The following is a 112,538-nucleotide window of genomic DNA, read 5'->3' as shown; positions in this document are numbered from 1 at the left end:
CGCCTACCGACCGCACGAGACGACGGTGCACTACGGCCCCGAGTTCGCGGCGCAGCTCGCGGCGCTCGAAGCCGGCGTGAGCCCGGAAGAGCACGAGGTCATCGGCGCGCTGCCGTCGGGCTCGGCCCTGCTGATCGTCCGCCGCGGCCCGACCGCCGGTGCGCGGTTCCTGCTCGACGCCGACGTGACGGTCGCGGGCCGGCATCCGGAGGCCGACATCTTCCTCGACGACGTGACCGTCTCGCGCAAGCATGCGGCGTTCCTGCGCCAGGGCACCCAGTTCTCCGTGCGCGACCTCGGGTCGCTCAACGGCACGTTCATGGCGGGCGAGCGCATCGACGACACGGTGGTGCTCGTCGACGGGTGCGAGGTGCAGGTCGGCAAGTTCCACCTCACCTTCTACGCATCGCGCGTCGACCTCAGCACGAGCGCCTGATGGCGGCGCGGTCGTCGGCCGCCTCGTCCCGTCCGGTGGCGGGAGGCGGTCTGCTCAGCATCGGTCAGGTGCTCGCCAAGCTCAGCCCCGAGTTCCCCGACCTGACCCCCTCCAAGTTGCGGTTCCTCGAAGAGCAGCAGCTCGTCTCGCCGTCGCGCACCGAGTCGGGGTACCGCAAGTTCTCGCCCGCCGATGTCGACCGTCTGCGCTTCATCCTCACGATGCAGCGCGACCACTACCTGCGACTGAAGGTCATCCGCGGCTATCTCGACGAGATCGAGGCCGGCAGGACGCCGGCCCTGCTGGCGAACGGTACGGTGCCGAGCTCGATCCTCGTCACCGAGCGGCGCTACACGCGCGCCGAGCTGGCGCGCGAAGCCGGCGCGAGCCCGGCCCTGCTCAGTGACGCCATCTCCGCCTCGCTCATCGCGGCTGCCGAGACCTACGGCGATGAGGTGCTGCAGGTTCTGCGCGCTCTCGTCGAGCTGCAGCGCTCGGGCATCGAACCGCGGCATCTGCGCGGCTTCCGGGCGGCCGCCGAGCGCGAGCTCGGGCTCATCGAGAGCGCGCTGATCCCGGTGTCGCGCCGCAACGACCCGTCCAGCCGGGCGAAGGCGGCCGAGCTCGCGCGCGAGATCGCGGGCCAGCTCGAAGTCGTGCGGTCGAGTCTCATCCGATCGGCCCTCGGCAAGCTACAGTCATAGGCGGGCCCGACACGCCGAGGTGTTCGAGCGGATGTCTCCCGTCGACGTGAGGCGGCTCGCTACTCTGAACGGCGTGGCACCAACTGTCACGTTAACGATGAAGGTTAGGTAGGGGTCATGACCGACGCTGACAACCGCGACGAGCGCTACGACCTCGGGCTCCTCTTCACCGACGGGCTCCCCGAGCTCGACGACCAGGCGGGGTACCGCGGGGCCGTCGCAGCCCGCGCCGCCGGCATCTCCTACCGCCAGCTCGACTACTGGGCCCGCACCGAGCTCGTCGAGCCCACCGTGCGGGGCGCCGCCGGTTCCGGCACGCAGCGGCTGTACGGCTTCCGCGACATCCTCGTGCTCAAGCTCGTCAAGCGACTTCTCGACACGGGCATCTCGCTGCAGCAGATCCGCACGGCCGTCAACCAGTTGCGCGAGGCCGGCGTGAGCGACCTCGCCCAGACGACCCTCATGAGCGACGGCGCGAGCGTCTACCTGTGCACGAGCGACGACGAGGTCATCGACCTCGTCAGCCGCGGCCAGGGCGTCTTCGGCATCGCTGTCGGCAAGGTGCTGCGCGAGGTCGAGAGCTCGCTCGTCGAGCTCGACTCGACGCCCGCGGCCGACCCGAGCGACGAGCTCGCCGCGCGTCGGGCTACGCGGGCTTCCTAGAAGTCGTTTCGGTCAGATCTCGAGGAGCCGCTTCGCGGCGCGATTCTCTGGAGCGGGCGGCGTTATGCCTGTTGAGTATTCGACGCTATGGCGTCGAATACTCGCCCATCTTGGCGGTGCGCATGATGCGGTCGAGCAGCTGGTCGAAGTTGCGGGCCATCTCCTGAGCCGAGTCGCCGGGCCAGACGTGCAGCGGCTTGGCGGCACCCTGTGCCTGCTGCAGCGAGGTGCGCTCGGGCAGCTGGGGGGCGAGCACGAGCGGGCCGAACATGTCGCGCAGCTCCTTGATGCGGAACTGGTGCTCGAGCGACTGCACGCGCGCGCGATTGACGATGATGCCGAGGGGCTGCAGCCGCGGCGAGAGCCCGCGACGGATCTCCTCGATCGCCCGCAGCGCGCGGTCGGCCGCGGCCACCGAGAACAGCCCGGGCTCGGTGACGACGACGACGCGGTCACTCGCCGCCCACGCCGTGCGCGTGAGGGCGTTGAGCGACGGGGCGCAGTCGACGAGCACGAGGTCGTAGTCGGCCTCGACGTGAGCCAGGGCCTCCTCGAGCTTCCAGATCTCGCGGATGCTGGGGTGCGGCCCGTCGAAGTTGATCGCGCTCGGGCTGCCGATCATGACGTCGACGGTGCCGGGGCGTCCGCGGGTCCACCCGCTCGGCGCGATCGCCTGGCGCACGGTGCGCTCCTTGGGCGCGGCGAGCACATCGGCGACCGTGAGATGCCCCGCGACCTGAATGTCCATGCCCGTCGAGGCGTCCGACTGCGGGTCGAGATCGACGACGAGCGTGCGCAGGCCGCGCGCGAAGGCGGCCGACGCCAGACCCAGCGTGACCGTCGTCTTCCCCACGCCCCCCTTGAGGGAGCTGACGCTCAGTACGTGCACGAGTAACGACCCTACCTTCACTAGTGTGGAGAAGCGCGCATGCGCACCGACCTCGGCCCGCCACCACCGGAGCCATGTCGACCCCCACCTGGGCCGATTCCGAGAGGACACGATGTTTCGGAAGATTCTTGTCGCCAACCGCGGAGAGATCGCCATCCGCGCCTTCCGCGCCGCCTACGAGCTGGGCGCGAAGACCGTGGCGGTGTTCCCGTTCGAGGACCGCAACTCGATGCATCGGCTGAAGGCCGATGAGGCGTACCAGATCGGCGAGCCCGGGCATCCGGTGCGTGCCTACCTCGACGTCGACGAGATCATCCGCGTCGCCAGGCTCTCCGGCGCCGACGCGATCTACCCGGGCTACGGGTTCCTGAGCGAGAACCCCGACCTCGCCCAGGCGGCGGCCGACGCCGGGATCGCCTTCATCGGGCCCCCGCGCGCGGTGCTCGAGATGGCCGGCAACAAGGTCACGGCGAAGGAGAAGGCGATCGCCGCGGGCGTGCCCGTGCTGAAGTCGAGCCCGGCGACGACCGACATGCAGGTGCTCATCGACGCCGCCGATGAGATCGGCTTCCCGATCTTCGCCAAGGCCGTCGCGGGCGGCGGTGGGCGGGGGATGCGCCGGGTCGAGAAGCGTGACGACCTGCGGGCAGCCCTCGAGGCGGCCATGCGCGAGGCCGACAGCGCGTTCGGCGACCCCACGATGTTCGTCGAGCAGGCGGTCGTGCGTCCGCGTCACATCGAGGTGCAGATCCTCGCCGATGCCACGGGCGAGACGGTGCACCTGTTCGAGCGCGACTGCTCGGTGCAGCGTCGCCACCAGAAGGTCATTGAGATCGCTCCGGCACCCAACCTCGACGAGGGCACGCGCCAGGCGATGTACCGCGATGCTGTCGCGTTCGCGAAGTCGATCGGCTACGTCAACGCCGGCACCGTCGAGTTCTTGCTCGACACCGCGGGCGATCGCGCGGGCGAGCACGTCTTCATCGAGATGAACCCGCGCATCCAGGTCGAGCACACGGTGACGGAGGAAGTCACCGACGTCGACCTCGTGCAGTCGCAGATGCGCATCGCCTACGGGCAGACGCTGGCCGAGCTGGGCCTGAAGCAGGAGCAGATCCACTTGCGCGGCGCCGCCCTGCAGTGCCGCATCACGACGGAAGACCCGGCGAGCGGGTTCCGCCCCGACACCGGCAAGATCACGACCTACCGTTCTCCCGGCGGCGCAGGGGTGCGTCTCGACGGCGGCACGATCGCCTCGGGCGCGCAGATCTCGCCGCACTTCGACTCGATGCTCGCGAAGATGACGTGCCGCGGGCGCGACTTCGCCTCGGCCGTGTCGCGGGCGCGCCGCGGGCTCGCCGAGTTCCGCATCCGGGGCGTCACGACGAACATCCCGTTCCTGCAGGCCGTGCTCGATGACCCCGCATTCCAGGCGGGCGATCTGAGCACCGCGTTCATCGACGAGCGTCCGCAGCTCGTGCGCACCAACCCCTCGAAAGACCGGGGCACGAAGGTGCTCGCCTGGCTCGCCGATGTCACGGTGAACCAACCGAACGGTGCGGGGGAGGGGGTCATCGACCCCGCCCTGAAGCTTCCGGAGGTCGACCTCGCGTCGCCCGCACCCGACGGCTCGCGGCAGCGGCTGCTCGCGCTCGGCCCGGCCGGCTTCGCGAGCGCACTGCGGCGGCAAGAAGCGCTGGCCGTCACCGACACGACCTTCCGGGATGCCCACCAGTCGCTCCTCGCCACGCGCGTGCGCACGGCCGACCTCGTGCGGGTCATGCCGCACGTCGCTCGACTGACCCCGGGCCTGCTCAGCGTCGAGGCGTGGGGCGGAGCGACCTACGACGTCGCCCTGCGCTTCCTCGGAGAAGACCCGTGGCAGCGCCTCGCGGCGATGCGCGAAGCGCTGCCCAATGTGGCAATCCAGATGCTGCTGCGCGGGCGCAACACCGTCGGCTACACGCCGTATCCGACGGAGGTGACCGATGCCTTCGTGGCCGAGGCCGCCGCGACCGGCATCGACATCTTCCGCATCTTCGACGCGCTCAACGATGTCGATCAGATGCGCCCCGCGATCGACGCGGTGCTCGCGACCGGCACGACGGTCGCCGAGGTCGGGATGTGCTACTCGGGCGATCTGCTCGACCCGGCGGAAGACCTGTACACGCTCGACTACTACCTGAGGCTCGCCGAGCAGATCGTCGACTCCGGAGCGCACATCCTCGCGATCAAGGACATGGCGGGCCTGCTCCGCGCGGGCGCGGCCGAGAAGCTCGTTGCGGCGCTGCGCGAGCGGTTCGAGCTGCCCGTGCACGTGCACACCCACGACACCGCGGGCGGGCAGCTCGCGACGCTGCTGGCCGCCTCGCGCGCCGGGGCAGACGCGGTGGACGCCGCGAGCGCGCCCATGGCCGGCACGACGTCGCAGCCGTCGCTCTCCGCGCTCGTCGCGGCGCTCGAGCACACCGAGCGCGACACGGGCCTCGGCCTGCGCCCGGTCGCCGACCTCGAGCCGTACTGGGAGGCCGTGCGGCGTGCGTACGCCCCGTTCGAGTCGGGGCTGCCCGGCCCCACCGGGCGCGTCTACACGCACGAGATCCCTGGCGGCCAGCTCTCGAACCTGCGCCAGCAGGCGATCGCCCTGGGTCTCGGCGACCGCTTCGAGGTCATCGAGGACTGGTACGCGGCGGCCAACCGCATCCTCGGTCGGCCCACCAAGGTCACCCCCTCGTCGAAGGTCGTCGGCGATCTCGCGCTGCAGATGGCGGCGTCGGGTGCCGATCCAGCCGACTTCGAGGCGAACCCGCAGAACTACGACATCCCCGATTCCGTCATCGGCTTCATGGCCGGCGAGCTCGGCGACCTGCCGGGGGGCTGGCCCGAGCCGTTCCGCAGCAAAGTGCTCGCGGGTCGCACGGTCAAGATCGGCACCACCCCGCTCACCGACGAGCAGCGGGCGAAGCTCGCGGGCAGCACCGATGACCGGCGACTCATGCTGAACCAGTTGCTGTTCCCGCAGCCGACCCAGCAGTTCCTGCAGGTGCGCGAGCAGTTCGGCGACCTCTCGGTGCTCGCGACCCCCGACTACCTCTACGGGTTGCGGGCCGGGGTCGAGCACACGATCGAGATTGAGCAGGGCGTGAGCCTCCTCGTGAGCCTCGAGGCGATCGGCGAGCCCGACGAGAAGGGCATGCGCAGCGTCATGGCGACGCTCAACGGCCAGCTCCGGCCGATCACCGTGCGCGACCGCAGCATCGCGGTCGACACCATCAGCGCGGAGAAGGCCGACCCGGCGCAGCCGGGCCAGATCGCCGCTCCCTTCATGGGGGTCGTGACCCTGCAGGTGGCGGAGGGCGACCGGGTCGAGGCCGGTCAGGCGGTCGCCACGATCGAGGCGATGAAGATGGAGGCCGCGATCACGACCCCCGTCGCCGGCACCGTGCAGCGTCGGGCGATCCCCACCACGCAGCAGTGCGAGGCGGGGGATCTGCTCGTCGTGATCGGGTAGCCGGGCCTGAACGCGGGTAGCTCCGCGGACCGGTGTCGGTGGGCGCGGTAGACTGGGAAGTCGTCTCAACCCAGGGAGTGTTGCCGTCGTGGCCGAGAAACGCGCCAGATCCACCCGCGAAGCACCGTCACCGACGGCCGCTTCTGTCGCCGAGGGCATCGAGCCAGCGGGTGCCGGCGATCTCGCGACCGCCCTCCCGGCGAGCCTCACGATCGACGTCGAGCTGCCTGCTCCCGTTCGCGAGCAGCCCGAGGACGAGCAGGCGGTCGCCCTCGTCGAGACGGGCGTCGACCCCTCTGTCGTGCAGGCGGGGGAACGCGGCACGACGGTCATCGAGCTCGACGACGATGCGCTCCAGGCCGTCGCCGTCGCCCCCGAGCCGGATGACGATGCCGAGGCGGGGGTTCCGCCCCTGCCCGTGGCCGAGGGCGTGTACTCGCGCCGCGACATGCTCGACGGTGTGCATCAGGGCCCTGAATCCGCGGCCATGCTCACGGCCGACCGGCTCATCGAACCCCGTCGCCGCAACCGCACGGCCCCCGAGGGCTGGTGGCCCGCGTTCGTCTACGCCGTGACGTTCCACCTCGTCAACCTCGGCGATTCGGCGCGTGTGCGAGCCCGCAAAGAGCTGGACGCGAAGATCGCGACGGCCTTCGAGGGCGGGGCGCGCTTCGTGCCCGTGCTCACCCGCAAGGGCGGGGTGGGAAAGACGACGATCACCACCCTGCTCGGCATGGCGCTCGCCTCGGTGCGGGATGACCGCGTCATCGCGATCGACGCGAATCCCGATCGCGGCACCCTGTCTGAGCGCGTCGCCCGCCAGACCCGCGCGACCGTGCGCGATGTCGTGAACCGCGCTCCGAGCATCCAGGGCTTCACCGACTTCTCGACGCTCGTGTCGCGCGACGAGACCCGACTCGACATCCTCGCCTCCGACACCGACCCCATGCTCTCGGAGGCGTTCGACGAGAACGACTACAACGTCGTCGCCGATCTCGCGGCTCGGTACTACTCGATCGTCTTGACCGACTGCGGCACGGGCATCGTGCACTCGGTGATGCGGGCCACGCTGCAGCGCGCCGATGCGCTCGTGATCGTCTCGGGAGGCAGCGTCGACGAGGCGCGACTGGCCTCGGAGACGCTCACCTGGCTCGAAGCCAACGGCTACGGCGACCTCGTGCGCGAGTCGATCGTCGCGATCAACACGGCGACGCAGGGCACCAATCTCGTCAAGCTCGAAGAGATCGAGGCCCACTTCGCCTCGCGCGTGCGCGAGATCGTCCGCATCCCCTACGACGAGCTGCTCGCAGCGGGCTCGGTGATCTCCTGGCGCGATCTGCGACCGCTGACCCGTCAGGCTGCGCGCGAGCTCGCAGCGCTCGTCGCGCAGGGCATGCCCGTGCGGCGCGGAGTCTGACCGGCGCATGGCCGTCCGCCCCATCCGCCTCTTCGGCGACCCGGTGCTGCGCAGCGCCGCCGACCCGATCGGGCGCATCGACGCGGCCGTGCACGGGCTCGTGGCCGATCTGATCGACACCGTCCGGGTTCCTGGTCGCGCCGGTGTCGCGGCGCCGCAGATCGGCGTCGGCCTGCGCGCCTTCAGCTACAACGTCGACGGCGTCATCGGCTATGTCCTCAACCCCGAGCTCGTCGAGGTGCGCGGTGACCCGGAGGCGGTCGATGAGGGCTGCCTGAGCGTTCCGGGATTCGGTTTTCCGCGTCGCCGTCACCCGTGGGCCCGGGTGGTGGGCATCGATCTCGACGGAGCGGCCGTCGACCTCAGCGGCGACGGGCTGCTCGCTCAAGCGCTGCAGCACGAGTGCGATCATCTCGACGGCCGACTCTTCATCGAGGGTCTCGACCCTGAGATCAAGCGCGAGGCCATGCGCGCTGTGCGTCAGGCCGACTGGTTCGCGCGTCCCTGAGCCCGGCACCATCGCGGGCAGGGCTCGATCGTCCGCTCCCACGAACGGGAGAAGGCGCCGCGATCGTTCCGACCGGCGGCGCCCTCTCGTCGACGTGCCTACTGCAGCGAGATGCCCTGCGTCTCCGGCGCCCCGCTGTACATGCCTTCGATCACGTCGGCGAAGTCGGCCGTGATGACGTGACGCTTGATGCTCATCTTCGGCGTCAGGTGCCCGCTCGACTCGGTGAACTCGGTCGCGAGCACCGTGAACTTGCGGATCGACTCGGCACGCGACACGCGGCTGTTCGCGGCGTCGATCGCCCGTTGCACCTCCGCGAGCACCTTGGGGTGCTGCGCGGCTTCGGTGAGCGACATCTGCGGGTCGAGGTCGTTGTTGTTGAGCCAGACCGGCAGCATCTCGCTGTCGAGCGTCACGAGCGCCGAGACGAAGGGCTTCTGGTCACCGACGACCACGACCTGACCGATGATGGGGTTCGCCCGGATCGGGTCTTCGAGGGCGGCAGGGGCGACGTTCTTGCCACCCGCCGTCACGATGATCTCCTTCTTGCGCCCGGTGATGGTCAGGAAGCCGTCGTCATCGAGAGTGCCGATGTCGCCGGTGCGGAACCATTCGCCCTCCATCACCTCGGCCGTCGCCTCCGGCTTCTTCCAGTAGCCGGCGAAGACGTTGATGCCCTTGACGAGGATCTCGCCGTCCTCCGCGATCTTGAGCCCGACACCCGGCAGAGCCGGCCCGGTCGTGCCGATCTTGAACTTGTCGACGAGGTTGATGGTGGCGGGAGCCGTCGTCTCGGTGAGGCCGTAGCCCTCGAGGATGCGGATGTCGAGGCTGCGGAAGAAGTGCGCGAGGCGCAGGCCGAGGGGAGCGGACCCTGAGACGGCGTACACCACACGACCGCCCATAGCCGCCCGCAGCTTGCTGTAGACCAGGCGGTCGAAGAGCGCGAACCTCAGTTTCAGGCCGAGCGGCACGTGGCCGGCGTCGAGCGCCTTCGAGTGCTCGATCGCGACCGCGGCCGCTGCGCGGAAGATCTTGCCCTTGCCGCCGGCCTCGGCCTTCTGCTCGGCCGAGTTGTAGACCTTCTCGAAGACGCGGGGAACGGCGAGCAGGAAGGTCGGCTTGAACGAGCCCAGCGACGGCAGCAGCTGCTTGGTGTCGGCCTGGTGACCGATCTTGACACCGCCGTGCACGCCGAGGACGGAGATGAACCGGGCGAAGATGTGCGCCGTCGTGATGAAGAGCAACGTCGACGACTGCGGGTTGACCACCTGGCTCATCGAGACGGCCGCGTTGCGGCAGAGCTCGACGAAGTTCGAGTGGGTCAAGATGCAGCCCTTGGGCACGCCGGTCGAGCCGGACGTGTAGATGAGCGTGGCAAGGTCGCTGCCCTTGGCCATCGTGCGCCGCGCCTCGAGATCGTCGTCGCTCACGCCGTCACCGGTCGAGGCGAGCTTCTCGAGATCGCCGAGGTGCATCTGCCACAGGTGGCCGATGTTCGGCAGGTCGCCCGCGACCTCGTCGTAGCGGGCGAAGTGGTCGGCGGTCTCGACGATCATGTGGTGCGCCTCGGAGTCGTCGAGGATGTACTGCACCTGGCTGGGCGAGCTCGTCTCGTAGATCGGCACCAGAACCGCCCCGGCGAACCAGGTCGCGAAATCGACGAGGGTCCACTCGTACCGGGTCTTGCACATGAAGCCGATCTTCTCGCCGGGCTTCACGCCGGCGGCGATGAAGCCCTTGGCCAGCGCCTTGACCTGCCGGTGGAACTCGGCGGCCGTCAGGTCGGACCACCCGCCATCCGCCGTGGGAAGCGCGAAGAGCGCCCCGTTCGGGGTCTGGCGCACCCGGTCGACCAGCAGGTCGCTCGCATTCGCGTTCGGGTCGGGCGTGACGACGGCCGGGACGAAGAACTCTTTCACGGCAACTCCTTTGGTACCGGACGGGCAGATGGTGACCCCACTCTAGTCCGCGATCCGGCGCGCCCTCTCGGAGCGCCCCGCCCTCACTAGACTCGACGCTCGTGCACTCCATCGGAATCGACATCGGCGGAACCAAGATCGCCGGAGCCCTGGTGAGCGACGACGGCGAGATCCTCGCCGAGCTCCGCGAGCCCACGCCCGCCGGCGACCCCGCGGCCATCACCGACCTCGTGGTGCGCATGATCGAGCAGCTGCGCGACGGGCACGATGTCATCGCCGCGGGCGTAGCCGCCGCCGGATTCATCGACGCCGCGCAGTCGACCGTGTACTACGCGCCGAACATCAACTGGCGCCACGAGCCCTTCCGCGACCGGCTGCGCGAGCGCCTCGACCTCGATGTCACGATCGACAACGATGCGAACGCGGCGGGGTGGGCCGAGTTCCGGTTCGGGGCGGCGCGGGATGCGCACGACATGACCATGCTGACGATCGGTACGGGCGTGGGCGGCGCGATCGTGGCGGGCGACCGGCTCCTCCGCGGCGGCTTCGGCACCGCTGGCGAGCTGGGCCACCTGCGCGTCGTCCCGGACGGCCTGCCGTGCGGCTGCGGAGCGCGCGGCTGCATCGAGCAGTACGGCTCCGGCCGAGCACTGCTGCGGATGGCCAACGAGATCGCCGATGCCGGGGGCATCGGGCTGCAGCTCGCGGTCGAGCGCGAGCGCGCCGGTGGGCTGACGGGCGACATCATCGCCCGGCTTCTCGTCGACGAGGACGCGGGGGCGCTGCACGCTCTGCGGCAGCTCGGCACGTGGCTCGGCCAGGCCTGCGCGAGCCTGAGCGCCGTGCTCGACCCCGAGCTGTTCGTCTTCGGCGGTGGCGTGTCGATCGCGGGCGACCTGCTGCTCGACCCCGTCCGCGAGTCCTACCTCGCGCACCTGCCGGCGCGCGGCTACCACCCCGAGCCCCGCTTCGTCGTGGCCGAACTGGTGAACGACGCGGGTGTCGTCGGGGCGGCCGACCTGGCGCGCATCCATGCGGCCTCGGCGGCGACCTGATCGAGCGGCCGGCCGCGCGGACGGCGGGAGCAGGGGTTAGGCTGTCCTCCGCCGTCAACGAAGGGATTCCCCGGTGTTCTACTGGCTGATGAAGAACCTGGTGATCGGGCCCATCCTGCTCACGGCGTTCCGCCCCTGGGTGCGCGGCGTCGAGAACGTGCCGCGCACGGGTGCTGTCATCATCGCCAGCAACCACCTGTCGTTCACCGACTCGGTGTTCCTCCCGCTCGTGCTCGACCGGCGCGTGGTGTTCCTCGCCAAGAGCGACTACTTCACGGGGCGCGGCATCAAGGGCTGGCTCATCAAGATGTTCTTCGAGGCCAGCGGGCAGCTGCCGATCGACCGCTCGGGTGGCAAAGCGAGCGAGGCTTCGCTCAATACCGGCCTCCGGGTGCTCGCCGAAGGCTACGCGCTCGGCATCTACCCCGAGGGCACGCGCAGCCCCGACGGCATCATGTATCGCGGTCGCACGGGTGTCGCGCGCATGATCCTCGAGTCGGGTGCTCCCGTGGTGCCGGTCGCGATGATCGACACCGAGAAGGTGATGCCGATCGGCGCGAAGCTGCCGAAGGTCGTGCGCCCGGGAGTCGTGTTCGGCGAGCCGCTCGACTTCAGCCGCTTCCAGGGGCTCGAGAGCGACCGCTTCGTGCTGCGCTCGATCACCGACGAGATCATGTACGAGCTCAGCCGCCTCAGCGGCCAGGAGTACCGCGACGTGTACGCGACCACCGTCAAGGACAAGCGCCCCGCCAACGCCCGGTAGGCTGGAAGGCCGCGGCGCTGTGCGCCGTGCATCCCTGACTCTCCCGCCCCGTAGAGGACGTAACGCTCGTGGTCGACCCCTTCGAAACCGTTGTGCACGCCGACCCCGCGGTCATCGCCGGTCTCGACCACTGGCGCACGCTGCCGATCAAGCAGCAGCCGCAGTGGCCCGACTCGACAGCGGTCGCCGCCGCCTCGGCCGAGCTCGCCACGATGCCCCCGCTCGTCTTCGCCGGCGAGGTCGACATGCTGCGCGAGCGACTCGCTCGTGCCGCTCGCGGCGACGCCTTCCTGCTCCAGGGCGGCGACTGCGCGGAGACCTTCGCGGGGGCGACGGCCGACCAGATCCGCAACCGGGTGAAGACCATCCTGCAGATGGCGGTCGTCCTGACCTACGGCGCCTCGATGCCGGTCATCAAGATGGGCCGCATGGCCGGCCAGTTCGCGAAGCCCCGCTCGAGCGACACCGAGACGCGCGGCGACGTCACGCTGCCGGCCTACCGCGGCGACATCGTCAATGGCTACGACTTCACCCCCGAATCGCGCCAAGCCGACCCCTCGCGCCTCGTGAAGGGCTACCACACGAGCGCCTCGACCCTGAATCTCATCCGCGCGTTCACTCAGGGTGGTTTCGCCGATCTGCGGATGGTCCACAGCTGGAACAAGGGCTTCGCCGCGAACCCCGCGAATCAGCGCTACGAGGGCCTCGCGAAGGAGATCGATCGCGCGGTGAAGTTCATGGAGGCCGCGGGCGCAGACTTCGACGAGCTCAAGCGCGTGGAGTTCTACTCGAGCCATGAGGGTCTGCTCATGGACTACGAGCGCCCCATGACGCGCATCGACTCGCGCACCGGCATGCCGTACACCACGAGCGCCCACTTCCTCTGGATCGGCGAGCGCACGCGTGATCTCGACGGCGCCCACGTCGACTTCTTCAAGCGCATCCGCAACCCCATCGGGGTCAAGCTCGGCCCGTCGACGACGCCCGAGACCATGGAGCGCCTGATCGACGTGCTCGATCCCGAGCGTGAGCCCGGCCGCCTCACCTTCATCACCCGGATGGGCGCCGGGACCGTGCGCGATGCGCTTCCTCCGCTTCTCGAGGCGATCCGCGGCATGGATGCCACTCCGCTCTGGGTGTGCGACCCCATGCACGGCAACGGCCTCACGACGCCCAACGGCTACAAGACGCGTCGCTTCGACGATGTGGTCGATGAGGTCAAGGGCTTCTTCGAGTCGCACCGCGCGGTCGGCACCCACCCCGGAGGCATCCACGTCGAGCTCACGGGCGACGATGTCACCGAGTGCCTCGGCGGCTCGGAGCACATCGATGAGGAGACTCTGGCGACGCGCTACGAGTCGCTGTGCGACCCGCGCCTGAACCACATGCAGTCGCTCGAGCTCGCGTTCCTCGTCGCCGAGGAGCTCGGCCGCAGCTAGTAGTTCGCGACGACCGTCACGTCGCCGCCGCGGAGGGCGCGTTCGCCGCCGGCCGGGTTGGTCGATTGCACGGGCGCCAGCGGCGAGTCGCGCAACCCCGGAGGCACATTCGTGTCGAGGAGCACACGGAACCCGGCCGCCTCGAGAATATCGACGGCGTCATCGATCGACCGGCCGACCACGTTGGGCACCTCGACGAGATCGGGCCCGCGCGAGACGATGATCGTGAGCGTGCTCCCGGGTCGCACGGGGCTGTCGGTGGTGCGCTCGAGCCGCAGCACGTTGCCGAGCTCGACCTCGTTGTCGAACTCCGACTCGCCTCCGACGATGCCCGTGAGGTCGCGTGCGCTGAGCGCCGCCTGCGCGGCCTCGACGGTGAGCCCCCGCACCGAGGGGATCGCGCCGACGGACACCAGCAGTTGCACAGGGGTTCCCTTGAACGATTCGGCGCCGGTCGCGAGGGCGACCTCGTCGGCATCGACGACGGCGATGACCGAGCCCTCCGGCACATCCGGATCGAACTGCGGGATGCCCTCGCCGACCTCGAACCCCGCTCCGACGAGCGCGATCCGGGCGTCGGCCTCGGGCAGTCCGACGACGTCGGGCACCGTTGTGGGCTCGAGGCCGAGCGAGACGACGATCGTGACGACCGTCTCCCGGTCGATCACCTCGCCCGCCGCCGGGTCGGTACCGGCCACGAGACCCGCGGCGATCTCCAGGTCGAACGCCTCGGCGACCGTGTCCGCCACCAGCGCGCCCTGATCCTCGAGGATGAGGCGGGCTGCGTCGACGGTGTCGCCCCGGACGTCGGCGATGGTCACGCGAGCCCCGGGCCCCGCTCCGAACCACCAGCCGACCCCGGCGGCGAGGCCGGCGAGCGCGAGCACGGCAGCGAACAGGATCCAGCCGCGACGGCGGCTCTGCGGGCCGCGGCGCGTGAGTTCGGCGGTCGCCGACGGCCCGTCGGAGGGATCCGACCCCCCGCGCGTGCCGAGCACCTGGGTCTCACCGGTGGCGGGAGCCGTGGGGATCGGCGAGGTGAGCAGCATCGTGCGCTGGGTGGCTGCGGTCGGCAGGGCCGTCTGCAGCGAGCGGCCGGTCTCGGCCACCTGGTCGAGCAGGGCGCGAGCATCCGCCGGTCGATCCTGGGGGTCGCGCGCGGTCGCCCACAGAACGATCTCGTCCCACTCGGCCGGTACGCGCGGGTTGAGCGTGCTCGGCGCCGGCACGGAGTCGTTGGCGTGCTGGTAGGCGATCTGCATGGGCTGTTCGCCCTTGAACGGCTGCTCGCCCGTGAGCATCTCGAACATCATGATGCCGACGGCGTAGATGTCGCTGCGGGTGTCGGCGATGCCGCGGGTCACGAGCTCGGGGGAGAGGTAGGCGATCGTCCCGAGGAGGGCCTGACCGGTGGCGGTGTTCGCGCTCGCGGCCCGCGCGAGTCCGAAGTCGCCGATCTTGATGCGGCCGTCGTCGGCGAGGAGCACGTTCTCGGGCTTGAGGTCGCGGTGCACGATGCCGGCCTTGTGCGCGGCCGCCAGACCGCCCAGCACGGCCTCGGTGATGTCCATGGTCTGCTCGGGGGTGAGCGCGCCGTACTCCTGCAGCAGTTCGCGCAGGGTGATGCCCGGCAGGTACTCCATGACGAGGTAGGCCGACTCCGCGTCCTGCCCCTGATCGAAGACGTTCACGACGTTGGGGTGGGCGAGGCGGGCGGCTGAGCGCGCCTCCTGGATGAACCTCTCCTTGAACTGGCTGTCGTCAGCCAGGTGGCCGTGCATGATCTTGACGGCGACGAGACGGTCGAGTCGCTGGTCCGTGGCGAGGTAGACCGTTGCCATCCCGCCGCGGGCGATGCGTGAGCGCACCTGGTATCGGCCGTCGATCAGGCGGCCGATGAGGGGATCGGTCGTCGAGGTGCTCACCGGGTCAGTCTAGGTCGCGCGGGCCAGGCGCCCCGGGTGCCACGCGCGGTGCCGCACCCCCGATCAGGTGAGCTCGAAGTACCACGCCCACGCGCTCGCCTCCCACTTGGCGTAGTGGTCGGGGTAGGCGGAGATCTGCACCGCCTGGGCCGCGCGCGTGAGGGTCATGCCCTGCCATCCGGGGATGTCGAGGAGGCCGCGCGTGTAGCCCGCCCTGCCCTCGTAGAAGAGTCGCGCGGCATGGCTCGGCACCTGGAGGTCGGCGGCGGTTCCCCAGCCCGAGCTGGGCCGCTGCTGGAAGAGCCCGACGGAGTCGCGGTCTCCCCACGAGAGGTTGCGGAGCGACGACTCCTGCATCGCGGTCGCGAGGGCGATGACGATGCCGTACTCCGGAACCCCCAGCTGCCGTCCGACCTGGATGATGGTGCTCGCGTGGGTGCGCATCTCGGCCGTGAGGGGCGTCACGGTGCCCCCGCTCGGCGGTCGGACGGGGGAGGGACCTGCCGATGAGCCCGGGTTCGCCGCAGGCCGGCGCGGCGCGACGGGCAGCACGGGGCGCTCGACGATCGCCAGGGCGGCCACAGCGGCGGCGTTCGAGACACCCGGCCCCGCGTCGCTCACGGCGTCGGCGGGAGGCGTCCCGGGCCCGACCACGCCGGGGCCGGGGGCATCCGCCGGCGCGTCGGCAGCGAGGCCGACGACCGGAGCAGGAGCGATCGCGGGCTCGGCGATGCGCCCCGGGATCACCAGTGCCTGGCCGGGGTAGACGATGCTCGTCCAGGCGAGACCGTTGGCGTCGAGGAGCGACTGGGTCGAGATGCCGAAGCGTGCGGCGATCGCCGAGATCGTGTCGCCCTTGACGATCGTGTAGCGGCCACCGGCCGTGGTGGGTGCGGGCACCCCCGTGGTCTTGACGGGCGCCGTGGTGAGAGCAAGAACCTGACCGGGGAAGATCGTCGACTTCCACGACAGACCGTTGAGCGCGAGCACGGAGGCGGTCGAGATGCCGAAGCGCTGCGCGATGCTGCTCACCGTGTCTCCCGGTGCCACCGTGTAGACGGCGGGTGCGGCGCTGGTGCTGACGCTGTGCGCGGTCAGCCCCCCGGGCATGAGGGCAGCCCCGATCTGCGAGAGGGCTGTCCGTAGTCCGAGCGGCGACGGCGCCTGCTCGGGCTTCGGGGGCAGAGGCTTGCGGGCGTGGGCGGGATCGATCGGGCCGGTGAGGCCGAGGCCGAGCACGATCGCCCCGGTGAGGGCGACGGGCACCGTGGTGAAGGCGCTCGAGCGGGCCCGACGGCCGAGGTCGATGCGCGTCGCGGTCGCGACCGACGCGGCCGCCGTCGTCGACGCGGGAGCGGGGCGCGGCGTCAGCCCGGCGAACACCGCTCGTGCGCGCTCATCGGAGTCGGATGCCCGGTGCGGGCTGCGCGCGGTGTCAGCAGCGCGGTCAGTCTCGCTCATCGTGTTCCGGCCCTTCGCAGTGCCTTGGTGCACCCGACCGGGCGCAGGCGGATGCCCCCGCATCCGCTGTGACAGAGTACAACGCACGTCTACCAATGGGGAAGGTGTGACGGGAGTTTACCTGTTCGTAACATAACAGATCGACGCGGACGGGTCGATCGGCATGGCACGCTTGAGGGGTGGCTGCTGAATCTGCTCGCTGGTTGACCGTTCCCGATCTCGTCGACGCATTGAACCTGAGCCCGGGCAAGGTTCACCGGTTGATCGAAGACCGCCACCTGCTCGCCGTGCGGCGCGACAAGGTGCTCGTCGTGCCCGAGGAGTTCGTGCAGAACGGCGAGCCGCTCACCGACCTGCGCGGCACGCTCATCCTCCTCGCCGACGACGGCTTCACCGATGACGAGGCGATGGACTGGATGCTGGAGGTCAACGAACTGCTCGGAGTCTCGCCCATCGCGGCCCTGCGCGCGGGCCGCAAAGCCGAGGTTCGTCGGGTGGCCCAGGCGCTCGCCTTCTAGCCCGCCGCCCCGCTAGTGGGCGCGGCGGGTGACGAGGTCGCTCAGGCCGATGAGCTCGGCGCGCGCGGAACGGCTGAGCGGAGCATCCTCGATCGCCGCGATCGCATCGGCGACGCTGCGCGCGATGATGCGCTCGGTGGTCTCGACGGCGCCGCTGTCGCGGATGGTGGCCTGCAGCGTCGCGATCTGGTGCTCGGTGAGCTGGGGGTCACCGAGGAGCTCGTCGATCAGGCGCACGGCACCGGCGGGCAGGGCGGCACGGGCGAGCGCGATGATGACGGTGCGCTTGCCCTCGCGCAGATCGTCGCCCGCAGGCTTGCCGGTGACGGCCGGGTCTCCGAACACGCCGAGCAGGTCGTCGCGCAGCTGGAAGGCCACGCCGAGCGGCAGCCCGAAGGCGCGGAGCGCCGACACCTGCTCGAGACTGCCGCCGGCCATGAGCGCCCCGAGCGCGAGCGGAGCCTCGATCGAGTACTTCGCCGACTTGTAGGTGACCACGCGGTGAGCGCGGGGGAGCAGATCGGCCTCGTCGGCATCGCGCCACGCAACCTCTTCGCGGATGTCGAGGTACTGCCCGACCATCACCTCGGTGCGCATCGTCTGGAATTCGCCGCGCGCCGCGCGCGCGCTGCGCGGGTCGGCGAGACGTTCGAGACCGGTGTCGAGCAGCTCGTCGCTCCAGCCGAGCAGCAGATCCCCCAGCAGCAGGGCGCTCGAGGTGCCGTACGTCGCAGCGCTCCCGACCCACTCCCGGCGGGCGTGGTCGGCCTCGAAGCGCCGGTGGGCCGCCGGCATGCCGCGCCGGGTGTCCGAGTTGTCCATGATGTCGTCGTGCACGAGGGCCGCAGCATGGAACAGCTCGAGGGCGGCGGCGGCGTCGATGACGCTCGAGAGATCAGGGTGCTCATCGAGCTCGGCGGTGAGGTCGTCGGCACGCACTGTGCCCGCCACGGCGTGCCAGCCCCAGTAGCAGAACAGGGCGCGGAACCGCTTCCCCCCGCTCAACAGGTCGCGACTGGCGTCGGTGAAGACCGCGAGGTCGTCGGCGATCGATCCGAGCTGGGTGGCGCGCTCGTCGAGGAACTGCTCGAGTCGGGCGTTGACAAGGTCGACTAACCGCAATCTCTCAGGCACCCGCCTAGCCTATCGAGGGGAGCGAGCCTAGAATGAGGGAGCGGGGCGTATTCCGTCCCCTCAGCCGTGGAAGGGTTCATCATGCCGCTCTCGGAGCACGAGCAGCGCCTCCTGGAAGAGATGGAGCGCAATCTCTACCAGAACGATGCCGATTTCGTCGCCACCGTCTCAGGTCGCAGAGGCAAGCCCAACTACCGTCTCGTGGTCGTCGGAGCTCTGCTCGCCGTGGCCGGAGTCGCCGCCCTCGTCGCGGGCGTGATCGTGCGACAGCCCCTCATCGGCGTGGTCGGCTTCGGCTTGATGCTCGGGGGCGTGCTGCTCGTGATCTCTCCCGGTCGCGGCAGCGAGGCGACCGCGAGCGCCCCCTCGGCGCGTCCGGCGCGTCCGTCGCGGACCTCCTGGATGGACAACATGTCCGAGCGCTGGGAGCGCCGCCAGGACGAGCGCGGCGAGTAGCTCTCCACCCTCCTCCACCTCCCCTCTCCTCCACCTCCACTCCCGCGGGGTCGACCGTCTGGTCGGCCCCGCTTTTTCGTGCGCTCGCCGTCGATGTGCGCCCACTTCCTCCACCGGCCCTCCACGGGCCCTCCACCGCGTGCGCACCACGTCTTCCGCGGATTTCCGGGTGCGCGCCAAACACATTGGAGAGATATGGCCGATATAGTGCTCCATATCCTTTACTTGGTGGAGGAAAGTGGAGTAAAGTGGAGGTCATCACCTGATCTCGGGCCGGAGATGAGAGGGGGGCCAGGACGATGCTTCTCGGCACGCACACCCCCAAGCTCGACGACAAGGGGCGCATCATCCTTCCGGCCAAGTTCCGCAGCGAGCTCGCCGGGGGAGTGGTCCTCACCCGCGGCCAGGAGCACTGCATCTACGTCTTCAGTGCCGCGATGTTCCAGGAGCAGCTCGACAAGCTGCGGACGGCGCCTCTCACGAGCAAGCAGGGTCGCGAGTTCCAGCGGCTCTTCCTCTCGGGCGCCAGCGAGCAGGAGCCCGATTCGCAGCACCGGCTGACGATCCCGACCGTGCTGCGCGAGTACGCCGGCCTCGATCGCGAACTCACCGTCATCGGCGCCGGCGACCGCGCCGAGATCTGGTCGACCGAAGCCTGGAACGCCTACTACGCCGAGCGCGAGGACGCGTTCGCGAACACCGAGGAGGAGGTGATCCCCGGACTCTTCTGATCGCGTGACCCCGACTCCCAGCCGTGAGTCGCCCTGGCGCACCTTCCCCGGTGCCAGGTCGCACGGATGGGGATCGGGGCCCCGCGGTCGATCCGGACACGATGATGACCGAGTCTCCGCGCCACATCCCCGTCATGCTCGACCGCACGCTCGAGCTGCTCGATCCCGCCCTTTCCGTCGAGGGCGCGGTGCTCGTCGACGCCACCCTCGGTCTTGGCGGTCACGCCGAAGCGGCGCTCGAGCGGCACCCGGGTCTCACGCTCGTCGGCCTCGACCGAGACACCGACGCGCTCGCACGGGCCGGTGCGCGCCTGGAGCGGTTCGGCGACCGCGTGCACCTCGTGCACACCGTCTACAGCGGCGTGCGTGAGGCTCTCGACAGCGTCGGCATCCGACGCGCGACCGCCGTGCTGTTCGACCTGGGTGTGTCGTCGATGCAGCTCGACGAGGCCGAGCGCGGCTTCGCCTATGCCCAGGATGCTCCGCTCGACATGCGCATGGACCGCACCACCGGCATCACCGCGGCCACGATCCTCGCCGAGTACCCCGAGTCCGAGCTGCGGCGCATCTTCTACGCCTACGGCGAGGAGAAGCTCGCGCCCCGTTACGCCCGCAGCATCGTGCAGGCACGTGCGGAGCATCCCCTCGAACGTTCCTCGCAGCTCGTCCAACTCATCATCGACGCCACGCCGCGCGCCGTGCAGCGGGCGGGCCACCCCGCGAAGCGCGTGTTCCAGGCGCTCCGTATCGAGGTCAACGCCGAGCTCGCCGCCCTCGAGCTCGCGTTGCCGGCCGCGCTCGACGCGCTCGCCGTCGGGGGCCGCATCGTCGTGCTGGCGTACCAGTCGCTCGAGGACCGCATCGTCAAGCGCGAGCTCGCCGCCCGCTCGCAGTCGACGGCGCCCGCCGGGCTGCCCGTCGAGCTGCCGGAGCACCGTCCCGAGTTCTCCCTCCTCGTGCGGGGAGCCGAGCAGGCCGATGAGGCCGAGCGCGCGCGCAACCCGCGGGCCATCCCGGTTCGCCTGCGCGCCGCCGAGCGGCTGCGGGAGGCCGCATGAGCGCCGTTCCGCTGACGCGCGCCCCGGAACGGAGTGCGGCGCCGAATCGCGCACCGCTCGAGGTCGTCGCCACGCGCCGTCAGCGCCGTGCCCGCCCGCGTGCGGTGTACGCGATCGCGACGGTCGTCGGCGTGTTCGCGATCCTGCTCGCGCAGCTGGTGCTGAGCATCGTGCTCTCGGATGGCGCCTACCGCATCACGGCTCTCGAAGCCCAGCGGATCGAGCTCGACCGCACCGCCCAGATGCTCACCGAAGACCTCAACGTCTTCGACTCGGCGCAGAACGTCGCGGCCAATGCCGAGTCTCTCGGCATGGTGGTCAGCTCCGTGAGCCCCGCCTTCCTGCTCCTCTCCGATGGGTCCGTGCAGGGCAGCCCGACGCCGGCGGGGGCCGGCACCGGTGTGCTCGACGGTCGGGGCGATCTCGTCGGCAACGTGCTGCTGGCCGACGTGCCCCTCGTGACCCCGGCGGCGGCAGGGGGTGCATCGGCGGCGGGCGTGCCTCCGACGCCGCTGCCGTCGGGGTCGCTACCGTCGGGACCAAGCGCGGCGGTGCCGTCGGGGGCGCTGCCCTCGCCGGTGACGCGCTGATCGACCGGGGAGGGGAGCGCGCATGGTGACTGTCGAGCGCCGCACACGTCGCCGTCTGGCGGCGTGGATGCTCGTGCTCGCGATCGTGCTCTCGGCGTTCGTCGTGCGCCTCGTCGATATCCAGGTCGTGCGGGCCGAGCAGCTGGCGCAAGAGTCGGAGGCGCGGCGCTCGATACCGATGACGATCCACGGCGCGCGGGGAGACATCGTCGACGCCCGCGGCGTCGTCCTCGCCGACTCCGTGTTCCGGTACGACATCACCGTGTCGCCCCGGTTCGTGCGCGACTACGAGCGCACCGACGAGGCGACCGGCGATGAGGTGACGCGCACGGTGTCCGACTCGCTCGCGGCGCTCGCGGCCATCGTCGGGGGAGACCCGATCGCGATGTTCACCGAAATCCAGGCCCAACTGGCGGACGACCCCGATGACGATCATGCCTACCTCGCCCGCGGCGTGACCCCCGAGATGTTCGAGCAGGTGCGGGAGCTGGGCATCCCATGGGTCTACTGGGAGCGGATCCCCGCCCGCACGTACCCGAACGGGCAGATCGCCGGCAACCTCGTGGGCTTCCTGGGCACCGATGGACCGCAGACGGGCCTCGAGTACCGCCTCAACGACTGCCTCGAGGCATCGGACGGCGAAGCGACGTACGAGCGCGGCGCTGACGGCGTGCGACTGCCGGGCACGACGGTCGTCGCGCAGGACGCGGTGGACGGCGGCACGCTGCACCTCACGATCGACGCCGATGTGCAGTGGTTCGCGCAGCAGGCGATCGCCGAGCAGGCCACGGCGATCGGGGCGGAGTGGGCGACGGCGGTCGTCGTGCGGGTCTCCGACGGCCACCTGATCGCCGCCGCCGACTGGCCGACGGTCGACCCCAACAACGTCGACGGCACGGCGCCGGAGAACCTCGGGTCGCGCGTGTTCACCTGGCCCTACGAGCCGGGCTCGACGATCAAGTCGGCCACGTTCGCCGCCCTGATCGACTCGGGTGCAGCCACCCTCGCCGATCAGGTCATCGCCCCGCGCCGCTACAACACGATCGCGGGTTTCCAGATCGGCGATGCCTGGGACCACGGCGATCTGCGCTACACGGCGGCGGGCGTGCTCATGAACTCGTCGAACACCGGGACGTCGGTCTTGAGCGAGCGGCTCTCGCTCGCTCAGCGCCACGACTACCTCACGGGCTTCGGCTTCGGCACGCAGACCGCTGTCGACTTCCTCGGCGAGGAGCCGGGCTTCGTGGGTGCCGCCGATGAGGTCGACGGTCACACGGCCGTCACCCAGATGTTCGGCCAGGGCATGACGGCGACGAGCGCTCAGGTCGCGAGCCTCTACCAGACCCTGGCCAACGGGGGAGTGCGCGCGCCGCTCACACTCGTGACGGGGTGCGAGCACGCAGACGGCACGGTCACGAACCTGCCGCCGACGGAGGGCGTGCGGGTCGTCGGCGAGTCGGCCGCGCGCGACGTCATCGCGACGCTCGAGAACGTCGTCACCCAGGGGTTCCTCTCCCGCCAGCTGAGCATCCCCGGCTATCGCGTCGCCGCGAAGACGGGAACCGCGGAGGTGTCGGAGAACGGTGCGTACGGCGACGAGCGCATCGTCTCGGTCGCGGGCACGGCGCCCGCCGACGACCCGCAGTTCGTCGTGGTCGTCACGTACGGCAAGCCCGATACGATGAAGACGTCGGCCGCCGCGGCGCCCACCTTCCGGTCGATCATGACCCAGGTGCTGAAGACCTTCCGGGTGCCTCCGTCGTCGGTGCCGGCACCGAGCATCCCGCTGACCTGGTGAGAGGTCAGCCCCGATAGAGCTGAGGTTGCGTTGTCCCGCATTCCCCCCGTGCTGCGGCCCGAGCACCCGGAGCCCCGACCGCTCCTCGGTCTCGTCGAGGCGTTCGGTCTCGAGCACCACGGCGCCACCGAGGGCGTCGATGTCACGGGCGTGACGCTCTCGACGGGTGACCTGCGACCCGGCGACCTCTTCGTGGGCCTGCGCGGGGCGCACCGGCACGGGGCCGAGTTTGCTGCCGACGCGGCAGCGGCGGGCGCGGTCGCGGTGCTGACCGACCCCGAGGGCCGGGCGATCGCCGAGCAGTCGGGTCTGCCCGTCATCGTCGTGCCCGATCCCCGTGCGGCGCTCGGGGAGATCGCTGCCTGGGTGTACGGCACGCGCGAGCAGCCCCCGCTCATGCTCGGTGTCACGGGCACGAACGGCAAGACCTCGACCGCGTACCTCCTCGAGGGCATTCTGCGCCAGCTCGGTCGCGTCACCGGCCTCAGCTCGACGGCCGAGCGCCACATCGGCGACCTGACTGTCGTGAGCCGGCTGACCACGCCGGAAGCGAGCGAGATGCACGCCCTCCTGGCGCGCATGCGCGAGGCGGGAGTCGATGCCGTGGCGGTCGAGGTGAGCGCGCAGGCGCTCAGTCGGCATCGTGTCGACGGGCTGCTGTTCGACGTCGTCGGCTTCACCAACCTCACCCACGATCACCTCGACGACTACGCCGACATGGAGGAGTACTACCAGGCGAAGCTGCCGCTGTTCTTCCCCGACCGGGGTCGCCGCGGCGTCGTCTCGCTCGACTCTCCCTACGGCGCGCGCGTGGTGGCTGACGCGCGCATCCCCGTCGTCTCCATCGCCTCGCTGCCCGACGTCGTCGCCGACTGGCGCGTCGAGATCACCGAGGAGCACCCGGCCCACACCGGCTTCCGGCTCTCCGGCCCCGAGGGGCGCGCGATCGAGACGCGCGTTCCGCTCATCGGCGGGCACATGGCGGCCAACGCCGGTCTCGCGATCGTCATGCTGGTCGAAGCGGGCATCGCGCTCGACGACATCGCCGCAGCCCTCGGCGTGACAGGAATCGACGCCTACCTGCCGGGCCGCACCGAGCGGGTCTCCGGCGACCGCGGGCCGAGCGTCTACGTCGACTTCGGCCACAGCGCTGACGCCTTCGCGCACACCCTCGCCGCCGTGCGCCGCTTCACCACCGGGCGCACGATCATGGTGTTCGGCGCCGATGGCGACCGCGACGCCACGAAGCGGCACGAGATGGCGCGCGTCGCGGCCGAGGGCTGCGACGTGCTCGTCATCACCGACCACCACCCGCGCTTCGAAGACCCGGCGTCCATCCGCGCGACCCTCCTCGACGGTGCCGCGATGGCGACGAACCGCCCCGAGATCCACGAGGTCAGCCCGCCCGAGCAGGCGATCCGCGTCGCCGTGAACCTGGCCCAGGAGGGCGACTCGATCCTCTGGGCAGGCCCGGGCCACCAGGACTACCGCGATATCCGCGGCGTCCGCACCGAGTACTCGGCTCGCGACGAGGCTCGGGCGGCCCTGCGCGAAGCCGGCTGGTGATCCGATGACACGCAGCGCGCTCGTCGTCGACGACGTCGTGCATCGCCTCGAGGGCTCCCGCCTGTGGCTGCGCCTGGGCGACGAGCGCGCCGAGGTCGGTCTCGACGCGGTGGGTCAGGCCGCCGTGGAGGCGGCCGTCGCGCTGGTCGAGTCGCGCCTCGACGCGGGCGACGGTCTCGACGCTGCGGTCGAGTCCGTCGTGGGCACGATCCGCGACATCCCCGGTCGCACCGCGCGCCGCCCCCTCGCCAACGGTGCCGTGCTTCTCGACGACACCGCCGCGGCGACAGCGCTCGACGTGCGCGCATCGCTGCGGGTGCTCGCCGACATCGCTCGAGGCCGCTCCCGATCGTTCGCCGTCCTCGGCGAGCTGGAGACCGCGCCCGCCGACTGGTTCGACGATCACGACGCGCTCGGGCGCATCGTCGTGCGCCTCGACGTCAGCCAGCTGATCGTCGTGGGAGAGGGCGCCCGCCATATCCACAACGCCGCCGGGCTCGAGGGGTCGTGGGACGGAGAGTCGATTCTCGTCGGCACGCTCGAGCAGGCATACGATGTCGTGCGTGCGCAGGTCGACGAGGGAGATGTGGTGCTCGTGAGCGCGGCATCCCGAACCCCCCTGCACGATCTCGTCCGTCTGCTCCTGGAGGCTGACGCATGATCGCGCTCATGTTCGCGGGAGCCTTCTCGCTCGCGTTCACCCTGCTGCTGACGCCGCTCTTCATCCGGCTCTTCAATCGCCTCGAGTGGGGCCAGTTCATCCGCGACGACGGCCCGCAGTCGCACCACACCAAGCGCGGCACGCCCACCATGGGCGGCATCGTGTTCATTCTCGGCGCCGTGCTGGGCTACTTCTTCGGGCACCTCGTGAGCGGCGAGCCGGTCACGCTCAGCGCCCTGCTCGTGCTCGGGCTCATGGTGGGTCTCGGGCTCATCGGCTTCATCGACGACTTCACGAAGACCCGGAAGCAGCGCAGCCTCGGGCTGGGCGGCTGGGCCAAGATCGCCGGGCAGGCGGTGGTCGCGACGATCTTCGCCGTGCTCGCCCTGTCGTTCCCCGACTCCGACGGGCTCACACCGGCATCGACCGCGATCTCGGCCGTCCGCGACATCCACTGGCTCGACTTCGCGGTGTTCGGCACGATCGGCGCCTTCATCGCTTTCGCCATCTGGGTCAACGTCATCGTCGTGAGCACCTCGAACGCCGTGAACGTCGCCGACGGCCTCGACGGACTCGCCACGGGCGCCTCGATCCTCTCGGTCGCGGCCTACATCTTCATCGCCTTCTGGCAGTTCAACCAGTCGTGCAACAACGCGCTGATCGACCCGGCCAATGAGTACCGCTGCTACGAGGTGCGCGACTCGCTCGATCTCGCCATCGTCGCCGCGGCGATCGCCGCGAGCCTCATCGGCTTCCTGTGGTGGAACACCTCGCCCGCCCAGATCTTCATGGGCGACACGGGCTCGCTCGCGATCGGCGGCGCCCTCGCCGCCCTCGCCATCCTGACCCGCACCGAGCTGCTGCTCGTGCTCATCGGCGGTCTCTTCCTCATCGTCACCGGCTCGGTGATCGTGCAGCGCGCCTACTTCAAGATCACCAAGGGCAAGCGCATCTTCCTCATGAGCCCGCTGCACCACCACTTCGAGCTGAAGGGTTGGGCCGAGGTGACGGTCGTCGTGCGCTTCTGGCTCATCGGCGGTCTGTTCGTCGCAGTGGGCGTCGGCCTGTTCTACCTCGAATGGGTCAGCCAGTAGCCGTGAGCCCACTATCACCGCGTCGCCCGGACGATCTGCAGAGCTGGCATTCCGACTGGTCGGGCCTCCGCGTGCTCGTGCTCGGCCTCGGCGTCACGGGTTTCTCCGTCGCCGACACGCTCGCCGAGCTCGGGTGCCGCGTGGTCGTGGCCGCCCATCGCCCTGATGACGACCGAGCGCGCATCCTGCCCGTGATCGGGGTCGAGCTCATCGATCTCACCACGGCCGATGAACTGCCGTCCGCGTTCGACGCGCTCGACCCCGAGCTCGTCATCGTCTCTCCCGGCTTCCGTCCCGATCATCCGCACGTGGTGTGGGCACGTGAGCGCGGCACCCCCGTGTGGGGCGACATCGAGCTCGCCTGGCGCGTGCGCGACAAGGTTGCCCCTCCGGCGGAGTGGGTGCTCATCACGGGCACGAACGGCAAGACCACCACGACCCAGCTCACCGCGACGATGCTGCAGGAGGACGGCCGTCGGGTCGCGCCCTGCGGCAACATCGGGGTTCCCGTGCTCGACGCCGTGCGCGACCCCGGCGGTTTCGATGTGCTCGTTGTCGAGCTCTCGAGCTTCCAGCTGCACTGGATGCCCGACGACGGCCCCGGCGCCGTGCGGCCCCTCGCGAGCACCTGCCTCAACCTCGCGGAGGATCACTACGACTGGCACGGCGGGGCCGAGGCCTACGCGGCGGCGAAGGCCAAGATCTACGCGCACACGCGCGTCGCCTGCGTCTACAACCTCACCGACGCGGCGACCATGCGCATGGTCGAGGAGGCCGAGGTGCAGGAGGGCTGCCGAGCGATCGGCTTCGGGGCGGCCGTGCCCGGGCCGAGCGATGTCGGCGTCGTCGACGACCTGATCGTCGACCGGGCGTTCCTCGACGAGCGGCGCACGAGCGCTCTCGAGCTCGCCGAGCTCGCCGACGTCATGGCGGCCGGGCTCGCGACTCCGCACGGCCTGGCGAACACGCTCGCCGCGGCGGCGCTCGCTCGGGCGGTCGGGGCGGCACCGCTGTCGATCCGCGACGCGCTGCGGCGGTTCCGCGTCGATGCGCATCGCACCGAGCTCATCGCGATCGACGCCGACATCGCCTGGGTCGACGACTCGAAGGCGACGAACCCGCACGCCGCCGCGTCCGCCCTCAGCGCCTACCGCTCGGTCATCTGGATCGTCGGCGGGCTGCTCAAAGGGGTCGACCTCGCCCCCCTCGTCGCCGCTCATCGCGACCGCCTGCGGGCCGCCATCATCATCGGGGCCGAGCGGGATGCGGTGCGCGCGGCGTTCGCACGACACGCGCCCGCGCTGCCGCTGTTCGAGGTCGACGACCGCGAGACTGAGCGGGTGATGCCTGCCGCGGTGCGGCTGGCCGCCGGCGTGGCGCAGGGTGGCGACACCGTGCTCCTCGCTCCGGCCGCGGCATCCATGGACCAGTTCGTCGACTACGCCGACCGCGGCAGCCGTTTCGCCGCCGCCGTTCGGCAGCACCTGGAGGGGGAGGCCCATGACGACGGTCCGTCCTCCGCAGGGTCGCCCGGCACCTGAGCCCGCGCCCCGCACGCCACCGGCCGCGATCGTCGCGGTGCGGAAGCTGTTCGGCGTGGAGCACCCCGACGCGATGATCGTCGTCGGCACGGTGATCTTCCTCGTGCTCTTCGGGCTCGTGATGGTGCTCTCATCGTCGGCCGTGACCTCGGCGCAGAACAACGAGGGCGACTTCTTCGCGGTGTTCCTGCGTCAGGGGCTGTTCGCCCTCATCGGCATCCCGCTCATGCTCACGATCGCCCGGCTGCCGGCGGTGTTCTGGCGGCGCTGGGCGCGGCACGCTGTCATGCTCGGCCTCGCCCTGCAGCTGCTCGTCTTCACGGGACTCGGGTATGACTACGGTGGCAACCAGAACTGGATCTCGCTGGGAGGCTTCACCGCGCAGCCCTCCGAGTTCCTCAAGCTGGCTCTCGTCGTCTGGCTCGCGACCGTGCTCGCCGATCGCGCGAACGCGTTCACCGACTGGCGCAGCGTGGTCATCCCCGCGGTGCCGGTCTCGCTGCTCGCGGTCGTGATGGTGCTCGCGGGGCAAGACCTCGGCACGGCATCCATCATGATCGTGATCGTGCTCGCCGCGCTCTTCTTCGCCGGCGCCCCCCTGCGGTACCTCGTCGGGATGGTCGCCGTCGTCGCGCTCGGAGCGGTGCTGTTCGCCCTCACCTCGAGCTCGCGATCGAGCCGCATCGACGTGTGGCTCAACGGCTGCGCGCCCGAGGACTACGAATTCACCTGCTGGCAGTCGGTGCATGCCCTGTGGGCTCTCGGTTCGGGCGGTGTCTTCGGAGTCGGCCTCGGCAACTCGGCGACGAAGTGGCGGTGGTTGCCGCACGCCGAGAGCGACTTCATCTTCGCGATCATCGGTGAAGAGCTCGGGCTCATCGGCGCACTCGTCGTGCTCGTGCTGTTCGCGGTGCTCGCGGTCGGGCTGGTGCGGCTCGTGCGACGACACGAGAACCCCTTCCACCGCATCGCGACCGGCGCGATCATGGTCTGGATCATCGGCCAGGCCCTCGTCAACATCGCGGTCGTGCTCGGCATGCTGCCGGTGCTCGGCCTGCCGCTGCCGTTCATCTCTGCCGGAGGGTCGGCCCTCGTGTCGTCGCTGCTGGCCATCGGGGTGGTGCTCTCCCTCGCGCGCGACCTGCCGCTGCCGCGCCGGGCGATGCCGGTGGTCGCCCCGGGGTCGCCCGCACGATGACCACGGCCCTGCTCGCCGGCGGGGGCACCGCCGGTCATGTCAACCCGCTCCTCGCCCTCGCCGACCACTGGCGGACGGCCGAGCCGGGCGTCGAGCTGCTCGTGCTCGGCACGGCCGAGGGGCTCGAGGCCCGGCTCGTGCCCGACCGCGGGTACGAACTGCTGACGATCCCGCGCGTGCCTTTCCCGCGCCGGCTGAATCGCGATGCCGCCCGGTTCCCCGCCCGGTTCCGCGACGCGGTCCGTCGCACCCGGGCGATCATCCGAGATCGGGCGGTGGATGTCGTGGTCGGCTTCGGGGGGTACGCCTCGGCGCCGGCGTACGTCGCCGCCCGTCTCGAAGGGATCCCGATCGTCGCCCACGAGGCGAATGCCCGCCCCGGCATCGCCAACCGGCTCGCCCGCTGGCTCGGCGGCCGCGTGGCGATCACGTTCGCGGGCACGCCGCTGCGTCGCGCACGACTCGTCGGCATGCCGCTGCGCCCGGAGATCTCGACGCTCGACCGGCCCGCCGCGCGCGCCGAGGCGCTGCGGCACTTCGGCCTCGCGGCAGACCGCCCCGTGCTGCTCGTGACCGGCGGCTCGACGGGGGCGAAGCGGCTCAACGACACCCTGACGGCATCGGCCGCCCGCGTGCTCGGTGCCGGCTGGCAGGTGCTGCACATCACCGGCAGCGGGCGCGGGGGAGACGACCCCGGGCTCGTCGGCTATCGAACGATGCCCTACTGCGATCGCATGGATCTCGCGTTTTCTGCCGCCGATCTCGTGCTCTGCCGCGCGGGTTCGGCGACCGTGAGCGAGCTCGCCGCGCTGGGGCTTCCCTCGGTGCTCGTGCCCTATGCGGCCGGCAACGGCGAGCAGCGTCTCAATGCCCGCGAGCTCGTCGCGGCCGGCGGCGCCGTTCTCGTGGCCGATGCCGAGCTCACGGAGCAGTGGGTGGCGCGCGAACTGGTTCCGCTCCTCGGTCGTCGCGGCGAGATTGCCCGCATGGCCGCGGCCGCCGCCTCGGTCGGCCGCCGCGACGGAGACGAGGCGCTGCTCGCCCTCGTGCGCGAGGCCCTCGCCGAGACCCGCCTAGGCTGAGTGCCGATGATCAAGCCCGACCCCGCCCTGGTTCTTCCCGAGACGCTCGGTCGCCTGCATTTCGTCGGTATCGGCGGAAGCGGCATGAGCGGCATCGCGCGCATGTTCCGCGCTCGCGGTTTCTCCGTGACGGGCAGCGACCGGTCTGATTCCGCGGCAGTCCAGTCTCTGCGCGAGCTCGGTATCCCGGTGAGCATCGGCCACGACGCCGCCCACGTCGGTGACGCGGAGACGCTCGTCGTGACCGGTGCCCTGTGGGAGGACAACCCCGAGTACCAGGAGGCGCTGCGGCGCGGCCTGCCCGTTCTGCACCGCTCGCAGGCTCTCGCCTGGCTCGTGCGCGGCGAGCGCCTCGTCGCGGTCGCGGGCGCGCACGGCAAGTCGACGTCGACCGGGATGCTCGTGACCGCCCTGCGCGCCCTCGACCTCGACCCGTCCTTCGTGAACGGCGCGGTCATCCAGGGCTCGGGGACGAGCGCGGCGTGGGGCGAGGGCGATCTGTTCGTCGTCGAGGCGGATGAATCCGACGGCTCGTTCCTGCTCTACGACGTCGCCGTGGCGCTCATCACCAACATCGACACCGACCACCTCGACCACTACGGCGATGAGACGGCGCTCGAGCGCGCGTTCGAGACCTTCGCGACGGGTGCGAGCGAGCTGCTCGTGCTCTCGGCCGACGACCCGGCGACCCGGCGGTTGCGCGAGCGCCTCGACAGCCAGCGGGTCGGCGAGGCCCCCGCGGTCCCGGTGCTCACCTTCGGCGAGGCGGCCGACGCCGATGTGCGGCTCGTGGCGATCTCCGAGACGGGGCCGATCCGCTACCGGGTCGCGGTCGCGGGGGCCGAGCACGACGGTGAGCTCGCCATCCCGGGCCGGCACAACGCCCTCAATGCCGCGGGAGTGATCGCGGTGCTCGTGGGGCTCGGGATCGATGCTGCGGATGCTGTGCGCGCGCTCGACGGGTTCGCCGGCACCCAGCGGAGGTTCGAGGCCCACGGCCTCGCCGACGGTGTGCGGCTCTACGACGACTACGCCCACCATCCGACCGAGGTCGCCGCGGCCCTCCAGACCGCCCGATCCGTCGTCGGCGCGGGGCGCGTCATCGCGATCCACCAGCCGCATCTCTACAGCCGCACGCAGGCCATGGCGGGCGAGTTCGCCGAGGTCTACGAGCACGGTGCCGACCACACCGTGGTGCTCGACGTCTACGGTGCGCGGGAGGATCCGATCCCCGGCGTCACGGGCGCCCTCGTCGTCGAGCGCTTCGACGACGCGAGCCGCGTCGACTACCGGCCCGACTGGCAGGCGGCGGCCGACCGCATCGCCGAGATCGCGCATGCCGGTGACATCGTCATGACGCTGAGCTGCGGCGACGTCTACCGGATCATCCCGCAGGTGCGGGCGGCGCTGGAGGCACGTCATGCCGGAGCCGCGGCGCCGTGAAGCGTCCCGAGGGCTTCGCCGGCGACCAGCCGGCTCTCCCCGCGTCGAAGCCGACCCCGGGGAGGGCCTCCCGCACCGCCGCTGCTGCGCCGAGCGGATCCGAGCGCACCCCTCCGGCGGAAGCCCGTGCTCGCGCTCCGCGAGCGCCCCGAGCCCCTCGCGCGCAGAGCCCGACCATCCGTCCGGTATCGAACGATCGCACCGCGCGAACGGCGGCTCGCGCCGCGGCGCGGCAGAGGCGCCGCGACGAGCGCGAGGAGGTGCGCCGCTTCACTCGGCGGTCGCGACGACGCCGGCTCGCCGCGACGACGGCGGCCGCGACGGCGGTCGCGCTCGTTGGCGGCGTCGCCATCGTCACGCTGTCTCCGCTCATGGCCCTCGACACGATCGAGGTGATCGGCACGAGCCGGCTCGATGCCACCGCCGTGGGGGCCGCGCTCGACGACCACCGGGGCACGCCGCTCGCCCTGCTCGATGAGAGCGCGATCCGCGACGACCTCGCTGCCTTCCCGCTCATCCGCTCGTACGCGACCGAGGTCGTGCCCCCGCACACGCTCGTGGTGCGCATCGTCGAGCGCGCGCCGGTCGGCGCCATCGAACGCGGGGCCGTGGTCGATCTCGTCGACGCCGCGGGCGTCGTGGTCGAGACCTCGCCGGAGCGACCGGCGGGCATCCCGCTCATCGCCGCGACGAGCACCGACCCCGAATCTCTGGCGTTCCGCAGCGTGTCCGCCGTGCTCTCGGCCTTGCCGGAGACCCTGCGCGGCCAGGTTGACGTGATCTCCGCTTCGACGCGCGACGACGTCACCTTCACGATGACGGGGATCGGGCACCGCGTCGTGTGGGGCAGCGCCGAGAGATCAGGGTTCAAGGCGCGCGTGCTCGCGGCCGCGATCGCCGCGACGGGCCAGGACGCGGCGTGGGAGTACGACGTCTCTGCTCCCGAGAGCCTCGTGGTGCGCCGCCTCTGAGCCCGTGGCCTCGGGGGCGCACGCTTCGTGCCGGCGGAATCGCGACACGCGGCGCGCCTGGGCCGCAGCCCCGCCCGAGGGCCCTACCGTCTCCCTCAGCACTACATACTGAGCATAACTTTAGCCCTCAACCTGAGGGTGAAGGTTGAGCGGAAGGCCTCGACGTGACCTCGAACCAGAACTACCTCGCCGTGATCAAGGTCGTCGGCATCGGCGGCGGCGGCGTGAACGCCGTCAACCGCATGATCGAGCTGGGGCTGCGCGGTGTCGAGTTCATCGCCATCAACACCGACGCGCAAGCGCTGCTCATGAGCGATGCCGACGTGAAGCTCGATGTCGGCCGCGAGCTGACGCGCGGTCTCGGCGCGGGCGCCGACCCCGAGGTGGGTCGACGAGCCGCGGAAGACCACGCCGAGGAGATCGAGGAGGCTCTCGCCGGGGCCGACATGGTCTTCGTGACGGCGGGCGAGGGCGGGGGGACCGGCACCGGGGGTGCGCCCGTCGTCGCGCGCATCGCCAAGTCGATCGGCGCACTCACCATCGGTGTCGTCACCAAGCCGTTCGGTTTCGAAGGCAAGCGCCGGCAGGCCCAGGCCGACCTGGGCGTCGCGCAGCTCAAGAACGAGGTCGACACGCTCATCGTCGTGCCTAACGACCGGCTGCTCGAGATCTCCGACCGCGGCATCTCGATGCTCGAGGCCTTCGCGACGGCCGACCAGGTTCTGCTCGCTGGTGTGCAGGGCATCACCGATCTCATCACCACCCCCGGCCTCATCAACCTCGACTTCGCCGATGTCAAGAGCGTCATGCAGGGCGCGGGCTCCGCGCTCATGGGCATCGGGTCGGCACGGGGGGCCGATCGCGCGATCAAGGCCGCTGAGCTCGCTGTCGCCAGCCCCTTGCTCGAGGCCAGCATCGATGGCGCCCACGGCGTGCTGCTCTCGATCCAAGGCGGCTCCAACCTCGGCATCTTCGAGATCAACGACGCCGCGAAGCTGGTGCAGGAGGCCGTGCACCCCGAGGCGAACATCATCTTCGGCGCGGTCATCGACGACACCCTCGGCGACGAGGTGCGGGTCACGGTCATCGCCGCGGGATTCGACGGCGGCGAGCCGACGGTCGTGCACCGCGACCGCCGCGCGAGCTTCCAGGCGGCCGACGGCGGAGCGAGCGCCCCCGTCGCGGTCGCGACCGCGACGAGCGAGGCGTCGCCGATCGATCGCGCCCTCAACGACAGGAACTGGGCCGATGACGGGGGTCTCGCCGCGACGGCGCCGATCGATCCGCTCGACGCTGACGACGACGACCTCGACATCCCCGACTTCCTGCGCTGACGTGCCCCTCGTCGACAGCATCACGCCGGATCCGCTCCTCGCCGAACGGCATGCCGCCGTCGAGGCCGGGGTCGTCGAGGCCTGCCGGGCCGCGGGGCGCTCGCGCGACGAGGTCACGCTCATCGTCGTCACGAAGTTCCATCCCGCATCCCTGATCCGGCAGCTGATCGCCCTGGGCATCCACGACGTCGGCGAGAATCGGCACCAGGATGCCGCTCCGAAAGCCGCGGAGCTCGCGGGTCTGCCCCTGACCTGGCATTTCGTCGGCCAGCTCCAGTCGAACAAGGCGCGCGCCGTCGCCGAGTACGCCCGCGTGATCCACTCCGTCGATCGCGAGTCGCTCGTCACGGCGCTCGCCCGCACCGAGCGTCCGCTCGACGTCTTCCTCGAGGTCAACCTCACCGATGACCCCGGTCGCGGGGGAGCGCAGCCGGACGTGCTGCTGCCCCTCACCGAGCGAGTGCTCGCGCATCCCTCGCTGACGCTCCGCGGGGTCATGGCGGTCGCGCCGATCGACGAGGATGCTCGAGCGGCGTTCGCCCGCCTGCGCGGCCTCTCCGACCGCGTGCGCACGCTCGCGCCCGAGGCCCGGTCGATCTCCGCTGGCATGTCGGGCGACTACGCCGAGGCGATCGCGGAGGGCGCGACACACCTGCGCATCGGCACGGCAATCACGGGAAATCGCCCGCATCGCCCCTAATCTGGCCAGTGCCACGACCGGTAAGGACGATCACATGAGCAACCCGCTGCGCAAGACCATGGTGTACCTCGGCCTCGCTGATGAAGAGGTCGAGTACGACAACCATCCTGCTGCGCCCGCCGCTGCGCCGACGAGCGCCGCGGTCGCCCAGCGTGCCCCGGTCACCCCCCTGCGGCGTGCGGCGCCGGCCCGCCAGAACATCGTGAGCGACATGAACGAGATCCTCACCGTGCACCCGCGGGCGTACAAAGACGCCCAGGCGATCGCGGAGAGCTTCCGCGAGGGCATCCCCGTCATCATCAACCTGTCGCAGATGAGCGAGAGCGAAGCGCGCCGCCTCGTCGACTTCGCGAGCGGCCTCTCGCAGGGGCTCTACGGTCGCATCGAGCGTGTGACGAGCAAGGTGTTCCTGCTCTCGCCGGCGCACGTCGCCACGAGCGGCGACGCGGCAGACATCGAGCCCGATGTCGACGCGTCGTTCCTTCCCCGCGACTAGCCCCCGCGGCGCGGCCGCGCGGCGCGGCCGCTCAGCAGAACCTGCGAGACTAGGGGCGTGACGCTCGTCTTCTCGATCATCCTGTCGGTCATCTACGTGGCTCTGCTGATCGTCTTCATCGCCATGTGGGTGCGGTTCGTGTTCGACTGGGTTCAGGTGCTCAATCCGGCGTTCCGTCCGCGGGGCGTGGTGATGCTGCTCGCCGAATCCAGCTACACGATCACCGATCCGCCGCTCAAGGCGGTGCGCCGGGTGATCCCCCCGCTGCAGCTCGGCTCGATCAGGCTCGACCTCGCATGGACGATCGTGCTCATCGTGATCCTGATCCTGATGTCGCTGGTGAGCGGCCGCTAGTCCAGCGAATCCATGGCTCGCGCGTGGGTCGGCGCGCTACGCTGACCGATACGGATGTGACGCATGTGACATGTTGTTGCTAGCGTTACCCCATCGTTATTCAACCGCTCCAGAAAGTCTCGAGGTGACGCGCATGGCTCTCACGCCCGAAGATGTCGTCAACAAGCGCTTCCAGTCGACCAAGTTCCGCGAGGGCTACGACCAGGACGAGGTCGACGATTTCCTCGACGAGATCGTCGTCGAGCTGCGTCGCCTCACGCAGGAGAACGACGAGCTTCGCCAGCGGCTCGTGGCCGCCGATGCGCGCATCGCCGAGCTGCAGCGTGGAGGAGCGGTTTCCGCGGCTCCCATGGAGGCTCCCGCACCCGCGATGGTCGCCGCTCCCGCTCCCGCTCCTGCTCCCGTTCCGATCATGGAGGCTCCGGCCCCGAGCGTCGCCGAGCCGAGCGCCGACACGAACAACCTCCTGCAGCTCGCGCGGCGACTGCATGAAGAGCACGTGCGCGAGGGCGTCGCCAAGAAGGAGCAGCTCATCGCCGAGGGGCAGGCCGAGGCCGCCCGCATCGTCGCCGAGGCGACCACTGCTCAGCAGGGGCAGCTGCAGGCGCTCGAGCAGGAGCGCGCGTCGCTCCAGCAGCGGGTCGACGAGCTCCGTACTTTCGAGCGCGAGTACCGTCAGCAGCTGCGCACCTACATCCAGAGCCAGCTCGCCGAACTCGAGGGCACGGCGCAGCCGGCCGCTGCGGCACCGGCGAGCTCCGCTCCCGCTGCCGGCTCCGCTCCCGTCTACGGCTCCGCGCCGTCGTTCCCCGCCGAGCAGCAGGGCTACCCGGGCTCGGCCCCCGCTCCGGCATACCCGGCCCCGGCATCACCGACGCAGGGGTACCCCGCGCCGCAGTCCCCGCCCCCCGGTCAGTTCCCGGGTTACGGGTCCTGAGCGGCAGCGTCCGCACGCAGCGGCAGGGAGCGCGACGGTGACCGAGTCGCGCTCCCTTCCTGTTCCTCCCGGTCGCGCCGGTGAGCGCGTCGATGTCGCCGTGGCGACGCTCCTGGGCTTCTCCCGCACCCTCGCGGCCGAGATTGCCGATGCGGGCGGTGTGACGATCGACGGCCGCGTCGTCGGCCGCTCCGATCGCGTCGTGGCCGATGCGTGGCTCGAGGTGACCTGGCAGCCGCGCCGCCCCGTGCGCATCGAGCCGATCCCCGTGGCCGACCTGCGCATCGTGCACGACGACGACGACCTCGTGGTGGTCGACAAGCCGGTCGGCGTCGCCGCGCATCCGTCGGCGGGCTGGGAGGGGCCGACCGTGATCGGTGCCCTCGCTGCCGCCGGGTACCGCATCGCCACCTCGGGCCCGCCGGAGCGCGCGGGCGTCGTGCACCGGCTCGACGCCGGTACGAGCGGCCTCATGGTCGTGGCGAAGTCGGAGCACGCCTACCGCGAGCTCAAGCGGCAGTTCCATGACCGCGAGGTCGAGAAGGTCTACCACGCCGTGGTGCAGGGGCACCCCGACCCGCTCTCCGGCACGATCGACGCTCCGATCGGCCGGCATCCCGGAAGCGCCTGGAAGTTCGCCGTCGTGGCGGGTGGCAAGCCCTCGGTGACCCACTACGACACGATCGAAGCCTTCCCGGCGGCGTCCCTGCTCGAGATCCATCTCGAGACGGGCCGCACCCATCAGATCCGGGTGCACATGGCCGCTCAGCGCCACCCGTGCGTCGGCGATGCCATGTACGGCGCCGACCCCGTTCTGAGCGCTCGGCTCGGCCTCGAGCGGCAGTGGCTGCACGCCATGCGGCTCGGGTTCCGGCATCCGGCGACGGGGGAGTGGAGCGAGCACACCTCGCGCTACCCCGACGATCTCCAGCACGCGCTCGATGTGCTCCGAGGGGCGTGACGCGCCCAGGGCGGCGGCCGGACGGGGCCATCCCCACGACCTAGACTGAGGGTCCAGATCGACCCGTCGGAGGCGCCGTGACCACTCGAGCAGACTCGTTCGTCCACCTCCACGTGCACAGCGAGTACTCCATGCTCGACGGGGCCGCTCGCGTCAAGCCGCTCATCGCGGAGGCCGTCGCGCAGGGCATGCCGGCGATCGCGGTCACTGATCACGGCAACATGTTCGGCGCGTTCGACTTCTGGAAGACGGCGACCGATGCCGGCATCAAGCCCATCATCGGCATCGAGGCGTACCTCACCCCCGGCACCCACCGCACCGACAAGACCCGTGTGAAGTGGGGGGTCGGCGGAGAGGACGATGTCTCCGGCGCGGGCGCCTATACCCACCTGACGATGCTGGCCGCGTCGACGACGGGCATGCACAACCTGTTCCGGATGTCGTCACTCGCCTCGATCGAGGGGTACTACTTCAAGCCCCGCATGGATCGCGAACTGCTCAGCCGCTACGCCGAGGGGGTCATCGCCACGACCGGCTGCGTGAGCGGCGAGGTGCAGACGCGCCTGCGCCTCGGCGACTACGAGAAGGCCCGCGAGGCCGCCGCCGAGTTCCGCGACATCTTCGGAGCCGAGAACTACTTCGTCGAGATCATGGATCACGGACTGCCGATCGAGCGCCGCACCATGACCGAGCTGATCCGCCTCGCGAAAGACCTGGGCCTGCCGCTCGTCGCCACCAACGACCTCCACTACACGCACGCCGCCGATGCCGGGTCGCACGCGGCCCTGCTGTGCGTGCAGTCGGGCAGCACGCTCGACGACCCCAACCGATTCAAGTTCGACGCGGACGAGTTCTACCTCAAGACGCCCGCGCAGATGCGCCACCTCTTCCGCGACTACCCCGAGGCCTGCGACAACACGCTCCTCATCGCCGAGCGCTCCGACGTCGCGTTCAACACCTCGGCGAACTACATGCCGCGGTACCCCGTGCCGGAGGGCGAGACGGAGAACAGCTGGTTCGTGCAGGAGGTCGAGCGGGGTCTCGCCGTGCGGTATCCGGGCGGGGTTCCGGATGCTGTGCGCGCGCGCGCCGAGTATGAGATCGGCGTCATCACGCAGATGGGTTTCTCGGGCTATTTCCTCGTCGTCGCCGACTTCATCAACTGGTCCAAGCGCAACGGCATCCGCGTCGGTCCGGGCCGCGGGTCGGGGGCCGGGTCGATGGCCGCCTACGCCATGCGCATCACCGACCTCGATCCGCTCGAGCACGGCCTCATCTTCGAGCGCTTCCTCAACCCCGACCGCGTGTCGATGCCCGACTTCGACGTCGACTTCGACGACCGCCGACGGGGCGAGGTCATTAAGTACGTCACCGAGAAGTACGGCGATGAGCGCGTCGCTCAGATCGTCACCTACGGCACGATCAAAGCCAAGCAGGCGTTGAAAGACAGCTCGCGCGTGCTCGGATTCCCGTTCGGCATGGGGGAGAAGCTGACCAAGGCGATGCCCGCGGCCGTCATGGGCAAAGACATGCCGTTGGCGGGCATCCTCGACAAGACCCACGATCGCTACAAGGAAGCGGCCGACTTCCGCGCCCTCATCGAGGTCGACGCCGAGGCCCGCACGGTCTTCGACACCGCGCTCGGCCTCGAGAACCTCAAGCGCCAGTGGGGCGTGCACGCCGCTGGCGTGATCATGTCGAGCGAGCCGCTCATCGACATCATCCCGATCATGAAGCGGGAGCAGGACGGCCAGATCGTCACGCAGTTCGACTTCCCGGCCTCCGAGGCGCTCGGCCTCGTGAAGATGGACTTCCTCGGCCTGCGCAATCTGACGATCATCGACGACGCGCTCGACAACATCGAGTCGAACCGCGGGGTGCGGCTCGTGCTCGAAGACCTTTCCCTCGACGACCCGGCCGCCTACGAGCTGATGGCGCGCGGCGACACCCTCGGCGTGTTCCAGCTCGACGGCGGGCCGATGCGCTCGCTGCTGCGCATGATGAAGCCCGACAACTTCGAAGACATCTCGGCTGTGCTCGCGCTCTACCGCCCGGGCCCGATGGGCGCCGACTCGCACACCAACTACGCCCTGCGCAAGAACGGTCGGCAGGAGATCACGCCGATCCACCCCGAGCTGGAAGAGCCGCTGCGGGAGGTGCTCGGCGGCACCTACGGCTTGATCGTCTATCAGGAGCAGGTCATGGAGATCGCGCAGAAGCTCGCGGGCTACACGCTCGCGCAGGCCGATCTGCTCCGGCGTGCCATGGGCAAGAAGAAGAAGGAGGAGCTCGACAAGCAGTACGAGAACTTCGAGGCCGGGATGATCGCGAACGGCTACTCGCCGGCCGCCGTGAAGACGCTCTGGGACATCCTGCTGCCCTTCTCCGACTACGCCTTCAACAAGGCGCACTCGGCCGCGTACGGTGTCGTCTCGTACTGGACCGCCTACCTCAAGGCGCACTACCCGGCCGAGTACATGGCCGCCCTGCTCACGAGCGTCGGCGACTCGAAGGACAAGATGGCGGTGTACCTCAACGAGTGCCGCCGCATGGGCATCACGGTGCTGCCGCCCGATGTCAACGAGTCGATCGGCTTCTTCGCGGCCGTCGGCGACGACATCCGCTTCGGTCTCGGTGCGGTGCGCAATGTCGGTTTCGCCGTCGTCGACCACATCCGCGCGGCCCGTGAGGAGAAGGGCCGGTTCACGGGCTTCTTCGACTTCCTGAAGAAGGTGCCGGGGCCGGTCGCCAACAAGCGGGCGATCGAGTCGCTCATCAAGGCGGGGGCGTTCGACTCGCTCGGGGCGACCCGCCGGGCGCTCATGGAGATTCACGAGGGCGCCGTCGAGGCCGCGGTGAAGGAGAAGCGCGCGGAGGAGATCGGCGATGTCGGCTTCGACTTCGACAGCCTGTTCGACGAGCCCGAGCAGAGCACCGAGCACGTTCCCGACCGGCCCGAGTGGGCGAAGAAAGACAAGCTCGCCTTCGAGCGCGAGATGCTCGGCCTGTACGTCTCCGATCACCCGCTCGCGGGCCTCGAGCGCGCGCTCGCGCAGCACGCGGGGGTGAGCATCGCAGAGCTGAACGACAACCCGCCCGCCGATGGCGAGCAGGTGACCGTCGCGGGCCTCATCACGAGCGTGCAGCACCGCGTCGCGAGGCAGTCGGGAAACCCCTACGGCATGATCACCCTCGAGGATTTCGGGGGCGAGGTCAGCATCATGTTCCTCGGCAAGACCTATCTCGAGTTCGGGTCGAAGCTCGCCGCCGACAGCATCGTGGTCGTGCGCGGTCGCGTGAACCATCGTGACGACGGCATCACGCTGCAGGCGATGACCCTTCAGCAGCCGGATTTCGGGGTGAGTGCCGACACCGGCCCGCTCACGCTCACCGTGCGCGAGCAGCGGGCCACCGTCGAGGTGGTGAGCGAGCTCGACTCGGTGCTCAGCCGGCACCGCGGAGCGACCGAGGTGCGGCTGCGCCTGGTGCGGGACGACACGGCTCGGGTGTTCGAGTTGCCGCACCGCATCGAACCCTCGGCCGGGTTCTTCGGCGAGGTGAAGAGCCTGCTGGGGCCTCGGGCGCTGCTCTAGAGCTCCGCGCCGAGGGCGCGGAACGAACGCTCGTGGTAGAGCAGCGGCTCGTCGGGGTCGCCCAGTGCACCCTCGTCGATCTGCACCGCGATCATGGCGTTGTCGGCCACGGGCGTGCGGGCGACGATGGTGCCGACCATCCATGCGGTGACGTTCTTCAGGATCGGCAGGCCGTGCGGCCCCGGCTCCCAGTGATCGCCGTCGAAGCGGCGCGCGTTGTCGCCCGCCATGATCTTCGCGACGGCGAAGTCCTCCTGGCCCAGCATGTGGATCGCCACGCGGTCGGTCTGCTCGATCGCCGGCCATGAACTGGCCGTGCGGGCCATGTTGAAGGTCGCGAGCGGCGGCACAGCGGCGAGGGAGGCGAGCGAGGTCGCGGTGAATCCGACGGGCTGGCCATCGGGCGTGAGCGCCGTGATCACGGCGACCCCCGCGGCGTGGCGGCGGAAGGCCTGAGCGAAAGCGTCGAAACCGGTGGCATCGGGAGCGGTGGTCATCACGGTCTATGCAACCGCATCCACGCCCGGGTATTCCCGAGGCTGGCCGCGATTAGGCTGAACGGGCCATGATGCGAACCCTCGACCTCCGCGGCCGCGACCTCTCCGCCGCCGATCTGCTGGCCCTCGTCCCACGCGCGACGAGCGATGTCGGCTCGGCCGTCGACGCCGTCGACGCGATCATCCAGGATGTCCGCGATCGCGGCAGCGCCGCCCTCCTCGATCAGGCCGAGCGCTTCGATCGCGTGCGCCCGGCCGCGGTGCGCGTGACGGCCGAGCAGCTGCGCGCCGCCGAGGCCGCGCTCGATCCGGCCGTGCGTGCCGCTCTGGAGGAGGCGATCGACCGGGTGCGCCGCACGACCGCCGCGCAGGTGCCGGCCGAGCAGGTGACGCAGGTCGCTCCGGGCGCGCGTATCGTGCAGCGCTGGCAGCCGGTCGCCCGCGTGGGCCTCTACGTGCCGGGCGGAAAAGCCGTCTACCCCTCGAGCGTCGTCATGAACGTCGTTGCGGCCCAGGTCGCGGGCGTCGGATCGATCGCGCTCGCCTCACCGCCCCAGGCCGCGTTCGGCGGTTCCGTGCACCCGACCATCCTCGCCGCGGCAGCGTTGCTCGGGGTCGACGAGGTCTACGCGATGGGCGGCGCGGGCGCGATCGGCGCGCTCGCATACGGTGTCGCCGACCTGGGCCTCGAACCCGTGCAGGTGATCACGGGCCCCGGCAACCTGTTCGTCGCGACCGCGAAGCGGGCCGTGAAGGGCGTCGTCGGCATCGACAGCGAGGCCGGCCCGACCGAGATCCTGATCATCGCCGACGCGACCGCGCGCCCCGACTACGTTGTCGCCGACCTGATCAGCCAGGCCGAGCACGACGAGCTCGCCGGCAGCGTGCTCGTGACCGACGACGCCGCGCTGGCCGACGCCGTGCAGGCGGCCCTGCCCGCTGCGGTCGCCGCGACCCACCATCGCGAGCGTGTCACGACGGCACTCGACGGCCCCCAATCGGCCGTCGTGCTCGTCGACGACCTCGACCAGGCGGTGCGTTTCAGCAACGCCTACGGCCCCGAGCACCTCGAGGTGCAGGTCGCCGACCCGCAGTCGCTGCTGCCCGCGCTCGAGAGCGCCGGGGCGATCTTCGTCGGCGACCACACCCCGGTGAGCCTCGGCGACTACATCGCGGGCTCGAACCACGTGCTGCCCACGGGCGGGCAGGCGCGCTTCGCCTCGGGGCTCGGGGCGTACACGTTCCTGCGCCCCCAGCAGATCGTCGAGTACGACCGGGATGCTCTCGCCGCGGTGGCCGCCCACGTGGGCGCCCTGAGCGACGCAGAGCAGCTGCCCGCCCACGGCGACGCCGTGCGCGCCCGGTTCCTCTAGGCTGGCCCCACCATGCACTGCCCCTTCTGCCGGTACCCCGACAGCCGCGTCATCGACTCGCGCACGAGCGACGACGGGCTCTCGATCCGACGTCGTCGACAGTGCCCCGAGTGCGGCCGGCGGTTCAGCACGACCGAGACGGCGAGCCTCATGGTGATCAAGCGCAGCGGTGTCGTCGAGCCGTTCTCGCGCGAGAAGATCGTGCTCGGCGTGCGCAAAGCCTGCCAGGGCCGGCCGGTCACCGATGCCGACCTCGCCCAGCTCGCGCAGAAGGTCGAGGAGAACCTGCGGGCCACCGGGGCGTCGCAGCTCGATGCCAATGACATCGGTCTCGCGATCCTGCCCGAGCTGCGGCAACTCGACGAGGTCGCCTTCCTACGCTTCGCGAGCGTGTACCAGGCCTTCGAGAACCTCGACGACTTCGAGTCGGCCATCAGCCAGCTGCGCACGGAGCGGTCGCAGGCCGCCGCCGTCGACGCCGACTGACGCGCCCGTGTACGAGCTCCTCTTCCGCACGGTGCTGCGGCGCCTCGACCCCGAGCGCGCCCATCATCTCGCTGTCGCGGTCATCCGCGCGATCCCCGCGCTCGGGTTGACCGGGCTCGTGCGGCGGTTCACCCGGCCCGATCCCGCCCTCGCGGTCGAGACGCTCGGCCTGCGGTTCGAGTCGCCGTTCGGCATGGCGGCCGGCTTCGACAAGGATGCGCGGAGCATCCGGGGCCTGTGGGCTCTCGGATTCGGCCACATCGAGATCGGCACGGTGACCGCGATCGCGCAGGAGGGCAACCCGAAGCCGCGCCTCTTCCGGCTGGTCGACGATCGTGCGGTGATCAACCGCATGGGTTTCAACAACGGGGGAGCGGCGGCCGCCGCCGAGCGCGTCGCCCGGCAGCGTCGGCACCGGGCCCGCCCGATCATCGGGGCCAACATCGGCAAGAGCCGCGTTGTCGCGGTCGAGGATGCTGTGGCCGACTACCGCGCGTCGGCGCGGCTGCTCGCCCCGGTCGCCGATTACCTCGCCATCAACGTCAGCTCGCCCAACACGCCCGGTCTGCGCGGCCTGCAGGATGACGCACTGCTCGGCCCGCTCATCGCCGCGGTGCTCGAGGAGGCGGGCTCGACGCCGGTCCTCGTCAAGATCGCTCCAGACCTCGACGACGCCGCGATCGACGCGGTGTGCGCTCTCGCGCTGCGGCACGGACTCGCCGGCATCATCGCCACGAACACGACGATCGGTCGCGAGGGGCTCACGACCGATCCGGCCGTCGTCGAGGCCGCCGGGGCGGGCGGACTGAGCGGAGCGCCGCTGCGTGCCCGTGCGCTCGACGTGCTGCGCCGCGTGCGCGCCGCGGTGCCCGACGACTTCTGCGTCATCGCGGTCGGCGGCATCGACACCGCCGCCGACGCCGCGGAGCGGCTCGCCGCCGGGGCGACGCTCGTGCAGGGCTACACGGCGTTCCTCTACCGCGGCCCGCTGTGGGCACGGCAGATCACGCGCGGACTCGCACGCGCATCCCGTCGCTGAGCGGCAGCACGGCTCCGCCCGCGGGAAGCCCGACTACTCGGGGAACTGCCCGCGCTTGACCTGCGGCTTCGGCAGGCGCAGGATGCGCAGCTGCAGCGAGCGCATCGCCGCGTACCACCGCACCTTCTCGACCTTGTCGGCGCCGAACTTCTGCACGAGCTTGCGACGGACGATGAAGCCGAGCAGCGTCGAATCGAGAACGGCGACGAGGAAGAAGGCCCACAGGGCCAGGATCGAGATCGTCTGGGCCTCGACGGAGGGGATGAACGTGAGGATGATCACGACGAACATGACGGGGATGAGGAACTCGCCGATGCTGATGCGGGCATCGACGTAGTCGCGCACCCACTTCTTCTGGGGCCCGCGGTCGCGCTGCGGCAAGTACTTCTCCTCGCCGTTCGCCATGCCGATGCGCGCCCGCTCGCGCGCGGCGTTCATCTTCTCGCGGTGCTCCTTGGCCGCCTGCTTGCGGTCGTTCGGCACGAGCGGACGCTTGCGCGCGGCCTCGCGCTCTTTGCGGGTGGGCGTGGGGCGCCCCTTGCCGGCGGCCACGGCCTCGGCAGCGGCGATCGCCTCGGCGCTCGCCTGCTCGGCGGCACTGGGGGCGGGGTTGGCGTTGTCGCGGGCGGCCACGGCGGCACATCCTTCCGTTGAAGCAGAGCCTTAAGATTACCGGCATGACGCCTGCCGAACGCCCCGACGCCGCGACCGTGCCCGCCGAGACCCTCGCCGCGCTGCGCGAGACCGTTCGCGACGGCCTGCCCCGCGCGATCGCCGAGCTCAGCGAGCTCGTGCGCATCCCTTCGGTGTCGTGGGACGGCTTCGATCCGGCGCACGTGCAGGCCTCGGCCGAGCGCACGGCCGAGCTGCTGCGCGCGCTCGAGGTTTTCGACGAGGTGCTCGTCGACCGTGCTCCCGGCCCCGACGGGGCGCTCGGTCAGCCGGCCGTGCTCGCGCGCCGCGCTCCCGGAGCGGGGCGACCCACCGTGCTGCTCTACGCGCACCACGATGTGCAGCCCCCCGGCGCCGACGCCGACTGGAGCTCGCCGCCCTTCGAGCCCACCCTGCGCGGCGACCGCCTCTACGGGCGCGGAGTCGCCGACGACAAGGCCGGTGTGATGGCGCACGTCGCCGCGATCCGCGCGTTCATGGAGACGAGCGGCGAGCCGGAGATCGGCATCGTCGTCTTCATCGAGGGCGAGGAGGAGTTCGGCTCGCGCTCGTTCGGTGCTCTGCTCGAGCGCCATCGAGCGCTGCTCGCCGCCGATGTCATCGTGGTCGCCGACTCCGACAACTGGGCGGTCGACACCCCCTCGCTCACGGTCGGGCTGCGCGGCAACGCGACCTTCAGTCTCACGGTCTCGACCCTCGGCCACGCCTCGCACTCGGGCATGTACGGGGGAGCGGTGCCGGATGCGATGCTCGCCACGATCGCCCTGCTCGCGACCCTGCACGACGCCGACGGCGCGGTCGCGGTCGACGGGCTGCGGTCGCACGAGCAGGTCGTGCCGAGCATCCCGGAGCAACGTCTGCGTGATGAGGCGGGGCTCCTCGAGGGCGTTCGGCCGATCGGCCGCGGCGAGCTGCTGCACCGGCTGTGGGCGCAGCCCTCGGTCACGGTGACGGGCATCGACGCGCCGAGCGTGCAGAACGCGTCGAACACGCTCGCGCCCTCGATCACGGTGAAGATCAGCGCGCGCGTGGCCCCCGGCCAGTCGGCCGGCGAGGCGTTCGCTGCGATCGAGCGGCATCTGCGCGCGCACGCGCCGTTCGGCGCGCACCTCGACTTCGGGGCCATCGACCTGGGCGAGCCCTTTCTCGTCGACACCGACGGCTGGGCGGTGGACGAAGCTCTCGCAGCCATGCACGATGCCTGGGGCGCCGACCCCGTCCAGGTCGGTGTCGGCGGCTCGATCCCGTTCATCGCCCAGCTCGCAGAGACCTTCCCCACTGCCCAGGTGCTCGTCACCGGTGTCGAAGACCCGCACACCCGTGCGCACAGCCCTGACGAGTCGCTGCATCTGGGCGTCTTCCACCGTGCGATCCTCACCGAGGCTGTGCTCCTGACGCGCATCCAGGCTCACCGCGTAGACTGAGGGCAGTTTCCGACCCACGCGAGGAGTCTCCATGACCGACACCGCTCTCACCACGCCGAGCACCAGCGCCGATGCGGCTCACGGCGTGAGCCTCACCGAGGCCGCCGCCGCCAAGGTGCGCTCGCTGCTCGAGCAGGAGGGCCGCGATGACCTGCGTCTGCGGCTCGCCGTCCAGCCGGGCGGCTGCTCGGGGCTCATCTACCAGCTCTACTTCGACGAGCGGGTGCTCGACGGCGACGCCCTCCGCGACTTCGACGGCGTCGAGGTCGTCGTCGACAAGATGAGCGTCCCCTACCTCGACGGCGCCTCGATCGACTTCGAGGACACCATCCAGAAGCAGGGCTTCACGATCGACAACCCGAACGCGGGCGGCAGCTGCGCCTGCGGTGACAGCTTCCACTGATCGGTCACGCGCGCATCCACAGCGCGAACGATTCTCGACAAGGGCCCGCCTACCGGCGGGCCCTTCGTCTATTGCGCACCACCAGGGGTCCTCGGTGAGAATCGGCCGATTGGCAGACTGTTCGGAGCGTCGTGAGGCGGTCGGCCCGTCGCCTGTGACGTAGACTGACGAGTGTTCCCCGCCCCCGCCACGAGAGGTCTCCGGTGCGTTCCAACCGACGTCTTCGATTGACGGCGATCCCGCTCGCCATCGTCACCACGGTCGCCCTCGCGGGCTGCACGACTCAGCAGACGCTCGGCTGGCTGCCCACCGAGCCCGGCACGACGAACCAGGTCGACCGGGTGATCGGTCTCTGGGTGACGTCGTGGATCGTGTTGCTCGTCGTGGGCATCATCACGTGGGGTCTGATCATCTGGGCCGCCATCGTCTACCGCCGCCGTCGCGGCCAGACCGGCCTGCCGGCGCAGCTGCGCTACAACATGCCGATCGAGGCCTTCTACACGGTCGTGCCGCTCATCCTCGTGCTCGGGTTCTTCGCGTTCACCGCTCGCGACCAGGCTGAGATCGAGGCGCCGCTCGCCGACCCCGACACCGTCATCGAGGTGTACGGCAAGCGCTGGGCGTGGGACTTCAACTACATCACCGAGGACGTCTACTACGCGGGCATCCAGGCTCAGGAGACGGGGCCGAACAACACCATCGACCCCGAGAGCCTCCCCACGCTCTACCTGCCGGTCGGCCAGAAGGTCGAGATCCGCATCGAGTCGCGCGACGTCATCCACTCGTTCTGGATCATCGACTTCCTTTACAAGAAGGACATGATCCCCGGCAAGACGAACTACTGGTACTTCATCCCCGAGAAGGAGGGCAGCTACACCGGCAAGTGCGCCGAGCTGTGCGGCGAGTACCACTCGCTCATGCTCTTCAACGTCGAGGTCGTCTCGCAGGCCGAGTACGACGAGTACATCGAGTCGCTGCGCGCCGAAGGCAACGTCGGCCGCCTCGGCCCTGAGCTCAACACGAACACGAACCTGCCGGGCACCACCGGCGCGACCGAAGAAGAGGAGTGAGCGGCTCATGACCACGACCGCACCTCGCCCGAGTGTCTCGGGCCCCGCGCCTGAGCACGTTTCGCCGACCGTTGGCCGCAAGGGCAACGTCTTCGTTGGCTGGATCACGACGACCGACCACAAGACGATCGGGTACATGTACCTGATCACGTCGTTCGTGTACTTCCTCATCGGCGGCGTCATGGCCCTCGTCATCCGTGCGCAGTTGTTCGCCCCGGGCCTCGAGATCGTCGCGACGAAAGAGCAGTACAACCAGCTCTTCACCATGCACGGCACGATCATGCTGCTCATGTTCGCGACGCCGCTGTTCGCCGGTTTCGCCAACGTCCTCATGCCGCTGCAGATCGGCGCTCCCGACGTCGCCTTCCCACGCCTCAACGCGTTCGCGTATTGGCTCTACTCGTTCGGCTCGTTCATCGCCGTCGCCGGGTTCCTCACCCCCCAGGGCGCCGCCTCGTTCGGGTGGTTCGCGTACGCGCCACTCTCGAGCCAGACCTTCTCGCCAGGCCTCGGCGGCAATATGTGGGTCTTCGGTCTGACGTTGAGCGGTTTCGGAACCATCCTGGGCGCAGTGAACTTCATCACGACGATCATCACCATGCGCGCGCCGGGCATGACCATGTGGCGTATGCCGATCTTCACCTGGAACACGCTCGTCACCTCGCTGCTCGTTCTCATGGCCTTCCCGGTGCTCGCCGCCTCGCTGTTCGCCCTCGGTTCCGACCGGATGTTCGGCTCGCACGTCTTCGATGCGGCGACGGGCGGCGCCATCCTGTGGCAGCACCTGTTCTGGTTCTTCGGGCACCCTGAGGTCTACATCATCGCTCTGCCGTTCTTCGGCATCGTGTCGGAGATCATCCCTGTCTTCAGCCGGAAACCGATCTTCGGCTACAAGACGCTCGTCTACGCGACGATCGCGATCGCGGCGCTCTCCATGACCGTGTGGGCTCACCACATGTACGTGACTGGGTCGGTGCTGCTGCCGTTCTTCGCCCTCATGACGATGCTCATCGCCGTGCCGACGGGCGTGAAGATCTTCAACTGGATCGGCACCATGTGGCGGGGTTCGGTAACCTTCGAGACGCCCATGGTCTTCACCCTCGGCTTCCTGATCACGTTCGTCTTCGGTGGTCTCACGGGCGTCATCCTGGCGTCGCCGCCGCTCGACTTCGCGGTCTCCGACTCCTACTTCGTCGTCGCCCACTTCCACTACGTGGTGTTCGGCACGGTCGTGTTCGCGATGTTCGCCGGCTTCTACTTCTGGTGGCCGAAGTGGACGGGCAAGATGCTCAACGAACGTCTGGGCATGATCCATTTCTGGACGCTGTTCATCGGCTTCCACACCACGTTCCTGGTGCAGCACTGGCTCGGGGTTGTGGGCATGCCGCGACGCTACGCGACGTATCTCGTCGACGACGGATTCACCTGGATGAACCAGTTGTCGACCTTCGGGTCGATAATCCTGGCCGCTTCGATGGTGCCGTTCTTGCTCAATGTCTACATCACGGCTCGTCGCGCACCCCTCGTCACCGTGAACGACCCGTGGGGCTACGGCCGCTCGCTCGAGTGGGCGACGTCGTGCCCGCCGCCGCGCCACAACTTCACCTCGATCCCGCGCATCCGCTCGGAGTCGCCGGCGTTCGACCTGAACCACCCCGAGGCCAGCATCCCGCTCGGCATCGGACCGTTCAAGGACGCCCCTGACGCGCCGGTGCTCGACATCGACGACAACAAGATCAAGTAGGGCAGGCCATGAAGACGACCATCAACCTCTTCTGGGTTCTCACGGGGTTCTTCGCTCTGCTCACTGTGGTCTACGTCGTGTGGGCGATCATCGACACCGGTCAGGTCGAGTGGGTGGGCGCCATCGCGATAGGCCTGTCCATGATCCTCTCGGCGTTCATCGCGGCCTACCTGCAACTGGTGTTCCGCAACCAGGGTGGCGAGCTCGCCGAAGACCGTCTCGATGCCGATATCGACGACGGCGAAGCCGAGCAGGGCTTCTTCTCGCCCTGGAGCTGGTGGCCGGTCGCCCTCGCCGGTGGTGCTGCCCTCGTATTCCTCGGCCTCTCGATCTCGTTCTGGATCGTCGCGTACGCGGTGCCCCTCGCGCTGCTTGCCCTCGTCGGCTGGGTCTACGAGTACTACCGCGGCAACTTCGGGCGCTGACGTGACCGTTGTGCGCCGGGCCGCGGCGTCGGATGCCGATGCCGTGTTCGACCTCGTGCGGCAGCTCGGCGCAGCGTTCGTCCCGGTGCGATCGGCTTTCGACGAGAGCTTCTCCGCCATCGTCGAGAGCGCGGATGACGACGTCCTGCTGCTCGTCGCGGAGAACGCCGACGGCGTCGTGCAGGGCTACGCCCTCACGACGATCGCGCGCCTGCTGTCGACCAACGGTCTCTCGGCGCAGCTGCAGGAGATCGCCGTCGACGAAGACGCCCGCGGTCTCGATCTCGGCACCGCGCTCGTGCACGAGGTCGAGACGGAGTGCATCCGCCGCGGCGTGCGCCAGCTCACGGTCGCCGCTCGCCGAGCCGGAGGGTTCTACGACCGTCTCGGCTATTCGCAGAACGCCGAGTACATGCGTCGGGTGTTCTGACCCGAGGTCGCCGGTTATGACCGTTCTCGTGACCACCGAGCGGCTTCTGATCGATCCGCTCGGTCCTGCCGACGCCGAGGCGTTCGCGTCGTACCGGCGCATGCCCGAGGTCGCGCGGTTCCAGACCTGGGGCACGGACTACTCGCTCGCGGATGCCGAGTCACTCATCGCCGAGCAGCCGGCGCAGGGCATCCCGAACCCGGGGGAGTGGGTGCAGCTCGCCCTGCGACGACGCGAGAACGTCCACGAGGCGTTACTGGGAGATGTTGCGGTGGGGGCAGACGCCGATCAGCCCGACACCTTCGAGCTCGGGGTGACCCTCGACCCACGTCACCAGGGCAACGGGTACGCGAGCGAGGCACTCGCGGCGGTCATCACGTGGCTCATGGTCGATCGCGGGGCGCATCGCATCGTGATGCAGGCGACGCGCGCAACACGGCGGTGCTCGCTCTCATGCGGCGGCTCGGATTGCGGCACGAGGGCACGATGCTCGAGGGCGACTGGTTCAAGGGCGAGTGGACGACGCTCGAGCGCTTCGCGCTGCTCCGCCGCGAGTGGGTGTCGAACTGACGCGTGTCGCTCGCTGACGCTCGCACCCGCACGGAGCGCACGATCGAGCTGCAGCCGTTCGAGCTTGCTCGCACGCCTCTGACCGGGCAGCAGTTCGCGAGCGTATCCGCGGCCCTGCACGAGCGTGCGGAGCGGGGTGGCCTCGGGCTCGACCCGTCGACGCCGGTGCACGGCGTGTCGTGGTGCGAGGCGATCCTGTGGTGCAACGCCGCGTCGCAGCACGCCGGCCTGCGTCCCGCCTACCGGTTCGACGGCGACCGCGTGGAGTGGGACGCGGCAGCGGACGGATTCCGGCTGCCGACCGAGGTCGAGTGGGAGCACGCCTGCCGTGCCGGCAGCGACGGTCCCCACTACGGCGAGCTCGCCGAGGTGGCCTGGACGAGCCTCGACGACGTGGAGGCGCCGCAGCCGGTCGGGCGCAAGCGTGCGAACGCGTTCGGCCTTCACGACATGCTCGGGAACGTCTGGGAGTGGGTCTGGGATCACGCCGACACCGCACGGTACGGCGACTACCGCGTGCTGCGCGGAGGAGGATGGGCCGACCGCCCCTGGAGCGTGCGGGCATCCGTGCGCCGGGGGAGCGCCCCCGATGCGGTCATCGATGATGTCGGCCTCCGGGTCGCTCGGGGTGCTGTCGTCCCTCGTGGGACGGATGAGTTGCAGGGCTGGTCGCGCACCGACGACGCCCGGCGCGCGCACGTGACGGGACCGCTCCCGATCGGCTGGACGCCGCTCGAGCACGCTCTCCGCTGACGAGACCGGGGGCCGGTGCATGTCGACCGCGGAGAACGTGCCCCAGAAACGGAGTCGGCCCCGCCCTCCGATGAGAGGACGGGGCCGACGGGGGGCGGTCCGCTAGTGCTTCTGCGACTCCAGCTCGTTCATCGTGACCGGCGCGATGCGGTCTTCGAAGAACCAGCGTGAGAGCCCTGCGCGCACGCGCTGGGTCACCGTGATCTTGCCGTCGTCGTTCGGACGCACCATGAGCGGCTGGTACTCGTCGAAGCTCACCAGGCGCCAGCGCTCGAAGTCGTCGAGCTGCTCGTGCACCTCGATGTACTCGCCGCCCGGCAGGCGCACGACGCGGCCCGACTCGAAGCCGTGCAGCGCGATCTCGCGATCCTTGCGCTGCAGCGCCAGGCAGACGCGCTTCGTGATGAAGAACGCGATGAACGGGCCGACCACGGTGGCGAACTGCAGAGCGTGGATGACGCCCTCGATCGTGAGCCGGAAGTGCGTGGCGATGAGGTCGGAGCTCGCCGCTGCCCAGAGGGCTGCGTAGAACGTGACACCGGCGGCGCCGATCGCCGTGCGCACCGGCGCGTTGCGAGGACGCTCGGCGATGTGGTGCTCACGACGGTCGCCCGTGACCCAGGCCTCGAAGAACGGGTAGAGCGCGACCGCGGCCATGAACACCAGGAGACCGACGAGCGGGATGAGCACGCCGAACGCCCAGGTGTAGCCGAACGGGTCGATCACATCCAGGTTCGGCGGGATCAGGCGCAGGGCACCGTCGGCGAAGCCGATGTACCAGTCGGGCTGCGTTCCGGCCGACACCGGCGAGGGGTCGTACGGCCCGTAGTTCCAGATCGGGTTGATCGTGAAGAACGAGGCGATCAGCACGATCACGCCGAACACGATGAAGAAGAAGCCGCCGGCCTTGGCCGCGAACGCCGGCAGCACCGGCGCACCCACGACGTTGTCGTTCGTGCGACCGGGAGCGGCGAACTGCGTGTGCTTGTTGACGATCAGCAGCACCATGTGGATGCCGATGAGGGCGATCGTGATCGCCGGCAGCAGCATGATGTGCAGCACGTAGAGGCGCGGGATGATATCGGTGCCCGGGAACTCGTCGCCGAACAGGAGGTACGAGATCCAGGCGCCGGCGACAGGAACGGCCTTGATCATGCCGTCGATGATGCGCAGGCCGTTGCCGGAGAGCAGGTCGTCCGGGAGCGAGTAGCCGGTGAAGCCGAGCGCCATGGCCATGACGAACAGCAGGAAGCCGATCACCCAGTTGAACTCGCGCGGCTTGCGGAACGCGCCGGTGAAGAACACGCGCAGCATGTGCAGACCGATGGCCGCCACGAACAGCAGAGCTGCCCAGTGGTGCACCTGGCGCATGAGCAGACCACCGCGGATCTCGAACGAGATGTCGAGAGCCGAGTGGTACGCGACCGACATCGGGATGCCCTGCAGGGGCACGTACGAACCCTCGTACTCGACCTCGGTCATAGAGGGGTCGAAGAAGAAGGTCAGGAAGGTGCCGCTGAGCAGGATGACGATGAAGCTGTAGAGCGCCACTTCGCCGAGCATGAACGACCAGTGGTCGGGGAAGATCTTGCGGCCGAGGGTCTTGACGGCGGTCGAGGCGCTCGTGCGCTCATCGACGTAGTTGGCCGCCCAGCCCGTGAACCGCATGCCGCGCCCGGGCGCGGTCTCGGCCGACGGTGCCGGCGGGGTCGCAGTGGTACTCACAGTGCACGCTCCCAGAAGCTCGGACCCACAGGTTCGGTGAAGTCGCTCTGCGCGACGAGGTAACCCTCTTCATCCACAGTGATCGGGAGCTGGGGGAGGGGACGGGCCGCCGGTCCGAAGATGACCTCGCAGTGGTTCGCGACGTCGAACTGGGACTGGTGGCAGGGGCACAGCAGGTGGTGCGTCTGCTGCTCGTACAGCGCGACGGGGCACCCGACGTGCGTACAGATCTTGGAGTAGGCGACGATGCCGTCGTACGACCAGCTCGCGCGCTCGGGAAGCTCATTGAGCTCGTCGACAGGGAGGCGCATGAGCAGCACGGCCGCTTTCGCCTTCTCTTCGAGCCGGTGCGACTCGAGCTCGGCGAGCCCCTCAGGAATGACGTGGAACGCCGACCCGATGGTGACCTCGGACGCCTTGATCGGCGTGCCGGAGGGGTCGCGGGTCAACCGCGTTCCGGCCTCCCACATCGTGTGCTTCAGCAGCGCCACGGGGTCTTCCGCGGGCGCGAGGTCGCGGAACAGCGCGATCGCGGGGATCGGGGTAGCGATGACAGCACCGATGAGCGAGTTGCGCACGAGGGCACGACGGGTGAAGCCCGATTCGGCGTTGGCCTCGCGGAAGATCTCGACAGCGCGTTCGCGCGACTCGTCGCTTCCGCGGGTCGGGTGGCGCTCCTCGACGAGTTCGTGACCGTGCATCAGAGCTTTCGACCAGTGCACCGCGCCGATGCCGACGCCCAGGAGGCCGAGCGTGATACCGATGCCCAGGAACATGTTGTTGAGACGGATCGAGCTCGGGTCGAGCTCATCGATCGGGAACAGGATGTACGCGGCCACGGCGAGCACGCTTCCGACGATCGAGAGGAAGAAGAGCGCGCTGATCGTGCGCTCGGCCTGCTTCTCCTTTTTCGGGTCGAGATCGGTGACGCGCAGCCGCTCGGGCGGGAAACCCGGGTTGGGGATCCGGTCGGCGCGCACCACAGCGACAGCGGGCGCGGGCGCCGAGTGATCCTGCTGCTGGGCGACAGCCTTGCCCGCGGTCTCGCCGCTGGCGCCGTCGTGTGCCTCAGCCAATGGTCGTCCTTTCCTCGAAGTTCGTGCGGGCCTAGTTCGACTTCGCGGTGAGCCAGATGGTCACACCGACGAGGGCGCCGAGGCCGAAGATCCAGATGAAGAGGCCCTCGGAGACGGGGCCGAGCGAGCCGAGGTCCCAGCCGCCGACGGAGGGGTTCTCCTGCACGTACAGCAGGTACGTGATGATGTCGTTCTTGTCCTCCGGCGTGAGGTTGAGGTCGCTGAAGACGGGCATGTTCTGCGGGCCGGTGACCATGGCGCCGTAGACGTGCACCGGGTCGACTCCGGCGAGTCCAGGAGCCCACTTGCCCTCGGTGAGGGCGCCGCCGGCGCCCGCCACGTTGTGGCACATGGCGCAGTTGATGCGGAACAGCTCGGCGCCGTTCGCCGCGTCACCATCGCCCGCGATGTAGCGGTCGGCGGGAACGGCCGGGCCGGGTGCGAGGTCGGCGACCCAGGCGGCCATGGCGTCGATCTGGTCTTGCGTGAACTGCACGGGCTTGACCTCGGCCTGCGGGCCCGAGGCCGCCATCGGCATGCGTCCGGTTCCGACCTGGAAGTCGACCGCGAGGGCTCCCGCGCCGATCAGCGTCGGGCCAGCGGCGGTTCCTTCGGCATTGAGCCCGTGGCAGCTCGCGCAGTTCGCGGCGAACAGCTTGCCGCCCTCGTCGATCAACTCGGCGCTGGCCGCGGTGGTCTCCGCGGTGGCAGTGGTCGTGGCGAGCGCGTAGGCGCCGCCCGTGGCGAGGAGGCCGACGACGAGCAGCGCGGTGGTGGCCAGCGGGTGGCGGCGACCAGCGCGGCGGGCGGATGCAGGAGTGGGTGCCATGGTGTGGTGCGTCTCGATTCTGCGGATCATTGGAGGACGTAGATGACGAGGAAGAGGCCGATCCAGACCACGTCAACGAAGTGCCAGTAATAGGACACCACGATCGCGCTGGTCGCGTCCCGATGAGTGAAGGTCTTCACGGCGTATGCCCGGCCGATCACCAGGAGGAACGCGATCAGACCGCCCGTCACGTGGAGGCCGTGGAAGCCCGTCGTGAGGTAGAAGGCCGAGCCGAAGGCGTCGGAGTCGAGCGTGACGTACTCGCTCACGAGAATCGAGTACTCGTAGATCTGGCCGACGACGAAGACGGCGCCCATGGCGTAGGTGAGGAAGAACCACTCGACCATGCCCCACTTCATGGGGCTCCAGCCGGTGCGCTTCGCCTGGAGCCGCTCGGCGGCGAAGACTCCGAACTGGCAGGTCACGCTCGAGAGCACGAGGATGATCGTGTTCACGGTCGCGAACGGGATGTTAAAGAGCTCGGTGCCCTGCTCCCACAGCTGGGGCGAGGTCGACCGCAGTGTGAAGTAGATGGCGAACAGGCCGGCGAAGAACATCACCTCGCTTCCCAGCCAGACGATCGTGCCCACGGCGACGACGTTGGGTCGGTTGATCGTGGGCGCGCTGAGCGAGCTCGAAAGCGAGGTACTGGTCACCTGTTCATTATGACCGATGAAACTGGAGGTTCGGGCCGGGCGACACCCCCGATTCCGACGGGAAAGTAGCATCGAGGCATGTCGACGACCCCCACCTGGCCCCGCATCCTCACCCGCATGCTCGATGGTGACGATCTGTCGATCGCAGAGGCCGCCTGGGCCATGGAGCAGGTGGTCTCGGGGGAGGCCACGGAGGCTCAGCTCGGGGGGTTCCTCGTCGCTCTGCGGGCCAAGGGCGAGACCGTCGACGAGATCGTCGGGTTCCGGGATGCTGCGCTGCGGCACGCGCGCTCGATCGAGATCGACTCCATGGTTCTCGACATCGTCGGAACGGGAGGCGACCCGTACGGAGCCGTCGTCAATGTGTCGTCCATCGCATCCATCGTCGTCGCCGCCGCAGGCGTGCCCGTCGCCAAGCACGGCAATCGAGGCGCGAGCTCGGCGTCGGGGGCCTCAGACGTGCTCAGCGTGCTCGGCGTGAACATCGAGCTCGAGCCCGAGCGCGTCGCCGAGGTGTTCGGCGAGGTGGGCTTGACCTACCTCAACGCCGCCGTGTTCCACCCGGGCTTCCGCCATGCGGGCCCGCCCCGGCGTCAGCTGGGTATCTCGACCGTCTTCAATATCCTCGGGCCGCTCTGCAACCCCGCGCGCCCCGAGGCCTCCGCTGTCGGCGTCGCGAGCCTCGACCGGGTGCCGCTCATGGTTGGCGTCTTTCGCACGCGCGGCGCTACCGCACTGGTGTACCGCGGCGATGACGGCATCGACAAGATCACGACCACGGGGCACAGCCACATCTGGGAGGTGTCGCGCGGTTTCGTCACCGAGCACGATCTCGACCCGCGCGAACTGGGGATCCCGACCGCGGCGATCGACGAGATTCTCGGGTCGACTCCCGAGCACAACGCGGGGCTCGCTCGCGCCGTGCTCGCCGGTGAGGCCGGCCCGGTGCGCGACATCGTGCTGCTCAACGCGGCGGCGGGGCTGGTGTCGTACCGACTCGCGCAGGACCCGGAGCAGCTGCGCCGGCCGCTGCTCGAGCGACTCGATGAGCAGCTCGCCGTCGCGGCCGACGCGATCGACTCGGGTGCTGCTGCGGCGAAGCTCGAGTCCTGGGCCAGGGCCACGCAGCGGCACGCATAGGTCGCCCGGCTGGCTCTGTCGGCCAACACCGTGGCTTCCGGCGGAGGCCGTGCGCTGCGGCGCACGGTGTTGACCGTTTGGCACGCTCTCGCTGCCAGCCCTTGCGATTGCGCGGCCCGGAGGTCAGACGTGGGGCGGATGTACCGGCTCACGCGGCACCATGCCGGAGCCCTCGAGCACCTCGAAGACGAGCTGGGTCTCGACATGGCGCACGTGCGGGTGGGTCGTGAGGTGCTCGAGCACGAGCTCTCGCAGCGCGGCGGCCGACTCCACCGCGACGTGCAGCAGGTAGTCGTCGGCCCCGGCAACGTGGAAGGCCGTGAGCACGCTCGGCAGCGACCGCACGCGCTGCTCGAAGCCGCGGATCTGCTCGCGCCCGTGGGTGCCGAGACGCACGGTGATGAGCGCTTGCAGGGTGAGTCCGAGCGCGGCCGGATCGATGTCGGCGCGGAAACCACGGATGACGCCGCGGTCGCGAAGCGAGCGCAGCCGCTGGGTGCACGTCGACTCGGCGATGCCGACCCGGGCGGCGAGCGCGGCGTTGGTAAGGCGCCCGTTGCGCTCGAGCTCGGCGAGCATCGAGAGGTCGATGGCGTCGAGGGATGCGGGGCGCGCGTTCTGCGGATCCGATGAGCCGAGCATCCCGCCAGCATGAAGCATGCGCGTCGCAAGCGTCAATCGGCGCAGAACCTGCGGTTTCATCTCACTTCTGCCGCAGAGAGCGCCAGAATCGACGCATGACGAGCAACGACGCTTCGGGTCTGCACGACGCCTTCGAGACGATCGCCGTGCGCGCGGGGCGCGGCGACCTGACCGCGCTGGGCGTGCACGCGTTGCCGATCGACTTGTCGACGACGAATCCGCTGCCGGACATCGACGCCGGGGGAGCGTCGTACGAGGCGATCGCGACCGGCGGGCATCCGACCGAGGGCGGCAACGTCTACGCGCGGCTGTGGAATCCGACCGTCGCGCGCTTCGAGGAGGCGCTCGCCACGCTCGAGGGTGCTGCTGAGGCCGTGGCCTTTGCTTCGGGCATGGCAGCCTTCTCGGCCATGCTCCTCGCGGCGATGAACCGCGGTCGGGGCCGGCATGTCGTCGCGGTGCGCCCGCTCTACGGCGGCACCGATCACCTGCTGGCCTCGGGGCTGCTCGGCGCTGAGACGACGTTCTGCGCCCCCGACGAGGTCGGCGATGCGGTGCGCGACGACACGTGCCTCGTCGTCATGGAGACACCGTGCAACCCCACGCTCGAGCTCGTCGACATCGCCGCGATCGTCGCGGCGGCGGGCGACGTGCCGGTCATGGTCGACAGCACCTTCGCGACGCCCGTGCTGCAGAACCCGCTCGCGCAGGGCGCAGCCCTCGTGCTGCACAGCGCCACGAAGTACCTGGGTGGCCACGGCGACGCCATGGGGGGAGTGGTCGCGACGAGCGCCGAGTGGGCGACGGCGATCCGCCCTGTGCGAGCCATCACGGGCGGGCTGCTCCACCCGCTCGGCGCCTACCTGCTGCACCGCGGGCTGCCGACGCTCGCGCTGCGCGTGCGCGCGCAGCAGGCGACGGCGGGGGATCTGGCCGTGCTGCTGGCCCAGCACCCCGCCGTCGCGCGCGTGCACTACCCGGGCCTGCCCGGATCCGACCCGCGCGGGCTGCTCGGCACGCAGCTGCGCGGGCCCGGGGCGATGCTGGCCCTCGACCTGGCGGGGGGATACACGGCCGCGCAGGCGCTCACGGGATCGCTGCGGCTCTTCACGCACGCCGTGTCGCTCGGGGGCGTCGATTCGCTGGTGCAGCATCCGGCATCGCTCACGCACCGCCCGGTGGCGCCGGATGCCCGCCCCGGGGCTGGCATCGTGCGCCTGTCGATCGGCCTCGAGTCGGGGGTCGACCTCTGGCGCGACCTCGAGGCCGCGCTCGACGCCGTGCTCGACGGCGCCGCGCTCGAGCATTCGCCGGTTCAGACCTCGGCGACGTAATACCAGCGCCCGCCCTCGCGCACGAACGTGCTGCGTTCGCGTTGGGAGCCACGGGCGTCGGGGGAGCGCCAGAACGCTTCAAACTCGACCTCGCCTCGGGCGTCGAGCGGGCCGCCGGCCGAGCGGTCGATGATGTCGAGGCGGTACCAGCGCAGTTCGGGGTCGAGCTCGAGGGTCGCGGGCCTCGTCGAGGGGTGCCAGGTCGCGAGCAGGTAGGCGGCGTCGCCGACGGCGAAGGCGCTGAAGCGCGAGCGCATGAGCGCCTCAGCCATCGGGGCGACGGCGTCGCCGCGGTGCGGCGGTTCGCAGCACTCGGCGTAGGGGAGTCCGCTCAGGCACGGGCAGCGCATCATCATGCGCTCGTGCGCAGAACCTTCTCCATCGCCTTGCCCTTGGCAAGCTCATCGACAAGCTTGTCGAGGTAGCGCACTTGCTGCATCAGCGACTCCTCGATCTCTTCGACCCGCACGCCGCAGATCACGCCGGTGATGAGCGAGGCGTTCGCGTTGAGGTGCGATTGGGCAAAGAAGTCGGCGAACGTCGTCTGGTCGGCCACGTGCTGTGCAATGGCGGCACTGTCGAACCCCGTCAGCCAGGTGATGACCTCGTCGAGCTCTGCCGGCGTGCGGCCCTTCCGCTCGAGCTTGGCGATGTAGAGCGGATACACCTGCCCGAACGGCATGCGCGCGACGCGCTCGAGGGTTGCGGGTGCCGTCGCCATAATCAGTTCTCGATGAGTCGCAGCATCGTGCCGTCGAGGTCGACGAGGAAGGCTGCGCGGGCTCCCCACGGCTGGTGCTCGATCGGCGTCAGGCGCGGGATGCCCGTGACGCCGTGCGGGATGCTTGCGAGAGCGAACGCCGCGTGCAGGTCATCCAGGTCGTCGACGCGGAGGTTCGCCTGATGGTCGCTCGTCGCCGGATCGAGATCGCGGTGAGGGAAGAACTCGAGCGTGAGGCCACCGCGGCTCATGATGAGCCAGCCCGCGTCACGGTAGCTCTCGACGAACCCGAGCGCCTCGTAGAACGCGGCGGTCGCGTCAAGATCGCGCGATGGGAGCGTCGGGACGGCGCGGTCTGTCATGCGGGGAGTGTATCCATCAGGCGGGCACGGGTGCAGTACGGGGCCCGTGTGCGCTACGGTCTGGCGCACGACGAGGGAGGGTGGTGTTTCGTGAAGTTCATGATCAGCGTGATCGATAATGAAACTGATTCGGGAAACTCCGTAGAGATGGCGGCGATCGACGCGTTCAACGCGCAGTTGCAGAGCGCAGGCCAGTTGATCATGGCGGAGGGCTTGGCCTCGCCTCGGGCATCCGTCGTCGTCGACAATCGCGGGGGAGCGGGGCTCGTCACTCCCGGCCCGCTGCACGACACCGAGCAGTACGTCTCGGGGTTCTGGATCATTGAGGCGGCCGACCGGGATGCGGCGCTCGCGCTCGCTGCCGAGGGGTCGCGCGCCTGCAACCGCGTTGTCGAGCTGCGGCCGTTCTTCGGGGGATATGCGCCGGCTATGCCGTCGGCACGGCTGCGCCGCTGACGACCTGCCAGCGGCCGTCCACGATGCGCCACGAGCGCGAGTAGGTGAGCGTTGCTTCGATGCGATCGCCGTTCCACAGGATGACCGCGTCGACGGCCGTCTGCGTCTCTCCGGCGCCGTCGTGCTCGGTCGAGTGACGCGACAGCGCGGTGAGGCGTTCGAAGCGCGTGGCGCCCGTGCGATGCGATTCGAGGTCGTCGAGTTTGCCGATGGTCGTGCCATCGGGAAGCGTGAACGCGAGCTCGTCGGCGATGAGCGCGTCGAGCGTTTCGAGGTCGCTCGTGCGCATGGCGTCGAGCAGCAGGTCTTCGGCGTCGTCGAGGGATAGGCCGTGGGCGTCGAGAGTCGGCATGCTTCGAACCTATCGACGGGGAGAATGCTCGGGGAGAGAGGCTGAAGCACGCTCAGGGCGAACAGCCCTCGTCGCGCGTGACGCTCACTGACATAATGTGGATTATCGGATAACACAACCCGATCTCGATCTATGAGTCTGCTGAGATAACACTGGTGTGATCCTTTCGGATACGTGCAGTGTGGTTCACTTGTTTTCGGAGGGGAGTATCCCCGTCTTGTGTCGCGTCGTCACTCCGATCCGTCCGCACGGATCCGGCGCCACGGGCCGACCTCAGACCTTTTCGGCCGGGAAAGACCTCCTGAATCGCCTCATTGACCATTCAGGAGTTCCTTCATGGACGTACCCCTCTGGCTCTGGATCGCCGTGCTCGGCGTCATCCTCCTCATGCTCGCGATCGATCTGTTCGCCCATCGCAAGGCCCACGTCATCGGCGTACGCGAGGCCGCGGTGTGGTCGATTATCTGGGTCACGCTGGGCGTCGCCTTCGGCGGCTACATCTGGTGGGAGTACGGCGCCGAGCTCGGGCAGCAGTACTACGCCGGCTACCTGATCGAGAAGTCGCTGGCGGTCGACAACGTGTTCGTGTGGGCGATCATCTTCGCCTTCTTCGGGGTGCCCCGCGAGTTCCAGCACCGCGTTCTCTTCCTCGGCGTGATCGGCGCGCTCGTCTTCCGGGCGATCTTCATCGCCCTCGGCGCCGTCCTCATCGACCAGTTCTCGTGGATCCTCTACGTCTTCGCCGCATTCCTGCTCTACACCGGGTACGTCATGATCCGGAAGCGCAACGAGCACATGGATGTCGCGAACTCCAAGATCCTCAAGACCTTCAAACGTTTCGTGCCGATGACCGACGCCTACCACGGGCAGAAGTTCCTCATCCGCAAGGCCGGCGTCATCGTCGCCACTCCCCTCCTCGCCGTACTCGTGCTCGTCGAGGTGACCGACATCATCTTCGCCGTCGACTCGATCCCTGCGATCTTCGGCGTGACGAGCGAGCCGTTCATCGTGTTCACGGCGAACGCCTTCGCGATTCTCGGTCTGCGCGCGATGTACTTCTTGCTCGCCGACCTCATGCACCGCTTCATCTACCTGAAGCTCGGCCTGGCCTTCGTGCTCATCTGGGTCGGCATCAAGATGCTGCTGCTCGACGTCTACAAGATCCCGACGAGCGTCTCGCTCGGCGTCGTCGCGCTCATCATCACGATCTCGATCGTCACGAGCCTTCGTGCTACCCGCGGAGAGGGGCGCCACGCCGTCGAGGTCGAGAACGCTCCCCCGTTCCGCATCGCGAGCGAGGCAGAGCAGGCCGAGGCAGAGCCGGTCTGGCGGCGGCCGTCGCGTCGCGCGGCGGTGATCGCCGACTCCTCCTCGTCCCCTGTGCAGGGTGACGGGCCCTCCGATCAGGATGCTGCGACCGAGCGCAGCAGCCGCGCCGGGTCGTAGGGCTCGACGGGTAGACCGGGGGCGGGCTTCTCGATTGAGAGCAGCTCGCCCTCGGTCTCATTCCAGCGTGTACCGGCGTCGTCCGATGGCGAACCAGACGAGAGTGCCCAGCAACGGAGCGAAGACCACGACGGCTGTCCATCCGGCCGACTCGAGCACCGACATGGATCGATACCGGCGGATGATCGACACGAGCCCCACGATCGCGATGCTCACCAGCACCAGCGGCACGATCGAGTAGACGAGGTCGAACCACGCGGGAGCGACCGGATCGACGAGCTCCTGCGCGATGACGAGCATTCCTGGGCCGATGCCGGACAGATCCGATGTCATGTCGAGAGTCTCTCAGACTCCCCCGGCGGCCGTGCGAAGCAGGCGCGGCAGGTCGTACGGCTCGAACGGCTGGCCCGAGCGCAGCAGCTCGTCCGCGGTGAACCACCCGTGCTGCGTCATATCGACGTGCTCCGACTCGGTCCAGTTCGTCGAGACCGGCTCGAACCGCTCGCACCGCAGAAGAAAGTACTCGGCGTGGCCGCGGTCGTGATCCGCTTCGTCCCACGCGACGTCGAAGTCGAGGCTCCACACGGGCTCCCCCACGCTGTCGACGACGAGTCCGGTCTCTTCGAACAGCTCGCGGATCGCCGCCTCTTCGTGGGTCTCCCCCGGGTCGACTCCCCCACCGGGCGTGATCCAGCGCGCGAACCGCGTGGAATCGGGCGCGGCTGTCATGAACAGCAGCGCGGCCCCGTCCTCGTCCATGAGAATGATTCGGGATGTCCGGCGCAGGCCCGGGGTCGGGGCCACGTCGCTACTCCCCCGAGGCGTCGGCGCTGAACGCGGTGAAGTAGCTCACATCGCCCACGAGCCGCGTGTTGTCGGCCGGAACCGGATCGACCGCGGCCTGCGCGACCTCGGCCGCGAACTCGCTGACGTTGTAGAGCTTGCCCGCCGCTTCTTTCCGCGCGTCGATCGCGCCAGGCGCGGCGCGCTCGAGCAGGGTCGCCGTGATGGTGCCCTCGATCATGTCGCCCGACACAACCGTGAAGCCGATGCCCTTGGCCTCGAGCGTCGGGATGAGCGCCCGCAAGGCGTCCTCCCCCGCGCGCTTCGACGAGGCGACGGCCTCGTACTCGGGCATCGTCGGCACCGTGCGGATGAAGTGCGCCTGGTGGCTCGTCACGAAGACGACGCGGCCGCCCGGGCCCATGAGCTCGGCGCCCTGCGTCAAGACGTTCACCTGCGCGTCCCGATTGAGCTTGAGGGCGTAGTCGTCGCCCATGCCCGACTCCATGCCCCCGGAGGCGTTGAGCACGAGGATGTCGAGGCGGCCGAAGCGCTCGCGCACGGCATCCATCATCGCCGCAACGGACGCGGCGTCGGTGAGGTCGGCGCCGATGGCGATCGCCTGCCCGCCCGCGGCCTCGATCTCGGCGACGAGCTTCTCGGCGCGCGGCGCCTTGGCGCGGTAGTTGATAACGACGTTCGCGCCGGCCGCGGCGAAGTACTTCACCGTGTCGGCGCCGATGCCGCGCGAGGAGCCGGTCACGAGGGCGGTTGTGCCGGCGAGCGAGCCGGGCTGCAGAGGGCTGTTCACGGTTCACGACCCTACCGGCTGCGCGGTCAGGGCGCGCTCCGAGAGCCCGGTGATAGCGTGAGCGGAGCGCGGTTTTCTGAGGGAGGGGCGACGTGGTCGATCTGACGCAGTACCTCTGGATCGTGTGGCTGGTCTTCGTGATCGTCTGCGTGATCATCGAGGTTCTCACGCTCGAGTTCACGTTCCTGATGATCGCTGCCGGGTCGCTCCTCGGGGGTCTCGGGTCGAACCTCCTCGGGGCCGAATGGTGGGTTCAGATCCTCGCCGCAGCGATCATCGCCGGCCTGCTGCTGTTCACCATCCGGCCGCTGCTCCTGAAGACGCTCGATCGCGGGCGTGAGCCGGCGCGCACCAATGTCGATGCGCTCGTGGGCATGGCCGCTCGCGTCACGACGGCCTTCGTCGACGGCGCCGGCTATGTCAAGCTCGCCAACGGCGAGACCTGGACCGCGCGCCTCGATGTCGAGGACGACGCTGCAGTTCTGGCGGAGGGCGATCGCACGATCGTCGTCCGCATCGAGGGGGCGACCGCTGTCGTGGCGCCCCGAGAGAGGAGCGAGACCGCATGATCTCTGCCGATGCATTCTTCGGGCAGCTGTTCGTGACCGCCCTGCTGGTGGTCGTCGGCATCTTCGTAATCGTCGTCATCCTGCGGTCGATCCGCATCGTGCCGCAGGCCTACGCGGGGGTCGTCGAGCGACTCGGGCGGTACCAGCGCACGCTGCAGCCCGGCCTGAACATCCTCATCCCCTTCATCGATCGACTGCGGCCGCTCGTCGACATGCGCGAGCAGGTCGTCTCGTTCCCGCCCCAGCCCGTCATCACCGAGGACAACCTGGTGGTGTCGATCGACACGGTCATCTACTTCCAGGTGACGGATGCCCGTGCCGCGACCTACGAGATCGCCAACTACCTCGCCGGTGTCGAGCAGCTGACCGTGACGACGCTGCGCAACGTGGTGGGTGGCCTGAACCTCGAAGAGGCGCTCACCAGTCGTGACAACATCAACGGCCAGCTGCGCGTCGTGCTCGACGAGGCGACGGGCAAGTGGGGTCTGCGCGTCAACCGCGTCGAGCTCAAGGCCATCGACCCGCCCCTGAGCATCCAGGACTCGATGGAGAAGCAGATGCGCGCTGAGCGTGACCGCCGCGCCGTCATCCTGACCTCCGAGGGTTCGAAGCAGTCGCAGATCCTCGAGGCGGAGGGTGCTCGCCAGTCGGCCATCCTCAAGGCGGAGGGTGAAGCCCAGGCGCAGATCCTCAAGGCCGAGGCCGAGGCGAAGGCGATCACGATCGTCTTCGACGCCATCCACAAGGGCAACCCCGACGCGCAGCTGCTCGCCTACGAGTACCTGCAGACCCTGCCGAAGCTCGCCGAGGGCGACGCGAACAAGCTCTGGATCATCCCGAGCGAGCTCACGGAGGCGCTCAAGGGCATCGGCCAGGGCTTCTTCGGGGCCGGCGATGGGGGCGCGGCCGCGAAGCCGGCACCCAAGGCCTGATGCCTGACGGGCGGTCTGCTGTCGAGCTGCCGTACTTCGCGCCCGCTCGGCCGCGCGTGCTGGCCCATCGCGGGCTCGCGATCGATGCGCCGGAGAACACGCTGCTGGCATTCGCTCACGCTCTCGCGCTCGGCGTGACGCACATCGAGACCGATGTGCACGCGAGCGCCGATGGTGCGGCTGTGATCGCGCACGATGCCGACCTCAGCCGCGTCGAGGGGCGTGCCCTGCGCGTCGCCGATCTCACCGTGGCCGAGCTCGCCCGGCTCGACCTCGGTGACGGCCAGCACATGCCGACTCTGGCGGAAGCCCTCGCGGCGTTCCCCGACGCGCGCTTCAACATCGATCTGAAGAGTGCCGATGCCGTGACGCCTGCCGTCGACGCGATCCGTGCCGCGCGCGCCGACGATCGAGTTCTCCTGACCTCGTTCAGCGAGCGCCGACGCCGGGCGGCTCTCGCGCAGCTGCCGGGCGTGGCGACGAGCGCCTCCGGTCCGCGGTTCGCCGCAGCGCTCCTGGCCTCGATCGTTCGCGGCGGCCCCGTCGTGCGATCCGCGCTCCGCGGGCTCCATGCCGTGCAGATACCGACGCGCGCGATCGGGCTCGACACGGTGTCGCCCGCGCGCATCCGGGCCTTCCACGCCGCGGGCGTCGAGATCCACGTGTGGACGATCAACGATGAGCCCGAGATGCGACGACTGCTCCAACTGGGCGTCGACGGAATCGTCACCGATCGTGCCGACCGCGCTGTGCGGGTGGTCAGCACACTGGGGTGACGCTGGCAAAGTTCTGGGAAGCACCCCCCGGCGGCTCTGCGCGGGGGGCCAACGGGTCTATACCTATACATGAACTTTGACTGCACGTCCGCGCCCACATCGCCGCGGCCGAGCGAGGACGCGGAGAGGACGCATGATGGCGGAGCGCACGTTGCGGGGCATGAGGCTCGGCTCGCAGAGCATGCAGAGCGAAGAGGGCGTCGAGTTCGCCGACCGGCAGCGCGCTCAGTACCGCACCGCCGACGGAGAGACCTTCGACGTCATCTTCTCCGCCGATGCCGAGCTTCCCGACACGTGGGAGTCGCCCAAGACCGGCCGTGACGGCGTGCTGCTCGCACCGGATGGAACGCCCGTCGACATCGAGATCGGCGAGATCAAGGCGCCCCGCACGCACTGGGACATGCTGCTTGAGCGCCGCACGCGCGACGAGCTCGAAGAGCTGCTGCAGGAGCGCCTCGAGCTGCTGCGCGCCCGTCGCGGCGGCGGCGAGCGACTGGGCGCCTGACTACGGCGTCGCTTCGCGGTGGATCGGGCCGCGGCCGAAGCGGGCCGACAGCCCCCAGCCGGTGACGCGCACGAGCGCTTCGGCCACGATGCCGGGCCCCATCTTCGAGCTGCCGTTTTCGCGTTCGACGAACGCGATGGGGTGCTCGAGCACGGCGCCGCCCGCTGATTCGACCCGCCAGGCGAGTTCCACCTGGAAGCAGTAGCCCTGCGACGACACGACGGCGCGGTCGAGCCCGCGCAGTGCGCTCGTGCGGTAGGCGCGGAATCCCGCCGTCAGGTCGTGGATGCTCGAGCGCAGCATCCACCGCGCATAGCGGTTGCCCGACCGTGAGATCGCGCGTCGCGGCCACGGCCAGTTGACCACGCGACCGCCGTCGACCCAGCGCGAGCCGATCACGAGATCGCCCGGACCGCTCTCGAGCAGCCCGAGCATGGCGGGCAGTTCGGCGGGGTCGTGCGAACCGTCGGCGTCGATCTCGACGACCGCCTCGTAGCCTCCCTCGAAGGCGCGTGCGAAACCGTGCAGGTAAGCGGCCCCGAGTCCCGCCTTCTCCGGACGGTGCAGCACGTCGATGTGAGCGTCGCGCGCCGCGAGCTCGTCAGCGATGCCGCCGGTGCCATCGGGCGAGCCGTCGTCGACGATGAGGATGTCGGCCTCGGGCACCGCGCGGCGGATGCGGTCGATGATCGAGCGGATGCTCTCGGCCTCGTTGTAGGTCGGCACGATCACGAGCGTGCGCATCAGCGCGGCCCGTCGGGCGTGTCGTGCACGCGGGTGACCGCTCGACCTCGCCGGCCGATGAGCAGACCGGCGAGGCCGATCGTGAGCAATCCGAAGAGGATGACACCCCACTCGACCGTGCGTCCCAGGGCATGGGCGGGCGTGACCGTGTCGCTCAGCGGAACCTCTTGCACCATGGTTCCGGGCTCGAACAGCGGCAGGCTGTCGAGGGTCGACCCGTCGGGCAGCACGATGGCGCTCGCGCCGACGGTCGAGGCGTTGACGAGCGCGCGACCCGACTCGATGGCGCGCAGGCGCGCGATCGCGAGCTGCTGCACGCTCTGATCGCTGACCCCGAAGTCGGCGTTGTTGGTGGGAGCGAGCAGCAGCTGGGCGCCCTCGTCGATCTGGCGGGCGAGCAGGTCGTCATCGACGATGTCGTAGCAGATCGAGATGCCCGCGATGACGCCGTCGAGATCGACTACGGTGTCGCGCTGCCCGAACGAGTAGTCGCGGGGCACGAGGTCGAACAGTCGCGGCGCGAGCGGGTAGAAGAAGTCGCGCGCCGGCAGGTACTCGGCGAAGGGCACGGGGTGCACCTTGTCGTACTGGTCGACCGCGCCCTCCCCCGCGCGCCAGAGCAGCACCGAGTTGAACGTCTCGGCGCCGTCGACGGTGATCGTGCCGGCGACCACGGGGGCGTCGAGTCGATCGCTCACGACGTCGAGCACGGAGGCCGCGTACTCGCTGCGCAGCGGGTCGAGGTCGCTCGCGTTCTCGGGCCAGACCACGACATCGAGATCGAGGTCTTGATCGAACAGCGGCCGTGTGGCGTCGTAGTGGTCCTGCAGAATCTGGCCCTGCTCGAATCGGGCGAACAGACCCGAGTCGGAGTCGCCCTGCACCGCGGCGACCGAGATCGTGCCTGTCGTGGCGATCGGCACGGCCGGCCAGACGAGCAGGGCGGTGGATGCTCCGGCCACGAGGATGCCGCGGCGCAGCATCCCGACCCGACGCTCGATGGCGACCGCGACGAGCAGGGCCGAGAACCACGCCAGCAGGAAGGTCAGGCCGGAGAACCCCACCCAGGCGGCCCAGTGCGCGAGAGGGCCTTCCGCCTGACTGTGCGCGAGGCGGCCCCAGGCGAAGCCGCCGAACGGGAAGACGCTCGCGACGGCCTCACGGGTCGTCCACGCCGCGGCGACGACCGCGGGGGTCAGGATCAGCCGTCCGGCGACTCCCGGCCAGGCCCGCGGAACCCAGCGCCATACGAGCGTGATGAGCACGCCGCCGAGCGCCGTGAACACCACCTGCGCGAGGGTGAGAGCGAGCCATGGCACGATCCCGAGATAGACCGTCAGCCACTCGATGAGGATCCCGTAGTACGAGAATCCGCTCACGGCGCCGACGAGCAGGGCGCCCGCGATACTGCGACCGCGCAGACTGGCGAGCACGAGCGCGGTGCCCACGATCGTCATCGGCCACCAGGCGATGTCCGGGTATCCGAGATCCATCAGCCAGCCGCCGGTGATGGCCATGAGCAGCGCGAGATCGAGCGAGAGCGGTCGGGCGACGACGGTCGCGCTGGCCGGGATCGTCGAGGTCACGAGGCAGAATCCTAGGCGAACGGGCACGGTGACGAACTCAGGCGACCGAGCTGTAGGCGACGATGCCACGGCGGATCGCGTCGAGCGAGCTGCGGGCGGTGCGCCCCACCTGACCATCGGCCACGATCGAGATCTGGTCGAGCAGGTCGATCGTCTGCTTCGTCCAGCGCACGAAGTCGCCGGCGGCGAGATCGGCGTCGCGCAGCACCGTGTCGAGCGACCCGCCCGCAGCCCAGCGCTGCATCGGGAGGGCGAGGGTCGTGGCGAGGGGCTCGCTGCCTGGCAACCGGTGCTCGCGCTCGAGGTCGTCGAGCCGCGCCCAGAGCTCCTGGGTTCGTTCGAGCGCGGGGCGGAAGGCTCCGCGCGGCAGGGCGTACTCCGGCGCCTGCCCGTCGTCGCGTCGCGCTTCGAAGACGATCGCGCTCGCCATCGCGGCGAGCGCGGGTGCATCGAGATCGCGCCAGAGCCCACGGCGCAGGCTCTCGGCGACGAGGAGGTCGCGTTCGCCGTAGATGCGCCGCAGAGAGCGACCGTGCGTCGTGAGACCGAGACGACCGTGCTCGTCGGTCTCGAGGTACTGCAGCTCGGCCAGGATGTCAGTGATGCGGTCGAAGACCGCCGCGACCGCCCCCGTGCGACCGGTGATCTGCCGGCTGACCTTCTCGGTCTCGCGCTTCAGGCGGTACCAGCGCTCCGCCCATCGCGCGTGCGCCTCGCGGTCGGCGCATCCGTGGCACGGGTGCTTGCGCATGCGGGTGCGCACGCCCTCGATCTGCTTCTGCCGCCGCATCTTGTCGGCCTTCTCGCCCGGCTCCCCCACCCGTCGCGTTCCGCGCTCGAGGTCGCTGAGCTCGCGTCGCAGCGCGGCGTACTGCTCGTAGTCACCGAGGTGGCAGGTCATGGCGCGCGCGTATCCGTCGAGAGCTTCCTGGTTCTTGCGCACCGTCCGGGCGAGGTCGACGACCGCCCGGTCGGCCTGGAACTGCGCAAAGCTCGACTCGAGCACCTCGCGCGTGCGCTCACGGCCGAACTGCTCGATGAGGTTGACAGCCATGTTGTAGGTGGGCCGGAAGCTCGAGTTCAACGGGTAGGTGCGGCGCGAGGCGAGAGAAGCGACCGCCTGCGGGTCGAGCCCGCCCGTCCACTGGATGACCGAGTGACCCTCGGTGTCGATGCCGCGCCGCCCGGCACGGCCGGTGAGCTGCGTGTACTCACCGGGCGTGATCGGAACACGCGCTTCGCCGTTGAACTTCTCGAGCTTCTCGAGCACGACGGTGCGCGCGGGCATGTTAATGCCGAGGGCGAGCGTCTCGGTCGCGAAGACGACGCGCAGCAGCTTCTTCTGGAAGAGCTCTTCCACGACCTCCTTGAAGGCCGGAAGCAGCCCCGCGTGGTGCGCGGCGACACCCCTCTGCAGGCCGTCGAGCCACTCCCAGTAGCCGAGCACGGCGAGGTCGTCGTCGCGCAGGGTGCGGCAGCGCTCCTCGACGATGAGGCGGATCTCCTCCCGCTCGGCGGCATCCGTCAGGCGGATGCCCGACCGCACCAGCTGAGTGACCGCGGCGTCGCAACCCGCCCGACTGAAGATGAAGAAGATCGCGGGCAGCAGGTTGCGGGCCCCGAGCATCCCGACGATCTCGGCGCGATCGGCGCGCCCCTCCCCTGCTGGCCGCTTCTCCCAGCGCCGCGGGTGGTGCTGGCGACCGCGGTGCGGCGTGTGCCCACCGGCCTTCGCGAGCTGCACGAGCTCGGGGTTGACGCGGTTGGTCGCCGCCTTGCCCGACGAGTCGAACAGGTCGAGCAGCTTCGAGCGCACGAGCACGTGCTGCTCGAGGGGCACGGGGCGCGTCTCGCTCACGATGACATCGGTGTCGCCGCGCACGGCCTGCAGCCAGTCTCCGAACTCTTCCGCGTTCGACACGGTCGCGCTGAGCGAGATCATGCGCACGTGGGCCGGGAGGTGGATGATGACCTCCTCCCACACGGCCCCGCGGAACCGGTCGGCGAGATAGTGCACCTCATCCATGACGACGAAGGCGAGGTCGGTGAGCAGATCGGAGTCGGCGTAGAGCATGTTGCGCAGCACCTCGGTGGTCATGACCACGATGCGGGCACGCGCATTGATGTTGGTGTCGCCGGTCAGCAGACCGACCTCGCTGTGGCCGTACTGGGCCACGAGCTCGGTGTACTTCTGATTGCTGAGCGCCTTCATCGGCGCCGTGTAGAAGATCTTCGCCGTCGGCTCGAACATGGCCAGGAAGACGGCGAACTCGGCGACGATCGTCTTGCCGGCGCCGGTCGGAGCCGCGACGAGCACGCTGCGACCCTGCTCGAGGGCCGCGCAAGCGGCGTGCTGGAACGGGTCGAGCTCGATCGTCAGGCCGTCGCGGAAGGCGCGCAACCGCGGCAACGAGCGGAGTTCGCGCTGAGCCGCGTACCGCTCGGCAGGGCTGGGGCCGGTGTCGTCGCGGGCGAGGTCAGTCATCGACGCGGATGCCGTACTCGGCGTTGAGCGCCGCCTCGCGTTTGGCGACCCGCTTGTCGTTGACGGAGGCGATGCCGGCCGCCCCGAAGTAGAGCCCCACCATGGGGATGGCGAGCATGACCATCGAGAGAACATCGGCCGCAGGGGTCGCGATGGCGGTGAACGCCGTGATGCCCAGGATCGCCCAGCGCCAGGCTTTCAGGATTCCGGCTCCGGTGATCACGCGGGCCAGGTTGAGCGCCACGAGCACGACCGGGAAGAGGAAGCCCACGCCGATGGCGAGGATGAACTTGATCGCGAAGTCGAGGTAGATGCGCGCGCTGAGCAGAGTGGCCGATTCGCCGAAGGCGAAGCTCGTGAGCAGGATGACGATGTTCGGGAACACGAACCAGGCGGCGAGGCATCCGCCCACGAACAGCGGCACGGCCGCGGCGATGAAGCCGACCGCGAACTTCTTCTCGCGCTGGTGGAGGGCCGGCACGATGAACGCCCACAGCTGGTACAGCCAGATGGGCGACGACGCCACGATGCCGATGAGGAACATGATGAGCAGGCGTGTGTCGAAGGCCTCGCCGATCGTCGTGTATGCGAGCGTCGCGTCGCGATCTTGCGATTCGGCCACCGCCAGCACCGGGGCGCTGAGCGCCGCCCAGACGTAGTCGACGGCCCACCAGGCCGGGATCGAGAACGCGACGATCGCGACCGCGGAGATCGTGATGCGCTTGCGCAGTTCGACGAGGTGCTGCCCGAGGGACATGCGGCCCTCGGGATTCCGGGGCCGCGGTTCGCGGCCGGCCACGGACTACTTCGTCGAGGAGGAGTCGGTGCTGTCGGCCTTCGGAGCGGTGCCCGCCTCCGTGCCCGACTCGCCATCGACGTCCTTGTTCTTGATCTCCTTCTTGAAGATCGTCATCGACTGGCCGAGGCTGCGGGCGAGCTGGGGCAGCTTGGGCGCGGCGAAGAGCAGGATGACCACGAGCAGCAGGATGAGGCCAGTCCAGCCTCCGAGATTTGCCGGCATTGTCGCTACGTCCTTACGTCTACAGGTGCGGTGCTGGTGAGTCTAGCGCGGTCGGCTCGGCGCTTCCCGCGTTCACAGCCCCTGCTCGGCACCGCCGTGCGTCGGGCTCAGACCGCGTCGTCGGCCGCGAGAGCCGCCCGGGCCCAGTCGGCCACGGCGGCGCGCGCGCTCGCGGGCTCGACGATCTCGACGGCTCCGGCCAGGCGGGCGGCGATGCGGCCCAGGAGCCCTGAGTGGGCGATGCGGAGCGTCACCGTCGCGCGCTCCCCCTCGATGCTCAGCGGGTCATCGGGGCCCCGGTAATCGGCGATGAGCGGCAGAGCGGCCACCGGCATGCAGAGCGTCACGCGCTCGTCGCCCGACGCGCCCGCGAAGAGATCGTCGGTCGAGGACTCCGTCTCGTGCGTCTCGGCATCGCCGAGCAGCTCGATGCTCGCCATGCGGTCGAGCAGGAAGGTGCGCTCCGCGTCGCGCGTGAGGCACCAGCCGCGCAGGTACCAGGCGTCGTCGACGCCGTCGAAGCTCATCGGATCGACCTCGCGCACCTGCCGTTCGCCCCGCGTCGTCACGTAGTCGATGCGCACCCGCCGCCACGTCGAGACCGCCTCGACGAGCGTGGCCTGGATGCTGGCCAGCTCACCCGCACGCACCGCGAGCGGCGTCGGCGTGCCGGTGGCTCCGCGCGCGAGCTTGGCCATCAGCTCGACGATGTCGACCCGGGCCGCGAACTCGGGCCGGGCCGCGACGCGCTGGAGTCCCGCGAGCAGCGCGGCGGCCTCGCGCGACGAGAACCGGGGCTTGTCCTCCATCGGAGCGGCCCGGAAACGGATGATGCCGCGCTCGTCGAAGTCGTCCCAGTCGATGTCGAAGAGCGTCTCGTGCGTATAGGTGCCGTCTGCGCCGGGCGTTCCGCTCATCGCGATGAGCATGACGGCCTTGCGCATCTCATCGGCGGTCGTGCCGAAGTGCTTCGCCGCCTCATCCACCGTGACGCGCACCTGGTCGATCAGGTAGGGCACGAGCGCGAGGAGGAAGGCGAGCTTGTCTTGCGCCTTCGGGGGTGCGGGCCGCTCAGCCATGCGTCTGCACCACCCTCTGCCACCGCGCGCGCACGGCGTCGCGCAGCGCGGCGGGTGCCAGCACCTGCACGTCGGCGCCGAACGCCGCGAGCTCGTCGGCGAGGATATCGAGGTCGGTGGCATGCACCTGCAGCCCCTCCGCGGCCTCCACCGTGCCCGGGCGGTTGCGCATGACCACCTCGGCCTCGCTGCCCGGGCGCACGCGCACCGTGGCCGCGGTCGAGCGCCAGAGTGCGGCGAGCTCGTCGAGCACGCGGGCCGGCTCGTCGGCCGCCGGGAGCGTCGAGGCCGGAGAGCCCGAGAGCACGACGGGGCCGACGATGCGGCGAAGGAGGAAGGTGCGGCGGGCATCTACCCCGTCATCGAACGCGTGCAGATGCCAGCGGCCCTCATGGAAGACGAGGGCGAGGGGCGAGACGGTGCGGTGCTCGGCCCCGGTCTGCCCCGGCTTGAGGTAGGGGAAGGTCACCTGCTGGCCGCGCTCGATGGCGGCCGTGAGCGGCTCGTGGGCGGCATCACGCGTGCGGATTCTCGGGGCGAACCCGATCACGGCATCATCGATGCGCACGCCGAGCGACTGCAGCTTGGTGAGCGCACGCCGCGAATCGGTCGACAGCGAGCCCTCCCGCCAGACCTGGGCCGCGAGCGTCAGCATCGCGTACTCCTCAGGGCTGAAGACGATGTCGTCGGGAAGCTGGTAGCGCGCGGGAGGGATGCGGTAGCGCTGCAGCTTCGTGTCGCCGTCGGCGCCCGGAGCATCGACGGTCTCGAGGGGCACGCCGAGCTCGCGCAGCTCCTCTTTGTCGCGCTCGAACTGGCGCTCGAGGTTGGCGCGATCGGCCGCGTTGTCGTACCGCGCGGCGTAGCCGGTCACCGTCGAGAGGATCTCGGCCTTCGTGAGGCCCTGCTCGGTCGCGAGCAGGGCCAGCACGAGGCTGAACAGGCGCTCCTCGACCGGTACCCGCCGTGGCGACGAGGGCATGGGGCCTTAGCCCTCGATGCCGAGGATGTCGACGACGAACACCATCGTCGAGCCGTCGGGGATGGTGGCGGGAGCCTGGCCGGCCGGGTAGCCGAGCTCGGGCGGGATCACGACGATGACCTGCGAGCCGACCGTGCGGCCGACGAGCCCGTCGGCGAGGCCGGGCACGATGCCGTTCGGGTCGTTCTCGAAGCTCGTGATCGTGAAGGTCGCGGGCGCACCGCGGTCCCAGCTGGAATCGAAGATCGTCTTCGTGCTCCACAGCAGGCCCGTGTAGTGCAGCACCACCCGGTCGCCCTCCTCGATCTCGGCGCCCTGACCGAGCACGAGCGTGTGCGAGCGCAGCTCGGTCGGCGGCTCCTCGTCGGGGATCGTCACGCCGGGCTGGCCGTTCGGCGCGGTGACGACGGCCGGGATGCCCGAGGCACCCAGTTGCGGGATTCCCGTCGCACGGCCCAGGTAGGCGGCCTGCACGTCGAGCACCATGACGATCGCGTCATCGTCGGCGAGCCCCAGGGATGGGTCGAGCGCGCCCGCACCGAAGACGTCTTCGATCGTGCCCGTGACAGCGATGCGCGAGTCGACCTGGGCGCACTGGAGGGCCTCGGCCAGCAGGTCGATCTCGCTGCCCGCCGTGCGACGCAACGGCGCTTCATCGTCGGAGTAGGCGCTCGCGGTGATCAGCTCACCGTCGTCGCCGTTGAACAGGCTCACCTGGAAGTCGACGATCTGGCCCGCCGCGATCGGCTGGCCCTCGCCGGCGTCGATCACGGCCTGCTGAGTGCCGTCGGTCGTCAGCGGGGTCGGGAATTCGACCTCGGGCTGCGAGCCGAACGCGCCGGTCGCCTCGACATATCCGGCCGAATCGCCGGTCGGCACGACGGGCACGCATTCACCCGCACCGACGGGGCTCGAGCAGGCGGCGAGAGAGCCGATGAGGGCGCTCGTCAGAACAAGGGCGGAGGCGGTGCGCACAGAGCGTCGGGGGGTCGCAATCACACTCGTCACTCTATCGGGCGGCGCGCCGACTTCTCGGCGAGCGCCTGCGCCTCGCGGGCGGCCTTGCGCAGGCGCTTGTCGCTCGCCTGCCGATCGCCGATCGCCCCGGGCGTCCAGATCTCGACATCCTCGTCGCCGAACTCGGTCTTCGACCCGCGCTTGGCCTTCACGAACCGGCCCGCCCCGTCGGCGAGCCGTCGGGCGGTGAGCAGGAAGCCCGTGTGCGCGACCATCCGGTGGTCGGGCCGCACCGAGAGGCCGTCGACGTTCCAGCCCCGCACCATGGTCTCGGTCGAGACGGGCTCGGTGAAGGTCTCGGTGTTCCGGATGGCCTCCGCCACCCGCGACAGCTGCGTGGCCGTGGCGACGTACACGAGCAGCACTCCCCCGGGCGTGAGCGCCTCGGCGACCGCGTCGAGGCACTCCCAGGGCGCGAGCATGTCGAGCACGGCGCGGTCGGCGGTGCCGGTCGCGACGACCGTCGGCAGAGCATCCTGCAGATCGCCCAGAGTGATCGTCCAGTTGTCGGGCCGTGCGCCGATGTAGGCGCTCACGTTGCCCTCGGCGATCTGCGCGAACTCCTCGCGGCGCTCGAACGAGAACAGGTGACCGCGCTCGCCGATGGCGCGCAGCAGCCACATGCTCAGGGCTCCCGAACCGACACCGGCTTCGATGACGCGCGCGCCCGGGAAGATGTCGGCCTGCGCGAGGATCTGCGCGGCATCTTTCGGATAGATGATGGCGGCACCGCGCGGCATCGACATGACGAAGTCGGTCAGCAGCGGGCGGAGGGCGAGGTAGGCGACACCCTGCGAGTTCTCGACGACGCTGCCGTCGGGCAGGCCGATGAGCACCTCGTGCTGCAGCACTCCCCGGTGGCTGTGGAAGGCGTTGCCCGCCTCGAGGGTGATCGTGTTGAGACGGCCCTTGGGGTCGGTCAGCTGCACCTGGTCACCCTCGACGAAGGGGCCGCTCTGACGGCGGATCACGACGCGGCCCCCGTCGCACGGTGATGGTGCCGTTCGAGGGCGGCGCTCAGGTCGGCGACCGTGCGGCCGGCGAGGGTCGGCCAGAGCTCGTGCGTCGGCCCTTCGTGCAGCGTCAGGTGCAGCGGCACGCCGATCGTGGCGGCGCCCGAGGCCACTGCCGAGACGAGCCCGAACTCGCTGTCTTCGATGGCGACGCAGTCGCCGATCTCCACGCCGAGCCGCTCAGCGGCGAGCAGGTACGGCTGCGGGTGCGGTTTGGGGTGCTCGACGTCGTCGCCCGCGATGACGACATCGAAGACGTCGTCGCCGATCGCGCCCGCGATCTGCAGCGCCATGCGCCGGATCGACATCGTCACGAGGGCGATGGGGATGCCCGCCGCGCGCAGCTCGGCGATCAGTTCGCGCGCCCCGGGGCGCCAGGGCACGTCGTCGTCGACCTGCAGCATGACGCGGTCGGTGAGCGTGCTGATGATCTCGTCGACCTCGAGCGCCACACCCGCCTGCTGCAAGATACGGGCCGACTGCACCAGGCCGGAGCCGACGAGCTGCATGCCCTGGGCCTCGGTCCAGGTGCCGCCGTGCTCGGCGACCAGCTCGGTCTCGGCGCGCATCCAGTAGGGCTCGGTGTCGACGATGGTGCCGTCCATGTCCCAGAGAACGGCGGCAGGAGTCGGAGCGGTCACGACGCACGAGTCTAGTTGCGTTCTATCCTGGGGCGACCCCTCGGCACCGGCCGCGGGCGTCAGGAAGGTGCATCGGTGACGCAGAGCGATCTGTTCCGCAGCGGGCGGCTGCTCGTCGTCGCCTTCGAGGGCTGGAACGACGCGGGCGAGGCCGCGAGCGGCGCCGTGCGCGCCCTGAAAGAGGTGCTCGACGTCGTGCCCATCGCCGACATCGACCCCGAGGACTACTACGACTTTCAGCTCAACCGCCCCCACGTCGAGTTCGACGACGACGGCAAGCGGCGCCTGCGCTGGCCGGGCGTCACGCTCTACGGCCCGGCGGGCGACGACGGGATGCCCCGCACGCGCTCGGCGAGCGACGACCCCATCGGGGTGAGCGGGCGCAACCACGAGAACATCTACCTGCTGCTGGGCACCGAGCCCTCGCGCGGCTGGAAGACCTTCGCGACCGAGACGATCGACCAGGCGCTCACGGCCGACATCACCGGCGTGATCTTTCTCGGGGCCCTGCTCGCCGACGTGCCGCACACGCGCCCCATCGCCATCCACAGCTCGAGCGAGAACCCCGACGTGCGCGACGAGCTCGGCGTCGAGCGCAGCAGCTACGAGGGGCCCGTCGGCATTCTCAGCGTGATCGCGACGATGGCCGAAGAGGCCGGGATTCCGACGGTGTCGCTGTGGGCATCCGTGCCCCACTACGTGCACAACGCGCCCTCTCCCAAGGCGACGCTCGCCCTGCTCGACAAGCTCGAGGAGCTCGTCGACGTCGTCATCCCCCGCGGCGACCTGCTCGACGAGGCGCGCGAGTGGGAGGAGGGCATCGACGCCCTCGCGAACGACGACGACGAGATGCGCTCATACATCGACCAGCTCGAGCGCGCGCGCGACGCCGTCGAGGCGCCCGAGGCGAGCGGCGAGGCGATCGCGCAGGAGTTCGAGCGCTACCTGCGCAAGCGCGACGACGACGCCCCGGGCGACGGGCCCGGCGCGGGCTGAGGACTGTTCGACTGTCCGCTCGGCCCGGTGTTTTGACGAGAATCTCGGCGTGTTGCCCGCTCCGTCCGGCGTGTCGCCCTGAACTTCCGGTGTGAGCGACACGTCACCGAGCCGCGCCGGACGGCGCCGATCTCCACAACTCAGGAGTGGCGGCACCATGCCGGCCGCGACACGCCGGTGGAGCATCCGGAAGCCGTGCACGACCGCACAATCTCCTGAATTGTGGAGATGAACGGATGCTCGCGCGGGGCTGTGCGCGGGCACGAGCCGCGCTACAGCGGGTCGAGCACGCCCGTCGAGAGCAGGATCAGCAGGGTCGTGCCGAGCAGCAGCCGGTAGATCACGAAGGGCAGGAACGAGCGCTTCGAGATGTAGGCCATGAGTCCGGCGATCACGGCGAGGCCCACCCCGAAGGCGACGACCGTGGCGGCCGCGATCTCGAGGCCGCTGAACGGGCTGGACCCGGGTTCGCGAATGGCCGTGACGAGCTCGTAGAGCCCGCTTCCGAAGACCGCGGGCACCGCGAGCAGGAAGGCGTAGCGCGCCGCCGCGGGGCGCGTGTAGCCGAGCGCGAGACCCATCGTCGTCGTGGCGCCCGAGCGCGAGACGCCGGGGATGAGCGCGAGCATCTGCGCCGCACCGTAGGCGAGGCCGTGCGGGTAGGTGAGGTCGGTGAGCTCGCGCGTGCGCCTGCCCAGCCAGTCGGCGAGGCCGAGCAGGATTCCGAACACGATGAGCACGATCGCGACGATCCAGAGCGAGCGGAAGCTCGAGCGGATGTACTCCTGCGCGAAATAGCCCACGAGCACGATCGGCACCGTGCCGATGATGATGAGCCAGCCCATGCGCACATCGGGGTCGTCGCGCGGGATGCCCCGCTCGCCCCCCTCGGAGTGTGCGCCGCCGCGGGGCCCGAACGAGCGGAACCATCTGCCGATGATGCGCGTGATGTCTTTCCAGAAGTAGAGCAGCACGGCGAGCTCGGTGCCGATCTGCGTGATCGCCGTGAAGGTCGCGCCGGGGTCGGTCGCGCTCGGCAGGAACTCGCCGACGATGCGCAGGTGCGCGCTCGACGAGATCGGCAGAAACTCGGTGAGGCCCTGGATGAGGCCGAGGAAGAGCGCTTCGAGCAGAGACACGCGGGGCCGATCTAGTAGCGGGTGAGCAGGTCGGTGAGCGCGCGATGCCCGAAGTCGAGCGCATCAAGCGGCACGCGCTCGTCGACGCCGTGGAACATGGCCGGGAAGTCGAGCTCGGGCGTCAGTTTGAGGGGTGCGAAGCCGTAACCCGTGATGCCCAGCAGGCTCAGGGCCTTGTTGTCGGTGCCGCCGCTCAGCAGGTAGGGCAGCACCTCGGCGCCGGGGTCGTGGCGCTGGAGCGTCGCGACCATCTCATCGACGAGCGGACCGCTGAACGGGTTCTCGAGGCCGAGGTCGCGGTGCATGACGACGACCTCGATGTCGTCGCCGACGAGGCGCTGCACCTCGGCGAGCACGGCGTCCTCCTCCCCTGGCAGGGCGCGGATGTCGATGAGCGCCTCGGCCCGGTCGGGAATCACGTTGTGCTTGTAGCCCGCCTGCAGCAGGGTCGGGTTGGTCGTCGTGCGCACGGTCGCGGTGAGGAAGCCCGCGGCGGTGCCCGAGCGCAGCAGCAGCTCGTCGGGGCCGATCTGCTCGGCATCAGCATCCAGCAGCCGGGCCAGCTCGGCGAGCAACTGCCGCGTCGTGTCGGTGAGGTGCAGCGGCCACTGCTGCCGGCCGAGGGCGACGACGGCCTCGGCGAGCTTCGTCACGGCGTTATTAGTGATGACGCGCGAGCCGTGCGCGGCCGTGCCGCGCGCGACGAGCTTGATCCAAACGAGGGCCTTCTCGCCCGTCTGCAGCAGGTACGCGCGGCGCCCGGCGAGCTCGACCGAGTACCCGCCGACCTCGCTGATCGCTTCGGTCGCGCCGGCGAAAAGCTGCGGATGCTCGGTCACGACGTGGTGCGAGCCGAACACTCCCCCGTTCTCCTCATCGGAGAAGAACGCGACGACGAGGTCGCGGTTCGGGCCGCCGGTCTCGATCGTCTGCCGCAGTGCGGTCAGCATCATGGCGTCCATGTTCTTCATGTCGACGGCGCCGCGCCCCCACAGCATCCCGTCGCGGATCTCGCCCGCGAAGGGGTCGACGCTCCAGTTCGCTGCATCGGCGGGCACGACGTCGAGGTGGCCGTGCACGACGAGGGCGGGGCGCTCGCCGCGGCTGCTCTCGACAGGATGCTCGTACCGGCCCTCGACGCGCGCGATCACGCTCGTGCGCCCGGGTGCGGCGTCGATCAGCACGGGCTCGAGTCCCATGTCGCGCAGCTCGGCCTCGACGTAGTGGGCGGCCTCGGTCTCGCCGTTGCTGCGGCCCTCGCCGTAGTTCGTGGTGTCGAAGCGAATGAGGTCGCGGGCGATACGGGCGGTGCTGCCGAGTCGGTCGAACGCAGAATCCTGGGGCATGCCGTCAACGCTACCGGCCCCACCGCACCGGTGACGCGGTGCGCGGAAGGGCACGCGGCATCCGTGCTAATGTCGTCTCCGGTCGCGACGCCTCCGGGCGGAACGATCACAACCAGCGCGGGTGGCGGAAATGGCAGACGCGCTAGCTTGAGGTGCTAGTGCCCGAAAGGGCGTGGGGGTTCAAGTCCCCCCTCGCGCACGGACCCTGTGTGCGTCGAAGAACTGGTTGAGACAGTGCGGCACACGTGCCGTGAACGGCCCCGAGGCGAGAGCCCGGGGCCGTTCGTCATGTCGGCTGTCGTGCGGCCGACGCTCAGCGTGCACTTAGCGATTGCCGACAGGGTTGAAAGCATGGACGACTGTCACCATACGAGCCGTTGATGGGCGATATCGCGCTCACCATCGGGCTCATCGCCCTGTTCATCGCGATCGGCGGCGTGTTCGCCGCAGCCGAGATCGCTCTCGTCTCGCTGCGCGAATCGCAACTGGTCACGCTCGAGAAGCGCAGCGCCCGCGGGGCGCGCGTCGCCGCGCTCGCGCGCGACCCCAACACCTTCTTGGCTGCGGTTCAGATTGGCGTGACCCTCTCCGGCTTCCTCTCCGCGGCGTACGGCGCCACGGCGCTCGCGCCCTACCTGACGCCGACGTTGGTGGCCGGCGGCATCGCTGAGCCGGTGGCCGCCGCGATCTCGATCATCACGATGACGCTCATCGTGGCCTATGCCTCGCTGGTCTTCGGCGAGCTGGCGCCGAAGCGGCTCGCCCTGCAGCGCGCCGAGTCGTTCGCCCTCATTGTCGCGCCCGTGTTGGCCGGATTCGCGGTCGCGGTCAAGCCGCTGGTGTGGTTGCTCGCCGCGTCGAGCAACCTCGTCGTGCGACTGTTCGGCGGCGACCCGCACCAGCGGGCAGAGCAGATGAGCGACGACGAGCTGCGTGAGCTCGTCGACGCCCACGACGGGCTCGGGGACGAAGAGCGCGAGATCGTCGGCGACGTGCTGCACGCCGCCGACCGCACGCTCGCCGAGGTCATGCGCCATCGCGCCGACATGGTCGCGGTGCGCGGCGATCTCACGCTCGACGAGGCCCGGCAATGGGCGCGCGAGCAGCCGTATTCGCGCTACCCCGTGCTGCACGGCGGGTTCGACGGGATCACGACCTTCGTGCACGTGCGCGACCTCGCGTGGGCGCCGGAAGGCGCCGACCTCGCGAGCATTGAGCGCCCGCTCGCGGCCCTTCCGTCGACCGCGCGCATCCTGCCGACACTCACGCGCATGCGCCGCGACGGCGACCACATCGCCCTCGTCGTCGACGAGTACGGCGGCGTCGATGGCATCGTCACGCTCGAAGACATCGTCGAAGAGCTCATCGGCGAGGTCTACGACGAATACGACGAGACCGACGCGCTCACCGACGGAGCCATCGACGCGACCGTGCTCGTGCTCGGGTCGCTCACGATCGAGGAGTTCGCCGACCGCACGGGCGTCGTCGTCCACGACGGACCCTACGAGACCATCGCGGGATACGTGGTCGACCGGCTGGGGCGCATGCCGAACGACGGCGATGCGGTCGAGACCGCGGAGGCGCGGCTGGTCGTGCGCGGGGTCGAGCGACGACGCATCGTGCAGGTCGAGGTCGAGCGGCTCGAGCCGGCGATCGACTGATCGCGCCTACATCGCGGCGGTCGGCTCGGCCTTCTCGGTCGCGAGCTGCTGCAGGCGACGCTCGCGGTTGGCGAGGAACAGCGGGAAGGTGAACGCGATCGCCGTGAGCCCCGAGAACACGATGTACGCCCACAGGTGCCGCATGCCCAGCCGGCGCCCCTCGATGACGATGAGGGCGCACGCGGCGACTGCCATGATGAGCAGGTCCATCGTGAGCGAGCCGACGGCCGGGCCGCTACCGAACCAGTCGCCGAAGAAGTCGCGACGCTCGATGATGGCGATGACGTTGTAGGTCCAGGTGCCGATGAGGCCGGCGATGGCGAGAACGAGGAACACGATGGCGCGAGGATTCCAGTGACGGGTCATGGGGACATTGTGCCCGCGGCCGCTGATCTCGACGCGCTGGAATCCCGCACGGCGTTTCGGGAGTGGGGCGCTCGGTCTCCCGGGCAGCGGGCCGACCCCCGCCGGTTCGGGATGCTCGTCGCGGCCCTCGGGCTCGATGCCGAGCATCCCGCCCCCGCGCTCGGGGTTGTCGGGTCGAAGGGCAAGGGCACCACGGTCGCGTTTGCCTCGGCGCTGCTGGCCGAGACGGGGCTGCGGGTCGGCACGGTCTTCAGCCCGGGGCTCGTGAGCAATCGCGATCGGCTGCGCGTCGACGGCGCCGTGCTTCCGCTCGACGACTACGTCGCGCTGCTCGAGCGGGTCGACGCGGCTCTGCGCACGCTGCCGGCGCCCGACGCGGGCTACATCGGGCCCAGCGGGTTCTTCCTCGCCGCGGGGCTCGCCCACTTCGCGGCGACCGGGTGCGAGGCTCTCGTGCTCGAGGCGGGCATCGGCGGGCGGCGCGACGACCTCGGGCGCGTCGGGCTGGTCGGCCTCGCGATGGCGCAGGTCTTTCTCGAGCACACCGACCTGCTCGGGCCGACCATCGCCGCGATCGCCGACGACAAGGTCGGCGCCGCGCGGCCCGGAACCCGGTTCGTGAGCTACCTCGCGCAGAGCGAGGAAGCCGAGGCGGTCATCCGTCAGCACGCCGACGACATCGGCGCTGAGCGGATGCGCATTGACGAGACCGCCCGCGCACCGTACGCGGGCGCGGTCGTCGAGGGACTCACGGGCATGAACGCCGCACACGGCATGATCGCTGCGCGGAGGCTCCTGGTCGAGCTCGGGCGGCCGGACGCGACGACCGAGCAGGTGCGCGCCGCGGCGGCGCGCGTGCACTACCCCGGGCGACTGTCGCGGCACGAGCGTGACGGCTCGACAGTGTTCGTCGACTCGGCTGTCAGCCGCGACGGCTTCGAGAACGCCCTCGCGCACGTCGAGCGCGAGACGGGCGCGCCGCCCGCGCTCACCCTCGTCTCGGTGCCGCGCGAGAAAGATCTCGCCGGGTTCCGCGCTGTGGCATCGACCCTCTCGGGTCGCGTCGTGTTCGTCGCGATCGAGCGCGTGCACCTGCACTACCCCCAGCGCGACGAGTGGCCCGGCGAATGGGCGACCGCCGCCGACCTGCCCGCCCTGCTGCGCAGCGCGCCCGTCGTGCTCGCGATTGGCACCGCGAGTTTCTCGGCCGAGGTGCTGCGGCACTGCGACGTCGACACCGACCGCGTCTTCTGAGACTGGAGCCCCCCATGCCCTCCCCCGCCCCCTTCGGCCTGCTGCTCGACGTCGACGGCCCCATCGCGAGCCCGATCGAGCGCCGCATCGTGATCGACTCGATCGTGAGCGACCTGCTGACGCTCGCCGCGGCGGGCATCCCGATCGCGTTCATCACGGGCCGCAGCGACGCGTTCATGCGCGAGCAGGTCGTGGCGCGGCTGGTGGCCGGCGGTCTGGATGCTCGCGCGCACGTCTTCGGCGTCTTCGAGAAGGGCGGCTGCTGGGCGCCGGTGACTCCGCGGGGGCTCCGCGAGCTCGAGATCGACACCGTCGTCGCGGTTCCGGATGCGCTGCGCACCGCTGTGGACTCGCTCGCGCGCGAGCACTACGCCGACACGATGTTCGTCGACGAGGCCAAGCACGTGATGATCTCGCTCGAGCAGCGCACCGACGTCGCGGCGGCAGATTTCGCCGAGGCGCAGGCGCGGTGCGTGGTCGAGATCGCGCACCTGATGGACGTTCTTGAGGTGGGGCCGGGGTTCCGCATCGATCCGACGATCATCTCGATCGACGTCGAGTCGGCGATGCTCGACAAAGACCTGGGTGCGGCTCGCGCGCTCGACTGGTTCGCGGCCCACGGGGTGTCGGCCGAGCGGTGGTGGTCGGTCGGCGACTCGCGCACGGACTACCTGATGGCCGACGCGGTGCATGCGCGGGGCATCCCCGTGGCGCACGTCGACGTTCGGCCCGGCGATGGCATGCTCGAGCGGCCCTACGACGTCGTGGTCGAGAGCGAACTGATTCACGACGCGGCGGGCGCGGCGTTCCTGCGGCGGAGGGTCGCCGAGCTCGACTGAGTTCTCGCCTCCCGGGAACCGATCGGGCGATGCCGGACACTACAGGGTATGAGCATCCCTCCGGCCGGTGACGATCGCGACGACTGGTCGCAGGCCCAACGCGGAATCGGCGAGGGGTTCGGGCGCATCTTCGATCGGCATCGCGATCGTGTGTACCGGCACGTCCTCAGGCTCGTGCCGGTTGCCGCCGATGCCGATGACGCCGTGGCGATCGTCTTCCTCGAGGCGTGGAGACGACGCGATGATGCCCGTCTCGTCGACGGTTCGTTACTGCCGTGGCTGCTCGTGACGGCGACGAAGATCACGCAGAACCTGCAGCGCAGTGCCCGCCGTCATCGCGCGTTGCTCGCGAAGCTGCCGCCCGAGGAGCATACGTTCGATCACGCCGACCACCTCGATGACGGGCCGGCGAGCGCCGCCCTGCGCGAGCTGCCGCTCCCCGACCGCCACGTCATCACCCTCTGCGTGCTCGAAGGCCTCACCGATCGCGAGGCGGCGCTCGTGCTCGACCTGCCGGTCGGCACGGTGAAATCTCGCCTTTCGCGGGCCAAGCGCCGCCTTGCCGCCCACGTCTCTCCCTCTTCTGCACCGCTGACTCGATTGGAAGAAGCAGCTCATGACGCATGACACCAGTTCTGACCTTCCCTCCCGCTCCGCCGCCTTACGCACGGAGCTCGTCGCTCAGGTCGCCGAGAGCGTGACGGTCCGACGGGCGCCCGCTGGCCGAGTCGCCGTCGCCGCCGTGCTGGCCTTCGCGCTCGCCGGAGCGACGACAGGCGGTGCGGTCGCAGCGAATGGCGTTCTTGCGTCTGCCTCGAGCGTCGAACTTTCGATGGACGAGATGTTGATGGTGTCGTTCCCCGGCACGCAGTTCTTCGGCACCCCGCTGATCATCACGGGTTCGGGAGCGACCACCGTCGACCTCGGGCCGAGGCCCGACGGAGCCACGGCACTTGCGCTCCGGGTGGGGTGTATCGATGCTGGCCGGTACGACGTTGCGATCGATGGTGTTGACGATAGTTGGGTGCAATGCAGCGAAATGGATGTCGCATCCGGTCCCTCGGTGGCTGGTTTCAGTAACCAGTACGACGTGACGGAGACGGTACCGCAGAGCCTGACTGTGCGGGGAGCAGCGGAGGATCGCTATGTGATGTGGGTGTCGTGGTCTGCGCCGCCCACGACCCCGATCTCGTCGCAAGCGCAGCGTGACGCTCTTGCTGACGGCGTGGTGACGCGCGAGGAGTACGTCGCTGGCCTCGACCGCTACATCGCCTGCATGGAGGAGAACGGGTGGTCGGTCGCTGTCATTGACCGCGAGGCTGAGGTCATCGGCTACCGCATCCAGGCGATCGCGGGTATGGATGACGCAAAATGCTACGCCGCGGAGTTCTACGAGCTCGATATGGGCTGGCAGATCTCGCGGGAGTAGTCACGCCCGCTGTTCGCGACACGCCGAGCGAATGTCGGTGCAGGTTGCCATATTCGAACGTATGTTCGATCATGGAGAGATGCCCGCTCTTGCGCTCTCCCCCGTTGTCGACCCCGTCGTCGACTCCCGCGGCCCGCGCATCGAGGCGGTCGAGACCGTGCAGGCTCTGCAGGCCCGCATCGACGCGCTGCAGCGCACGCGGCTCGACTCGCGGCTCATGCCCACGCACGAGGCGCTCGCCGACCTGCTGCCCGACGGCGGGCTGCGCGAGGGCGCGACCTACGCGCTGAGCCCTTCGAGCGCCCTCGTCATGGCGCTGCTCGTCGGCCCCTCGCAAGCGGGCTCGTGGTGCGGCGTCGTCGGCATGCCCGAGTTCGGCATCGAGGCCGCCGAGGCCATGGGCATCGACCTCGACCGGCTCGTGCTCGTGCCGCACCCGGGTGACGCCTGGCTGACGGTCACGGCCTCGATCGCGGATGCGCTTGGCATCGTCGTCGTGCGCCCCGGGCGGGCGGCGAGCGACGGCGCGATCGCGAAGCTCGCCGGGCGGCTGCGCGAGCGCGGCTCGACCCTGCTCGTGCTCGGCCCGTGGCCCCAGGCCGAGGCCATGATCAGCCTCACCGAGAGCCGCTGGTCGGGCCTGGGCGATGGCCACGGCTACCTGAGCGAGCGCGAGGTGACGATCACCGTGAGCGCGAAGCGCGGCGGCCGGCCCCGCAGCGGGCGCGTGATGATGCCGGATGCCGAGCTGGGCATCCGTCGCCTCGATCGCGACGCGGCCGTCACCGCACTGAGGCGGGTCGGCTGATGCAGCGCACGCTCGTGCTGTGGGTGCCCGACTGGCCCGTCATCGCGGCTGTGCGCGACGGGTTCGCTGCGGCGGGTGCACCGATCGCCGTCATGGCGGCAAACCGGGTCGTCGCGTGCTCCCCCGCCGCCCGCGCCGAGGGGGTGCGGGCAGGCCAGCGGCGGCGCGAGGCCCAGTCGCTGTGCACGAGCCTCGTCGTCGTGCCGTTCGACGACGGCCGCGACCACCGGCTGTTCGCCCCGCTCATCGACGTCGTCGAAGGGCTCGTCGCGGGCGTGCAGGTCGTGCGGCCCGGCCTGCTCGCGCTCGCGGCGCGCGGGCCCGCCCGCTACTACGGCGGCGAGAAGGCCGCCGCCCTCGCGCTGCGCGGGGCCGTGCTCGACGATGACATGGTCGACACGCGCATCGGCATCGCCGACGGGCCCTTCGCGGCCGAGCTCGCCGCGCGCACCGTGGCGCCCGACCAGGCTGTCCAAATCGTGCCGAGCGGAGCATCCGGCCCCTTCCTCGCCCCCTTCGCGGTCACGACGCTCGGCGACCCCGACCTCGCGACGCTGCTCGGGCGGCTCGGGGTGCGCACGCTCGGCGACTTCGCCGCGCTGCCCGCCGAGGCCGTGCGCGACCGCTTCGGTGCGGCCGGGGCCCACCGGCACGCCCTCGCCGGTGCCTCCGATGCGACCCCTCTCGTCCCCCGCACTCCCCCGCCCGACCTCGAACGCGTGCTCGAGCTCGAACCGCCGCTCGACCGCATCGACCAGCTCGCCTTCGCCGTGCGGCAGCTCGCCGACGAGCTCGTCGAGACCCTCACTGGGCGGCTGCTCGTCGCCACCGCGATTCGCATCGGCTTCCGCGACGAGCACGGCACCGAGACCGAGCGGGCCTGGCTGCACCCGCGGTCGTTCCGCGCGAGCGAGATCGTCGACCGCGTGCGCTGGCAGCTCAGCGGCGAGACGCGCACCGCCGGCACACTGGGCTCTCACAGAGCGCCCGACGCCGACCGCGGCCCCGGGCTGCGCTCGGCCATCACGCGCGTGCGCATCGTGCCCGAGAGCGTCGACGACCTCGCCCACCACGAGCCCGGCCTGTGGGGCAGCGCGCCCGACGAGCGCGTGCACCACGCTCTCTCGCGCGTGCAGAGCCTGCTCGGGCACGAGGCCGTGCTCACCGCTCAGCGCACGGGCGGCCGCACGCTCGCCGAACGTTCCGTGCTCGTGCCGTGGGGCGACCGCGCCGTCATCACCCGACCCGTCGAGCGGCCGTGGCCCGGCGCCCTGCCGCAGCCCGCGCCCGCCACCGTATTCCCCTCGCGGCATGCGGTCACGGTCGTCGACGCGCTGGGTGCTCCGGTCGGCATCGACGACCGGATGCGGCTCTCCGCACCCCCCGCCGGGTTCGCCCCGGCCGCGGGCGGCGCCACACGGCCCGTGACCTCGTGGGCGGGGCCGTGGCCGCTCGACGAGCAGTGGTGGAGCATCCGTCGCCGCCGACTGCACCGGCTGCAGGTCGTCGACGCCGCGGGAATCGCCTGGCTGCTCGTGCTCGAGGGCAGCAGCTGGTGGGCTGAGGCGCGCTATGACTGAGCAGGTACGGTCACGGCGCGTAGTGGTATCGGCACTGCGCGATGCGGATCTCATCACCCACGAGCTTGTAGATCAGCCGATGCTCGTCGGTGATGCGGCGCGACCAGTAGCCCTGAAAGCCGTGCTTGAGCGCTTCGGGCTTACCGAGCCCACCGTTTCCGTTGCGCGCGATGTCTTTCAGCAGCGCGTTGATTCGCAACACGATCTTGCGGTCGTTCGCCTGCCAGAAGAGGTAGTCCTCCCATGCGGCGCGTGACCAGACGAGCGTCACTCGCTCAGCTCGTGCGGCTCACCTCTGCCCGCCTCGAGCTCGTCGATCGCGCCGAGCAGACGTCGCGCGTTCTCGGGGCTCCGCAGCAGGTAAGCGGTCTCTTTCAACGACTCGTAGTCGTCGAGGGCCACCATGACCACGGGGTCTTTTCCGGCGCGCGTGATGACGATCTCTTCGCGGTCGTCGAGCACCGCGTCGAGGGCTGCTGCGTAGTTGGCTCGCGATTCCGAGTAACTCATGGTCTTCATTCTGGCCTCCGTACAGAAAATTGTACGCGAGTTCTCCCCAGGGTGCACGATCGACCAGCCGCGGAGCCGCGCTGATGGCCGGCTGGCACAACCCGCCCATTCCGTGGAGCGAGTTCGAACGAAACCTGCGCGAGGGCTCACGCCCCGGCTCGAGCCCGCCGCTCGGCGGCGACGCGGGCGACTCCCCCGCGTGGTCACAGAAGCGCGCGCCGTACCAGCGGCGCGGACTCGAGCAGCCCGACCCCGCCACCGTCGTGCCCTACGCCGAACTGCACGCACACTCCAGCTTCAGCTTCCTCGACGGCGCCTCGAGCCCCGAAGAGCTGCTGGAGGAGGCCGCGCGCCTGGGGCTCACCGGCCTCGCGATGACCGACCACGACGGCTTCTACGGCGTCGTGCGCATGGCCGAAGCGGCCGAGCCGTACGGCATCACGACCGTGTTCGGCGCCGAGCTCTCGCTCGACCTCACCGGCCCGCAGCAGGGCGTGCCCGACCCCGAGGGCACGCACCTTCTCGTGCTCGCGCGCGGGCAGGCCGGCTATCACCGCCTCGCCGCCGCGATCACCGACGCGCAGCTTGCGGGCGCCGAGAAGGGCCGCCCGGTCTACGACCTCGACGTGCTCGCCGAGCACGCGGGCCGCGGGGGCGACACGACGAGCGGCGACCACTGGATGATCCTCACCGGTTGCCGCAAGGGCGCCGTGCGGTCGGCGCTGGAAGGACGAGACACGAGACGAGCGGGCAACGACGGCGCGTCGTCGGATGGCATCGCCCGCGCGCGGCCGACGCGCGCCCACGTCGCCGCGGCGGGCGCCGAGCTCGACGCCCTCGTCGATCGGTTCGGAGCATCCAATGTCTGCATTGAGCTGTTCGATCACGGTCGTCCGCTCGACACCGTGCACAACGACGTGCTCGCCGCCCTCGCCGCCGAGCGCGGGCTGCCGGTCGTCGCGACGGGCGCCGTGCATTACGCGACCCCGGCGCGGTACCCGCTCGCCACCGCGTTCGCCTCCCTGCGCGCGCGCCGCAGCCTCGACGACATGCAGGGCTGGCTGCCCGCGGCCGGCACCGCGCACCTGCGCAGCGGTGCCGAGATGCAGCGGCTGTTCGCCCGGTACCCGGGGGCCGTGGCGCGCAGCGTTGCGCTCGCGACCGAGCTTGGGTTCTCACTCCGGCAGGCCAAGCCGCACCTGCCGAAGCAGCAGGTGCCGCCCGGCCACACCCCGATGAGCTGGTTGCGCGAACTCGTCTGGGCGGCCGTGCCGCGCAAGTATCCCGAGGCGAGCGAAGCCGACCGCGCCCGCATCGCGCGCGAGCTCGACGTCATCGAGGCCAAAGACTTCCCCGGCTACTTCCTCATCGTGCACGACATCGTGCAATATGCCCGCGGCCGCGGAATCCTCTGCCAGGGTCGCGGCTCGGCCGCGAATTCGGCCGTCTGCTACCTGCTCGACATCACCGCGGTCGACTCGATCGGCTACCAGTTGCCCTTCGAGCGGTTCCTCTCTGCCCTGCGCGATGAAGAGCCCGACATCGACGTCGACTTCGACTCCGATCGACGGGAGGAGGTCATCCAGTACGTCTTCGAGAAGTACGGCCGCCGCAACGCCGCGCAGGTCGCGAACGTCATCTCGTACCGGCCCAAGAACGCCGTGCGCGACATGGCGCGGGCGCTCGGCTACTCCACGGGCCAGCAGGATGCCTGGAGCCGTCAGGTCGAGCGCTGGGGCGCCGTGCTCTCGAGCGACGACCACGACATTCCCGAACCCGTCGTCGACCTCGCGCAGCAGGTGCTCACCTACCCTCGGCATCTCGGCATCCACTCGGGCGGCATGGTGCTCACCGACCGGCCCGTCGGCGAGATCGTGCCCATCGAGCACGCCCGCATGGAGAAGCGCACGGTGCTGCAGTGGGACAAAGACGACTGCGCCTGGATGGGCCTCGTCAAGTTCGACCTGCTGGGCCTGGGCATGCTCGCCGCCCTGCAGTACTCGTTCGACCTGATGCGCGATCACCTGGGCGAGCAGTGGGAGCTCGCGACCCTGCCGAAAGAAGAGCAGGCGACCTACGACATGCTGTGCCGCGCCGACTCGATCGGCGTCTTCCAGGTCGAGAGCCGCGCGCAGATGGGCCTCTTGCCACGCCTGCAACCGCGAAAGTTCTACGACCTCGTCGTGCAGATCGCGCTCGTGCGTCCCGGGCCCATTCAGGGCGGGGCCGTGCACCCCTTCGTGCGGCGCAAGCTCGGGCACGAGCCCATCACCTACGACCACCCCAAGCTCAGGGCTCCGCTCGAGCGCACGCTCGGCATCCCGATCTTCCAAGAGCAGCTCATGCAGGTGGCGATGGCGGTCGGCGGCTGCACGGGCGACGACGCCGACCTGCTGCGCCGCGCCATGGGCAGCAAGCGCGGCCTCGAGCGCATCGAGTCGCTGCGCGAGACGCTCTACGCGGGCATGGCGGGCAACGGCATCACCGGCCAGCTCGCCGACGAGATCTACGGGCGTATTCAGGCCTTCGCCAACTTCGGCTTCGCCGAGAGCCACTCGATCAGCTTCGCGCTGCTGGTCTACGCGAGCTCGTGGATCAAGCTGCACTACCCCGGCGTCTTCCTCGCCTCGCTGCTGCGTGCCCAGCCGATGGGCTTCTACTCGCCTGCCAGTCTCACGGCCGACGCCGAACGCCACGGCGTCGAGGTGCGCACCCCGTGCATCCTGCGCTCGGGAGTCGAGGCGGGGCTCGAGCGCCTCGATCTGGTCGTCGCGTCAGCGCACGAACCCGTGGCTCCGGATGCCCGCCGCGCGCACCCCACGGGGCTCGAGCAGTGCATCCACCGCCAGCAGCCGCCCGTGCCCGAGTTCGAGCCCGCGTCGAGCAACGGCGACCTCGCCGACTGCGCGCTGCACCGCCGCGACGGCGAGCTCGCGGTGCGGCTCGGGCTCGCCGAGGTCGGCGGGATCGGTCGGCCGACGGCCCAGCGCATCGTCGCCGAGCGCGAGCGGGGCGGCCCGTACCGCGACCTCACCGAGCTCGTCTACCGCACCGGGCTCACGGCCGCCCAGGTCGAAGCCCTCGCGACCGCCGGCGCCTTCGACGTGCTCGGCCTCTCGCGGCGCGAGGCGCTGTGGGCGGCAGGCGCGGCGGCGCAGGCGCGGCCCGAGTACCTGCCGGGGGTCGTGACGGCCGTGCAGCCGCCGCTGTTCACCGACCTCGACGAGTACGAGCTGATGGTCGCCAACCTCGTGTCGACGGGCATCGCACCGGGCGACCACCCCGTGCGCTTCGTGCGGGGGCTGCTGCGCGAGCGCGGGGTGCTGAGCGCGCGCGAGCTGCGTAGTGCCGAGCCGGGCCGTCGTGTCGAAGTGGCCGGCGTCGTGACGCACCGCCAGCGCCCCGCGACCGCGAGCGGCATCACCTTCCTCAACCTGGAGGACGAGACCGGCCTCGTCAACGTGATCTGCTCGGTCGGGCTGTGGGGCCGCTACCGCCGCACAGTGCGTGAGAGCCGCGCCCTCATCGTGCGCGGCACCCTCGAGCGCTCGGCCGAGGGCGTCATCACCATCGTCGCCGACCGTGTCGAGTCGCTGCCCCTGCGCGTGACGATGCCGAGCCGCGACTTCCGGTAGCGCGGGCCTACTGTGAGGCATGGCCTCCGCCCGCACGACCCTCCCCGCTCGCCTGCTCTCCGCCGCGCGCACCGTTCACGAGAGCACCGGGTTCGAGCGGGCGGCGCGAGCCGGCTTCGCCGTCAACGGCCTGCTGCACGTGCTCATGGGGGTGCTCGCGATCTCGGTCGCGACGGGGGCCGGCAACGCAGGCGACGACGATGACCCGGCGGGCGCGATCCACGCGATCGCCGACACCCCGGGCGGGTTCGTGCTCGTCTGGGTCATCGCCGCCGGACTCGCCTGCCTCGCCCTCTGGCTGCTGCTCGAGTCCGTGCTCGGGCACCTGGTGCGCGGCGAGGTGCGCAGCGGTCTGCTCGTCGCCGCGAAGGCCGTCGCTTATGGCGCCCTCGCCGTGCCGGCGGTCACGATCGGGCTCGGCGGCCGCGTCGAGTCTGACGACGACGTGCGCGAGATCAGCGCCTTCCTCGTGCAGACGCCGATCGGCATCGTGGTGCTGGGGCTCGCCGGCCTCGCCGTCATCGGCATCGGCGTCTACTTCGTCGTCAAGGGCGTTCGCCGCACGTTCCTCGACGACATCCGCACGCCGAGCGGCTCGGTCGGGAAGGCCGTCACCGTTCTCGGAACCGTCGGCTACATCGCGAAGGGCGTGGCGCTCACGGCGGTGGGCGTGCTGCTCATCATCACGGCCGTCACGGTCGACCCTGCCGAAGCAGCCGGACTCGACGGCGCTCTGCGGTCGGTCGCCGAGCTGCCCTTCGGCGCCGCCCTGCTCGTGCTCATCGGGCTCGGGCTCATCGCCTACGGGCTCTACTGCGGCGTGCGCGCCCGCCGGGCCACGCTGTAGAACGCGTCAGCGGTTGCGACCGCGCGCCGCGACCGTCCACGTGTCCACCTCGACGCCGTCGCGCTCGACCACGAGCTCGTCGACGAGGTTCACGGCATTGCACACGTGGTTCGGCACGACGCGCAGCTCGGTGCCGAGCGGCGGCACGACGACGTCTGCCGGGAAGGTGATCGTCGCGTGGTGCTCCGAGAGCGCGGTGATGCGGGCGTCGGGAAAGTCGAGCAACCGGCCGTAGCCGCTCGCATAGGCGGCGCGATCGGCGCCCAGGATCTTGCTGCCCGCATCCACGACCGCCACGTGCTCGCGCCGGCTCACCACTGTCGCACGGGCCGTCAGGGCGATCGACGCCGGCTCGATCGTGCCGAGCTCCCACTGCTGCGCGTCACCGAAGAGGTACACGCCCGGCCGCAGCTCGGTCAGCACGCCGCCGTCGGCCGCGCGAGCACTCGGCGTCGAGCCGCCGCTCACGACGGGGCACGGGATGCCCACAGCGACGAGCGCATCGCGGGCCGTCGCGAGGGCCGCGGCCTCGTCGCCCGCCGCCGGCGCCGCCGCGCCCGACCCGTAGGAGTGCCCGGGGAAGGTGAAGGCGCCGTCGACGAGCAGCCCCGCGTCGATCGCGGCGGCCGCGACCTCCGCAGCCCGCTCGGGCGCGATGCCGCTGCGGTGGTGACCGCTATCGACCTCGACCGCGATGGCGAGGGCGGGCGCACCCGCGCGACCGGCCTGCACGGCATCAGCGAGCATCCGCACCCCGTCGACCGAGTCGGCGCCGACCCGCAGCCGCACGCGGCCTGCGAGACTCCGGAGGCGCGACGCGCGCGGCCCGACCGCCCAGAGCGGGTAGGCGATGAACAGATCGTCGACCCCCGCGTCGGCGAATACCTCCGCCTCGCCGACGGTCGCGACGGTCAGGCCGATCGCTCCGTGCGCCAGCTGGCGACGCGCGATCTCGGGCGTCTTGTGGGTCTTGGCGTGCGGGCGCAGAGCGACCCCGAGGCGCGCCGCGTGGGCGGCCATCGCCGCGAGGTTCGCCTCGAGCCGCGGTTCGTCGACGACGAGGAAGGGGGTGTCTCGCACGCGCCCATCATCCCCCGTCGTCAGGCGCCGTGCATCTGCTTGCGCAGCAGCTCGATGCGCAGCTGCAGCTGGGCGACGGTGGCCTGGCCGACGGCCGGGCCGCCGCACAACCGCCGCAGCTCGGCGTGGATGTGCCCGTGCGGTTGGCCGGTCAGCTTCGCTCGGAGCCCGACGAGGCTGTTGAGCAGCGTGCGCTGCTCTTTCAGCGAGCGGTAGAGGGGCTGCGGCGCGGGCGCTGCGCCGGCGGGCCGATCGGCCGCTCGCCGCTGCTGCCGCTGGTGGCGGGCCTTGAGCACCTCGCGCACCTGGTCGGGTTCGAGAATGCCGGGCAGGCCGAGGAAGTCGAGCTCTTCGAGGCTGCCGACGGGCGACAGCGCGCCGAACTCGTCGCCGTCGTAGAGCACCTTCTCGAAGGTCGCGCTCGACTCGAGCGCGAGGTACGTGAACTCGGCGAGCTCGCTCTCGCTCGCCTTCTCCTCTCGCTCGGCCTCGGCGAGCAGCGCGTCGTCGAGCAGCTCGTCACCCGCCCGGTCGAGCGCGTGATCGCGCTCGCGCTCGAGCTCGCTCGCGAGGCGCTGGATGGCGGGCACGCTCGGGATGAAGATCGAGGCGGTCTCGCCGCGCCGCCGTGCCCGCACGAAGCGCCCGATCGCCTGCGCGAAGAACAGAGGCGTGGATGCGCTGGTCGCGTAGACCCCGACCGCCAGGCGCGGCACGTCCACGCCCTCCGAGACCATGCGAACGGCCACGAGCCAGCGCGATTCCGACTCGGCGAACGCGGCGATGCGGTCAGATGCCCCAGCCTCGTCGCTCAGCACGACGGTCGGCTCCTCCCCCGTGATCGAGGTCAGCAGGCCCGCATAGGCGCGCGCCGTGGCCTGATCGGTCGCGATAACGAGCCCGCCCGCATCCGGGATCGCGTTGCGCACCTCGGTCAGGCGGGTGTCGGCCGCGCGTAGCACGCCGCTCATCCACTCGCCGCCGGGGTCGAGAGCGGTACGCCACGCCTGCGCCGTGATGTCGGCCGTGTCGGCCTGCCCGAGCACGGCCTCCATCTCGTCGCCCGAGGTCGTGCGCCACCGCATGCGGCCGGCGTACGAGAGGAACAAGACGGGCCGCACCACGCCGTCAGACAACGCGCGCCCGTAGCCGTACTGATAGTCGGTGTGCGAGACGCGGATGCCCTCCGCATCGGGCACGTAGGTGACGAACGGGATGGGCGCGGTGTCGCTGCGGAACGGTGTGCCCGTCAGCGACAGCCGACGCGTCGCCCCCTCGTAGGCCTCACGGATCGCATCGCCCCAGCTGAGAGCGTCGCCTCCGTGATGCACCTCGTCGAGGATCACGAGGGTCGAGGCCTGCTCGACGAGCCCGCGGTGCACGAACGGCTGCGCAGCGACCTGGGCGTAGGTGACGGCGGCGCCGTGGAAGGCGCGGCCGATGACGCGACCGGCGTTGCGGAACGCGGGGTCGAGGCGGATGCCCACGCGATGCGCGGCGTCGGCCCACTGCCGCTTCAGGTGCTCGGTCGGCGCCACGACGATGACGCGCTCGACCGTGCGGCGCGCGAGCAGCTCGGCCGCGAGACGCAGGGCGAAGGTGGTCTTGCCGGCGCCGGGCGTGGCCGCGGCGAGGAAGTCGCGGGGCTCGGTCTCGAAGTACCGGTCGAGGGCTTCGGCCTGCCAGGCCCGCAAGCGATCGGCCGTGCCGCGTGCCGCGCGTTCGGGGTAGGAGGGTGAGAGGTGCTCCGCGGCGAACGTGCCCACGTGCGGGGCGCGGCGGTAGGTCGGACTCACGAGACCTCGATGCTAGCCGAGCGCGCCGACATGAGCGGGCCACGGAGCGAGCCCTCAGTCGACTCCGTCGGGCACGCTCCCGCGCCGCGGCGGCGCTCCGCGCAACAGGGATGCCCGCTGCACCGCGCCGCGCCCGAACTTCTCCGCGAGCGCGTCGATGGTGTTCTCTGCCTCCCGCCAGGTCTCGTCGTCGTCCCACAGCCCGCGTGCGACGGCTCCCGTCGGCAGCAGTGCGGAGGCGCGCACGCCGATGAGCCGCAGCCCGCGCCCGACGACGGGTGATGCGGCGTAGAGCGCGCGCGCCTCGGTGGCGATGCGCTGCGCGACGTCGGTCGGCTCGGCGAGCGTCTGTGCGCGGGTGATGGTCTCGAAATCGCCGAACCGGAGCTTGATCGCGAGCGTGCGAGCGACCCAGCCGCCGGCGCGCAACCGCTCCGCGACGCGCTCGGCGAGCCGCAGCAGTTCGCGGTCGATCGTGCGCGCGTCGGCGATGTCGCGCTCGAAGGTGACCTCGTGCCCGATCGTCTTCTCGGCGCGCTCGGGCGTGACCGACCGCGGGTCGCGCCCGTTCGCGAGCGCGTGCAGGTGCCCGGCGGCGGCGGGCCCGAGTGCGCGGGCGAGCGCGTCGAGCGGAGCATCCGCCACGTCACCGATCGTGCGCAGCCCGAGCCGCTCCAGCCGCTGCGCCGAGGCCGCGCCGACCCCCCACAGGGCGGTGATCGGCTGCGGGTGCAGGAAGGCGAGGGTGTCGGCCTCGGGCACGACGAGCAACCCGTCGGGCTTGGCGCGACCCGAGGCGAGCTTCGCCACGAACTTCGTCGCGGCCGCCCCGACCGAGGCCACGAGCCCCGTCTCGTCGCGGATGCGGGCCCGCAGCGCCGTTCCGATCGCGAACGGCGGCCCGAAGAGCGCCGTCGCTCCGCTGACGTCGAGGAAGGCTTCGTCGATGCTGAGCGGCTCGACGAGCGGGGTCACATCGCCGAGGATGCTCATGACCGTGCGCGATGCCGCCTGATATCGCTCGTAGTGGGGCTCGAGCACGATCGCCTGGGGGCAGCGACGCAGCGCGACGGCCATCGGCATCGCCGAGTTCACCCCGTACCGCCGGGCTTCGTAGGTTGCCGCGGTCACGACCGAGCGCGCGCCGCGATGGCCGACGATCACCGGCCGGCCCCGCAGCTCGGGTCGGTCGAGCAGTTCGACGGAGGCGAAGAAGGCGTCCATGTCGAGGTGCAGGATGCGCGCGCTCAGGTCAGCGGTCGGGGCCGAGGTGACCTGCCGACCGCTGCCGTCTTGCTTGCTCATGACGAACGCCCCACGCGAGCATCCTGCCACCGTGCGGTGACGGCGGCGGGATGCGCGAGGGGCGTTCGGGGTGCTGCGGGAGGTGTCAGCGCTTGCGCGTGATCAGACCCCACAGCAGGATCACGAGGATCGAGCCGCCAATGGCCAGGAGCCAGGTGCCGATGCTGAAGAACGAGTCGACGGATCCGAGCCCGAGCAGGCTTCCGATCCACCCGCCTAGGAGGGCGCCGACGACGCCGAGGATGAGGGTGGAGAGCCACCCGCCGGACTGCTTGCCCGGCAGGATCGCCTTGGCGATCGCACCGGCGATGAGGCCGAGCAGAAGGAATGCGAGGAAGCCCATCGGCTTCTTCTTTCGTTGTGGCGGGCGTGCAGTCGGCACCCCGCCGATGTTCGAGCGATTCTGTGGAAACGCTCGGCCACAGTCAAGCAGATGTGCCCCGTTCGGGGGGAGGAATTCTTTGGCGCGTCACCGGGGTGCAGAGGGAGCCTCTCGTCTGACACTCTGGTGGCATGCCTCAGCTTCACCCCTGGTCGCGCTACGTCGCGATCGGCGATTCCTTCACGGAGGGCATCGGCGACCCCGAGCCCCAGAGCCCCGGAGGGCACCGTGGATGGGCCGACCGCGTCGCCGAGGTGCTTGCCGACCGCACCGACGACTTCGCCTACGCCAATCTCGCCATCCGCGGCCGGCTGCTGCAGCAGATCGCCGACGAGCAGGTGGACGCCGCGCTCGCGCTCCGCCCTGACCTCATCACGATCTCGGGCGGCGGCAACGACATCATCCGCCCCGGCACCGATCCCGACCGGGTCGCCGAGCTCTTCGATGAGACCATCGGCCGGTTGCGGGCGAACGGCGCCACGGTCGTCATGTTCAACGGGCCTGACATCGGCATGACGCCGGTGCTGCGGCGGGTGCGGGGCAAGGTCGCGATCTACAACGAGAACCTGCGCTACGTGGCGGCCAAGAACGATGCGATCGTGGCCGACATGTGGGCGCTGCGGCAGTTGCAGAACCCGCAGATGTGGGCACCCGACCGGCTTCACTTCTCCCCGCTCGGGCACCACACGATCGCTATCGCCGTGCTCGAGGCGCTCGGGATCGACCATCAGCTCGAGCCCCAGCATCCGGAGCCTCTGCCCTCGCGATCGTGGCGCGCAGCGCGTGTCGACGACATGGGATGGGCGCGCGAGTATCTCGTGCCGTGGGTCGTGCGGCGCATCCGGCACCAGTCGTCCGGCGACACGGTCCGCCCCAAGCGGCCGACCCTCTGACGGCGCAGCGGTCGCGGGCTCGTCAGCCGCCGAGGATCTGCTCGAGCGGACGCATGAGCCGCCACTCGAGCGGCGGCGGGTCGATCTCGCCGACCCAGCGCAGACTGACCGGCCGCCGTTGCCCCGCGATCTCCACGACCATGGTCGCATCGTCCGGCGGCCCCAAGCCGGCGAGCAGCGGCGGTGCCCGCACCGCCGCGCGGGTCGACGTCGCGCCCCACACGAGCGCGCTCTCGGCCTCGGCCACCACGAGCTGCGCGCGGTCTCCCCAGGGCGCCGTGTAGGTCGCGACCGGGGTGCCCGGCTCGGCGAGCGTCACGGTGCGGAAGTCGTCGGACGCCGTTCCGACGAGCGTCTGCACCGCGGCGGCGACGGCCTCCTGATCGGCGAGGCCGAGCACGACGCCGACCACGTCCACCGGTTGCCCACCCACTGCGATCCTGCTCGAGAACAGCAGATTGGCGCCGATGCCGTCGAGCGTGCCCGTCTTGATACCGCTGACGCCCGCGAGGCCGAGCGCGAGGTTCGTCGTCTCGAAGGCGCCCACCCCCGGCACGCTGACGGAGGGCTGGGCGGCGGCCTCGACGATGACCTCGTTGTCGAGCGCCACGCGGGCGAGCTCGACGAGATCGCGCGGCGTGCCGGTGTTCTGCAGCGAGAAGCCGGTGCTGTCGCCGACCGAGATGCCGTTCAGTCCGTGATCGTCGAGCCAGGACCGGGCCGCAGCGAGGTAGGCGTCGATCGACCCGAAGGCCCACAGCGCCAGCGTTTCGGCGTAGTTGTTGGCCGAGCGCACCATCATGAGCTCGATGACCTGGCGCTGCGTCACCACGGTGCCCGGCGGGGCGGGGGCGATCGTGCCGTTCATCGCGCGGTAGCGGGCCGGCAGCGCGCCATCGGCGGCGGTGAGGGTCAGCGAGGCCCCGGATGCTCCCGACTCGATCGGATACGCCTCGAGCACGACGAGAGCGGTGATGACCTTCGTGATCGACGCGAGAACGCGCGGCGTGTCGAGCTCACGACCGGCGAAGATCTGGTCGCCGTCGGCGGCGGCGATCGCCGCTCCCCCGATGCCGGGCAGGGTGACGCTGCCCGGTGGCGTCGAGACCTGCTCGACGGGAAGCGCCACCGCGGGGATGGGTTCGATCGGCGCGAGAACCGCGTAGCTCGTGTAGCCGAGCGTCGACAGCAGCACCGCGAGCACCGCGACGATCGCCGCCGTCCGCCGCCGCGCCGACGTCGAGCCGGAGGTCATGCCGAATCGCGCCAGACGATCTCGGTCGCCAGGAGCGCGCCGTTCGCGGCGAGCGAGCCGGTGCGCACCTGCTCGAGCACCAGTTCGGCGGCCCGCGCTCCGAGCTGGCCGGCCGGTTGGCGCACGGTCGAGAGGGCGGGCTGCGCGCGCACGGCCCACGAACTGTCGTCGAAACCGACGATGCCGACGTCGCGCGGCACGGTGCGACCGGCGTTGCGCAGCGCTTCGAGCGCTCCCGCCGCGATCGCGTCGGACGCGGCGAAGACGCCGTCGATGCCCGGCTCCCGCGCGAGCAGTTCGGTCATGCCGGCCACGCCGGCGGCGTAGGTGTAGAACCGCTCTCGCGCGACGATCGAGTCGTCGAAGTCGTCGCCCATGGCCTCGCGGAAGCCGGCGAGACGGTCACGGCCCGAGTCGCGGTCGAGACCCGCGGCGATCATCCCGATGCGTCGACGACCGGTGTTCCGCAGCCGCTCGGTGATCTGCCGGGCCGCGCCGCGATTGTCGATGCCGACCCAGGGCAGCTGCGGCTGGTTGTCGGGGCGGCCGACCATGACGGCGGGCAGTCGCAGGTCGGCGATGGCCTGCGAGATCGGGTCGTCCTCGCGCGCCGACACGATGATCGCGCCATCGACGAACCCGCCCCCGAGATAGCCGGTGACCCGTCGGGAGTCGCGCTCGGTGTCGATGATGAGCGACACGAGCTGGTAGTCGGCCGCCGAGAGCGCGGCGTTGGCCCCGAGCAGAATGGCGCCGATGTTCGGGTCGTCGATGAAGACCGAGTCGGGCTCGTGCACGATGAGAGCGATCGCGCCGGAGGACTGCTTCGCGAGGTTGCGAGCCGCGGTGTTGCGCACGTAGCCGACCTTGGCGATGGCCGCCTCGATGGCTTCACGGGCGGCAGCAGACACATAGGGCTCGCCGTTGAGAACGCGCGAGACGGTGCCGCGCGAGACGCCCGCTTCCGCGGCCACGTCGAAGATCGTGGCGCGCTTCACGCGGGTGGTGGGGGCAGTCACGCGCTCAGTGTATCCGCGCGTCTCGCCCCGGCGCGGGCACGCCGATGGGCACGGTGGTTGACAGGCGCGCGTCGCCGTGCGTAATCTGTGAGCGCTCACAGAACTTCGTCCCCCGAACAGGTCACGCCTGTCTGTGCACGTTCACAGGGGAAGGATGCCGGAGCGACGACGATGTTGACCCCGCCTGCGGAAGGACGGCCTGTGACCACTCCCCTGACCCTCAGCCACGAGCAGCCGCTCGTGCCGGGCTGGGCCACGGGCACGATCACCCTCGGATGCGACTACAACCCCGAGCAGTGGGACGAATCGGTCTGGCACGACGACATCGCGCTCATGCGCGACCTGGGTGTCGACCTCGTCGCGATCAACATCTTCGGCTGGGCCCAGCTGCAGCCCCAGCCTGGTCCGTTCGACTTCAGCCGCCTCGACCGCATCCTCGACCTGCTGCACGCGGCGGGCATCCGGGTGAACCTCGGCACGGGAACCTCGTCGCCGCCGCCATGGCTCGCACGCCTCCACCCCGAGACCCTGCCTCAGGGAGCCGACGGCACGATCGCGTGGCCGGGCGGGCGCCAGGCCTGGTGCTCGAGCTCCGCCGTGTTCCGGCAGAAGGCGCTCGAGCTCGTCACCGCGATGGCCGACCGGTACGGCGATCACCCCGCTCTCGCGCTCTGGCACGTCTCGAACGAGCTCGGCTGCCACAACGCGCTCTGCTACTGCGACGCCTCGGCGCGCGCCTTCCGCACCTGGCTGCGCGACCGCTACGCCACGCTCGACGCCCTCAACGACGCGTGGGGCACAGCGTTCTGGAGCCAGCGCTACGGGCACTGGGACGACGTCCTGCCGCCGCGCACCACCCGTTCGGCGGGCAACCCCGCGCAGCTGCTCGACTTCAAGCGATTCTCCTCCGATGCCCTGCTCGACCACTACCGTGCCGAGACCGCCGTGCTGCAGTCGCGGTCGAGCGCCCCGGTCACGACCAACCTCATGGTCACGGCGCACATCCAGACGCAGGACTACGCCCGGTGGGCTCCTGAGCTCGACCTCATCGCGAACGACCACTACCTCGATCACCGTCTCGCCGACCCGCTCGCCGAGCTCGCCTTCAGCGCCGATCTCACCCGCGGCCTCGCCGACGGCGGATCATGGATGCTCATGGAGACGTCGACGAGCGCCGTCAGCTGGCAACCGGTGAACCACGCCAAGCGCGAGGGCGAGCTCGTGCGCACCGTGCTCGGGCACGTGGCACGCGGCGCCGACTCGATCTGCTTCTTCCAGTGGCGCGCCTCGCGCAGCGGCGCCGAGAAGTTCCACTCCGCGCTCCTGCCGCACAGCGGAACGGCCGGAGCGGGCTGGGCGCAGAGTGTCGAGCTCTCGGCCCTGCTCGACCGGCTCTCCCCCGTCGTCGGATCGCGAGTGCACTCGCGCGCGGCCCTGGTGTTCTCGTGGGAGGCATGGTGGGCTGCTGAGGGTGACACCCAGCCCAGCAGCCTGCTGCGCTACCTCCCCGAGGCGCACCGATACCATCGCGCGCTGCGTGCCCTCGGTGTGACGGTCGACGTCGTCGCCCCCGAGGCCGACCTCAGCGCCTACGATCTCGTGGTCGTGCCGACTCTCTACACCGTGACGGATGCCGCGGCCGCGTCGATCGCGGAGGCCGCCCAGGCGGGCGCGACCGTTCTCATCACGCCCTTCAGCGGCATCGTCGACGAGCACGACGCCATCCGCCCGGGCGGCTACCCCGGAGCCTTCCGCGACCTGCTCGGGATCATGGTCGACGAGTTCCGTCCGCTCGCGGCCGAGGCGATCGTCGCACTCTCCTCGGGCGCCCGCGGCAGCATCTGGAGCGAAGCGGTGCACGTGATCGATGCCGAGGTGATCGCGACCTTCGTCGACGGCCCCGCCGCGGCATCCCCCGCCCTGACCCGGCGCCGCGTCGGCACGGGGTCGGCCTGGTACAGCGCGACGGTTCTGGATGACGATGGAGTGCTCGCGCTGCTGCGCCGCCTGTGCGCCGACGCGGGCGTTCCGGTCATCGAGGTCGGGCCCGACGTCGACGTGGTCACGCGGCACTCGGCGACCGAGGAGTTCACGTTCATCATCAACCACCGCGCGCAGCCCATCACGGTGCCGTTCGCGGGTCTCGACCTGGTCTCGGGCGAGACGGTCGCCGACGCCACGCCGCTGCCTGCAGGAGCCGTGCGCGTCGTCATCTCAGAGAGGAGCGATCGTGGCGCGTGACACAGCCGTCAAAGCCTCGAGAGCCGTCAGCCATCGGAAGGCGCTCGCGTTCTTCCTCATCCCCTTCGGGTCGCTGTTCGTGCTGTTCTACCTCGTGCCGATCCTCTACGCGATCTACCAGTCGCTGCTGACGGTCGAGCGCGAGGGTACGTTCGGCCCGGCCGTCCAGGTGTTCGGCGGGCTCACCCAGTACATCGCGGTCTTCCAGAACGAGCCGTTCTGGGCGTCGATCGGGCGCGTGCTGCTGTTCGGCGTCGTCCAGGTGCCGATCATGCTCGGTGTCGCGCTCGTGCTCGCCCTGCTGCTCGACTCGCCGCTCGTGCGGGGCTCGAAGTTCTTCCGGCTCGCCTTCTTCGCGCCGTACGCGGTGCCCGCCGTCATCGCCGCGATCATGTGGGGCTTCCTCTACTCGCCGAACCTCTCGCCCTTCACCGCCGTGACCGCGAGCCTCGACCTCCTGTCGGCCGAGACGGTGCTCTGGTCGATCGCCAACGTCGTCACCTGGGTCTACGTGGGCTACAACATGCTCATCATCTACTCGGCGCTGCTGTCGATCCCGCAGGAGATCTACGAGGCCGCCCGCCTCGACGGTGCCGGGCAGTTCCGCATCGCGATGTCGATCAAGATCCCGCTCGTCGTGCCGGCGCTCGTTCTGACCGGCATCTTCTCGATCATCGGAACCCTGCAGCTGCTCGCTGAGCCGCAGGTGTTCCAGAGCTTCTCGAACGCGGTCACGAGCACCTTCACCCCGAACCTCACCATCTACTCCACCGCGTCGGTGCCGAACATCAGCCTCGCCGCCGCCATGTCGGTCGTGCTCGCCCTGGCGACCTTCGTGCTTTCGTTCACCGTGCTCAAGCTCACGCAGCGGAGGACCGCGCAATGACCGTCTCGACCGAAACCCGCGCGCTGCGCACGCAGGGCCTGAAGAAGCGCCCCGCTCGCGACGGAGGCATCCGCGAGAGCGCCGTCTCCCGCACCGTCGCCATGGCGGTCATGATCGTCGCCACGCTGTACTTCCTCACGCCGCTGTGGTGGCTGCTCGTCGCCTCGACCAAGACGCGGGCCGACTTCACCACGACCAACCCCCTGTGGTTCGCCGACTTCGCGCTGTTCGACAACATCGCGGCGCTCGTCAGCTACCGCGACGGCGTCTTCCTGCTGTGGCTCGGCAACAGCGCCCTGTACGCGGGCGTCGGCGCTCTCCTCGCCACGCTCATCGCGGCCATGGCCGGGTACGCGATCGCGAAGTACACGTTCCGCGGCCGCGAGACGCTCTTCAACGTCATCCTCGGCGGGGTACTCGTGCCCGCGACGGCCCTCGCCCTCCCGCTCTTCCTGCTGTTCAGCCAGGCGGGCGCCACCAACACGATCTGGGCCGTGCTGCTGCCGAGCCTCGTGAGCCCCTTCGGCGTCTATCTCTCGCGCATCTACGCCGCAGCGAGCGTGCCCGACGAGATCATCGAGGCCGCGCGCATCGACGGTGCGGGCGAGGTTCGCACCTTCTTCACGGTCGCCACGCGTCTCATGGCCCCGGCCCTTGTGACGATCTTCCTCTTCCAGTTCGTGGCGATCTGGAACAACTTCTTCCTGCCGCTCATCATGCTGCGCGACGAGAACCTGTTCCCCGTCACGCTGGGTCTCTACGTCTGGAACACCCAGGTGAGCCAGATCCCCGACATCCGCGCCCTCGTCGTCATCGGGTCGCTGCTGTCGATCATCCCCCTCATCGTCACCTTCCTCGCGCTGCAGCGGTTCTGGCAGTCGGGGTTGGCGAACGGCGGGCTCAAGTGAGCATCCGCCGACAGTCCCTCAGCCGCACGACGGCTGAGCGGAGCAGCACCACCACCAATCGAAAGGAACACAGCATGGCGATCTCACTCGTCGCACGTGCGGGGGCCATCGCGGCCATCTCCGCACTTGCGCTGACGGCCTGCTCGACCGGCGGCACTGACGCCCCCGGTGCGAGCGGCGACTGCGCTCCCTCCGACGGCCCCGTCACCCTCACCTTCACGAGCTGGCTCCCCGGCGTCGAGGAGGCCGTGGCGATCTGGAACGAGGAGAACCCCGACATCCAGGTCGAGGTGCAGACGGGCCCGAACGGCAACGGCGGCACCTACCAGAACTTCTTCAACCAGCTCGCGGCCGGAAACGCGCCCGACCTCGGTCAGATCGAGTTCGACGCGATGCCGAACTTCCGCGTGCAGGACGGCCTCGAGAACATCGCGGCCTGCGAGGGAATCCTCGAGGCTGAGGACCAGTTCGTGCCGTGGACCTGGAGCCAGGTCACCTTCGGCGAAGAGGACGCGGTCTACGCGATCCCGCAGGACACCGGCCCCATGGCCATGTTCTACCGTGCCGACCTGTTCGAGGCGGCCGGCATCCCGGTTCCCACCACGTGGGAGGAGTACGAGGCTGCCGCGGTGCAGATCCGTGCTCAGGGCGGCTACATCAACAACTTCTCGCAGAGCGACATCAACGCCTTCGCGGGCCTGGTGTGGCAGGCGGGCGGCGAGTGGTTCTCGAACGACGCCGACGGCTGGACGGTCGACCTGACCGGTGCCGAGACCACGCAGGTGGCCGAGTACTGGCAGGGCCTCATCGACAACGACCTCGTCGCTGTCTACCCGCCGTGGACCGACGAGTGGAACGCCGCCTACAACTCGAGCGAACTGTGGACGTGGGTCTCCGCCGTCTGGGGTGCCAACACCATCGCGAGCGGTGCGCCTGACACCGCCGGCAACTGGGCTGTCGCCCCGATGCCGCAGTGGGAGGCCGGCGCCAGCGCCGCGGGCAACTGGGGTGGCTCGACCACCGCGGTGCTCAAGGGCTCGGACCACCCGTACGAGGCCGCGCAGTTCGCTCTGTGGCTCAACACGGATGCCGACGCGCTGACCGCGATGAACCGCACCGCGAACATCTACCCCGCCACGATCGAGGGTGCGAACCTCCCGGTCTTCGGTGAGGGTGTGGAGTTCTACGGCGGACAGAAGATCTACGAGGTCTTCGCCGAGGCCGGCAACAACGTCGATCCCAACTTCACGTGGGGCCCGACCATGACGCAGGTCTACAACGATGTCGCTGACGGCTTCTCCGGTGCCGTCTCGGGCAGCGGTACGCTTCTGGATGCTCTGACCGCTGGTCAGGACGCCACGATCGCAGCCCTCAAGGCGGCCTCGATTCCCGTCAAGGAGTAGGTATCTCGCTTCTCCACCTCCGTGCCGCGGGTGTCAGCTTCGTGCTCGACGCCCGCGGCACGGCCGTGCCACGGCTCGCGCACTGGGGTCATGACCTCGGTGACGTCGAGCCGACCATGCTCGAGCTGGTGGCGGCCGCACTGCCCGCGGTCGCCCCCAGCTCGCCTGATCTCCCTCTCGTGCCCTCGATCCTCGCGGGCCCGGCGGAGGGGTGGAGCGGGTTCCCCGCGCTCATCGCCCACCGCGTCGGGGCCGGCCCTGCGCGCCTGCCGATGCGCATCCATCGCACCGGTCTGACGGCCGACGAGGGCTCGATCGCGGTCGAGCTACTCGTGCACGACGATCACGGCCCGCTGCTGACGGTGGGCTGGACCGTGCGGCTCTCTCCGGAGGGCGTCGTCGTGATCGCGATGGATGCCCGCGCCGAAGCCCCCGAGGGCGTCGACCTGCACCGTCTCGCCGCGACCCTTCCGGTTCCCGCCCGGGCGAGCGATCTGCTCGACTTCAGCGGGCTCTGGGCCGGTGAGCGGAGGCCGCAACGCGGCACCGTGCGCGACGGCCTGCACCTGCGCGACCAGCGCCGCGGCCGCCCCGGCCACGACGCCCCCTTCCTGACCGTGCTCGGAACGCCGGGCTTCGGCTTCCGCACCGGCGAGGTCTGGGCGCTGCACCACGCCTGGAGCGGCAACAGCACGACGGGCGTCGAGTCGCTGCCGACGGGCCACCGCCGCCTGCTGGCCGCCGAACTGCTCGACCCGGCCGAGATCGTGCTCGCCGCGGGCGAGACCTACACGGCTCCCGAGACGGTGCTCGCCTGGTCGAACACGGGCCTCGACGGACTGAGCGACCGCCTGCACCCGTTCGTGCGCGCTCTGACTCCCCCGACGCACCGCCCCGTCGTGCTCAACACGTGGGAGGCCGTGTACTTCGACCACGCGCTCGAATCGCTCATGCCGCTCGTCGATGCCGCCGCCGATCTCGGCATCGAGCGCTTCGTGCTCGACGACGGATGGTTCGCGGGCCGCACCGACGACCGCCGAGCTCTCGGCGACTGGACGGTCGACCCCGAGCGGTGGCCCTCCGGACTCCACCCGTTGGCCAACGCGGTCGTGGCGCGCGGCATGGAGTTCGGCCTGTGGGTCGAGCCCGAGATGGTGAGCCCCGACTCGCGGCTCGCGCGCGAGCATCCCGAATGGATGCTCGCCGAAGCCGCACCCGACCGCCAGCATCCCCCCACCTGGCGCTTCCAGCACACGCTCGACCTCACGGTCGACGCGGCCCGGGCGCACCTGCTCGAGACGCTCAGCGCCCTGCTGACCGAGTACCCCATCGCCTTCCTCAAGTGGGATCACAACCGCGACCAGCACGCCGGCACCGCGGCGGCGCACACCCGCGCCGTGTACGCGCTCATCGACGACCTGCGCGCGCGGTTCCCGCACGTCGCGATCGAGAGCTGCGCCTCGGGCGGCGCGCGGGTCGACCTCGGCATGGCCGCGCGCGTGCACCGCTTCTGGACGAGCGACACCAATGACGCGCTCGATCGGCAGCGCATCCAGCGCTACAGCGGCCTGCTCATGCCGCCCGAGCTGCTCGGCGGCCACGTCGGTGCCCCCCGCGCGCACATCACGGGCCGCACGCACGACCTCTCGTTCCGCCTCGCGACGGCGCTGTTCGGCAGCGCGGGCATCGAGTGGAACGTCACGACCGCCGACGCCGCCCAGCTCGACGCCCTGCGCGACTGGGTCGCGACCGTCAAGCTCGTGCGCCCGCTGCTCACGACCGGCCGTACGGTGCGCACCGACGAGCCCGGCGATGACCGCTACGTGCACGGCCTCGTCGCGCCCGACGGCAGTGAGGCGCTCATCGCTCTCGTCACGCTCGCGACCGCGTCGGTCGCCGTGCCGCCGCCCCTGCGGTTCCCCGGCCTCGACCCCGACCGGCGCTACCGCGTCGAACCGCTGACCGTGGGGGGGCCACCGCACGCGGTGCAGGATGCTCCCCCGGCGTGGATCGCCGACGGCGGCATCACGGTCACGGGTCGGCTGCTCGCCGACCTCGGGCTGCACGTGCCGCTGCTCGCGCCGGAACAGGCGCTGCTGCTGCGCGCGATCGCGCTCGACTGATCGAGAACAAAGCGCGCTGCGCCTATTGTCGCGCTTGCAGCGCGAACAAAGCGACGGCGCTCGCCGCCGCGACATTGAGCGAGTCGACGCCGTGCGCCATGGGGATCGTCACGACGACGTCGGCCGCCTCGAGCGCGGCGCGGCTCAGACCGTCGCCCTCCGTGCCGACGACGATCGCGACGCGCTCGGGAGCCGCCGCAGCGAACTCGCGCAGCCCCACCGCGTCGTCCGCCAGCGCGAGGGCCGCGATCGTGAAGCCCGCGGCATGCAGCTGCGGCACGGCCTCGTCCCACTCGGGCTGGCGCGTCCACGGCACCTGCAGCACCGTGCCCATCGACACGCGCACGCTGCGGCGGTAGAGCGGGTCGGCGCAGCGCGGGGTGATGAGCACGGCATCCGCCCCGAGGCCCGCCACGGAGCGGAAGATCGCCCCCACGTTGGTGTGGTCGACGACGTCTTCGACGATGACGACGCGGCGGGCATCCCGCAGCACCTCGGTCACGGTCGGCAGAGCGGGCCGATGCATGCTCGCGAGCGCACCGCGGTGCAGGTGGAAGCCCGTGAGTTCTTCGAGCAACCCGGCCTCGCCGACATAGACGGGCACGTCGCGGTCGCCCAGCAGCGCCTCGAGGTCGGGCAGCCAGCGCTCGCTCGTCAGCACCGAGCGCGGCACGTGGCCGGCCCGCAGCGCGCGGCCGATGACCGTGATCGACTCGGCGATGTAGAGCCCGCCCTGAGGCTCGGTCGCGACGCGCAGGGCGACGTCGGTGAGACGCGCGTAGTCGGCGAGGGCGGGCTCGTCGAGCGTCGTGATCTGCTCGATGCGCATGGATGCCCGCCTTCCGCCCGGCGGACGCGAGTCGCCCTGCCAGCCTCCGGAAACATATCCGAAACCAGAGCGTTCTAGTCTGCGAGGGAAGGTACCCCGGAGGCCCCATGTCGATCGCCGCACCGCTCGTCGAGCTCGACGCGGCCGCGCGTGCCGCCGTCGAGCAAGCGATCGAGCTGTTGCGGGGTCGCCGCGTGGCCGTGCTGACCGGGGCCGGCGTGAGCACCGACTCGGGCATCCCCGACTACCGCGGCGTCGGCGCGCCCGTGCGCACGCCCATGACCTACAGCCAGTTCCTCGCCGACGAGCCGTATCGCAAGCGCTACTGGGCCGGCAGCCACCTCGGCTGGGAGCGCTTCGCGTCGGCAGGCCCGAACGCGGGCCACCGCACGCTCGCCGACCTCGAGCACGGCGGCGTCGTGACGGGCGTCGTGACGCAGAACGTCGACGGCCTGCACGTACGCGCCGGCAGCCGCCGCGTCGTCGACCTGCACGGCAGCATGGACCGCGTCACGTGCCTGCACTGCGGCCAGACCTTCGACCGCGGCGCGATCGCCGAGCGCATCGCGCGTCTCAACCCCTGGCTGAGCGACGCCGAGGCGACGATGAACCCCGACGGCGACGCCGAGGTGGCCGACGTCTCGCGGTTCCAGGTGCCCGAGTGCTCGGTCTGCGGCGGCACCCTCAAGCCCGACATCGTGTTCTTCGGCGAGTTCGTTCCGCCCGTGAAGTTTGAAGAGGCCCGCGGCATCGTGGCGCGATCGGATGCCCTGCTCGTGCTCGGCTCCTCCCTCGTCGTCAACTCGGGCATCCGGCTCGTCGGCCTCGCCGCCAAGAAGCGCATCCCCACGATCATCGTCAACCGCGGCGAGACGAAGGCCGACGCGCGTGCCGCCCTTAAGATTGACGCGGGCACGACGGAGACACTGGCCGCGTTCAGCGCCGCTCTGCTGCCCTGATCGGCCTTCGATCGTCGAGGGCCCGCTGAAGGGAATCCTCATGACGGTGTTCGCACTCGTGCGCCACGGCGAGACCGACTGGAACCGCGAGCGGCGCATCCAGGGCTCTACCGACATCCCTCTCAACGACACGGGGCGCGAGCAGGCCCGCGCAACGGGTGCTCTGCTCGCCAGCCGACGCTGGACGGCTCTCGTCGCCTCGCCCCTCTCGCGCGCCGCTGAGACGGCGCGGCTGATCGGCGAGCACGTGGGCCTCGGCGAGCCGGAGCTCGAGCAGCGTCTCGCCGAGCGCGACTACGGCGAGGCCGAGGGGCTCACGGGTCCTGAGATCGACGCGAAGTTCCCCGACGGTGCCGACGTGCCCGGTCGCGAGCCGCGCGAGGCCGTCGCGGAGCGTGCTGTTGCCGCCCTGCACGATCTCGCCGCGCGGCACCCTGGCGAGGCCGTGATCGTCGTCGCGCACGGCGGCGTCATCCGCAGCGTGCTCGAGACGGTCGCGCCCGGCCGGCATCGCGAGCCGATCACCAACGGCTCCGTGCACTCGTTCCGCCACGCCGACGGGGCGATCGAGCTCGTCGCCTTCGACGACCCCATCGACGAGCAGTCGATCTTCCCGCTCGCCGACGACTTCGAGCAGCAGAACCGCCTCGCCGAGCGCGAGCGCGAGGGCCGCTGATGGCGAGCGGGCCCGAGCGCTTCCTGACCGCGACGGCGCACCTGCCGATCACGCCCCAGCGGATGCCCGACTCGACCCACACGGCCGCCGAAGCCGCGGCCGCCGTCGGCTGCGCGGTCGGCGCGATCGTCAAGTCGCTCGTCTTCGTCGCGGTGCACAGCGATGACACGCGAGAGCCCGTGCTCGCGCTCGTGTGCGGCGACAACCGCGCCGACCTCGAAGCCCTCGCAGGCGTGCTCGGCGCCCGCATCGAGAAAGCCGACGCGAAGACCGTCAAGGAGACCACTGGATACTCGATCGGCGGCGTTCCCCCGCTTGGGCATCCGGCCCCCGTGCGCACGGTCGTCGACCGCGACCTCCTGCGCTTCGAGACGGTGTGGTCAGCCGCGGGGAGCGCCTACGACGTCTTCCCGGCGACCCCGCAGCAGCTCGTCGAGTGGACGGGCGGCGAGCTCGCCGACATCGGCACTCGTTAGCGACGGCCCAGCGCGGCCTGCTCACGCAGCAGCTCGAGCAGCACCGCGGCCGACCGGCCCCAGTCGAAGCGCGCCGCCTCGGCGGGGGCGGCGGCCGAGCGGCGCTCCCACTCCCCCGGCGCCAGCAGCTCGGTGATGCGGGCGGCGAAGGCCTCCGCATCCCCCGCCGCCGCATACAGCGCCGTGTCTCCGCCGATCTCGCGGAAGATCGGGATGTCGCTCACGACGACGGGCGTGCCGCGCCCCATGGCCTCGACGAGCGGGATGCCGAAGCCCTCGTCGCGCGAGGCGGTCACGAGCGCCGTCGCGCTGTCGAGCAGGCTGGCGTACTCCTCATCGCTCACGCCGTCATGCACCACGAGCGACCCGTGCGGCACCGCCGCCTCGAAGCGCTCACGGTCGGCGGGGCGGATGCGGCT

The 112,538-nt window shown here is 70.2% G+C and carries 110 protein-coding genes, 1 tRNA gene and 1 pseudogene (2 of these 112 cut by a window edge); 70 read left to right on the top strand and 42 right to left on the bottom strand.

The features are described from left to right. The 3 genes from ACTIE9_RS01925 to ACTIE9_RS01915 form a co-directional block, all read left to right on the top strand. Positions 1-436, top strand: partial view of an FHA domain-containing protein gene (locus ACTIE9_RS01925; RefSeq protein WP_439563885.1) — the 3' portion only. It extends 44 nt beyond the left edge of the window; only the last 436 of its 480 coding nucleotides appear in the window; the start codon falls outside the window, past its left edge; its stop codon occupies positions 434-436. Beyond that, entirely contained in the window at positions 436-1,140 is a 705-nt protein-coding gene (gene ftsR / locus ACTIE9_RS01920) for a transcriptional regulator FtsR (RefSeq protein WP_439563884.1), read from the top strand. Before ACTIE9_RS01925 ends, ftsR begins: the two co-directional genes overlap by 1 nt. Positions 1,141-1,257: 117 nt before the next feature. Next, entirely contained in the window at positions 1,258-1,803 is a 546-nt protein-coding gene (locus tag ACTIE9_RS01915) for a MerR family transcriptional regulator (protein WP_255159327.1), read from the top strand. A gap of 85 nt (positions 1,804-1,888) precedes the next feature. Here the strand turns inward: ACTIE9_RS01915 and ACTIE9_RS01910 are convergent, their stop codons facing one another. Next, entirely contained in the window at positions 1,889-2,692 is an 804-nt protein-coding gene (locus tag ACTIE9_RS01910; RefSeq protein WP_439563883.1) for a ParA family protein, read from the bottom strand. A 112-nt stretch (positions 2,693-2,804) separates the two neighbouring features. Here ACTIE9_RS01910 and ACTIE9_RS01905 point away from each other — a divergent pair, with 112 nt between their 5' ends. From ACTIE9_RS01905 to ACTIE9_RS01895, 3 genes are all read left to right on the top strand, one after another. Further along, positions 2,805-6,203, top strand: coding sequence for a pyruvate carboxylase (locus ACTIE9_RS01905; RefSeq protein WP_439563882.1), 3,399 nt, complete (start codon positions 2,805-2,807; stop codon positions 6,201-6,203). Between the two features lie 88 nt (positions 6,204-6,291). Continuing rightward, the gene (locus ACTIE9_RS01900; RefSeq protein ID WP_439563881.1) at positions 6,292-7,620 is read left to right on the top strand and encodes a MinD/ParA family ATP-binding protein; all 1,329 of its coding nucleotides are present in this window, start codon (positions 6,292-6,294) and stop codon (positions 7,618-7,620) included. A 7-nt stretch (positions 7,621-7,627) separates the two neighbouring features. Then, positions 7,628-8,128 (top strand): peptide deformylase, encoded by a 501-nt coding sequence (locus tag ACTIE9_RS01895; RefSeq protein ID WP_439563880.1) that lies wholly within the window; start codon positions 7,628-7,630, stop codon positions 8,126-8,128. A 98-nt stretch (positions 8,129-8,226) separates the two neighbouring features. Here the strand turns inward: ACTIE9_RS01895 and ACTIE9_RS01890 are convergent, their stop codons facing one another. After that, the gene (locus tag ACTIE9_RS01890; protein ID WP_439563879.1) at positions 8,227-10,050 is read right to left on the bottom strand and encodes an AMP-dependent synthetase/ligase; all 1,824 of its coding nucleotides are present in this window, start codon (positions 10,048-10,050) and stop codon (positions 8,227-8,229) included. Between the two features lie 101 nt (positions 10,051-10,151). Here ACTIE9_RS01890 and ACTIE9_RS01885 point away from each other — a divergent pair, with 101 nt between their 5' ends. From ACTIE9_RS01885 to ACTIE9_RS01875, 3 genes are all read left to right on the top strand, one after another. Next, entirely contained in the window at positions 10,152-11,105 is a 954-nt protein-coding gene (locus ACTIE9_RS01885; RefSeq protein ID WP_439563878.1) for an ROK family glucokinase, read from the top strand. A 73-nt stretch (positions 11,106-11,178) separates the two neighbouring features. Beyond that, complete coding sequence (locus ACTIE9_RS01880; RefSeq protein WP_439563877.1) at positions 11,179-11,868, top strand: lysophospholipid acyltransferase family protein; 690 nt, start codon at positions 11,179-11,181, stop codon at positions 11,866-11,868. Between the two features lie 68 nt (positions 11,869-11,936). Further along, positions 11,937-13,307, top strand: a complete 1,371-nt coding sequence (locus tag ACTIE9_RS01875) for a class II 3-deoxy-7-phosphoheptulonate synthase (protein WP_439563876.1) — start codon at positions 11,937-11,939, stop codon at positions 13,305-13,307. On the opposite strand, the gene pknB is transcribed toward ACTIE9_RS01875, so the two are convergent. Together pknB and ACTIE9_RS01865 are read right to left on the bottom strand one after the other, a co-directional pair. Next, positions 13,304-15,232, bottom strand: a complete 1,929-nt coding sequence (pknB, locus tag ACTIE9_RS01870) for a Stk1 family PASTA domain-containing Ser/Thr kinase (protein ID WP_439563875.1) — start codon at positions 15,230-15,232, stop codon at positions 13,304-13,306. The genes ACTIE9_RS01875 and pknB overlap by 4 nt on opposite strands. Before the next feature lie 63 nt (positions 15,233-15,295). Then, a complete protein-coding gene (locus tag ACTIE9_RS01865; RefSeq protein WP_439563874.1) occupies positions 15,296-16,693 on the bottom strand; it encodes a LysM peptidoglycan-binding domain-containing protein in 1,398 nt (465 codons plus the stop codon). 179 nt (positions 16,694-16,872) lie between these two features. On the opposite strand from ACTIE9_RS01865, the gene ACTIE9_RS01860 reads away from it, so the two are divergent. Next, entirely contained in the window at positions 16,873-17,211 is a 339-nt protein-coding gene (locus ACTIE9_RS01860) for an Rv2175c family DNA-binding protein (RefSeq protein WP_439563873.1), read from the top strand. 12 nt (positions 17,212-17,223) lie between these two features. On the opposite strand, the gene ACTIE9_RS01855 is transcribed toward ACTIE9_RS01860, so the two are convergent. After that, positions 17,224-18,345 carry a polyprenyl synthetase family protein gene (locus ACTIE9_RS01855; protein WP_439563872.1) on the bottom strand — a complete coding sequence of 374 codons (1,122 nt, stop codon included), beginning with the start codon at positions 18,343-18,345 and terminating at the stop codon, positions 17,224-17,226. 81 nt (positions 18,346-18,426) lie between these two features. On the opposite strand from ACTIE9_RS01855, the gene ACTIE9_RS01850 reads away from it, so the two are divergent. The 20 genes from ACTIE9_RS01850 to dnaE all read left to right on the top strand — a co-directional run bounded on the left by ACTIE9_RS01850 (position 18,427) and on the right by dnaE (position 40,909). After that, entirely contained in the window at positions 18,427-18,801 is a 375-nt protein-coding gene (locus ACTIE9_RS01850; RefSeq protein ID WP_439563871.1) for a DUF3040 domain-containing protein, read from the top strand. A 299-nt stretch (positions 18,802-19,100) separates the two neighbouring features. Then, a complete protein-coding gene (mraZ, locus tag ACTIE9_RS01845) occupies positions 19,101-19,532 on the top strand; it encodes a division/cell wall cluster transcriptional repressor MraZ (RefSeq protein ID WP_439563870.1) in 432 nt (143 codons plus the stop codon). Positions 19,533-19,636: 104 nt separating this feature from the next. Further along, positions 19,637-20,590, top strand: a complete 954-nt coding sequence (gene rsmH / locus ACTIE9_RS01840) for a 16S rRNA (cytosine(1402)-N(4))-methyltransferase RsmH (RefSeq protein WP_439563919.1) — start codon at positions 19,637-19,639, stop codon at positions 20,588-20,590. After that, complete coding sequence (locus tag ACTIE9_RS01835) at positions 20,587-21,180, top strand: hypothetical protein (protein ID WP_439563869.1); 594 nt, start codon at positions 20,587-20,589, stop codon at positions 21,178-21,180. The genes rsmH and ACTIE9_RS01835 overlap by 4 nt, the downstream gene beginning before the upstream one ends. Before the next feature lie 22 nt (positions 21,181-21,202). Then, positions 21,203-22,978, top strand: coding sequence for a peptidoglycan D,D-transpeptidase FtsI family protein (locus ACTIE9_RS01830; protein ID WP_439563868.1), 1,776 nt, complete (start codon positions 21,203-21,205; stop codon positions 22,976-22,978). 30 nt (positions 22,979-23,008) lie between these two features. After that, positions 23,009-24,544 carry a Mur ligase family protein gene (locus ACTIE9_RS01825; RefSeq protein WP_439563867.1) on the top strand — a complete coding sequence of 512 codons (1,536 nt, stop codon included), beginning with the start codon at positions 23,009-23,011 and terminating at the stop codon, positions 24,542-24,544. A 4-nt stretch (positions 24,545-24,548) separates the two neighbouring features. Next, complete coding sequence (locus tag ACTIE9_RS01820; protein ID WP_439563866.1) at positions 24,549-25,205, top strand: glutamate ligase domain-containing protein; 657 nt, start codon at positions 24,549-24,551, stop codon at positions 25,203-25,205. After that, positions 25,202-26,299: a phospho-N-acetylmuramoyl-pentapeptide-transferase gene (mraY, locus tag ACTIE9_RS01815; RefSeq protein WP_439563865.1), complete on the top strand. Its 1,098-nt coding sequence runs from the start codon at positions 25,202-25,204 to the stop codon at positions 26,297-26,299. The genes ACTIE9_RS01820 and mraY overlap by 4 nt, the downstream gene beginning before the upstream one ends. A 2-nt stretch (positions 26,300-26,301) precedes the next feature. After that, positions 26,302-27,840 (top strand): UDP-N-acetylmuramoyl-L-alanine--D-glutamate ligase, encoded by a 1,539-nt coding sequence (gene murD / locus ACTIE9_RS01810; protein WP_439563864.1) that lies wholly within the window; start codon positions 26,302-26,304, stop codon positions 27,838-27,840. Beyond that, on the top strand, positions 27,800-29,038 hold the full coding sequence (ftsW, locus tag ACTIE9_RS01805; RefSeq protein WP_439563863.1) for a putative lipid II flippase FtsW: 1,239 nt from the start codon (positions 27,800-27,802) through the stop codon (positions 29,036-29,038). Before murD ends, ftsW begins: the two co-directional genes overlap by 41 nt. Continuing rightward, a complete protein-coding gene (locus tag ACTIE9_RS01800) occupies positions 29,035-30,120 on the top strand; it encodes a UDP-N-acetylglucosamine--N-acetylmuramyl-(pentapeptide) pyrophosphoryl-undecaprenol N-acetylglucosamine transferase (protein WP_439563862.1) in 1,086 nt (361 codons plus the stop codon). Before ftsW ends, ACTIE9_RS01800 begins: the two co-directional genes overlap by 4 nt. 6 nt (positions 30,121-30,126) lie before the next feature. Next, on the top strand, positions 30,127-31,563 hold the full coding sequence (gene murC, locus ACTIE9_RS01795) for a UDP-N-acetylmuramate--L-alanine ligase (protein WP_439563861.1): 1,437 nt from the start codon (positions 30,127-30,129) through the stop codon (positions 31,561-31,563). A gap of 260 nt (positions 31,564-31,823) precedes the next feature. Then, on the top strand, positions 31,824-32,534 hold the full coding sequence (locus ACTIE9_RS01790; RefSeq protein WP_439563860.1) for an FtsQ-type POTRA domain-containing protein: 711 nt from the start codon (positions 31,824-31,826) through the stop codon (positions 32,532-32,534). Between the two features lie 164 nt (positions 32,535-32,698). After that, entirely contained in the window at positions 32,699-33,868 is a 1,170-nt protein-coding gene (ftsZ, locus tag ACTIE9_RS01785) for a cell division protein FtsZ (RefSeq protein ID WP_439563859.1), read from the top strand. Position 33,869: 1 nt separating this feature from the next. Beyond that, positions 33,870-34,568: a YggS family pyridoxal phosphate-dependent enzyme gene (locus ACTIE9_RS01780; protein WP_439563858.1), complete on the top strand. Its 699-nt coding sequence runs from the start codon at positions 33,870-33,872 to the stop codon at positions 34,566-34,568. A 34-nt stretch (positions 34,569-34,602) separates the two neighbouring features. Further along, the gene (locus tag ACTIE9_RS01775) at positions 34,603-35,064 is read left to right on the top strand and encodes a cell division protein SepF (protein WP_439563857.1); all 462 of its coding nucleotides are present in this window, start codon (positions 34,603-34,605) and stop codon (positions 35,062-35,064) included. Between the two features lie 57 nt (positions 35,065-35,121). After that, complete coding sequence (locus tag ACTIE9_RS01770; protein WP_439563856.1) at positions 35,122-35,418, top strand: YggT family protein; 297 nt, start codon at positions 35,122-35,124, stop codon at positions 35,416-35,418. A 133-nt stretch (positions 35,419-35,551) separates the two neighbouring features. Continuing rightward, entirely contained in the window at positions 35,552-36,355 is an 804-nt protein-coding gene (locus ACTIE9_RS01765) for a DivIVA domain-containing protein (RefSeq protein ID WP_439563855.1), read from the top strand. A 37-nt stretch (positions 36,356-36,392) separates the two neighbouring features. Then, entirely contained in the window at positions 36,393-37,316 is a 924-nt protein-coding gene (locus tag ACTIE9_RS01760) for an RluA family pseudouridine synthase (RefSeq protein ID WP_439563854.1), read from the top strand. 131 nt (positions 37,317-37,447) lie between these two features. Continuing rightward, positions 37,448-40,909, top strand: coding sequence for a DNA polymerase III subunit alpha (dnaE, locus tag ACTIE9_RS01755; RefSeq protein WP_439563918.1), 3,462 nt, complete (start codon positions 37,448-37,450; stop codon positions 40,907-40,909). Here the strand turns inward: dnaE and ACTIE9_RS01750 are convergent. Further along, the gene (locus ACTIE9_RS01750; protein ID WP_439563853.1) at positions 40,906-41,406 is read right to left on the bottom strand and encodes a flavin reductase family protein; all 501 of its coding nucleotides are present in this window, start codon (positions 41,404-41,406) and stop codon (positions 40,906-40,908) included. The genes dnaE and ACTIE9_RS01750 overlap by 4 nt on opposite strands. 68 nt (positions 41,407-41,474) lie before the next feature. On the opposite strand from ACTIE9_RS01750, the gene hisD reads away from it, so the two are divergent. The 3 genes from hisD to ACTIE9_RS01735 are packed head-to-tail and all read left to right on the top strand — an operon-like array spanning position 41,475 to position 44,304. Continuing rightward, positions 41,475-42,779, top strand: coding sequence for a histidinol dehydrogenase (gene hisD, locus ACTIE9_RS01745; RefSeq protein WP_439563852.1), 1,305 nt, complete (start codon positions 41,475-41,477; stop codon positions 42,777-42,779). Positions 42,780-42,791: 12 nt separating this feature from the next. After that, on the top strand, positions 42,792-43,265 hold the full coding sequence (gene nrdR, locus ACTIE9_RS01740; RefSeq protein WP_439563851.1) for a transcriptional regulator NrdR: 474 nt from the start codon (positions 42,792-42,794) through the stop codon (positions 43,263-43,265). A 7-nt stretch (positions 43,266-43,272) separates the two neighbouring features. Beyond that, on the top strand, positions 43,273-44,304 hold the full coding sequence (locus ACTIE9_RS01735) for a quinone-dependent dihydroorotate dehydrogenase (RefSeq protein WP_439563850.1): 1,032 nt from the start codon (positions 43,273-43,275) through the stop codon (positions 44,302-44,304). A 33-nt stretch (positions 44,305-44,337) separates the two neighbouring features. On the opposite strand, the gene ACTIE9_RS01730 is transcribed toward ACTIE9_RS01735, so the two are convergent. Next, a complete protein-coding gene (locus ACTIE9_RS01730) occupies positions 44,338-44,937 on the bottom strand; it encodes a DUF3043 domain-containing protein (protein WP_439563849.1) in 600 nt (199 codons plus the stop codon). Between the two features lie 44 nt (positions 44,938-44,981). Here ACTIE9_RS01730 and ACTIE9_RS01725 point away from each other — a divergent pair, with 44 nt between their 5' ends. From ACTIE9_RS01725 to ACTIE9_RS01685, 9 genes and pseudogenes are all read left to right on the top strand, one after another. Next, entirely contained in the window at positions 44,982-46,400 is a 1,419-nt protein-coding gene (locus ACTIE9_RS01725) for a dipeptidase (protein ID WP_439563848.1), read from the top strand. A gap of 31 nt (positions 46,401-46,431) precedes the next feature. Further along, a complete protein-coding gene (locus ACTIE9_RS01720; RefSeq protein ID WP_439563847.1) occupies positions 46,432-46,803 on the top strand; it encodes a HesB/IscA family protein in 372 nt (123 codons plus the stop codon). A gap of 203 nt (positions 46,804-47,006) precedes the next feature. Next, a complete protein-coding gene (ctaC, locus tag ACTIE9_RS01715; RefSeq protein WP_439563846.1) occupies positions 47,007-47,873 on the top strand; it encodes an aa3-type cytochrome oxidase subunit II in 867 nt (288 codons plus the stop codon). Between the two features lie 7 nt (positions 47,874-47,880). Further along, positions 47,881-49,617: an aa3-type cytochrome oxidase subunit I gene (ctaD, locus tag ACTIE9_RS01710; RefSeq protein ID WP_439563845.1), complete on the top strand. Its 1,737-nt coding sequence runs from the start codon at positions 47,881-47,883 to the stop codon at positions 49,615-49,617. An 8-nt stretch (positions 49,618-49,625) separates the two neighbouring features. Further along, positions 49,626-50,042 (top strand): cytochrome c oxidase subunit 4, encoded by a 417-nt coding sequence (locus ACTIE9_RS01705; protein ID WP_439563844.1) that lies wholly within the window; start codon positions 49,626-49,628, stop codon positions 50,040-50,042. Between the two features lies 1 nt (position 50,043). Then, complete coding sequence (locus ACTIE9_RS01700; RefSeq protein ID WP_439563843.1) at positions 50,044-50,472, top strand: GNAT family N-acetyltransferase; 429 nt, start codon at positions 50,044-50,046, stop codon at positions 50,470-50,472. A gap of 16 nt (positions 50,473-50,488) precedes the next feature. After that, positions 50,489-50,890: pseudogene (locus tag ACTIE9_RS01695) on the top strand (GNAT family N-acetyltransferase); the annotation flags it as partial. Positions 50,891-50,913: 23 nt separating this feature from the next. Continuing rightward, on the top strand, positions 50,914-51,042 hold the full coding sequence (locus ACTIE9_RS01690) for a hypothetical protein (RefSeq protein WP_439563920.1): 129 nt from the start codon (positions 50,914-50,916) through the stop codon (positions 51,040-51,042). 3 nt (positions 51,043-51,045) lie between these two features. Then, positions 51,046-51,795, top strand: coding sequence for a formylglycine-generating enzyme family protein (locus ACTIE9_RS01685; protein WP_439563842.1), 750 nt, complete (start codon positions 51,046-51,048; stop codon positions 51,793-51,795). A gap of 102 nt (positions 51,796-51,897) precedes the next feature. On the opposite strand, the gene qcrB is transcribed toward ACTIE9_RS01685, so the two are convergent. The 4 genes from qcrB to ctaE are packed head-to-tail and all read right to left on the bottom strand — an operon-like array spanning position 51,898 to position 56,081. Next, on the bottom strand, positions 51,898-53,463 hold the full coding sequence (gene qcrB, locus ACTIE9_RS01680; protein ID WP_439563917.1) for a cytochrome bc1 complex cytochrome b subunit: 1,566 nt from the start codon (positions 53,461-53,463) through the stop codon (positions 51,898-51,900). 53 nt (positions 53,464-53,516) lie between these two features. Then, complete coding sequence (gene qcrA / locus ACTIE9_RS01675) at positions 53,517-54,596, bottom strand: cytochrome bc1 complex Rieske iron-sulfur subunit (RefSeq protein WP_439563841.1); 1,080 nt, start codon at positions 54,594-54,596, stop codon at positions 53,517-53,519. A 31-nt stretch (positions 54,597-54,627) separates the two neighbouring features. Continuing rightward, on the bottom strand, positions 54,628-55,425 hold the full coding sequence (qcrC, locus tag ACTIE9_RS01670) for a cytochrome bc1 complex diheme cytochrome c subunit (RefSeq protein WP_439563840.1): 798 nt from the start codon (positions 55,423-55,425) through the stop codon (positions 54,628-54,630). A gap of 26 nt (positions 55,426-55,451) precedes the next feature. Next, the gene (gene ctaE / locus ACTIE9_RS01665; protein WP_439563839.1) at positions 55,452-56,081 is read right to left on the bottom strand and encodes an aa3-type cytochrome oxidase subunit III; all 630 of its coding nucleotides are present in this window, start codon (positions 56,079-56,081) and stop codon (positions 55,452-55,454) included. Positions 56,082-56,159: 78 nt separating this feature from the next. Between ctaE and trpD the strand changes: the two genes are divergently transcribed. Then, on the top strand, positions 56,160-57,221 hold the full coding sequence (gene trpD, locus ACTIE9_RS01660) for an anthranilate phosphoribosyltransferase (protein WP_439563838.1): 1,062 nt from the start codon (positions 56,160-56,162) through the stop codon (positions 57,219-57,221). Positions 57,222-57,344: 123 nt separating this feature from the next. Here trpD and ACTIE9_RS01655 read toward each other — a convergent pair whose 3' ends face one another. Then, entirely contained in the window at positions 57,345-57,863 is a 519-nt protein-coding gene (locus ACTIE9_RS01655; protein WP_439563837.1) for an Lrp/AsnC family transcriptional regulator, read from the bottom strand. 95 nt (positions 57,864-57,958) lie between these two features. Between ACTIE9_RS01655 and ACTIE9_RS01650 the strand changes: the two genes are divergently transcribed. Next, positions 57,959-59,197, top strand: coding sequence for a trans-sulfuration enzyme family protein (locus ACTIE9_RS01650; RefSeq protein WP_439563836.1), 1,239 nt, complete (start codon positions 57,959-57,961; stop codon positions 59,195-59,197). On the opposite strand, the gene ACTIE9_RS01645 is transcribed toward ACTIE9_RS01650, so the two are convergent. Genes ACTIE9_RS01645 through ACTIE9_RS01635 form a run of 3 tightly spaced genes read right to left on the bottom strand, consistent with a single transcriptional unit; the run spans position 59,179 to position 60,280 of the window. Continuing rightward, the gene (locus ACTIE9_RS01645) at positions 59,179-59,553 is read right to left on the bottom strand and encodes a YchJ family protein (protein ID WP_439563835.1); all 375 of its coding nucleotides are present in this window, start codon (positions 59,551-59,553) and stop codon (positions 59,179-59,181) included. The two genes, ACTIE9_RS01650 and ACTIE9_RS01645, sit on opposite strands and share 19 nt — an antisense overlap. Then, the gene (locus ACTIE9_RS01640) at positions 59,550-59,918 is read right to left on the bottom strand and encodes a DUF2200 domain-containing protein (protein WP_439563834.1); all 369 of its coding nucleotides are present in this window, start codon (positions 59,916-59,918) and stop codon (positions 59,550-59,552) included. The genes ACTIE9_RS01645 and ACTIE9_RS01640 overlap by 4 nt, the downstream gene beginning before the upstream one ends. Before the next feature lie 2 nt (positions 59,919-59,920). Next, positions 59,921-60,280 carry a bleomycin resistance protein gene (locus ACTIE9_RS01635; RefSeq protein ID WP_439563833.1) on the bottom strand — a complete coding sequence of 120 codons (360 nt, stop codon included), beginning with the start codon at positions 60,278-60,280 and terminating at the stop codon, positions 59,921-59,923. Between the two features lie 99 nt (positions 60,281-60,379). On the opposite strand from ACTIE9_RS01635, the gene ACTIE9_RS01630 reads away from it, so the two are divergent. Beyond that, complete coding sequence (locus ACTIE9_RS01630) at positions 60,380-60,736, top strand: YciI family protein (protein ID WP_439563916.1); 357 nt, start codon at positions 60,380-60,382, stop codon at positions 60,734-60,736. On the opposite strand, the gene ACTIE9_RS01625 is transcribed toward ACTIE9_RS01630, so the two are convergent. Continuing rightward, positions 60,708-61,088, bottom strand: a complete 381-nt coding sequence (locus ACTIE9_RS01625; RefSeq protein WP_439563832.1) for a nuclear transport factor 2 family protein — start codon at positions 61,086-61,088, stop codon at positions 60,708-60,710. The two genes, ACTIE9_RS01630 and ACTIE9_RS01625, sit on opposite strands and share 29 nt — an antisense overlap. Positions 61,089-61,424: 336 nt before the next feature. Between ACTIE9_RS01625 and ACTIE9_RS01620 the strand changes: the two genes are divergently transcribed. Then, the gene (locus ACTIE9_RS01620; RefSeq protein WP_439563831.1) at positions 61,425-62,534 is read left to right on the top strand and encodes a TerC family protein; all 1,110 of its coding nucleotides are present in this window, start codon (positions 61,425-61,427) and stop codon (positions 62,532-62,534) included. Positions 62,535-62,591: 57 nt separating this feature from the next. Here ACTIE9_RS01620 and ACTIE9_RS01615 read toward each other — a convergent pair whose 3' ends face one another. Genes ACTIE9_RS01615 through ACTIE9_RS01605 form a run of 3 tightly spaced genes read right to left on the bottom strand, consistent with a single transcriptional unit; the run spans position 62,592 to position 64,128 of the window. Next, a complete protein-coding gene (locus ACTIE9_RS01615) occupies positions 62,592-62,867 on the bottom strand; it encodes a PLDc N-terminal domain-containing protein (protein ID WP_439563830.1) in 276 nt (91 codons plus the stop codon). 12 nt (positions 62,868-62,879) lie between these two features. Next, positions 62,880-63,338, bottom strand: a complete 459-nt coding sequence (locus ACTIE9_RS01610; protein WP_439563829.1) for an NUDIX hydrolase — start codon at positions 63,336-63,338, stop codon at positions 62,880-62,882. A 4-nt stretch (positions 63,339-63,342) separates the two neighbouring features. Further along, positions 63,343-64,128: an SDR family oxidoreductase gene (locus tag ACTIE9_RS01605; RefSeq protein ID WP_439563828.1), complete on the bottom strand. Its 786-nt coding sequence runs from the start codon at positions 64,126-64,128 to the stop codon at positions 63,343-63,345. Between the two features lie 92 nt (positions 64,129-64,220). Here ACTIE9_RS01605 and ACTIE9_RS01600 point away from each other — a divergent pair, with 92 nt between their 5' ends. The 4 genes from ACTIE9_RS01600 (at position 64,221) to ACTIE9_RS01585 (ending at position 66,910) form a co-directional block, all read left to right on the top strand. Beyond that, on the top strand, positions 64,221-64,697 hold the full coding sequence (locus ACTIE9_RS01600) for an NfeD family protein (protein ID WP_439563827.1): 477 nt from the start codon (positions 64,221-64,223) through the stop codon (positions 64,695-64,697). Further along, positions 64,694-65,629, top strand: coding sequence for an SPFH domain-containing protein (locus ACTIE9_RS01595; RefSeq protein WP_439563826.1), 936 nt, complete (start codon positions 64,694-64,696; stop codon positions 65,627-65,629). The genes ACTIE9_RS01600 and ACTIE9_RS01595 overlap by 4 nt, the downstream gene beginning before the upstream one ends. After that, on the top strand, positions 65,629-66,405 hold the full coding sequence (locus tag ACTIE9_RS01590) for a glycerophosphodiester phosphodiesterase family protein (RefSeq protein WP_439563825.1): 777 nt from the start codon (positions 65,629-65,631) through the stop codon (positions 66,403-66,405). Before ACTIE9_RS01595 ends, ACTIE9_RS01590 begins: the two co-directional genes overlap by 1 nt. Before the next feature lie 136 nt (positions 66,406-66,541). Then, positions 66,542-66,910 (top strand): RNA polymerase-binding protein RbpA, encoded by a 369-nt coding sequence (locus tag ACTIE9_RS01585; RefSeq protein WP_439563915.1) that lies wholly within the window; start codon positions 66,542-66,544, stop codon positions 66,908-66,910. Here the strand turns inward: ACTIE9_RS01585 and ACTIE9_RS01580 are convergent, their stop codons facing one another. From ACTIE9_RS01580 to ACTIE9_RS01535, 10 genes are all read right to left on the bottom strand, one after another. Beyond that, a complete protein-coding gene (locus ACTIE9_RS01580; protein WP_439563824.1) occupies positions 66,911-67,654 on the bottom strand; it encodes a polyprenol monophosphomannose synthase in 744 nt (247 codons plus the stop codon). Then, on the bottom strand, positions 67,654-69,240 hold the full coding sequence (lnt, locus tag ACTIE9_RS01575) for an apolipoprotein N-acyltransferase (RefSeq protein ID WP_439563823.1): 1,587 nt from the start codon (positions 69,238-69,240) through the stop codon (positions 67,654-67,656). The genes ACTIE9_RS01580 and lnt overlap by 1 nt, the downstream gene beginning before the upstream one ends. Positions 69,241-69,277: 37 nt before the next feature. Then, positions 69,278-71,725 carry a DEAD/DEAH box helicase gene (locus ACTIE9_RS01570; protein WP_439563822.1) on the bottom strand — a complete coding sequence of 816 codons (2,448 nt, stop codon included), beginning with the start codon at positions 71,723-71,725 and terminating at the stop codon, positions 69,278-69,280. Next, a complete protein-coding gene (gene tatC, locus ACTIE9_RS01565) occupies positions 71,718-72,482 on the bottom strand; it encodes a twin-arginine translocase subunit TatC (RefSeq protein WP_439563821.1) in 765 nt (254 codons plus the stop codon). Before tatC ends, ACTIE9_RS01570 begins: the two co-directional genes overlap by 8 nt. A gap of 45 nt (positions 72,483-72,527) precedes the next feature. Then, on the bottom strand, positions 72,528-72,746 hold the full coding sequence (locus tag ACTIE9_RS01560; RefSeq protein WP_439563820.1) for a twin-arginine translocase TatA/TatE family subunit: 219 nt from the start codon (positions 72,744-72,746) through the stop codon (positions 72,528-72,530). A gap of 107 nt (positions 72,747-72,853) precedes the next feature. Further along, positions 72,854-73,825: a helix-turn-helix transcriptional regulator gene (locus ACTIE9_RS01555; protein ID WP_439563819.1), complete on the bottom strand. Its 972-nt coding sequence runs from the start codon at positions 73,823-73,825 to the stop codon at positions 72,854-72,856. Continuing rightward, positions 73,818-74,807, bottom strand: coding sequence for a helix-turn-helix transcriptional regulator (locus ACTIE9_RS01550; protein WP_439563818.1), 990 nt, complete (start codon positions 74,805-74,807; stop codon positions 73,818-73,820). Before ACTIE9_RS01550 ends, ACTIE9_RS01555 begins: the two co-directional genes overlap by 8 nt. A 6-nt stretch (positions 74,808-74,813) precedes the next feature. Then, positions 74,814-75,806, bottom strand: a complete 993-nt coding sequence (locus tag ACTIE9_RS01545) for an FKBP-type peptidyl-prolyl cis-trans isomerase (RefSeq protein ID WP_439563817.1) — start codon at positions 75,804-75,806, stop codon at positions 74,814-74,816. Positions 75,807-75,811: 5 nt separating this feature from the next. Then, positions 75,812-76,795 carry a tRNA (adenine-N1)-methyltransferase gene (locus tag ACTIE9_RS01540; protein ID WP_439563816.1) on the bottom strand — a complete coding sequence of 328 codons (984 nt, stop codon included), beginning with the start codon at positions 76,793-76,795 and terminating at the stop codon, positions 75,812-75,814. After that, positions 76,792-77,478 carry an HAD family hydrolase gene (locus ACTIE9_RS01535; protein WP_439563815.1) on the bottom strand — a complete coding sequence of 229 codons (687 nt, stop codon included), beginning with the start codon at positions 77,476-77,478 and terminating at the stop codon, positions 76,792-76,794. Before ACTIE9_RS01535 ends, ACTIE9_RS01540 begins: the two co-directional genes overlap by 4 nt. 75 nt (positions 77,479-77,553) lie before the next feature. Here ACTIE9_RS01535 and ACTIE9_RS01530 point away from each other — a divergent pair, with 75 nt between their 5' ends. Next, a complete protein-coding gene (locus ACTIE9_RS01530; protein ID WP_439563814.1) occupies positions 77,554-78,474 on the top strand; it encodes a PAC2 family protein in 921 nt (306 codons plus the stop codon). 272 nt (positions 78,475-78,746) lie between these two features. Here the strand turns inward: ACTIE9_RS01530 and ACTIE9_RS01525 are convergent, their stop codons facing one another. Continuing rightward, a complete protein-coding gene (locus tag ACTIE9_RS01525; protein ID WP_439563813.1) occupies positions 78,747-79,613 on the bottom strand; it encodes an undecaprenyl-diphosphate phosphatase in 867 nt (288 codons plus the stop codon). Between the two features lie 11 nt (positions 79,614-79,624). After that, positions 79,625-80,959, bottom strand: a complete 1,335-nt coding sequence (locus tag ACTIE9_RS01520) for a M20/M25/M40 family metallo-hydrolase (protein ID WP_439563812.1) — start codon at positions 80,957-80,959, stop codon at positions 79,625-79,627. A 115-nt stretch (positions 80,960-81,074) separates the two neighbouring features. Here ACTIE9_RS01520 and ACTIE9_RS01515 point away from each other — a divergent pair. Together ACTIE9_RS01515 and ACTIE9_RS01510 are read left to right on the top strand one after the other, a co-directional pair. Then, a tRNA-Leu gene (locus tag ACTIE9_RS01515) sits at positions 81,075-81,158 on the top strand. 181 nt (positions 81,159-81,339) lie between these two features. Beyond that, entirely contained in the window at positions 81,340-82,620 is a 1,281-nt protein-coding gene (locus ACTIE9_RS01510) for a hemolysin family protein (protein WP_439563811.1), read from the top strand. 6 nt (positions 82,621-82,626) lie between these two features. On the opposite strand, the gene ACTIE9_RS01505 is transcribed toward ACTIE9_RS01510, so the two are convergent. Then, positions 82,627-82,986: a DUF2834 domain-containing protein gene (locus ACTIE9_RS01505; RefSeq protein ID WP_439563810.1), complete on the bottom strand. Its 360-nt coding sequence runs from the start codon at positions 82,984-82,986 to the stop codon at positions 82,627-82,629. On the opposite strand from ACTIE9_RS01505, the gene ACTIE9_RS01500 reads away from it, so the two are divergent. From ACTIE9_RS01500 to ACTIE9_RS01475, 6 genes are all read left to right on the top strand, one after another. Then, positions 82,975-84,240, top strand: coding sequence for a hypothetical protein (locus ACTIE9_RS01500; protein WP_439563809.1), 1,266 nt, complete (start codon positions 82,975-82,977; stop codon positions 84,238-84,240). The genes ACTIE9_RS01505 and ACTIE9_RS01500 overlap by 12 nt on opposite strands. Positions 84,241-84,254: 14 nt before the next feature. After that, on the top strand, positions 84,255-85,079 hold the full coding sequence (locus ACTIE9_RS01495) for a hypothetical protein (protein ID WP_439563808.1): 825 nt from the start codon (positions 84,255-84,257) through the stop codon (positions 85,077-85,079). 48 nt (positions 85,080-85,127) lie between these two features. Further along, the gene (locus ACTIE9_RS01490; RefSeq protein ID WP_439563807.1) at positions 85,128-85,706 is read left to right on the top strand and encodes an RNA polymerase sigma factor; all 579 of its coding nucleotides are present in this window, start codon (positions 85,128-85,130) and stop codon (positions 85,704-85,706) included. Further along, the gene (locus ACTIE9_RS01485) at positions 85,696-86,508 is read left to right on the top strand and encodes a hypothetical protein (RefSeq protein ID WP_439563806.1); all 813 of its coding nucleotides are present in this window, start codon (positions 85,696-85,698) and stop codon (positions 86,506-86,508) included. The genes ACTIE9_RS01490 and ACTIE9_RS01485 overlap by 11 nt, the downstream gene beginning before the upstream one ends. A 79-nt stretch (positions 86,509-86,587) precedes the next feature. Then, on the top strand, positions 86,588-87,316 hold the full coding sequence (locus ACTIE9_RS01480; RefSeq protein WP_439563805.1) for a hypothetical protein: 729 nt from the start codon (positions 86,588-86,590) through the stop codon (positions 87,314-87,316). Further along, on the top strand, positions 87,316-88,896 hold the full coding sequence (locus ACTIE9_RS01475) for a DNA polymerase Y family protein (RefSeq protein ID WP_439563804.1): 1,581 nt from the start codon (positions 87,316-87,318) through the stop codon (positions 88,894-88,896). Before ACTIE9_RS01480 ends, ACTIE9_RS01475 begins: the two co-directional genes overlap by 1 nt. A gap of 10 nt (positions 88,897-88,906) precedes the next feature. On the opposite strand, the gene ACTIE9_RS01470 is transcribed toward ACTIE9_RS01475, so the two are convergent. Both ACTIE9_RS01470 and ACTIE9_RS01465 read right to left on the bottom strand, forming a co-directional pair. Then, positions 88,907-89,167: a Txe/YoeB family addiction module toxin gene (locus ACTIE9_RS01470; protein ID WP_439563803.1), complete on the bottom strand. Its 261-nt coding sequence runs from the start codon at positions 89,165-89,167 to the stop codon at positions 88,907-88,909. Beyond that, positions 89,164-89,406, bottom strand: coding sequence for a type II toxin-antitoxin system Phd/YefM family antitoxin (locus ACTIE9_RS01465; protein WP_439563802.1), 243 nt, complete (start codon positions 89,404-89,406; stop codon positions 89,164-89,166). The genes ACTIE9_RS01470 and ACTIE9_RS01465 overlap by 4 nt, the downstream gene beginning before the upstream one ends. Positions 89,407-89,489: 83 nt before the next feature. Between ACTIE9_RS01465 and ACTIE9_RS01460 the strand changes: the two genes are divergently transcribed. Together ACTIE9_RS01460 and ACTIE9_RS01455 are read left to right on the top strand one after the other, a co-directional pair. Beyond that, positions 89,490-93,041 carry an error-prone DNA polymerase gene (locus tag ACTIE9_RS01460; RefSeq protein ID WP_439563801.1) on the top strand — a complete coding sequence of 1,184 codons (3,552 nt, stop codon included), beginning with the start codon at positions 89,490-89,492 and terminating at the stop codon, positions 93,039-93,041. Positions 93,042-93,060: 19 nt separating this feature from the next. Continuing rightward, a complete protein-coding gene (locus ACTIE9_RS01455) occupies positions 93,061-93,888 on the top strand; it encodes a DUF1206 domain-containing protein (RefSeq protein ID WP_439563800.1) in 828 nt (275 codons plus the stop codon). Positions 93,889-93,894: 6 nt separating this feature from the next. Here ACTIE9_RS01455 and ACTIE9_RS01450 read toward each other — a convergent pair whose 3' ends face one another. The 4 genes from ACTIE9_RS01450 to ACTIE9_RS01435 form a co-directional block, all read right to left on the bottom strand. Next, on the bottom strand, positions 93,895-94,968 hold the full coding sequence (locus tag ACTIE9_RS01450; protein WP_439563799.1) for an alanine racemase: 1,074 nt from the start codon (positions 94,966-94,968) through the stop codon (positions 93,895-93,897). 20 nt (positions 94,969-94,988) lie between these two features. Continuing rightward, positions 94,989-96,764, bottom strand: coding sequence for a DEAD/DEAH box helicase (locus ACTIE9_RS01445; protein ID WP_439563798.1), 1,776 nt, complete (start codon positions 96,762-96,764; stop codon positions 94,989-94,991). Between the two features lie 54 nt (positions 96,765-96,818). Then, complete coding sequence (locus ACTIE9_RS01440; RefSeq protein WP_439563797.1) at positions 96,819-98,069, bottom strand: DNA polymerase IV; 1,251 nt, start codon at positions 98,067-98,069, stop codon at positions 96,819-96,821. 85 nt (positions 98,070-98,154) lie between these two features. Then, positions 98,155-98,412, bottom strand: coding sequence for a GlsB/YeaQ/YmgE family stress response membrane protein (locus ACTIE9_RS01435; RefSeq protein ID WP_439563796.1), 258 nt, complete (start codon positions 98,410-98,412; stop codon positions 98,155-98,157). A 170-nt stretch (positions 98,413-98,582) separates the two neighbouring features. On the opposite strand from ACTIE9_RS01435, the gene ACTIE9_RS01430 reads away from it, so the two are divergent. Beyond that, the gene (locus tag ACTIE9_RS01430) at positions 98,583-99,344 is read left to right on the top strand and encodes an SGNH/GDSL hydrolase family protein (RefSeq protein ID WP_439563795.1); all 762 of its coding nucleotides are present in this window, start codon (positions 98,583-98,585) and stop codon (positions 99,342-99,344) included. A 22-nt stretch (positions 99,345-99,366) separates the two neighbouring features. Here ACTIE9_RS01430 and ACTIE9_RS01425 read toward each other — a convergent pair whose 3' ends face one another. Together ACTIE9_RS01425 and ACTIE9_RS01420 are read right to left on the bottom strand one after the other, a co-directional pair. After that, positions 99,367-100,599, bottom strand: coding sequence for a D-alanyl-D-alanine carboxypeptidase family protein (locus ACTIE9_RS01425; protein WP_439563794.1), 1,233 nt, complete (start codon positions 100,597-100,599; stop codon positions 99,367-99,369). Beyond that, positions 100,596-101,618, bottom strand: coding sequence for a LacI family DNA-binding transcriptional regulator (locus ACTIE9_RS01420; RefSeq protein WP_439563793.1), 1,023 nt, complete (start codon positions 101,616-101,618; stop codon positions 100,596-100,598). The genes ACTIE9_RS01425 and ACTIE9_RS01420 overlap by 4 nt, the downstream gene beginning before the upstream one ends. A 201-nt stretch (positions 101,619-101,819) precedes the next feature. On the opposite strand from ACTIE9_RS01420, the gene ACTIE9_RS01415 reads away from it, so the two are divergent. The 5 genes from ACTIE9_RS01415 (at position 101,820) to ACTIE9_RS01395 (ending at position 109,179) form a co-directional block, all read left to right on the top strand. Next, a complete protein-coding gene (locus ACTIE9_RS01415; protein ID WP_439563792.1) occupies positions 101,820-103,859 on the top strand; it encodes a beta-galactosidase in 2,040 nt (679 codons plus the stop codon). Continuing rightward, entirely contained in the window at positions 103,849-104,745 is an 897-nt protein-coding gene (locus ACTIE9_RS01410) for a carbohydrate ABC transporter permease (RefSeq protein ID WP_439563791.1), read from the top strand. The genes ACTIE9_RS01415 and ACTIE9_RS01410 overlap by 11 nt, the downstream gene beginning before the upstream one ends. Continuing rightward, positions 104,742-105,653, top strand: coding sequence for a carbohydrate ABC transporter permease (locus tag ACTIE9_RS01405; RefSeq protein ID WP_439563790.1), 912 nt, complete (start codon positions 104,742-104,744; stop codon positions 105,651-105,653). Before ACTIE9_RS01410 ends, ACTIE9_RS01405 begins: the two co-directional genes overlap by 4 nt. Positions 105,654-105,727: 74 nt before the next feature. Then, entirely contained in the window at positions 105,728-107,056 is a 1,329-nt protein-coding gene (locus tag ACTIE9_RS01400) for an ABC transporter substrate-binding protein (protein ID WP_439563789.1), read from the top strand. 41 nt (positions 107,057-107,097) lie between these two features. Then, complete coding sequence (locus ACTIE9_RS01395) at positions 107,098-109,179, top strand: alpha-galactosidase (RefSeq protein ID WP_439563788.1); 2,082 nt, start codon at positions 107,098-107,100, stop codon at positions 109,177-109,179. A 22-nt stretch (positions 109,180-109,201) separates the two neighbouring features. Here the strand turns inward: ACTIE9_RS01395 and ACTIE9_RS01390 are convergent, their stop codons facing one another. Next, positions 109,202-110,008, bottom strand: coding sequence for a TrmH family RNA methyltransferase (locus tag ACTIE9_RS01390; RefSeq protein ID WP_439563787.1), 807 nt, complete (start codon positions 110,006-110,008; stop codon positions 109,202-109,204). Positions 110,009-110,115: 107 nt separating this feature from the next. Between ACTIE9_RS01390 and ACTIE9_RS01385 the strand changes: the two genes are divergently transcribed. The 3 genes from ACTIE9_RS01385 to ACTIE9_RS01375 are packed head-to-tail and all read left to right on the top strand — an operon-like array spanning position 110,116 to position 112,119. Further along, positions 110,116-110,967, top strand: a complete 852-nt coding sequence (locus ACTIE9_RS01385; RefSeq protein ID WP_439563786.1) for a Sir2 family NAD-dependent protein deacetylase — start codon at positions 110,116-110,118, stop codon at positions 110,965-110,967. Positions 110,968-111,007: 40 nt separating this feature from the next. Then, positions 111,008-111,643 carry a histidine phosphatase family protein gene (locus ACTIE9_RS01380; RefSeq protein ID WP_439563785.1) on the top strand — a complete coding sequence of 212 codons (636 nt, stop codon included), beginning with the start codon at positions 111,008-111,010 and terminating at the stop codon, positions 111,641-111,643. Further along, positions 111,643-112,119 carry a YbaK/EbsC family protein gene (locus ACTIE9_RS01375; protein WP_439563784.1) on the top strand — a complete coding sequence of 159 codons (477 nt, stop codon included), beginning with the start codon at positions 111,643-111,645 and terminating at the stop codon, positions 112,117-112,119. Before ACTIE9_RS01380 ends, ACTIE9_RS01375 begins: the two co-directional genes overlap by 1 nt. On the opposite strand, the gene ACTIE9_RS01370 is transcribed toward ACTIE9_RS01375, so the two are convergent. Further along, positions 112,116-112,538 carry the 3' end of a glycosyltransferase family 4 protein gene (locus tag ACTIE9_RS01370; RefSeq protein WP_439563783.1) on the bottom strand. Its footprint extends 666 nt past the window's final position, so the window shows 423 of its 1,089 coding nt (coding positions 667-1,089); the start codon falls outside the window, past its right edge — the gene reads right to left on this strand; it ends in the stop codon at positions 112,116-112,118. The two genes, ACTIE9_RS01375 and ACTIE9_RS01370, sit on opposite strands and share 4 nt — an antisense overlap.

The organism is Microcella sp. (genome assembly GCF_051860105.1).
In the GTDB taxonomy this organism is placed as follows: domain Bacteria; phylum Actinomycetota; class Actinomycetes; order Actinomycetales; family Microbacteriaceae; genus Microcella.
The sequence above is the reverse complement of the archived record's forward strand: the minus strand, read 5'-3'. Positions and strand labels throughout refer to the sequence as shown.

Bases quoted from the DNA above. Each gene is read 5' to 3' on its own strand.
- ftsR (WP_439563884.1), top strand. From the start codon at position 436: ATGGCGGCGCGGTCGTCGGCCGCCTCGTCCCGTCCGGTGGCGGGAGGC.
- ACTIE9_RS01915 (WP_255159327.1), top strand. From the start codon at position 1,258: ATGACCGACGCTGACAACCGCGACGAGCGCTACGACCTCGGGCTCCTC.
- ACTIE9_RS01905 (WP_439563882.1), top strand. From the start codon at position 2,805: ATGTTTCGGAAGATTCTTGTCGCCAACCGCGGAGAGATCGCCATCCGC.
- ACTIE9_RS01895 (WP_439563880.1), top strand. From the start codon at position 7,628: ATGGCCGTCCGCCCCATCCGCCTCTTCGGCGACCCGGTGCTGCGCAGC.
- ACTIE9_RS01865 (WP_439563874.1), bottom strand. From the start codon at position 16,693: ATGAGCGAGACTGACCGCGCTGCTGACACCGCGCGCAGCCCGCACCGG.
- ACTIE9_RS01850 (WP_439563871.1), top strand. From the start codon at position 18,427: ATGCCGCTCTCGGAGCACGAGCAGCGCCTCCTGGAAGAGATGGAGCGC.
- mraZ (WP_439563870.1), top strand. From the start codon at position 19,101: ATGCTTCTCGGCACGCACACCCCCAAGCTCGACGACAAGGGGCGCATC.
- rsmH (WP_439563919.1), top strand. From the start codon at position 19,637: ATGACCGAGTCTCCGCGCCACATCCCCGTCATGCTCGACCGCACGCTC.
- ACTIE9_RS01835 (WP_439563869.1), top strand. From the start codon at position 20,587: ATGAGCGCCGTTCCGCTGACGCGCGCCCCGGAACGGAGTGCGGCGCCG.
- ACTIE9_RS01830 (WP_439563868.1), top strand. From the start codon at position 21,203: ATGGTGACTGTCGAGCGCCGCACACGTCGCCGTCTGGCGGCGTGGATG.
- ACTIE9_RS01820 (WP_439563866.1), top strand. From the start codon at position 24,549: ATGACACGCAGCGCGCTCGTCGTCGACGACGTCGTGCATCGCCTCGAG.
- mraY (WP_439563865.1), top strand. From the start codon at position 25,202: ATGATCGCGCTCATGTTCGCGGGAGCCTTCTCGCTCGCGTTCACCCTG.
- ftsW (WP_439563863.1), top strand. From the start codon at position 27,800: ATGACGACGGTCCGTCCTCCGCAGGGTCGCCCGGCACCTGAGCCCGCG.
- ACTIE9_RS01800 (WP_439563862.1), top strand. From the start codon at position 29,035: ATGACCACGGCCCTGCTCGCCGGCGGGGGCACCGCCGGTCATGTCAAC.
- murC (WP_439563861.1), top strand. From the start codon at position 30,127: ATGATCAAGCCCGACCCCGCCCTGGTTCTTCCCGAGACGCTCGGTCGC.
- ACTIE9_RS01775 (WP_439563857.1), top strand. From the start codon at position 34,603: ATGAGCAACCCGCTGCGCAAGACCATGGTGTACCTCGGCCTCGCTGAT.
- ACTIE9_RS01765 (WP_439563855.1), top strand. From the start codon at position 35,552: ATGGCTCTCACGCCCGAAGATGTCGTCAACAAGCGCTTCCAGTCGACC.
- dnaE (WP_439563918.1), top strand. From the start codon at position 37,448: ATGCTCGACGGGGCCGCTCGCGTCAAGCCGCTCATCGCGGAGGCCGTC.
- ACTIE9_RS01750 (WP_439563853.1), bottom strand. From the start codon at position 41,406: ATGACCACCGCTCCCGATGCCACCGGTTTCGACGCTTTCGCTCAGGCC.
- hisD (WP_439563852.1), top strand. From the start codon at position 41,475: ATGATGCGAACCCTCGACCTCCGCGGCCGCGACCTCTCCGCCGCCGAT.
- nrdR (WP_439563851.1), top strand. From the start codon at position 42,792: ATGCACTGCCCCTTCTGCCGGTACCCCGACAGCCGCGTCATCGACTCG.
- ACTIE9_RS01725 (WP_439563848.1), top strand. From the start codon at position 44,982: ATGACGCCTGCCGAACGCCCCGACGCCGCGACCGTGCCCGCCGAGACC.
- ACTIE9_RS01720 (WP_439563847.1), top strand. From the start codon at position 46,432: ATGACCGACACCGCTCTCACCACGCCGAGCACCAGCGCCGATGCGGCT.
- ctaD (WP_439563845.1), top strand. From the start codon at position 47,881: ATGACCACGACCGCACCTCGCCCGAGTGTCTCGGGCCCCGCGCCTGAG.
- ACTIE9_RS01705 (WP_439563844.1), top strand. From the start codon at position 49,626: ATGAAGACGACCATCAACCTCTTCTGGGTTCTCACGGGGTTCTTCGCT.
- qcrB (WP_439563917.1), bottom strand. From the start codon at position 53,463: ATGCGGTTCACGGGCTGGGCGGCCAACTACGTCGATGAGCGCACGAGC.
- qcrC (WP_439563840.1), bottom strand. From the start codon at position 55,425: ATGGCACCCACTCCTGCATCCGCCCGCCGCGCTGGTCGCCGCCACCCG.
- trpD (WP_439563838.1), top strand. From the start codon at position 56,160: ATGTCGACGACCCCCACCTGGCCCCGCATCCTCACCCGCATGCTCGAT.
- ACTIE9_RS01655 (WP_439563837.1), bottom strand. From the start codon at position 57,863: ATGCTCGGCTCATCGGATCCGCAGAACGCGCGCCCCGCATCCCTCGAC.
- ACTIE9_RS01650 (WP_439563836.1), top strand. From the start codon at position 57,959: ATGACGAGCAACGACGCTTCGGGTCTGCACGACGCCTTCGAGACGATC.
- ACTIE9_RS01645 (WP_439563835.1), bottom strand. From the start codon at position 59,553: ATGATGATGCGCTGCCCGTGCCTGAGCGGACTCCCCTACGCCGAGTGC.
- ACTIE9_RS01640 (WP_439563834.1), bottom strand. From the start codon at position 59,918: ATGGCGACGGCACCCGCAACCCTCGAGCGCGTCGCGCGCATGCCGTTC.
- ACTIE9_RS01635 (WP_439563833.1), bottom strand. From the start codon at position 60,280: ATGACAGACCGCGCCGTCCCGACGCTCCCATCGCGCGATCTTGACGCG.
- ACTIE9_RS01630 (WP_439563916.1), top strand. From the start codon at position 60,380: ATGATCAGCGTGATCGATAATGAAACTGATTCGGGAAACTCCGTAGAG.
- ACTIE9_RS01625 (WP_439563832.1), bottom strand. From the start codon at position 61,088: ATGCCGACTCTCGACGCCCACGGCCTATCCCTCGACGACGCCGAAGAC.
- ACTIE9_RS01620 (WP_439563831.1), top strand. From the start codon at position 61,425: ATGGACGTACCCCTCTGGCTCTGGATCGCCGTGCTCGGCGTCATCCTC.
- ACTIE9_RS01615 (WP_439563830.1), bottom strand. From the start codon at position 62,867: ATGACATCGGATCTGTCCGGCATCGGCCCAGGAATGCTCGTCATCGCG.
- ACTIE9_RS01595 (WP_439563826.1), top strand. From the start codon at position 64,694: ATGATCTCTGCCGATGCATTCTTCGGGCAGCTGTTCGTGACCGCCCTG.
- ACTIE9_RS01590 (WP_439563825.1), top strand. From the start codon at position 65,629: ATGCCTGACGGGCGGTCTGCTGTCGAGCTGCCGTACTTCGCGCCCGCT.
- ACTIE9_RS01585 (WP_439563915.1), top strand. From the start codon at position 66,542: ATGGCGGAGCGCACGTTGCGGGGCATGAGGCTCGGCTCGCAGAGCATG.
- ACTIE9_RS01580 (WP_439563824.1), bottom strand. From the start codon at position 67,654: ATGCGCACGCTCGTGATCGTGCCGACCTACAACGAGGCCGAGAGCATC.
- ACTIE9_RS01570 (WP_439563822.1), bottom strand. From the start codon at position 71,725: ATGACTGACCTCGCCCGCGACGACACCGGCCCCAGCCCTGCCGAGCGG.
- tatC (WP_439563821.1), bottom strand. From the start codon at position 72,482: ATGTCCCTCGGGCAGCACCTCGTCGAACTGCGCAAGCGCATCACGATC.
- ACTIE9_RS01560 (WP_439563820.1), bottom strand. From the start codon at position 72,746: ATGCCGGCAAATCTCGGAGGCTGGACTGGCCTCATCCTGCTGCTCGTG.
- ACTIE9_RS01555 (WP_439563819.1), bottom strand. From the start codon at position 73,825: ATGGCTGAGCGGCCCGCACCCCCGAAGGCGCAAGACAAGCTCGCCTTC.
- ACTIE9_RS01550 (WP_439563818.1), bottom strand. From the start codon at position 74,807: ATGCCCTCGTCGCCACGGCGGGTACCGGTCGAGGAGCGCCTGTTCAGC.
- ACTIE9_RS01520 (WP_439563812.1), bottom strand. From the start codon at position 80,959: ATGCCCCAGGATTCTGCGTTCGACCGACTCGGCAGCACCGCCCGTATC.
- ACTIE9_RS01510 (WP_439563811.1), top strand. From the start codon at position 81,340: ATGGGCGATATCGCGCTCACCATCGGGCTCATCGCCCTGTTCATCGCG.
- ACTIE9_RS01505 (WP_439563810.1), bottom strand. From the start codon at position 82,986: ATGACCCGTCACTGGAATCCTCGCGCCATCGTGTTCCTCGTTCTCGCC.
- ACTIE9_RS01495 (WP_439563808.1), top strand. From the start codon at position 84,255: ATGCCCTCCCCCGCCCCCTTCGGCCTGCTGCTCGACGTCGACGGCCCC.
- ACTIE9_RS01490 (WP_439563807.1), top strand. From the start codon at position 85,128: ATGAGCATCCCTCCGGCCGGTGACGATCGCGACGACTGGTCGCAGGCC.
- ACTIE9_RS01485 (WP_439563806.1), top strand. From the start codon at position 85,696: ATGACGCATGACACCAGTTCTGACCTTCCCTCCCGCTCCGCCGCCTTA.
- ACTIE9_RS01480 (WP_439563805.1), top strand. From the start codon at position 86,588: ATGCCCGCTCTTGCGCTCTCCCCCGTTGTCGACCCCGTCGTCGACTCC.
- ACTIE9_RS01475 (WP_439563804.1), top strand. From the start codon at position 87,316: ATGCAGCGCACGCTCGTGCTGTGGGTGCCCGACTGGCCCGTCATCGCG.
- ACTIE9_RS01465 (WP_439563802.1), bottom strand. From the start codon at position 89,406: ATGAGTTACTCGGAATCGCGAGCCAACTACGCAGCAGCCCTCGACGCG.
- ACTIE9_RS01460 (WP_439563801.1), top strand. From the start codon at position 89,490: ATGGCCGGCTGGCACAACCCGCCCATTCCGTGGAGCGAGTTCGAACGA.
- ACTIE9_RS01455 (WP_439563800.1), top strand. From the start codon at position 93,061: ATGGCCTCCGCCCGCACGACCCTCCCCGCTCGCCTGCTCTCCGCCGCG.
- ACTIE9_RS01440 (WP_439563797.1), bottom strand. From the start codon at position 98,069: ATGAGCAAGCAAGACGGCAGCGGTCGGCAGGTCACCTCGGCCCCGACC.
- ACTIE9_RS01435 (WP_439563796.1), bottom strand. From the start codon at position 98,412: ATGGGCTTCCTCGCATTCCTTCTGCTCGGCCTCATCGCCGGTGCGATC.
- ACTIE9_RS01430 (WP_439563795.1), top strand. From the start codon at position 98,583: ATGCCTCAGCTTCACCCCTGGTCGCGCTACGTCGCGATCGGCGATTCC.
- ACTIE9_RS01425 (WP_439563794.1), bottom strand. From the start codon at position 100,599: ATGACCTCCGGCTCGACGTCGGCGCGGCGGCGGACGGCGGCGATCGTC.
- ACTIE9_RS01405 (WP_439563790.1), top strand. From the start codon at position 104,742: ATGACCGTCTCGACCGAAACCCGCGCGCTGCGCACGCAGGGCCTGAAG.
- ACTIE9_RS01400 (WP_439563789.1), top strand. From the start codon at position 105,728: ATGGCGATCTCACTCGTCGCACGTGCGGGGGCCATCGCGGCCATCTCC.
- ACTIE9_RS01390 (WP_439563787.1), bottom strand. From the start codon at position 110,008: ATGCGCATCGAGCAGATCACGACGCTCGACGAGCCCGCCCTCGCCGAC.
- ACTIE9_RS01385 (WP_439563786.1), top strand. From the start codon at position 110,116: ATGTCGATCGCCGCACCGCTCGTCGAGCTCGACGCGGCCGCGCGTGCC.
- ACTIE9_RS01380 (WP_439563785.1), top strand. From the start codon at position 111,008: ATGACGGTGTTCGCACTCGTGCGCCACGGCGAGACCGACTGGAACCGC.
- ACTIE9_RS01375 (WP_439563784.1), top strand. From the start codon at position 111,643: ATGGCGAGCGGGCCCGAGCGCTTCCTGACCGCGACGGCGCACCTGCCG.